Source organism: Mycoplasmopsis gallinacea (assembly GCF_012220205.1).
GTDB classification, from domain to species: Bacteria; Bacillota_I; Bacilli_A; order Mycoplasmatales; family Metamycoplasmataceae; genus Mycoplasmopsis; species Mycoplasmopsis gallinacea_A.
Genome location: NZ_CP047225.1, coordinates 115,344 through 230,686, shown reverse-complemented (window position 1 = coordinate 230,686; position 115,343 = coordinate 115,344). Strand labels below are relative to the sequence as shown.

Genomic DNA, 115,343 nt, shown 5'->3' with positions numbered 1-115,343 from the left:
TGTCAAAGTAGATGATATTTTGAATTTCTACATTTTCATTATTTACTTTTATTCTAAAGAGCAATTTATCTTTTAAAACATAAAAAATAGTAGTATTAGGCATTTCAGCTGACTCTTCACCTTCGATAATTTCGTCTAAAAAGAGGTTTTTAATTTTTGTATCATAAAAAACTTCAAATTTAGGTTTAGCATCAGGATTTAGGAAAAGCTCGGTTTTATATTCTTCAGTTCAAGGTCTAGGGAAGTTAAGAGAGTGCTCAATTTTATCTTTGAATTCTTGTGAGTGAGCTGAATTTTTTAAATCTGAATTATAGTCTTGAAAGTAGTATCAATTATCAAAATGAATGTGAAGTTTATTAAGGTGATTTAACAAAATTAATCAATTTTTGTTATATAAGTTTTTTAAGTTTATTTTAGCTTCCTCTATTTGATCGCTCTCGTTTGAATTTAAAATTATTTGACTATATTGCTGTGATTTTTCTAAAAAGGCAGTTATGTTAGCTTCATTATTTTGTGAATTTATAAAAGCAACTCTATTAACTTGGCTATTTTTAAATTGTTTATTTAAAATTGAATCTAAAACAAATTTAGTCATTTTCTCTTTTTCGCTTTGGTCGTTTTGAAGTACATTTGAAGAACTATCAATTAAATTAGATAGCTCTGTGCTTTTTTGATAATTTGCACAAGAAAATAAACTTAAAGGTGCTAAAAATGAAACTAAAGGTAATAATTTATGAATTTTCATTAATATCCTTTCAAGTAAATTTGTAAATTTGTTTTTGATTAGCGTTTAAATTATTTATAGCAATTTTGCTCATATATGAATAAGCAACTCGATTAAACTGAGTTAATAAATGTTTGTCATTAAATTTTTGCTTTGTATTTTCAGGATCATAGCTTGGGTCATTATAACCCTTTTGATATTCAATTTCATCTATTATTCATTGGTTATATTCAGATCAAATTTGATTTTCAAAAGTGGTTAAGATTTCTTTAGTTTGTTCAATGTTTTGAGCATCAGGAAGATAATATACATCAGGAATTAATAATTTTTCAGTATTATTTCAGTTATAAAATTTAATTGCAAAATTGCTTGAGTAAATTAAGTATATGGCTTGTTTTTGGTCATAAACGTCATATGCGCTTTGCGGAATGTCAACCACTAAATGATCTATGATCTCATTAGATTCAAGATTAAGTGAAAGTGAGGGGAATTTTTCTTGAATATATTCAAAATCATTTTGTTCATTAGAAAAAGCTGAGTAATAACTACCATAGGGGTTAAAAATAAAGGAAGAGTTTTTGATGTTTTTTAAAAATCAAAACCAATTTTTATCTAAGTTATTAACAAGTATTTTTCTGGATGCATCCACTAAGGAAGCAAAACCACCGGCTTTCTCATTAGAAATAGATCTAAAAGGTTCAAACCATAATAAAGCATATTTTAATTCATCAAATTTAGAGTTATTAATATTATTTTGATTATTTAAGAAGGTAGAAATTTCTTTTTCATTATTAGAGAAAAATTTGTTTAATAAAAAATTAATTGATTTGTTATTTTGGAATGTATCCACTTTTTTAAGAGTTATTGATTTTTTAGTATTTGTTACATTTTTTTGGCAAGAAAAAGCAAGAAAAGCAGGTAAAACGATTGAAGTACCAAGACTATTTAGCAATCACTTTTTCATAAAATATATCCTCGAGCGATTTTTCTTTTATACCTGAATATAAGATCTTTCCAGAATCAATTAATGTTAGTGAATCTGCAAATTTATCAATCTCGCTTAATACGTGTGAGCTAATAAAAATAGTTTTACCCTCTTTTTTAAGCTCTAAAAGTGTGCTAAATAATTCGTATCTAGCTAATGGGTCTAAATTAGCAGCAGGTTCGTCTAAAATAATAATTTTAGGATCGTGTAAGAGCGCTTGAATCAATAAAACCTTTTTCTTTTGTCCAGATGAAAAGTTTATTGGTTTTTCATTTTTTAAATCTGCAATCTTAAATTTTTCAAGAAAACCAATAATTTTTTCTTTTGCTTTTTGATTTGAAACTCCTGAAAGAGAAGCTAAATATAACAAGTATTTTTCGGTAGTGAGTTCTGGGGGGAAAATAGCATTTTCAGGCACATATCCAAGAAAATCTTTGCTTTGAGGTTCTTTAGAAGAAATTCCATTAATAAGAATTTCTCCTTCATAATTCAGGTATGAACCAATGATTGACTTAATTGTTGTAGTTTTTCCTGCCCCATTTTGCCCAATAAAAGCGTGAAAATCACCTTCTTTTACACTAAATGAAATATCACTTACACCGCGTGAAGAACCTTTATAAATCTTTGATAAATTTTTAATTTCCAAAATGTTATTCATTATTTATAGTCCTTTCTTGTGTAAATGTAAGTGTTAGTGATTGTTAAAATAAGGGCAAGCGTAATTCATAAAAGTACATAAAGGTTTTTATTTACAACTTTAGTATCTCTTTGGATTGAATAAACTTCTTGAACTTTTTGAAATAAGAAATTGTTACTTGGTTGTAAGTTATATCTGATAACAACTTTTTGATCTTGAACTTTTTGAATTTTCTCATATGATGCATATCCACCTATTTGATAGTTAAATTCACCAATTTGAATTTTGAAAATTGATGGTTCATAAGCATCTCTTATTCTTTCATTTTTAAGTGTTGCTCTTAGCAATTTAGAATCATTATTAGAAAAATATAAGTAGTATAAAAATGCACTTGCAAGATAAACTTTCTTTTCAGTTAAACTACTAATTTTTCTTTCTTTTAAAGCAAATGGATCAAAGATAGCAATCTCTTTATTTTCGTATAAATTTAAAAGTGAGTTTTCATTATTTATGTAGTTTTGAATATTTGTAATAAATTTAGATTTGATTTGAAGTTCATCAGTTATTGAATTAGTTTCCTTAACTGTTTTTTCAATTAATTTTGTTGCTTCAGAAACAAAAACTGCATCATTTAGAATTTCCTTCATAAATGTTCATTTTAAGGAACCAACTAAATCATTTGGTGAAGCATAAACAAATTCATCTTCTGGGAAAGAAATGTCAAAATTATCAGCATTTTCTCTAGCGAAAATGATATCTGTATTTACTAAATTCTCAATTTGACTCTCATTTTTTAACATTCCTGGCACAATATAACTTTGCTCTTTTGCACCTTTTAATACTGCAAGTGTTTCTAATTTAATAATTTCAGGTTTTTTATTTAATTTATAAGAATAGATATTACTTTCTAAATTTGAGTAATTAATGTACTGATCTAAATTTGATTCTTTAAGCGTATTTAATGAACCAAAAACATCTTTATTTTCAGTATTTAAAATATCTACTAGTTGATAAGGAAGTGATAATCAAGAGAATATTTGTCATTCTTTAGCTGAGTTTTTAGATAAAGCAACGCTTTTTTCAATATAACTTTTTTGCTTATTGCTAAATCCAATATTTTGATAACCGTTCGGAACTATAAAGAAAGCATCTTTTCCATTTTTTAAATAAAATTTCTCAGTATCACTTTCATTACCTGATTTGTGATATTGGTATTTTGAATTGAGATAATAAGCAATATTGTTGTTGCTTGGTGTTGAATTAGATGAAATAAAGCTACCTGATAAGGTTAGTGGGGCAATGATAGCCAATGGTGCTGTCATTGCAATTTTTGAATTAAATTTAAAAGCAATCAAGGAAGTGATTAGTCCAAAAATTGCAAATGAAAAGAAAGAGATTAAAAATGATAAAAATAAATAAGTTATATCAAAAGCACTTTTATTCAAGCTAGCTAAAAAGATAGCAGAACAAACAAAAATTAAAAGTGATCAAAGTAAATTAAATAAGTAAAAAGCAATTAATTTACCTAAAAAAATCGACTTTCTCGAGATTGGTTTTGATAAAGTGATTAAATCAATCCCCTCGTTTTCAAGGTCTTTATAAATATTTAGTGCTTTTAAAGAACCAAAAAGCACTGTAAAAATCAACATTAAAAACCCATAAAAATATTTTGAAATTAAATAATAATTTTGCTGAAGGTTCAAGGAAGCAATTGTTATTGACGACACAATCGCAAGCGCTAAAAAAATAATAGGCAAAATTATAGTAGTCTTTTTCTTCAAAATTATTTGTGATAGGAATTTTATATATTGAAAAAGTTTAAAACTCATAGTTTCCTTTCTATATTACTATTTAGTAATATGATTATTATATAACAATAATATTAAGTTATCAATAAAAGAATATAAAAAATACAAATCAAGAGTTATAAACTTTTTACTCTGTATTTGTGTTTAATTATTAAGTTATTATTTAGTTAAGGATAAAGATTTTTTATATAAAAATAAATTAAAAACTAATGGTATTAAAGGTGGTAAAAAAATAATAGATTCATAAAATATAATATCTCATGTCCCTGGAGATATAGCATTATTTGTTACTAAAGAACCAATAATGAACAAAAGCAAAAAACTTAAGAATATAAAACTTCATACAAAAATCATAATTAAATTCGTTTTTCTTAGCAGTTTAAAATTAGCAATATTTTCATCTTTTACTTTTAACAAGAAGATACCGAACGTGAAAAGATATAATAATTTAGTTTTTCAAGAATTAAAAGAGTTTATTAGCGGTATTTTAGAAATAATCATTGTTAAAACAACGAAAACATATAAACAAATTTCAATTTCGATAAAAAATCAGAATCACCCACTATAATAACTATCATATACTATCATTCAATCAAAGAGACGGATTGATAGACCATATGTTAATAAAAGAAAAATTATTGACTGTAAAGCACAAGAATGGATAATTAATCTTTTATTAGTATTTTGACTTAAATTCATCATAAGAAATTACCTGATTTTCGAAACTAAAAGTTCCCCTTTTTATATTCTAAGTTAGATTGAGAACTTATATTAAAACTATTTAAAGCAAGTAATGAAGTTGCAAATGCGCCTAAAATAAGTGATTTAAATCCAAGTTTATGTTTCATATCCCCCCCTTAAATGGTAATTTTATTACCCATAATAATTATATAATTTTGTGTATTTGTTTTACCAGATACAAAAATAATGTGCATTTTTTGGGTCTAAAATAATATTTTTTTCACAAGCACTTTTTAAATTAAAAAACCTTCCAGCGGAAGGTTTTTTATGTAAAGATTAATCATTTTTATTAAAAAAGTTTTGTTTTATTACTCCGAAAATTCTTTTTTAAAAGTGCTTTTGATTAATTGTAATGATAATTCTTTAGTAGAATTTAAAATTAAATCTGCATCTGCAAATAATTTTTCGTTTTCAGTGGTAATTGCAACAGCTAAAATGTTTGCTTTTTTAATACCTTCAATACCAACAGAAGCATCTTCAAATCCGATACATTCATTCGTTTTTAAATTCAACCCATTAGCTGCAGCAATAAAAATATCAGGTGCTGGCTTCCCGTTTTTTATAGTTGCAGGATTAACTATGAAATCAAAATAATTAACAATCCCTAATTTCTCCAAAATTAAAGGTGCATTATAACTGCTTGAAGCAATTGCTAACTTAATTTTTTCTTTTTTGGCTTCTGTTAAAAACTCTTTAATACCTGGGAGAATTGAGTTTTCATTTACTTCAGTTGATAAAAGAGATAAATAATAATCATTTTTTAAATCACAAATTTTTTGTTTTTGCTCATAGTTAAAATCATTTTCTTTGTTTTTATATTTTAAAATAGCTTCCAGAGTATCAAGTCTAGGTAAACCTCTAAATTGTTCGTTTTCACTTTCTGTATATTCAATTCCATTATCTTTTAAGATTTTTTGTCAAGCTTGAAAATGTAAAATAGCAGTATCGGTAATAACACCATCTAAATCAAAAATAAATCCTTTAATCACGATTAACTCCGAATTTCTTTGTTGTATTTGTAATTCTTTCTCTATTGTTATTTATATAAACTTCTACCATTGTTTTAGGTTTAATTGTGTTAATTGTAAAATGATCTTGATAAACATTAATATTTAATCAAACTTTTTTAAATTGAATTTTAAAACTTAAAGATTCATAATTTTTAGGTAATAAAGGATCAATGAATAGTTTTCCATCATGTCAATCAATTCCACCAAAACCAAAAACTATCATTTGTCAAATTGCTGCAAGTGAACCTGCATGAATTCCGGCGTCAGATGAATGCATATTGGTTCCAAGATCAATATTAATTCCGTATTTAAATAATTCGTATGACTTTTGAATCATTTTAAGTCTAGCTGCTTCAATTGCGTATGTTGCGGCGCTAAGTGATGAATCGTGAGTTGTTAATGGCTCATAATAATCAAAATTTGCTTTTCTAATTTCTTTAGAATAAAATTGTGGAAGAAGCATTGTTAAAAGAACGACATCGGCTTGTTTAACAAGTTGTGAACAAAGTCTTTTGTGTCCTTCTTTTGTGCTGAAAAGTTTTTTTCCAGCATCACCAAGCATCTGAAATGGAGAAACATCCACTTTTGGCAATTTTAAAAATTGATCATTTTCTGCAATTACTAAATTTTCATTAGGAGCTTGTTGAACCAATCCTTTAGAAACAGTTTGCATTTTTAAAACATTAATTTTATAAGGGATTTTTGAAATTATTTTTTTTCATAAATTCAAATTATTTTGTTTTAAATCTCTAATATAATGAATAGCTAAATCAATGTTATATTTAGCCATTCTATTTATGTATGCATTATTATCTATATTCCCTTTATACTCATTAGGACCCATTACATCTTTAATTTGATAAGTTCCATCAACTTGTTTTTCGGCTCTATTTGTATAGAATCAAGCGGTATCAATTATCATTTCATAACCCATAGATTCCATAAATTTTAAATCACCAGTTATATTGAAATACTGATCGATAGCATATGCCACATCTGCTGAAACGTGAATTTCTTGTCTTCTAGAAGCAATTGGGACTTGAATTCCTGTTGTTACATCTGCTTGTCCCCAATATGGACATACTTCCCCGTCAGTTGGTCAAGCCATTTCTCAAGGGAATTGTGCTCCTTCAAGATTACTTTCTTCTTTTCTTTCCTTTATCTCTTTTGCTTTTGCACGAGCACCTTTAATCCCTTTATATCTATATGTTAATAAGTTTTTAACAACTTTAGGATTAGTGAAAAGATAGTTAGGATTAATGAAAAATTCAGTATCTCAATATGTATGTCCTTGGTATCCTTCTCCTGAAAGACCTTTTGCACCTACATTTAAATTAGTCGAATGTTTAGGAACAAAAGAATTTAAGTGAAAAATACCAAATTCTAATGCAAGTTGATCATATTTAGCTTCATTATCACCATTGATTTGAACATCAAATTGATTTCAAATTTTATCTTTAGCTGCTAAAATAGATTTGTTTTTTAAATTATCGTATCTTTCATTTAAAAGTTCATTATGCATCAATTCTGCATTTTGGATTACTTTTTCTTTTTTAAGAATAGACTTTTTATCATCCACACTTGTGTGAACAGACATAAGTTTTTCAAGTGTAAATTCATCACCTTCTTTTAATTTTTGCTTGATTTTAAATTTAATCAATCTTCTTTTAATGTCAATTACATAATCATCATTTCCACCTTGAATTTGTGTTCCATTTAAAAACGCTTTTGTTATTAAGTTATGAACTACATATTTTTTGCTAAGAGTGGTTTCTTGATGCATTGTAAGCGATTCAAGAGTAGGACGTTTTTTAATCCCTTCTTTAAAATGTTGGGTTCCTGTGTTTGTAACTTGTCCATTGATTTGTGGCTCGATAGTAAAAGAAACATCTGAAGCAGCCTTTAAAACTTTTACAGTGATTTTTTGTGCATAAACGTTTAAATTATCTTGAGAAACAAATCTTTCAAATTTAAGTAAAAATTTATTCTCTCCTCTAGAAACTTCTACTTCTCTTGATAAAAAGGCGTCTTTAATATGCAATGTTTTTAAATATTTATCATTATTAGAAACTTCAAAAATTTCTCCATTAAAATAAATGTTAGTGCTCATTAAATCTGCTAAATTAGCTAATTCAGGCACTTCATCTGGTGCATCTTTATTAAAAATACCATTAACAAAAAAATCTTCTTTGTTATATGAAGTAATTTCTTCATCAGCACTTCTTATTCCTAAATATCCATTTCCTAAAGCGAAAATACTTTCTGTTTTAGCAACTACATTTTTATCAAATTTAATTTGTGAAACTGTCTTGTTTTCAAGATCGTATTTTAAATATTTCATTAATTTTCCTTTCTAAGCAAAATTGACTCATATGGTCTAAAGACATTTTTGACTTGTTTTTGATCATCGTATGTAGAAATAATTTGCTTGTATTTATTTGGAATTTCATTAGTAATTTCTTTATCAGTCATATTGATTAAAACAATAATTTTTTCTTCGTTTAATTCTCTTTCTAGTTGTATTAAACCGCTTTCAAGAATATTAATTTTTGAATTTCCTTCAACAAGAACATTTTTTAAATCAAATTTTCTAAGTTTTATAATTTCTTTATAAAAACTTAGAATTGATTTATCATCATTTTCTTGACTTGCAACATTAATTGAAGTTCCATTATCATTTGTTTTAATTCAAGTTTGTTTTCCTTTGTTAAAGCCATAATTAACAGAATTATCTCATTGCATGATTGCTCTACCGCTATCTCTAGAGTTTATGTTGCAATATTTAAGTAATTCAGATTCTGAATAAACTTTTTCTTTATCCACAAGGTTAGAAAAAGCATTATAAATATCTACATCTTTAAAATCTTCTCTTTTATTAAAATTGTTATTTAAAAGCCCAATTTCTTCACCGTAATAAACACAAGGTACACCTTTTAGAGCCATTAAAAATAAAGCGTGTGTTTTTGCACTTTCTTTTCAAAAGAAATTTTCGCTTCCTCAACGAGAAATGCTTCTAGAAGTATCATGGTTTGATAAAAAATTAGTAAACATATAAGGTTTTATATTTTCATTTTCTTGAAATGGTTTTTGCATATATACAAAATTTTTATAATCTCAATTAGCATCATAACCATTTCTACCAGTTGTTTTACCTCAACCAATTCATCATCAAGCAAAATTGTAATAATTATCAGCTACTTTATCATCTCCGCTACCATATTTTATAAGTTCACTTGCGCTTATTCCACTAGATTCACCAAAGGTATAAGCATCATCTTTTCCTTTAAAAGCAATTTCATTAAATTTTTTAAGATATTCAACTGCCCCTTTACATCAAGCAAAAGCAGGGTTGTTTTTTGTTTCTTCAAAATTTTTCGAAATATGTTTAATTGCATCTAATCTAAATCCTCTAACCCCTATTTGATATCAAAAATCAATTACAGAAGCCATAGCTTTTAAAGTATCGGGGTGCTCTCAATTTAAATCAACTTGCTCTTTTGCAAATAAGTGAAAATAATATCTATTAACACTTGGTACATATTCTCAAGCACTTCCACCAAAAATGCTCATTGCTTCTTTTTCTTGGTCGCTAAGTTCATCTCTTCAGATAAAGTAATTGTGTTCTTTATTTTCTCTTGATTCACATGCTTTTTTAAATCATTCATGTTCATTTGAAACGTGATTTAAAACAATGTCCATAATGATATCGATATTTCTTTTTTTAGCTTCATCAACTAATTTTTTAAAATCATCTAATGTTCCAAATTGTTTCCAAATTGATTTGTAATCAAGAACATCATAACCAGCGTCAACAAAATTTGTATCATAAACAGGACAAAGTCAAATAGCATCAACTCCCAAGTTTTTAAGATAATCTAATTTCGAAACAATCCCTTGGATATCTCCGTCTCCATCATTGTTTGAATCTTTAAAAGAACGAGGAAAAATTTGATATATGATTTTGTCATTTAACAATTTTAAATTTTTCATATTTACTCCTAAATTAGTTGTTTTTAAATAATATTTTAGAACTATGTGTTTCTAAAATGCCCAAATTGTTTTTTGTGTCTATTTTAGAATTTAATATTAGCTCATAATCATCGTGTTTAAATGCAAAATCATTTTCACCGAAATTATGCATAATTAAATATTTTCCATTAGTTCCATTAGATTTAAATTCATAAATCAAAATCCCTTTTTCAAAATCTGAAATAAGAAATTTAATATTTTGTTTAATATCTAAAATATTTTCTTTATTAAAAAAGTTTGCTTTTTCGATTTTTAAATAATTTAATGTTTTAATAAAACTATTTAAAATTTCTGCAATGTTATATTTTTTATCTATTGTTTTTAATTTATTAACATGATGTCATTTTAGGCAATTTACAAAATCTGTTGTTTTGTAACTATTGGTTGCATAACTATTATCGTCAGGATTATCATCAAGTTCATCTGGATAATTACTTTTATTTGATCTTTCTGCATCCATCCCTGAATTATCGTTTGGTTTAGATTGTAACAATTCAGTCCCTGCTAAATTTAAAACATTTCCTTGAACGGAGTAAGTTAATATTAATGCTTGTAAATATCTATTTACTCTTTCTAAAAAACTTAAATTATTAGAAGAACTATTTATTTTATCTCATAAAGTAGCACCATCATGACAAGCGTTGTAACTAAGCGATACTTTTGGGTAATCAGTAAATAAATCATATGGATCGTTACTAAAAATTGTGTTATCAAATTCATAATTTTTAATTCCACCCACAACTTGTGATACATATGATTTAAACTTATCTAGATCATTTTTAATAACAAGCCCTTTATCATTTGAATGATCGCTTCCTTTGATCGCATTTCTTATAGAATCGTTAAAATATCCAAATTGATATTCATTATCGCTTTTCCCTTTTATTCAAGATGTTTCTGCTGTTAAATCTGTAAAATTTCAAGCCTCTCCATGCAAAATCCCATTATGAGCCTTATAAGAATTTTTTGTAAAAATTTCTTTTGCTTGAATTAAAGTTTTTTTATCTAAAAAGCTAGATAAATCAAATCTAAAACCATCAACTTGGAATTCATTAACTCAATATTCAAGGCAGTCTATAATAAACTTTCTTACTAAAATTCTATTAGACGCAAGTGGTGGTAAATTAACCGGTTTAGTTTCTGCTTCATTTCTATAATAATAATTTGTAATTGGATCTAAATTATTAAAAATTTCGTTAATCATAGTATGGTTAAAAACTACATCTAAAATAACAGCTTTTCCTTGCTCATGAGCTTTTTGAACAAATTCTCTAAATTCTCTAATTCTTGCATATGGATCATTAGGATTTGTAGAATAAACACCATTTATTGAAAAATAATTATGCGGATCATATCCTCAGTTATAATTAGTTGTTCATCCTTTTCCTTGCCCTTTTTCTAGAATTTTCTTATCATTATCATTTACTGTATAGGTTGATTGAATTGGAAGCAATTGAATTACATTAAACTGTAAATCATCTAGATAATTAAAAATATTTGATTTTATTGCACCTTTAAAAGTTCCAATTTCTTTTTCTTCTAATGAATCATTTTTTATATTTGAAGTAAAGTCTCTAATGTGTAATTCATATACAGAAGAACTCGGGTATCCTTTAGGTATAAATTTGTCTGCTTTATAACTTTTTTCTATTAATTCAAAACCACTTTCAGGACTTTTTAAATTTACAAAAACACCTTTACCAACTTTTTCTTCTTTACCATCTCAATTGAATGGAACCATAGATTTTGCATATGGATCTAGTGCTAATTTTTGAATAGAATTACCATTTTTTTCTGAAAAAGTAACTCTAAATTGATATGGATGTCCTTCATATTCATTTGAAATTATTGCTTCAGAAACAAATTCATTGATTTGATTCATATCAATTTCTTTGATAATTTTTTCTGTATCTTTTTTATCATAAATAATGAGTTCAAATGAGTAAGAATGTAAATTTAATGCTCTTACTCTTATGCAATTACTTTCAAAATGTGCACCAAGATTTGTAATATTGTTTATATTTAATTTCATTTTTTCTTCTAATTTTTGGATTTGTTCTTTTTGATTATTCATATTAATTAAATTTTAAAACTATTATTTTTTTATCAGTAAAATAGAGCTATTTTCTTAATATATCAAGATGTAAAAATTAATATAATTACATGAATTTTTACAAAAATATATTAATTTATAATGTATTTTTTGAGCTCTTTTCAAAACGTTTATCCCTAAAAGAAGGGCAAATAAAAATAAGACTTTTAAAAAGTCTTATTTAATTACTTTTTTTAAAGAAAATTCCTGATGATTAAATTTAAAATGATCGGGGTGAATTCAAAATTTTCCAGATAAACTAATTGAGTCATCATCGTATCCGAAAAAATAAACAACAACAATTTTTTTAAACCCAAAATAAGGATCATCTTCATATTTTAAATCATAAATAATATTACTTATTGCATTACGATCAATTAGCAAATCAATTAGCGATTCTTCCACATCAATAACTTCATTTTCTTTTAAATTTTTTGTTGAAATGTAATATTTAGAAACACCAATTAAATTGTCATTTTTAAAATATTCTTTATCAAATTCTCTAAAGTCTTCCACAAAAATAATTCTTTTGTCAAAGATTCATTCAGGAAGTTTTTTCCCTTCAATAATTTCTTTCCCTTTACATTTGTCTGAACCTATCAAATAACTTAGAGGTTTAACTAAATTATGGAAATTTTCAGCAACAAAATATCCTCTTTTGGAAATTGAATAAACAGCTCCCAAGGTTTGTAATTTTGAATATGCAGCAATAACGACACTTCTAGAGCATCCGAAACGATACATGAGTTGATGTTCTGATGGCATTATTTTATTAACAGGAACTTTCCCACTTTGAATTAAATCAATTAAATACCCAGCAACTATATCTGTTTTATTAACTTTTATTTTATTTTCTTCTTTAATCTCACTCATAATTATGTATTATAATAAATTTTATACGTTTTACGAGCTACAAATAATTTTCTAATAATAAATCAAGCCCCATTAAAGCTAAATCATCACCACTATCATCAATAACTAATTTTAAATTATCATATTGTGTTTTTCACACATATTCTTTCAATTTAACAAAAGCTTTTTGAATTATAAAAGGTGCATTTTGAGCAACAGTGCCACCAATTACAATTAAATTTGGATTAATTAACGCACAACTGCAAGCCATTGTTTTTGCTAGTGCTTCGATTGCGTTTTCAACTATTTTTACAGCATAGTTTATACCTAAATGATAATCATCGAGCACTTCTTTTGCTCTTTTTTGTAATCCTTGTGATTTTGCTTGCAGTTCAAAACCTGTACCAGATACATACAATTCAGCAGCATAAGGAGAAAGGTGATAATAATTATCTAACTTATTTCCTGTAGGCATTTTAGCTATTTCTTGAGCTTGAAAATTGAAACCGTTAATTATTTTATCTTCAATAACTAAACCAGCACCAAATCCTGTGCTTATAGTAAAAAATTGAGTGTACCCATTTGCTGCATCGTTGTATTTTTTATGAGCTGCATAAGCCATTGCGTTTGCATCATTTTGAAAAATTATTTTATTAATTTTTGCCCTAGAAAGCAAGTAATTTTTAACATCTAAATTGGTTCAACTTGGTAAATTTGGTGTTTCATAAACAATGCCATCTTTATAATTAGCAGGGCCAGGGATACAAAGTGCTAAATTTTCTATATTATGAAAATTTATTAATTCTATAAGTTTATCTAAAGTTTCTTTGTAATTGTTTTTATTGGTTAAAAATTTTTCTTTAAAGACAATTTTGTTATCTTCAAAAATAGCAAAACGAGTATTTGTTCCACCTATATCAATTGTTGCTTTTTTCATTTTACTTCCTTTTTAATTCAAAAATAGCCATACTATTTTTATTCATTTCAATTCCTCAAGTTCTGTTTATACATTTATAACTGTAAATTAACTTGAAATTATATTTTCTTGAAATTTTTCTAACAATATGATTTTCTGAAAAATCATTTTTATACACAAACATCAAAATTGTATTTTTGTGTTTTCTAATAATAACGCTTGAATAGTCTTCGCAATCTACATATTCTTTTGGATCATCAAGTGTTGTAGAATCGGTAAGTGATAAAAATGGATATTTTATTCTTAATTCATTCAAAAATTTAATTAATTCATAAACGGAATCTTTTTTAGAAATATTTTCCTCAACGTAAGGTAAAGTTAGAGCACTTGTGGCAAGAACTTTCGATTTCAATGAATCTATTTTTGTTTCTTGAATTTGGCAAATTTCATTTTTATTATTTCAAATCATTGGCTCTCTCAATGCTGGATCCCCATATGTTCTTGTTCCAAAATAACCAAGTTCATCTCCGTAATACAAAATAGGTCTTGCTGGCATTGCTAAAAGAACAAAAATTGCTATTTTTAATGCATCAATTTCACTAGCGCTTGGTTTTTTCTTTAATAACTTATTCTCTTTAATTTTTAAAAATTTTTGTCGATAATTATCAAGTCACCTCATAACATCGTGATTTGATAAAAAAGGCATTCAATCGCTACTATTTTGACTATATTTATTAACTAAGTTTAATAAATTTTCATAACTTATTCTTACATCTATTTTTTCTTTTCAATGCATTCCATCATAACTTGTATCAAGTGCTTTTTCATCATTAAATTTTGAATATTCTAATGCTTTTATTCCATCTTCAAGTCATTCACCAAACATAAAAATATTTGGGTTTATTTTTTCACTTTCTTTTCTTAAAAGTGCAAAAATTTTACTTTCATTAAAATTGTTCTTTGTCTCTATCTCACTTGAAAAATACTCAGCATATGCATCATATCTAAAACCATCTACACCAAGTGAAACTCAGAATTTTTGAATTGCAATAAGTTGATCAATAACTTCAGGATTATCTAAATTTAAATCAGGCATACCTGCTCAAAAGCGACCAAGAAATTTTTTGTTGGTTCCAAAAATATTTTGATTTAAATTTGGGTATCTTTTACGATGTGTATTTGTGTCTGTTTTTATATCTTCATCGCAAAAGTCTTCTGTAAAGCGATAAAAATTTTCGTATTTTTTATCTCCTAATAATGCTTTTTGGAATCAAGGATGTTCATATGAAGTGTGATTAAAAACCATATCTAAATAAACTTTGATTCCGTTTTTATGTGCTTCATCTAAAAAGTCTAAGAAAGCATTCATTCCACCTAATTGCTCGGCAACATCACAAAAATCAATAACAGAATAACCGTGATAGCTAGTTGAAGGATGGATCGGACTTAATCAAAGTTGATCCACTTTTAAATTCACAAAATAAGGAATTTTGTTTTTTAAACCAATAAAATCACCAATTCCATCATTGTTTCCGTCTGCAAAATTATAGACTAAAACCTGATAAACAACATTACTACCTATTGTTTTAAAATTATTTTGAACGCTTCTATCTTTAATATCAATATTTTTATAATCTAAATTTCATTTTTTATCAAAATATTTTGGATTATCTCAATTTGCGAAAAAATTTCGCTTTTGTTTTTCAACTATTTTTTTATATTGTCATTCTCATAAAAATTGTTTTACTAAATTAAGAAATTTCATAATTTGAAATTTTATAACTTATAAACAAGTCATAATTAAAATTCTTGATATGATAAATAAAAAATTTTTATATCAAAAATAACAACAAGAAACTTCTTGCTGTTATTCAGATTTTTTTAATTTAAAATTTCATTAATTTGTTCTTTTAATTGCTGAGTTTCTATTTCTTTTTTATTTAATGTTATATCTTTTGTTAAAAATCCATATCTACGTTTTGCCATAATTGAAAATGTAAGGCAACAGAAAGAGAACAACAAAGTAATTCAAGCAAGCATATAACTCATTTTTTGCATAGTTACGGTTATTCTCATTTTATTATTACCTACTACAATTTGTTCTATCCTTGATGTTTCACTTGGTTGAAGAGAAATCAAGAAGAAAGTTAAAATAAAAGTTAATGAAGAAATTAAAATAATATATTTAAATAAATAATCTCCATTGTCTTTATTTTTCAATAAATAAACAATCATTATTGCAGTAATAATAACATTTAAACTAAATAATGTTATAAGTGAAAAATTCAATCCTGAAAAAATTTTAAGAAGTTGAAAACTTCTTGAGTTAGTTTCCTTAAATAAAAGAAACTTTTCTGGATTTGATTCATAAGATTTTTTATCAGCTTCACTAAAAAATGAGCCAGACAAAAAAGTGAATTCTTCATCAACTCTTTGTTTAAATTTTATATATAAAATAGATAATAAGATAAGAGATATTAAAGAAAAAATACTTACTAATAACAACAATATTTTTCTTTTTAAATATGAATTATTTAAAAAGAAATCACGAGTTTTATTTAAATATTTAGTTGACACGATTTTCACTTTCTTTGTCAAAGATATGAATTCTCGAATTTACAAACTCAATATAAACTTCTTGATATAAATTAAAGAAAACATCATTTGGCGCATTAATTATAAATTCAGTATCTGAATCAATAGTTACGGCAATAAGTTGATCTTTACCAATAAGTTCAATATTGTTAATTTTTCCTTTAATACTATTTTCAGAGAAGTGGCTAGAAATTTTAATATCTTCACTTCTAAAACCTATCTCTAATTTTTGATTTTCATTTAATTTATCAGCAACTTCTTTATCAACATTAAAAGCAAATAAATTTTTGTATTTAATAAGACCATCTTGATAAATTGCGTCAAAAGTATTCATTGTTGGAGAACCGATGAATTTTGCAACAAATAGATTAGCAGGTTTGAAATATAAGTCTCTTCCTGTTCCGCTTTGCTGAATTTTTCCATCATTAAACACAACTATTTGATCTCCCATAGTCATAGCTTCAAGTTGATCATGTGTAACGTAAATACTTGTTGTATTAAGCATTCTATGAATATTAACTATTTCTCTACGCATACTTTCACGTAGTTTTGCATCAAGGTTTGAAAGCGGTTCATCCATTAAGAACACAAGAGGTTTACGAGCAATAGCTCTACCAATTGCTACCCTTTGACGTTGTCCACCACTAAGATCTCTGGGTTTACGATAAAGATAATCTTCAATTTTTAAAATTTTAGCAACATCTTTAACTCTTCGATCGATAATATCTTTTCTTTCTTTTGCCATTTTTAATCCAAATGAAATGTTATTATATACATTCATATGTGGATAAAGAGCATAAGATTGGAAAACCATTGCTATATTTCTTTCGCTAGGAGCTAAATTGTTGTATCTTTTGTTGTTAAAAAGAAGATCTCCTTTGGTAATTGAGTTAAGACCTGCAATCATTCTAAGAAGGGTTGTTTTTCCACAACCAGATGGACCTAAAAAGATACAAAATGTACCTGGTTTGATTTCTAAATTAATATTATCAAGTGTGTATTTTTCATTACCTTCATATTTTTTAGAAATATTTACTAAATTAATATGAGCACCATTACTTTCTTTATAAACTTGTCCCACTTCACTAACTAATTTATCTAAATCTATTGTTTCAAAACCACTAGAAATATCAAGGTCTAAATTAGAATCAACATTTTTATTTTCTTTTTTAAATCACATTTTTTATCCTTTCACGGCTCCATCACTAAGACCACCAACAATATATTTTTGAAGATACATAAATAAGCAAAACGCTGGGAGTGAAGCAAGAAGAGAACCTGCTGCATAAGCACCTGCATTAATATGTTTTGGTTCAGCATTAAGAAATGTATCTAAACCAATAGGTAGTGTTTTATCTGAGTTTTCAATAAGAACAAATTTAGGCAAGATAACATCTGTAAACGGTGTTAAAAATGATCAAAGAGCCACCATTATAAGAGCAGGTCTAATAACTGGGAGTAAAATTCTGAAAAATAATCCTCAGTTATTACATCCATCGATTTTTCCTGAATCATCAAGCTCTTTACTTACTGTATCAAGGTAACTTTTAAGCATAAATGTATTAGCTGAAATTGCACCACCAGAGTAAATAATCACTAACATAGAAACAGGAGAGATACCAACTGAATCTCCTAATTTTACAAGCATAAACAAAGTAATTAATGATGAAGTTGCGGGAATCATTTGCAAGAACATAATGATTGTAAGAGAGTGCTTAGAACCAGCAAATTTAAATCTCGAATATGCATAAGCATTAAGCGCAACTACAGATGTAGAAATAAGCATTGTAAGAACCGAGATATACAAAGTATTTCCATATCATCTTAAAAATAAACTACGTTCAGAACTAAAAAGATAACTGAAATTATCAAAACCAAATTTAAAAGGTGTAATTGCAATATACCTTGGATTATTAGTATTGAAGGCAGCAATAACAAGCGAAATAATAGGAAATAAAATAATTAAAGCTCAAAAAATTAAAATTAAATAATTAAAAAACAATCAAATTATTTCCATTGTTGTAGGAGGTTTATAGTCTGATTCATTAAAATTAATTCTTTTAGGTGCTAATTTTCGTTCATTAATTCTAATTTTGTTTGCGTTGCTTTTATAAAAAGAATTTCTAAATAAATTAAACATTAATCCCTCCTTGACATTGATTTAATAAATCCACGAGCAGCAAGAGCAATACTAAATAATGATGCAAGTGTTACAAGTGCAGCTGCAAAAGCTTGGTTTCCATCGAGTTGGATTGCACCAGTTGTGAATTTATATACTCATGAAATAATAATATCAGTAGCACCTTCTTTAAAGAAAGTTGAATTTTCGTAAAGTGGTCCACCACCTGTGAAAAGAGAAATTGTGGTGAAGTTGTTAAATGCACCAACAAATTGACCTATCAACATTGGGGCAATAGAAGCTAAAAGAGATGGAAGAGTTAAATATCAGAATAATTGTCTATTTTTTCCACCATCAACTGAACCTGCTTCATAAATATCTTTAGAAATTGATTGTAAATTACCAGTTACTAACATAAATATTCAAGCATAACCAATTCATGTTTGAACTAAAATAACCAAAATTCTTGCTGTACTGATTTTATTTAGTCAGTCAACTGATTTACTAATTATTCCTAATTTTAGAAGAATTAGGTTAATATAACTTGTATCACCAGCTTGGAAAGAGTTTCTTAAAAATGTAAGAGTAACAAAAGCCGGTATAGCTCATGGTAAAATAAAGATTAATCTAAATATTTTTTTACCTTTGATTCGACTATTATTATTTAAAATAGCGATTATAATTCCTAATCCAATTGGAATAAGAGTTGAAAATACTGTTCAAATTAATGTTCATGTAATTACGTGAGAAATAGATGTAATTAAATCAAGTTTACGATAAGTTCATCAGCTTCCTCATTGTTTAAGCCCAACTCATTCGACAATTTTTGTAGGAGCTTCGTGATTAAATCCGTAATTTGTAAATGAAATAAGAACAGAAGTGATAACTGGAGTTGCGACGATAAAAATCATTAAAATTCACCCAACAAGAGAAATCATTCAAGGGAAACCACTAGTATTTAATCAATATTTAGTATGACTTCATAAACTTGGTCTTGAACCTTGTTGCATATATTTAGCAACTCTATAAGCACCAATTGCACTAACTAGTAAGTAAATAAAACTCATTACAAATAAAATAACTGAAATAACACCACCAAAAAGATAATAACGAGCATCGGCAAAATTATAGTTATTTTTCGTTAAATGGTGCACACTAGCACCAAGGTCGCTAAGACCAGGAATCCCACCCATTTTATCTCAATAAGCACCAAATGTAAATGGAATTATTAGTGAATAAATTAAAGTAGAAGCAATAAGTAAAATAGCACCTTTTAAATATTGCTTAAAGAAGATAATTTCAGGAAGCCCAGGTAAAATAAATCCTAAAATAAAGGCTCAAAATTTAATTGATTTAATACACTCTGTTGGGATAGTTTTTTGAGCTTCATTAATTTTGCTTTCTTTTATTTTTCGATTAACCTTATTTTCAGCAAGTTTTCTTCAGAAACTTGTTTTCAAAATTTCTTTATTTTTAGAAACATTTGATTCAAGTTTTAAAGAATAAAGAGCTTCTTTATATAAAATTTTATACTCTGTTTTTTTGTTTTTAACAGCTTGTTCAGAAATTTCTTTATTTTTCTTTTTAACTATTAATTCTTTTAATTTATTTTTATATTCTTTTTTAAGAATTTGTTTTTTATTTTTATAATTTTCTTTTTCAGTTTCAAATGCATTAGTAATTTTGAGTTTTTCAAGCTCATATATAGCTTCAATTTTTTCATTTAAAAATTTTAATCTAGTTGAATCGCTGTCTATTACATATTCATTTAAAGCCACAGAAACTTCTTTTTTGAATTTTCCTTCATAAGTATATTTAGAAAGTATTGCAGACTGTTTTTCTAGAAATTTAGCTTTAAAAAGATTTTTATATTCTTTTTTAACAGCATATAAGTTGGCTTTGCTGAAATAATATTTATAAGCAATATTAATTAAAATTGAGTCTTCACTTGAAGCGGATTTTAAAACCAAATTAAGATTTTTATTTTCCAAAAATAAAGAAGCATAATTTTTATCTTCGAATTTATTATTTAAAAATTCTGCAAAATTATTTTGTATATGTTCAATTGCCTTAGTACTTATATTTTTTAAATTGTTTTTATAAGCAATTTTAAGATTTTTTACATTAACTTTTCCACTACTTTTAAGTTGTTTTAAGTAAGAAATATTTTTACTTTCAACATTTAAAATTTCTTGTTTATGCTTTTCAATTTTTTCTTTTGCTGCATCTCTATATTCATATACTTTTTTTCTGCTTGAAGTTAATTTTTCATTATAGTCAAATTCAAGCTCTAAAATTTTCTGTTTTGCTGAAAGTTTTATGTTGTACTTTTCGTTTTCGTAAAGTTGTTTTTGTAATTTATAACTTTTTAAATATTTTTCTTTTAAAAGTGATTGATTTTCTAAAAAGGAAGATCTTTTTTGTTCCAATTGTAAATAAATATCTTTGAAAAATTGATCCGGATTATTCAATTTACTTATAAAGTTAACCTCAGCATCGACTAAATATTGTTTGATTTTATCGATTTTGAATTCTCGATCTTCATTTTTTTGAATGTAAATTAAAATAATTGAAAAAATAGCGTATTTTTTAAATAACTCATGTTCATCGAGAGCAGTTTTATTAATTAAGTTTTTTATTTTATCTTTTTTTGTTTCGAGTTCATCAGTTGTTTTAGTAAGCGAATATTCAAAATCTTTAGCATATTTAAGTAACTGATTTTTACTTTTTCTAAGCTTAGATAATTCTTTCTTAAGCATTTTTGTCATACTTTTAGCAAAGTTTAAATTGCTTATTGAGTCTTTTAAAACTTTAATTTTGTTTTGATATGCAATTTTATGACTATTTAATTCACGCTTTAAATTATCGTTAATTTTTGCTTTGGCTCTTAAGAACAAGTCTTTATCAATTTTTCCTAAGTTTGACACTTTTAAAACTTAAAACGACGAATAACCCTACAATATAGAGCTATTCGTCGTTTTTATATCACAATTCCTATATAGTAAATTTTACGTCTTCACATTTACCAATAGTTTCAATTGGTTTAAGTCCAAGAACTTTTAATATAGTTTTGAACTCTTCAGATTCTTCTGATTTAATATAAGTATTTATTTCTGGGATAATTGATAATTTTTGATTTTTAATTGATTCAATTATTTTATTCGTAGGAAGCGGATAACCACAATATTCAAGAACAAATTCTAAATATCTTTGAATCGTGAGTGCAAGGAAGCAAATTAAAAAATGTCCTTTGATTGTCTTTTCAGTTGAAAGATAAATTGGTCTTACTTCAAAGTTTGTTTTCATCACTCTAAAACTTTCTTCTATTTTTCAAAGTTTTGAATATTGTTCAATAATTTCCATTTCATCCATATCTTCATGAGATGTTAAAATTCCATAAAATCCATCTGCGGCTTCATCTTTCAAAATCGCTTGATGATCTAACTCAACTTCGTTAGCTGAAAGTTTTAAATACTTCTTACCACCTCTTTTCATTTCTGATTTTATAGCTGATAAATTGAGTAATTTTTCAGCTTTTTTAATAAGTCTTTCACGATCTTTTTTATCTTTTCTTTGTCTCTTTCCAGAGAAAGTTAAAATCAGTTTATTGTCAATTTCATAAAAGGTATTATTAGATTTAAAAAGCTCTTTGTGATCTTGTTTTTTCACACTGAATTCTTCATACATCATTTTATATGTATCAAGATCATAAATTCCTTCAATTTTATTTTCTTTACCTTTGATTTTGTAAGCCATTATGTAATCGTATCCTGCTTGTTTTATGGCTAATAAGTTACTTTTTGAGTTTAAACCTCTATCTGCAACAATAGTAATTTTATCTATACCTAAGTCTCTTTTTATATTCTCTAAAACAGGTTTTAAAGTCAAGAAATCAGATGTGTTTCCAGGGAATAAATCATAATAAATCGGTATTCCCATATCGTCGATTAAAAGACCTAAAACAACTTGAGTTTGGTTAACTTTATTGTCTTTTGAAAAACCAAATTTTCTAAGTTCATCAGGTATAAAACTTTCAAAATAAACAGTTGTAACGTCATAGAAACAGAATGTTAAATTTCTGTTAATTTTGTCTACAAATTGTTCATTTAAATGTTTTAAAATATCCGCTTTTTTATCCTGTAAAAACTCAAGTGATCTATAAATGTCTTTCAAACTATCATCAAATTTGTATCAATATTTTTTAATTTTTTCAACTGAACTTCTTTTAGAAGATGGTTCTAAAATTCTTGTTAAAATTAGCATTTTTGTAATTGATGCTAGGTCATATTTTGACCTACTATTTTTCTTTTGTAAGTCATTTAAGAAATTTGGTAATTCTAGATAATTTATGATTTCTTCGTAAACTAAATTTCCATATCCTTTAATTTCTGTTCCTTTAAATTTGTCCAATTTTAAAGAATTCATGATTTGTAAAATTTGTTCGTTTCTATCTTTTTGTTTTTGATTTTTCTTTGAACTAACAGATTCTTTTAATTCTTCAATGAAGTTTGGATTATCTTTTGTAAGATCTTCTAATTTACCTAAAAATTTTACTTCTCTAATTTTTGGTTTTTTAGTTTCTTTATCTCAATATGATTCTACGATTCTTACATATTGTGTTTTATTCTTTTTGATGATTTGTACTGATGCCATAATTTGTCCTTTTTACCATATTATACCATATATTTACTATATATGAAATAAAAAAATAAAAAATTTCTTAATATATGTAATATATTAAGAAATTCAAAAAGTCTTAAAAAAGACCAAAGTGTCAAAGTTAGGGCAATTTTATGACTATTTAATTCACGCTTTAAATTATCGTTAATTTTTGCTTTGGCTCTTAAGAACAAGTCTTTATCAATTTTTTCACGATTTTTAACATTATCTATAAGCCTATCAAAAAGATTATTGACTTGATGTTTATATGCTTTGAGAGTTTCTCCATTTTCAGGAACAATCAAATCAAATTCTTCGCCATATCAATTGTATAACTTCAGTTTATCCATTATGTTCCCTTTCCTTTATGTATTTTATATCATTGATAATTATGAATTTTACGATCAACATGTAATTTAAAAGTTAAATAACTTAAAGTAATAATTAATAAAATATTAACAACAGTAATTAATGAACCAACTCAAAGTTCAATAATATGCATTTGAGAAATACCTCTAATAAAAGGCATTGTTGATAAAATAATAAAAATTATTATTCAAGTTATAAAAAAACCATATCCTAATTTTATTTTGTGTCTTGCTAAAATAATATACACAACAAAAAAGATTAGAATAAGTGAGTTTCCTATATATGTAAGCAATTTAATAGTAGCAATTTCGCTTCCTAACTTTGAATAAAATTCTTCTTCTGATAAATCTGTTTCAGAAGGAACGTATTCTGGTTTTTTATAACCAATTGTAAAAGGAATTAAAACCCATATTAAAAGCAATAATACAAATAAAAATATTAAGAATAATAAAGTATAAAACTCTGGTTTTTTTATTTTAGTTTTAAATTTAGGCATTTAAATTAATTAATGACAACATTTGTTGATGAATTAGATTCATTAATTGCATTTGCTGATTGAGAGAATAAATCACTTAATTTTGAAGCAACTGCATCTGTGAATTTATCAATTGAATTAATTTCTTTATCTCCACTAAGTCCTGCAAGTGATTCTAATCATACTTTGTTTCCAAATGTTTGATCGTTTCAGTTTCCTCAAACAACACCATATTGTGGATTTGACCCATCAATACGACCACTTTGAGATTCTAAAATTCCGATACCGTTGTCTTGAAGAGATTTTGTTGATGTAAGAACATTTAAAACAACATTAACTGATAATGATTTATCATATTTAGCGATTTTTTCAATAACTTGTGAAACTTTAATATTTGAAGGTGTTTGATCTTTTTTAAGAGCCATATTATTTTCAATAAGAGATTTTGATCATTGTCTAATTAAAGCAGTATTTACATATGAATTAAAGTATAACTCAGCTGCTCTTTTTACTTTTTCTTCATCTACATTTGAATTAGTTGATGCTTGTTTAGCAAATTCAAGTGCTTTATTTTTAACTTCATCAACTAAATTATTAAGTGTACCATCTGAATTTGCTTGTGCGATTTTGTCATATAAAGCATCTTTTTCATCAGAATTATCACCATTAGCTCCAAAAATTAATTTTTCTACTTTTCTTACGTGAAGTGTCATTGAGTCTTCATTACTATTTTGTACAAGTTCTTGGTGTGATTTCATATATTCTAATTTAACAATTTCTTTACCAAGTTGTCATGTTTGACCATCACCAGTAAGGTTTGCAACGTCACTAAGACCTAAAATAGCAGCTTCTGCATTTCTTAAAGAAACTTGATCTTTAATTTTTTCTGATATTTCATTAACATTATCTTGAGTAATGATTCCTGATGCTGTAATTGTTTCAGTAATTGAAGATGCTTTTTTAAGATTGCTTTCAGCAAGAGGATCGTTGTGATCATTTTCTGTTGATCAATCAGAAAGAGAAATATTTGAATATTCCTGTGCTGTTTTAAGTTCTTTTTCAAAAGCAACTCTATATTCATCGATATTTCTGTATCCAAGTTCTGTCATTAATGATTGTATTTCATTATCTAATTCAGCATTGTCTTGTAAAATAGATTTTTTAAGTTCTCCTTGAATTTTTCTAACAAATGGAACTTTTGAATCTTTTTTGAAGTATTTTTTATACGCATCTACAGTGAAAATAGCTTTAATAAGTTCTTTAAAAGCTTCTCTTCTTTCTTTTGATGCGTTAGCATTTCTAATGTTAATAAGGTATGATCATGAACCTGCTGCTTGTAAATATGAACTTTCTTCAGTTACATTTATAACATTGAAAAATGATTGAGCATTACCACTTTGTTGAGCATTTTGAATATCTCAAGTACCAACAATAGCGTAATTAATTTTGTTATTTTTCATAAGTTCAAATATTTTATTTTGAACTGAACCCATATCATTACTTAATACCGCTTTAAGATCACCTTGAGAAATTCCTTTTTTAGCTCAAACTGATTCAGCAAATTGTGCTTCATTTAATTTGTAAGCAGCCTCTCATAATGGATAATAAATTTTAGATACAATCCCAAGAGCTTCTTTAAAATATTTGTTATATTTATCCGCAGGAATTTGTGCCCCTTCAGCTGTTGATGCTTGAATAAATCCTGATGAAGCTTTAGCAAGCTCATCTGAGTTATAAAGAATTTTTTTCATTAAATCAACTGGAGTATTTGTTGAATCTTCTGTAAGTTCGCTAGCGTATTTTTGTTGAATTTGTTTAAAAGCACCAGCTAAAACACCATTTCCATATCAGAAGTCTTGAATTCTAAAAATAGCTTTTCCTTCTTTTACAAGTTCAGCAAGAGTGTCGGTGTTTTCATTTTTAAGTTCAGCTCTTGTTTCTGATTCTGTTTTATTAGAAGCAAGAACAATTCCTTCTGTATTATGTCTAATAGCATAAAGTTTGGTAATTGGAGTAATTATATTATTAACTTTTTTAATTCCATCAATTTGACCAAATGATCTCATTTGCTCTACTTCTTGAGGAGTTGCTCCAAGTTGTTTAGCAACTTCGGTAAAAAGCTCTGAATCAAATTCTTCTAATGGAACAACAGAACCTTTTTGTACAAGAGTTGTAACTCTATCTTGTGGAGCGTAGAAAATGTCAGAAACAACTTTAGTATCTGTTGCACCAGCAACGTCAAAATCTAAAGCACCAAAAACGTCTTTTTCAATAAATCTGATTTTAAATCCTTTTGCTGCTGATTTAGATTTATCAAAAATAGCTTTAACTTCATTATAAAAATCCTTTTGCACCCCGTCAACCGCAATAACTATTTCTTTATTAGTTTCACTTGCGTTATTCCCGCAAGAAACGACAAAACCAAATAAAGGCATTCCGATTGCTGCTGCGCTTGCTGCAAGTTTCATAAATTTAGTTTTTTTACTCATATTTATATCCCTTCATTACTTTATTACTTTACAATTTAATAAAAAGCAATTTCATTTTTGGAATAAGATACCATTAAGAAAAATAATGCAATAGGAGAAAGTCCTAGTAAAGAAAAAACAACGCCTAAAATTCCGCTTCATTTATAAAATTCAGTTTTGCTTAAAATATAGAAAATATGAATTGAACACAAAATTATAGTTACATATCCAAAAGAAGCTAAGCTTATTAGAATTCTTCATCCATATAAATTAAAATTTTCAGCTAAACTTTTATTTTCAGATGATTTAAAAGCAAAAATTTCTCAAATTACTAAAATTGTAAATATAAGTAAGATGATATTTGCAAAAATCATATATAAATATTCAACTATTTTAGGTAAAGACTTTCTTTCTCTTGGTCTTTTTCCTAATCAAAAGTATCTAAATCGCGTTTTTCAGTTTAGTTTTTCTCTTTTTATCATAATAGTAATGTTTCCATATCTATAATTTTATTCTTTTCTATTAATATTTAGTTATACAAGAATTTTTTCTTATACTTACAGTAATAAAAAGCACTTGTATATACAAGTTTACTTTTCACTTATTTCGAAAATTCCAAAAGCACCTTCTTGTTTTCCTTTTATTAAATTACCCTCTATTTCTATATTTTCGTTTAACAATATTTTTTTAATTTTAAAATTGTCTTTTATTGCAAATTTAAATTGTCTTTTAGGGTTGTAAGCAAATAAAATATAGCTACCGTTTTCATTTTTTCTTAGCGTGATGTTATTTAAGTTATTAACAATATAATTTGCGTTAATTACATCAGCAAAAGGTGCAATATATTTAGTATCCTGTTTTTTAATTGAATCATATTCTTTTCTTATTTTAAGTATTTTAGCTGTGAAATTATAAATTGAATAAGGATTGTTTATTTGTTTTTCAATTGATTCAATCCCTTTTGAGTTACCAACTTTTATAATTGATGAATCTTTTCCACTTCGTCTTTCATAAAAATTAACTTGTTTTTTAGAATCATTTCACGGAAACGCCTCTCTAACATAATTATCACCTTTGCTTTTTGGACCACCAAACATACCTAATTCGTTTCCGTTATAAAGAGTTGGAAGTCCTCCTCTTGATAATAAAGCAATTAATCCATACTTTTGATAATTGATTAAATCTTTTGAAATTTTAGGATTATTTGGATCGATTTTATAATTAATATCATCAGCGCGGTTTAAAATTCATCTATTAACGTCATGGTTATCTAAAAATGGAATTCAGTATCTTGAAGAAACTTTATAATTTTCATCAATATTATTTAAAAAGTTTTTTAAATCAATTTCTTGTGTTGAATTTAATGAAATTGTTCTAGAGTTTTTAAATCTTGCTCCATCTATGACTGTACTTAATGCATCTTTGTTGTTGTATTTAAAATATTTAGATGCTTCTTCCGGCTCTTTTCATCACTCGCCAAATAAAAGCGGTGATGAAAAACCTAAATTATTTTTTAAGTAAATAGGTGTAATTGAATCTCTTATATCAGCAAATAATTTTGCAGTTTTTTGTCCGTTAGGATCAGATGGTTCATTTGGGTTTTCACCATCTCAAATATGATAAAAAGCATCGTATCTAAAGCCATCTACACCTTTTTTAATTCAAAATTGGTGTATATTCATAATTTCTTGATATAAATCAGGATTATCTAAATTTAAATCAGGCATTCCAGCTCAAAATGTTGCAACATATGTTTTATTAGTAGCAGAAATTTTTTTATCTACGTTAAAAAATAAATTTCTAAGTCAAGAATCATCGATTCCATATTTTTTATCATCATTAGCCTGAGTTCCTTTTTCGTAAAAGCGATAATATTTTTCATATTTAGTATCACCTGATAAGGCTTTTTGAAATCAAGGATGTTCATAAGATGTGTGATTGATAACCATGTCCAAAATAACTCTTATACCTTTTTGATGTGCTTTTATTAAGAAATTATCAAAAGCTTCCATTCCACCAAGTTCAGGCGCTACATCACAATAATCAATAACGTCATATCCATGATAAGAACTAGCTGGATGTATTGGTGATAAATAAAGAGTGTCAATTCCTAAATTTACAAAATAATCTAAATTATTCGCCAGTCCTATAAAATCGCCAATTCCATCATTATTACCATCTGCAAAACTATACACTGTTAATTGGTACATAGTATTTGATTTTTCGATTTCATGGTTAAAAGGTGCGATAAAATTAACATTTTCCAAATCTGAAACATAACTTAATTTATTTAAATTGATTTTGGTATTAAATTTATCATCACCTCAAAGTTTTAATTGTTTATTTTCTTGCGGTTTGCAACTTATTACACTAATAAGTGGCATCGATAAAGCAAATGAATTCAAAAATAATTTTATTTTCATATTAATATTATAAATTTTAATGCATTAAAAGAATGTTCATATTTGATACATCAAGGTAACAAAACAAAAAATCTTCTAATTAAACTAGGTAAACTAGGACACGAAATATGGTTGTGTCAATATTTCGTTTCCTAGTTTATATAACCGCGCCTTTTTTTGTGTGTTCGAACCCAGGCGTTGCAATGCAAATTACAATTGAGCACGAATACACCTTGCTTGTAGATGTATTCGTTTTTTATAAAGTTCTAACTTATAAATTCAGGATTTATAATAATTTACATAGTAGGTTGTCAATAAAAGAATATAAAAAACACAAATACAAGAGTTACAAAATTTTTACTCTGTACTTGTGCTTTGTTATTAAGCTATTATTGTGCTAAAGCTAAAGATTTTTTATATAAAAATAAATTGAAAACTAATGGTACTAAAGCAGGTACAATTAAAATAGATTCAAATAATATAACATCTCATAGATTTGGAAATATGTCTTCATTTTTTAATAAACAAACAACAATTAAAAAAATCAAAAAACCTAAGAATACAAAACTTCACACAAAAATCATAATTAAATTTGTTTTTCTTAGCAGTTTAAAATTAGCAATATTTTCATCTTTTACTTTTAATAAGAAGATACCGAATGTAAAAAGATATAATAATTTAATTTTTCAGGAATTAAAAGAATTTATTAGTGGAATTTTAGAAATAATCAATATTAAAACAGTTAAAACATAAAAACAAATTGCAATTTCGATAAAAAACCAGAATCAGCCACCATAATTTTTTGCTTACTATTATTCCGTAAGAAATATAGCTTAAGAGACCTGCTGTTAATAAGAGAAAAATTATTGATTGTAAAGCACAAAAATGAATAATTAATCTTTTATTAGTATTTTGCCTTAAATTCATCATAAGAAATTACCTCGTTTTTGAAACTAAAAGCTTTTCTTGTTTCTTTTTTAAATTGATCTTTCACTTTGAATGAGTATCAATAAGCTGGATTTGCTATTCCCCACACATCAGATTTATTTATAATTCTTTATGAGTTTCTGCCATCGGGTCATCCGTAGTGAATTAAATACTTGCCTGTTTTAGAATTTCAAACATATATTACAACATTATAACCTGCCCATTTTTTTAAATTAACAAAAGAAATCATTACTGGAGCTTTATTTTTAATTAAATACTCTTCAGGTTCAGCATCGAATAAATGAATCATCGAACCTGATCAATCTGAATGCACTTTGCTTGCAAAATTTTTACCATCATTTTTTAAAAATTCTTCCTTATATAATAATTATATTATTTTGTGCATATGTGTCTGAACGGTAAAAAAATAACATACATTTTACAATTAAAAAATAACATTTTTTGTACACAATTACACTTATCTTTCAGTTCACTTCAAAAACAGAATAGTTGAATTCAGTGTTAAATGTTATTGTTATTATTCTATATTTACTACTAAGATAAAAGCATAGATATGAAATTTACTATATAGGAATTACAGTTTAATAAAAGATGAATATAACTATATTTTAGGTCTATTCATATTTATAGTTTTTAAAAGTGTCAAACTAAAAAAGAATTTATGGAGCATCCTTAAGCCAAGTCCTCCAAATTTGCAAAATAAAAAACTCCCAAAGGAAGTTTGTTATACAAATTTGAGAGCTTAGCAGGCATTAAAACATTCCGCCACCTGAACCACCTAAACCACCGAATCCACCAAAATTACCGTTTTTAATGTTTTTAGCCATATCTTGCATTCTCTTTGACATAGCATCAAAATCATTTAATAATTTATTGTATTCTTGAGCGGTTCTTCCGCTTCCTTTTAAGATTCTTTCTTTACGAGAAGCTTGTTTTAATAATTTAGGATTTTGTCTTTCTTTTTTAGTCATTGAAGAAATTAAAATTTGATAAAGAGCAAATTTTTCTTCAGCTTTTTCCATTTGTGATTCAGATATTTTTGAACTAAGATTTCCTGGGAGCATTTTTAAGATCTTAGAAAATTTACCTAAGTTTTTAATTTGAGAAATTTGTTCCATTAAATCATCTAGAGTAAATTCTCCACTGAACATTTTCATCATCATTTTTTCAGCTTTTGAAGCATCAATAACATCTTGAGCTTTTTCGATAAGACTCATAACATCACCCATACCTAAAATTCTATCTGCCATTCTATCTGGGTAGAAAAGATCTAAGTTAGATACTTTTTCTCCGGTTCCGATGAAACGAATTGGCAAGTTTAAAACACTTCTTAAGCTAAATGCAGCTCCACCACGAGCATCAGAATCAAGTTTTGTAATAATTGTCCCTGTTAATTTAAGATTGTCATTAAAAGTTGAAGCGACATTGATGATATCTTGACCTGAAAGAGAGTCGGCAACAAAGAAAATTTCATCTGGATGAGCTACTTTCTTAGCATCTTTTAACTCTTGCATAAGTTTCTCATCAATTGATAAACGCCCTGCAGTATCAATTAAAATCAAGTCATTTCCATTTTCTTTAGCATATTTTAAAGCTTCCTGGATAATTTGATCAACAGGAACGCTAGTTCCTTTTTCAAAATAATCCATTTGGATGCTTTTAGCCAAAGTAACAAGTTGATCAACCGCAGCTGGACGATAAATATCACCAGCTACTAAAAGTGGTTTTTCTACTTGTTTTTTCTTTTTAAGATAGTAAGCTAATTTTGCTACTGTTGTAGTTTTCCCTGATCCTTGAAGCCCACACATCATAATAATGTAAGGTTTTTTGTCAATTTTAATTTCTTTAACTTCTCCACCAAGAATTCTGACAAGTTCTTCATGAAAAATTTTAATCATTTGTTGTGAAGGGTTTAATTTACCAATAATTTCAGTAGAAAGAGCTTTTTCTTTAACGTTAGCAATAAATTCTTTAACAACTTTTAAGTTAACGTCAGCTTCTAAAAGAGCCATTCTTACTTCTCTTGTAATTTCAATTATATCTTCCTCTTTGAGGACGGTTTTTTTAGCCATTTTTGCTAAGGCTTTTTGCATTCTTTTTTCTAAAAAATTAATCATATTTAAAATTATAAATAATAAAAATTAAATAAAGCATATTTTATAAACTAATATTTTGTTATCTTTATTTAAAAAGAATAGCAAAATTTGAAATTTTTAATTCCGAAATTATGTATTTTTAAAATCAACTATACTTTAATGCTATAATTTGAGGTATAAAAAAGTATTACCTCAAATATAAAATTGGAGTTTAAAATGAAGTTTAAAATATTAGATTTATTTGCTGGAGCAGGCGGTTTTTCAACAGGAATCGAAAAGATAAAAAATTTTGAAACTATGGTTGCGGTTGATTTTGATAAAAATGCTTTGGAAACATTTAAACACAATCACCCAAAAGCAAAAACAATACTTGGAGATATTACTGATGAAAAAATAAAAGAAGAAATAATAAACTCTTCAAAACAACACAAAGTAAATATGATCATCGGAGGACCACCTTGTCAAGGATTTAGTCTTAAAGGAAAACAATTAGGACTTGAAGATCCAAGAAATTTTTTGTTTTTGGAATATATTGATTTAGTTGAAAGAATAAAACCAGAAGTATTTGTTATCGAAAATGTAAAAGCATTATTAAGTGCAGCGAATGGTTACTTTATAAATGAAATAGTTTCAAGAATGGAAAAATTAGGTTATATTGTTAATTTTGGTTCTATTAATGCTAAAGATTTTGGCGTCCCACAAAATAGAGAAAGAACAATAATTATAGGTTCATTAAGCAAAAGTATAAATCTTCCAGTAAAAACAGTAGAAAAAATTACAACTGTAAGAGATGCTATTTCTGATTTAGCCTATTTATCATCAGGAGAAGGAGAAAAAGAAACCGAATATTTAAATGAAGGGGAAACACAATATCAATTATTAATGCGTGGTGAAAAACTATACAATCACATAGCAACTAAACATTCAGATTTAGCAATCGAAAAACTTAAAATGATACCACCGGAAGGTGACAAAAGTCATTTACCTACACATTTGCATGGAAAACAAAAATTTAAAACAACTTGATCTAGATTAAAATGAGACACAATAAGTCCAACAATAGATACTAGATTTGATACTCCATCAAACGGAAGAAACTCTCATCCTTTTTTAAATAGAGCGATAACTCCAAGGGAAGCGGCGAGAATTCAATCTTTTCCTGATTCATATTTATTTTTAGGTAACAAAACAAGTATTTGCAAACAAATAGGAAATGCTGTTCCGCCTTTAATGGCTAAAGAAATAGGTGCAACAATTCAAAGAGCATATAAAAATGAAGTTCTTACTAATAAAGATTGAAAAATATATAACGCAGATGCATATACCATAATCAAAGAACTAAAAAATGATGGTTTAAAAGTAGATCACATTATCACTGATCCACCATATAATATTTCAAAGGAAAACAGTTTCCATACTCTTACATCCGGAAAAAGAAAGGGTATTCATTTCGGTGAATGAGATGAAAATTTTGATTTAACAGCTTGAATTAAATCGTACACAGAATTATTGAAACCAAATGGAAGTATAATAATTTTTTGCTCATATTTATATATAAGTTATTTAATAGATGAATTAATAAAAAATAATATTGTTGTTAAAGATGTTTTAGTTTGAAAGAAAACTAATCCAATGCCTAGAAATGTAGATAGAAGATATGTTCAAGATAAAGAATTTGCTATATGGGGAGTGAAAAAAGGAGCCAAATGAATTTTTAACAAACCAAAAGAAACACCATATTTAAGATCAGAATTTATTACAGGTGTAGTTTCTGGGAAAGAAAGAACTTTTCACCCGACACAAAAAAGTCTTACTTTAATGAATGAAATCATTAAAATTCATACAAATGAAGGAGATGTAATTATCGATCCCTTTATGGGTTCAGGAACTACTGGAGTAGCATCTTTGAGATTAAACAGAAGTTTTATTGGTGTTGAAAAAGACCAAAAATATTTTGAACTTGCAAGAGAAAGGATTTTAAATGAACATAATTAAAGTAAGTGAATTTTTAAAATCTAAAAAAATTACACCATTTTTATTTGGTTCATTTTTAAGTAGAACCATTTTTTCTAAAAATAATCAATATATTTTTACAATTTCCACCTTTAAACAATCAAAAAAATCAACATTTACTGATGATGAATTTAAAGAAATTGCAGTAGAATACAGAAATAAACTTAACGATTTATCAGGAGAATATCCTTATTGAACTATTTTAGAAAATTTCAAAAATAATTTTGATAATAGTTTTGTTATAAACAATTCTAATATGTCATCTGTTTTTGTTTTAGAAAATGATTTAAATCTTGATTTAAAAACATTTGAATATGATCTTTTTATCAAATTTATATCAGAAAACAAAATGTATAAAGATGAAGAAATAACAAATGAAAAAAGAGAATTTTTAACTGGGTTTTTCGAACTAAGAGGAAGCGTCGATGAAAAGTTAAACTTTTTAAGCATAGATTATTTTTTTAGTTCAGTAGAAAGTGGACGAAAAATTCAAATCATAATAGACATTTTAAACATACCTCTAAATTTAATTAATTTAAATTTTAGAGAGCTACAAAAACAATATATTAATGGTAAAAAAAGAAATACACAACTAAGAATAAATCTGTTGTGATACAGTTCAATTGTGGGCTTTACAAATCCATACAAAATTAACATTATTGAAAATGTTTTTAATGCAAAATCTATCAAGAAAGATAACTATTCATTTTTTGAATTTTCAAATTTTAAAATTAGCAAAAGTAAAACCATAAATAGATTAAATTCTTATCTTTCTGATATTTACAATAGAGAATTAAACAATAAGGAAATTCAAAACCTTAGAGAAGAATATAAATTTAAAATAGAAAGTGATCTATTAGAAAGCAAAAAAGTAAGAAGTAAATTTATTCGTGACATTGTGTATAAAAATGATGAAAATATATGTGTGGGTTGTGGGGATAAATACAATTTAGAAGATAGAACATTTATGAAAAAAGATGGTTTTCTATATTTAGAAGTTCATCACGGCATTTCATTCAAAAATGGTTATGAATTTGACGTAATCGAAAATTTGATTAAATTATGTCCAATTTGCCATTTGTGTTTAAGTAAAAACAAAGGAAGAGATGAGGATCAAAAAGAAATTATTAAAAAAATGATAGAAAAGAAAGAAAGGTTTTTGAAATTTGCAATAAAAATTTTTAATACAAACGATCAACAGCAACTAATTGAAAAAATACACCAAAAATTGGGATAATTTTCATAAATTTATTAAAGCATATAAATGTGCTTTCAATTTTTTTGCAAAAATAGTTCCAATGATGGTTTGTTTATAAAATATACTTATTCAAATATTCAGCATCCCTTTGTGAAGAGATATTTATTTTAATAATTAATATAAAGATACCATATATCAAATAGTGTATTAAAAAATGAATAGTTATTTTCTATTTTTAAATTTTAAAACTTTCAAACTTGTAATAAAAACCTATTTCATAAAGAAATGGATTATAAAGTTAATAATTATTTATCGTGAATATCTAATAAAGCTCTAGATACATCTTGAAGTGTTTGTCAAGCCACTGGAGTAATTTTACCTTTATCGTTTTTATTGTTAGAATTTTTATCTCCTTTATTTGCTAAAACATCATTAAGAGTATTTAAATTTTTCATTAATGAAACAATATACTTGCTTAATAAATTATTTAAAGCTTTATCCATCGTTTTTTCATCTTGCTCTTTATCTTTGTTTCTTACAATAGGTGCTAGGTCTGAAGAATAAACAGAAACAAGACCTTCTACTTTTACAGGTTCAACATTTCTTTTCGAGAACATCATAACATTTTTATTTTTAAAGTTAGGATTATTATTTTCTTCATCTTTTACATTAAAATATTTATCTTGAAGAATTAAGAAACCTTCATAATGTTTAATAAGTGCTACTCGCTATAACGATCTTTAATTTTATTGAATACAACTTGAATCAATTTATCTCTTACATCTTCTAGTTCAAGATTCATCTCTGCTAATTCATATTCAATTTTCTCAATATTTTTTACTTCATTTTTTGGTCAAAGTCATTATTTTTTAGAAGTATATTGCTTGCGCCTGAAGATGTACCACTAGATTTTTCTTTAGCAACAATAGTTGAATTAGCATCTTTTTGAACAACAAGGCTGTTATTGGTATCTTCAACCCCACTGGGATTTTCTTGGGCAAAACCAAGTCTTAGCCTATTAAAATCTCCTTTTCCTTGGGCTGCAACTGTTTCTTGTGAGTTTTTGACTGTATTAGAAGCGGTGTGAATTTTTTCTTGAGTTAATTTATTGCTTACCCTTACTTTTTCCTAACTTTGACACTTTGGTCTTTTTTAAGACTTTTTGAATTTCTTAATATATTACATATATTAAGAAATTTTTTATTTTTTTATTTCATATATAGTAAATATATGGTATAATATGGTAAAAAGGACAAATTATGGCATCAGTACAAATCATCAAAAAGAATAAAACACAATATGTAAGAATCGTAGAATCATATTGAGATAAAGAAACTAAAAAACCAAAAATTAGAGAAGTAAAATTTTTAGGTAAATTAGAAGATCTTACAAAAGATAATCCAAACTTCATTGAAGAATTAAAAGAATCTGTTAGTTCAAAGAAAAATCAAAAACAAAAAGATAGAAACGAACAAATTTTACAAATCATGAATTCTTTAAAATTGGACAAATTTAAAGGAACAGAAATTAAAGGATATGGAAATTTAGTTTACGAAGAAATCATAAATTATCTAGAATTACCAAATTTCTTAAATGACTTACAAAAGAAAAATAGTAGGTCAAAATATGACCTAGCATCAATTACAAAAATGCTAATTTTAACAAGAATTTTAGAACCATCTTCTAAAAGAAGTTCAGTTGAAAAAATTAAAAAATATTGATACAAATTTGATGATAGTTTGAAAGACATTTATAGATCACTTGAGTTTTTACAGGATAAAAAAGCGGATATTTTAAAACATTTAAATGAACAATTTGTAGACAAAATTAACAGAAATTTAACATTCTGTTTCTATGACGTTACAACTGTTTATTTTGAAAGTTTTATACCTGATGAACTTAGAAAATTTGGTTTTTCAAAAGACAATAAAGTTAACCAAACTCAAGTTGTTTTAGGTCTTTTAATCGACGATATGGGAATACCGATTTATTATGATTTATTCCCTGGAAACACATCTGATTTCTTGACTTTAAAACCTGTTTTAGAGAATATAAAAAGAGACTTAGGTATAGATAAAATTACTATTGTTGCAGATAGAGGTTTAAACTCAAAAAGTAACTTATTAGCCATAAAACAAGCAGGATACGATTACATAATGGCTTACAAAATCAAAGGTAAAGAAAATAAAATTGAAGGAATTTATGATCTTGATACATATAAAATGATGTATGAAGAATTCAGTGTGAAAAAACAAGATCACAAAGAGCTTTTTAAATCTAATAATACCTTTTATGAAATTGACAATAAACTGATTTTAACTTTCTCTGGAAAGAGACAAAGAAAAGATAAAAAAGATCGTGAAAGACTTATTAAAAAAGCTGAAAAATTACTCAATTTATCAGCTATAAAATCAGAAATGAAAAGAGGTGGTAAGAAGTATTTAAAACTTTCAGCTAACGAAGTTGAGTTAGATCATCAAGCGATTTTGAAAGATGAAGCCGCAGATGGATTTTATGGAATTTTAACATCTCATGAAGATATGGATGAAATGGAAATTATTGAACAATATTCAAAACTTTGAAAAATAGAAGAAAGTTTTAGAGTGATGAAAACAAACTTTGAAGTAAGACCAATTTATCTTTCAACTGAAAAGACAATCAAAGGACATTTTTTAATTTGCTTCCTTGCACTCACGATTCAAAGATATTTAGAATTTGTTCTTGAATATTGTGGTTATCCGCTTCCTACGAATAAAATAATTGAATCAATTAAAAATCAAAAATTATCAATTATCCCAGAAATAAATACTTATATTAAATCAGAAGAATCTGAAGAGTTCAAAACTATATTAAAAGTTCTTGGACTTAAACCAATTGAAACTATTGGTAAATGTGAAGACGTAAAATTTACTATATAGGAATTGTGATATAAAAACGACGAATAGCTCTATATTGTAGGGTTATTCGTCGTTTTAAGTTTTAAAAGTGTCAAACTTAGGAGTATATTGCTTGCGCCTGAAGATGTACCACTAGATTTTTCTTTAGCAACAATAGTTGAATTAGCATCTTTTTGAACAACAAGGCTGTTATTGGTATCTTCAACCCCACTGGGATTTTCTTGGGCAAAACCAAGTCTTAGCCTATTAAAATCTCCTTTTCCTTGGGCTGCAACTGTTTCTTGTGAGTTTTTGACTGTATTAGAAGCGGTGTGAATTTTTTCTTGAGTTAATTTATTGCTTACCCTTACTTTTTTATCTTTGACACAGAATTCTCTAAATTTGCTTTCTTTACTATCAAAGAATTCAGTTAAAGGTTCTAAAACAAATTGATGTACTGATTTTTCTACTTCTATAATGAAGTGACCTTTATACACTGTGTATCTTAATCCGAAATAAGCAGCAGCAAGAAGAATGTAACCTCCAATTAAACTTCCACCTAATCAACCAGCAAATATTGCTACATAATTGACTTTTGAAAAGTTTCAATCAGCATTATATGCACCTCATACAATAAAGCCTATAATTGCAACAATAACAACAACAAGAATTGCTATAGCAACAGGTTAAAAACATTTTTAACTAACTTTTTAAAAGCTGTACCTTTTTCGCTTATCTTTTTTCTCATCTTTCTCACCTCTTTATCTTAATTTTTAACTACTCAAGTTATATATAATTTGCACCTTTATATTATCGAATAGTTAAAAATTAACATTTAAAAAGCGAAACAATAGCAAATGAGCTAATTTAAAACTTTTTTATTCAAATATCATATAATCATTATATGAATTTTAGTAAGTTAAAAAATAAAGACTTTTTAATGGGAAGACTTATTCCTTCAATTGTAATGGTAGCAGTTTTTATAGGGTTATTTACCCTCTTAAGAATTTCCTTTTATCACTATGATTTAGTAGGAAATGGATTTTTAGCATTAAGAATTCCTTCAATCATTATTTCATCAATTTTAATTGGATGAATCTTTTTTGAACTCACAAGAGCATATCTTGAAAATCTATATGTGAGCATCATTTTTGCAGTAATTTTACTAGGGCTACTTTTTGTTAGTCCAGATTACACAAACAAACTATGATTTGGAAAGACTAAAGATATTCTTATTGGACTTGAAAAACAGCAAATTACATCTATTTTTACAGAGATTATTAATAAAGACTTTACCATCTTTTTAATTCCTCTTTTAGGCGGATTATCATTTTTTATAATTAGATATGCAATGCTCAGAAGACAAGCAATTTTAGGAAATTTAGTAAATAAATCAATTTCATTTATGCTTTCACTATTTATTTTATTTGCTTTTATTAAGACACTATTTGCTCTTTTAAGCACTAAAACAGGAATGATTTTTATTATTCTTTTTATTCTTATTTCTACATTCTATGACATGGGTGGATTTTTTGGAGGAGTGCTTCTTGGGCACAAATTCTTTGAGAAAAAATTAGCACCTGCAGTTAGCCCTAAAAAAACTTGAGAAGGAGCTATTGTTGGATATGTACTTTCTTTTGTAGGTGCACTTGTCCTTATTTTTGGAACCAAAGAAATTTTCAAAGGGGAAGAAAACCCGTATTCATTATTCTTTACTTCAGGGACTAAATATGTAATTACTTTTAATTCATTTTTAGTGTTTGCACCTTTGATTGCACTTTTTGGTGATTTATATTTCTCAATTGTGAAAAGATGATGTGAAATTAAGGACTTTTCTTCTATATTAAAAGGACATGGAGGAGTGCTTGATCGCTTAGATAGCATAGCTACTGTGTTTTGTTTTTGAAGTTTAATTATGATTTTTGCAACTATTTAGGGGTGGATTTATGTACAAAGCTTTTTATACACATAAAAATTTCTCTAGCTTTGCTCAAGAAATTAGTTTAAATACACTTGAGTCACTTAAAGAAACAAGAATTAAAGATGTTATTTTTTATGAAAAAGATAAAAGAATGGACATCACTTTTACAATCCCGTATTTACCAAAAATCAATGATTTTTCGATTTTATTAGCTAAAATGAGCTACTATGGTGAATCAAGAGGGTTTTTAATAGAGCCTCATTTTGAAATTCTTAATTACTCAATTGAAGAGCCTGAAATTAAGAATTATTTAAAAGAAATCATTCGTGAAACTAACTGCTTTAAAGATTTCACAAAGAGCATTATTAACCTTAATTCTTGAGAATTTAAATCAGGAGCTCAAAAATGAGTAATTAAGCAAAGTTTTATTAATGATCCGCTTCTTCTGCACGATATTGAAGAGTTAATTAAAGACAAAATGTATTTTTATGGAATAAACAAATTCGATTTAGAAATTGTTTATTTTGAAACTCCAGCTAGAGAGCTTGAGCACAAAAATCTTTCGTCATTAATTAAAGAAATGGAGCAAAATAATAAATTTGAAGAAGATTCTTTTGAATCTAAAGTTGCAAGAACCAAAAGATTTTCAAATTACAATGCAAGGCTTAAAAATCAAAACTATATCCCTGTGACAATTAGTGAAATCAATAAACTGGAAGATATTCCTGATAATTATTATGTAAATTTTCAAGGGTTGATTTATAAATATGAGCTCATTGATCGGGGAACCTTTTTTATCTATAAATATAGCGTCACTGATTATAAAGATGCTATTTCTTTAACTTATTTTAGAAATGAACCGCTCAAAGATGATGAAATTTTTAAAGTAGGTCAAAGTGTTGATGTTTATGGAATGCTTGATAATCGGAGCTATGATACAAGCACAAAAAACATTAAAGTTAGTTTCTTAAAACCTTATGATGATATCATTTCAGAAATTAGTGATGATGAAGAAGTAAAAAGAATTGAACTAAATACTAAAAGTAAAATGAATGTTATGGACGGAATTATGGAAGCTAACGAAATTGTTGAGCTTGCTAAAAAATACGGACATAAATCAGTAGCAATTGTGGATTCAAACAGCGTGCAATCTTTCCCTAAATTCTTTGCAAGCGCTAAAAAAGAAGGGATCAAACCTATTTACGGAGTAAGTTTTAGTGTTATTGATGAGAATCATAGAGCGATTTTAAATGAATACCAAAACTCTCTTTTAGAAGCTAACGAATATATTGCTTTCGATATTGAAACCACTAGTCTTTCAGCAACTTTTGGTGAAATTATCGAATTTGGGGGTTCAATTGTAAGAAATGGAATGATAGCTGAAAAATTCCAATTTTTCATTAAAGCAAGCGAAAAACTTTCCGCTTTTACTGTTGGACTTACTAAAATTACTGACCAAATGCTTGAAAAAGAAGGTCTTGAACTTCAAGAAGGTTTACAAAAAATTTATGACATTTTGAATAACCGGATTGCAATTGCTCACAATGCTAAATTCGATATGAACTTCATTTTAGAAAAGTTCAAGCAAAATAACATTCCTTATCCAAATACAGTCTATATTGACTCACTTATGGTAAGTAGGATTTTATTCCAAGAAAAATCAAAACACTCACTTGGTGATTTTTGTTCTAACTTAGGTGTTTTATATGATTCAAACGTAGCTCACCGTGCTGATTATGACGCGGACGTTCTTGCACAAGCATGAATTAAATCTATTAATAAATTCAAAGAAATGGACATTAACGATTTAGATCAGCTTTACAATTACAAATCTAAAGCAGTTTATGAAAAAACAAGACCAGATCAAATTACTGTTCTTGTCAAAAATCAAATTGGACTTAAAAACCTATTCAAATTAGTTACTCTTTCACTGACTCAAAGATATTTCAAAGGTCCTAAAATTTTCTATCAAGATTTAATAGGTGTTGAAGGCATTTTAATTGGTTCAGGAGGGGTTAGAAGTCCATTAATTGATGCAGTTTTATATTCAAGCGAGGATAATGTAGATCTCATTATTAGCAAGTTTGATTATGTGGAAATTCCACATCCAAATAGCTTAGAACACTTAATTACAGATGATGGATTTAGTCGCGAGCAAATTGAAATAAGCCTAAAAAACCTATATAAAAAGGCTAAATCACTTGGAAAAACACCTGTAGCTATTAGCGATGCAAGATATGAAAGAAAAGAACATCGAGAATTCTTTAAACCACTTGTGTATGCTAAAGGAATTGGTAACGTACCTCACTTTTTATTTAACTACCAAAAAGCGGCAGAAGGGACTTTAAAAATCCCACAACTTCATTTTTTAACTACTAAAGAAATGAAGCAAGCTTTTACCTTCTTAGGAAATCTTGATGATATTAACGAAGTAGTTATTGAAAATACACATAAAATTGACCAGATGATTGAAGATAACATTGAAGTTATCAAAAAAGACTTGTACACACCTATTTTCGATAATTCTAAGTCTAAATTACCAGATTTAGTTTACAAAACAGCGCATGAAAAATATGGTGAAAAATTACCTAAAATTGTAGAAGAAAGAATCAAAAAAGAAATTGAACCAATTTTAAAATACGGTTTTGACGTTATTTACTGAATTTCACATATTTTAGTTAAAAAGAGTCTTGATAATGGTTATTTAGTAGGTAGTCGTGGTAGTGTTGGCTCTTCATTAGTAGCTACTTTATCAGGGATTACTGAAGTTAATCCACTTCCGCCGCATTACATTTGCAGCAATTGTAAGAGTTTTGAGCTTGTAGAAAATACAACTGTAACTAGTGGGTTTGACTTAGATGATAAAGATTGTGATAAATGTGGAACCAAAATGGATAAAGATGGTCACACCATTCCATTTGAAACCTTCCTTGGGTTTAATGCAGATAAAGTTCCTGATATCGATTTAAACTTCTCAGGAGAATACCAAGGTGAAATTCACAACGAAATTAAAAGACTTTTTGGTGAATCACACACTTTTAGAGCTGGTACAATTTCGACAATTAAAAACAAGACTGCTTATGGTTATATTAAAAAAGCTGTTGAAGAATATGGATTACCTTATTCTTCAACTTACATTGATTTCCTTTCAACTAAAATTGAAGGGGTTAAAAGAACAACCGGGCAACACCCTGGTGGAATTATCATTATTCCAAAAGAATACGATGTTGAAGATTTCACACCATCAAATTACCCAGCTGATGATATTGCTTTAGATTGAAAAACTACCCACTTTGATTTCCACGCAATTCACGATAATGTCTTAAAATTAGATATTTTAGGTCACTTAGATCCAACTGCAATTAGAATGCTTGAAAGATTAACGGGTATTGATGTTAAAAAAGATATACCGAAAAAAGATCCAAGAGTTATGTCGTTATTTAGCTCTACAAAAGAGCTTGGAATATCTCCAAGTCAAATTGGTGATGAAAAAACTGGTGCACTTGGAATTCCTGAATTTGGTACTAACTTCGTACGGAGAATGCTTAATGAAGCTGCTCCAACTAGCTTTGCTGATTTAATTTCACTTTCAGGGCTTTCACATGGAACTGATGTGTGAACTAACAATGCACAAACCCTTATTAAAGAAAAAAATATGACCATTAAAGATGTTATTTCTTGTCGTGATGATATTATGGTTTATTTAATTAATAAAGGTGTAGATCCACTTTATTCATTTAAAGTAATGGAGCAAGTGCGTAAAGGAAAAGGGGTTTCAAGCGAGCAAGAAGCAGAACTTAAAAAACATGATGTCCCTGATTGATACATTGAAAGTATGAAGAAAATTGCCTATATGTTCCCTAAAGCCCATGCCACTGCATATGTTTTAATGGCTTGAAGAATTGCGTGATTCAAGCTTTATCACCCACTTGCTTACTATGCAACATTTTTAACCACTAGGGTAGAAGAATTTGACGTAACTGTAATGGCAAATGACCCAGGTGCTAAGAAAATTAATGCTAAATTAAAAGAACTTAGCTCTCTTAGTGCTAAGAAAGTTAAAGATGAAGAACTTATTGTCTCACTTGAATGTGCTAGAGAACTTTATGCTAGAGGGTTTACGATTACAAATATTCAATTAACTAAATCACTGGATAAAGAGTGAGTTATTGATTATCAAAACAAAGCGTTAATCCCACCATTTTCAGCAATTAAAGGTTTAGGTGGAGCTATGGCTGAAAAAATTATTATAGCCAGAGAAGAAAAACCATATCGAACTAAAGAAGACTTTGCAAAAAGATCTGGAATTAACTCTACTTTATTTGGAATTGTAAAAGAAATGGGAGTTTTAGACGAGCTAGAAGATACAGATCAAATGACATTGTTTTAGTCATTTCTCTTTAATGCTATTTTTCCTACGCATAAGGAAATAGTTTATTAAGGATGATACTTTTGAAATTAAAATGATGAATAACACTATAATATAGAGCTATTCATCTTTGGGAATTTCTAGAGCACAAAACTTAGTAAAAAATGAGTATCCTTGAATAAAAGGATACTCATTTTTGATTATTTATTTCCTGTCATCCCAAAAGAAACAAGGTTAGCAGTTTCTTTTCCATAGAGAATTTCAACCATTGTAAGGCCTAATTCATTGCTTGCAAAAGCGCATCTAGCTGTAATTAAATTGTTAGCTCTAGAGACCATCTCTTCGCTTCTGAAGCTATTTTGGTAAGTAGCGCTTCAATTGCTAGGGAATGAAGAATAAGGTCATTTTTCAGGAATTAAATTGTTTTCAAGTAAAACATTTGGTGCGTCACAAATTGCAAAAACTAGCTTATTTTGAGCAATGAGTGAGCTAATAATTTTTAGTAAATGTTCATTTTTTCTAAGTGATTGTGCTCCTTTTCCGCCAGGAATAAAGAAAGCATCATATGAATCTAAATCACCAATTTGATTTGAAATGTTTTGGATATAAGAGATATTATATTGTCCATTTGCACTTGACAAATGAGGATGATAATAGGTAATTTCTAAGTTTTCATCTGCTCTTTTTAAATAGCTTAATGGAGTAGTTAATTCAATGTCATTAAATTGGTTTTCGATAAAAACTAAAAGTTTCATTTTATTTTCTTCTTGAAAGAACTTTTCTATAAATTAAATAAATAATAATCGCAAGCGGAAGAAGAACTAATAAGATAAATACAATAATGTAAAGTCTTCTTCAAGCTTTGTTTTCACTTTTTAAATCGTTATTAACTGCATTAACTACATCAATTGATTTATCACCTAAAAAGCTTTGAATTTCTACAATTCTTTTTTTATCATATAACAACGCAAGTACAAATAAAGCAGTAATTGCAGCTGACACAATACCTAAAATAATAAGTAAAGCATTTGTATTTCCAAATCAAATCTCAAAAAGTTTTGGGAAGTTAAGTTCACCTTTAATTGTTAATCAAGAATATTGTGGATCAATTTGTCATACTTGATTTTTTAAAAGAGCAACAATTAAGATGAAAAGACCCATGTATGTAACATAGAAACCATAGAATCATTTAAGTCTTAAACTTTTAAGATTTAATGTTCTATATGCTTCTGCAAATGTTGTTGAAGATGAAGAATCTCCAATGTTGTAACTTTCACGATAATTTCTTTCAATGTTTTTTCAGCTTTTTAATTTAATAATGTTTTTTACAAAGAATCAGAAAGTAAAGAAAGCAAGAGCAGCAAATGCTACATATAACAAGATTCCTGAATTAGGATCTTTTCTAGTGTTAAGAAGGTAATTAAGAAGAATTCCAATTGCAGCACCTAAGAAAAGAATTGCTCAAAAAACAATTGAGTAAATTCTAATTCTTGATTCTTTTTTAATTACTGTAAAAGCAGCAGGAGGAAGTTGACCTTTTGGATCTTTATAAACAGTTGTGTTGGTTTCAGAGTTTTGAGGTTTTTGAGCTTCGGTATCTAATTTGAAGTTAAATTCACTCATAATTTAGCCTTAAAAGTTAAAGTTACTTAATAACTCTGAATTAATTTGATCTTTATATTTGTTAATTTGTTCCTCAATTTGCTCATCTGTAATTTCACTGTTTTTAATTCTGTTATAAACGTTTCTTACTTGTGTTTGTTGAGCAGGTGATAAGAATTCACTTGCTTTTGAAATAATGCTATTTACTTGTTCATTTGAAAGGTTTTGAACTGCATTTTTAAAATCTGTAGTTTCTAATTTAAATGCTTGTTCTTCAACTTGTTCATCAGTTAATTTAGCTAATTCAAGAAGCTGCTCACCAAATACTTTTGCATTTACTTTTTCTTTCAATTCTCCATTTTCGTTAAGAATTGATGCTACTCAATTTGAAATATCATCAACTGCTTTTGTGCTAAATGAAGGAACAACAACTCTAGCTAAATCAAAGTAAACTTTGAATTCTTTTTCTCTATTTTCATTTGTTTTGTTTCTTAAGATTACATGTGCATTAACAGCCATGAACTGTGCCATAACTTCTTTTTGTTTTTCAGGTTCATATGTATCAAAGTCAGGGTATTTAAGTCTAATTGTAGCTTCAGCACCTTTTAATGCTTGCTTGCTATATGTTTTGATTTTTTCTGAGTCAATAAATCTTTTTGAGTTATTCAAAGCAGCTTTTCTAATTAAATCATCGTTAACGATAAATGATAATGAGTTAGCAAGTTCGCTAATTTTGTTTTGCTCTTCTTTGCTTCTTTGATCTTCAGGTTTGTTAAAAATTGCTTTATATTCATCTTTTTTAGCAATAAATTCTGAAATTGGAAGCATTGCAGCAGCTGTAGATCCTGATGCTTTACCTGAGAAGAAAGTTAATAATTTAGGAGTTATATTGTTAAATTTTGATAATGATGATCCAGGTTTTACTGGTGCAAATGATACCCATGCAAGTGATGCAGGAAGTGCCACAACTGGACTAAGAATAAGTGAAATAACTGTTGATCTTACTCTAGCACCTCTGCCTTTCATTCTTCTTGTTGAAGAAGTAACTACGTGGATAATAAGGCACACAAAGAACCCGATTATAGAAATAATAAGTTCTATAACAAGAGCAACAGGCACTATTCCATACGCAATCAGCATCGCCTGCGTATCTTTATCAATTACTAATTGCTGATCCTCTACATATCTTTTAAATACTTCATTTAAAATTCCGGGTGCAAGTTTATAAATAAGAACAGAGACAATTCCAGCAATTACTCAAGCAATAGCTTTAGCAATTACGAATTTTGTTTTTAACCATAAAGAAATAAGTACGGTTAAAATTAAAGTAGCAAAGAACAACACTACTGCAATAGTTATAGCAGTACTTTGTCATTTACTGACAGTTTCAATCATTTGTGAATCTAGCTGCATAACTTTCCTTTCCTAATTTTCCATTAGATTAACTTAATTTTTCTTTTCTTGTGCTTATATCAAGGGTCTTTTTTGTTAATCCGATCAATAAACAATTTACCATCTAAGTGATCTAGTTCATGTTGGAATACAATAGCAAGGTAATCTTGAACATCGTATCTTGATCATTTTTTAGTTGTGTAGCTAAAAGCTTCAACAATAATTCTTTGGCTTCTAGGTACAAGCCCTTCTTGATCTGGTCATTCTTCGCTTACACTTAGACAACCTTCTCCTTCACTAAGAGCAACTAAACGATCACTTTTTGATACAACAATCGGATTAAATAGAACATCTTTAAAGTATTCATTTCCGTTTTCATCTTGAAGATAAATGTAAAATGCTCTTTTTAAAGTTCCATATTGCACAGCAGCAACCCCGACCCCAGGTCTAAATTTAGTATCCTCCTTTTGTGAGTCATCAATGTGATAAATCATCTTTTCAGCAAGCTCAACATCTTCTTCAGAAAGAGGTCATCCTACTGGTAATGATTTCTTTCTTAAAACTGTATCTGGTAGCTCAACCAATCTAATATTAAATTCTTTTTTCATATAATTAATTATATAAAATAATATATATTATGTTAATCACAAAAGCATAAATAGAAAGGCGAAATATGATAATTTTTTACGTAGTTCTAATCAACTTTAGTTTTCTTCTTTTTGGGTATCTAATTGGCTCTGCAAATACATCAGTTATTTTGTCAAAATACTGAAAGAAAAATGATGTTAGAGACCATTTTTCACAAAATGGAGGGGCAACTAATTCACTTAGGGTTTTTGGAAAAAACTTTGCCCTAATCGTGCTTTTAATTGATGTTGTTAAGACCTTTTCATCAGTTTATTTATGCTTTTTAATTTCAGCATTAATTCCTTGAAAAAACACTTACACTTTCCTTCCGCTTCTTGCAGGATTAGGTTGCATTTTAGGTCACGTTTGACCAGTGTTTTTTAAATTCAAAGGAGGTAAGGGAGTAGCTTGCACCATTGGTTTTATTATCGCAATTGATATTTTACTGCTTCCAATTGGAGCGCTTATTTTCTTAGGGATTTACTTCAAAACTAAGTATGTTTCACTTGCAAGTATCATAAGCGGAATTTTTATGATTTTATATGTAGGAGCTTTTGCTTATCTTTTAACCGATTTTGGAACTCAATTTACAAATTGATATTCACCTTGATATAGCTCATTACTTATTTACTTAGTAGTTGCGTTTTTAATTGTGTTTATGCACAGAACCAACATTCAAAGATTAATCAAAGGAAAGGAAAGTAAAACCAGAATCTAATGTTTTATAAAGCAGCAGAAATTCAAGAAAACAAAGATTTAATTTTGTTTTTAACTATTAACCCAGCTTCTATTTACGAAAGTTTTATCAAAGTTTTTAAACAAATTAGTTCAAAAACAAATTTAGAAATTGATAGCCAGCTTCTTGTTTCAAAATTTGAAACTTACAATAATTTTGATTTGGTTCTTAAAGATTTTAGCGTTCCTCTTTTTCAATTTTTAAATGAAAATGGAAAACTAGAAACTGATAATGAAGAGCACAAAGCATCATTTGAAGCAATCAAATTAGAGCTAGCTAAAAATCAAGAAGCAAGCAAAGAAATTATTTATCAAAACGGATGCAAGATTTTTAGTTTTTTAAAACTTGATGGGACAGCTAAAGATATCAAAAGCTTAATTTATGACTTTAATTTAGTGGAAAAATGAAGTTTTTTAGAAAATGTTGATTTTAAACTTGAACCTTTTAATGGATGTGAAATATCTTTATAGTGTATAATTTTAAAATTTATTTGATTGAAATTACAATAAAGGGAATTTATGAAAAAAGAAGATTTACTTATTATTAAAGGGGCAAGAGAAAATAATCTTAAAAATGTATCTTTAACTTTGCCTAAAAACAAGTTAATTGTCTTTACCGGATTAAGTGGAAGTGGTAAAAGCTCCCTAGCTTTTAACACTATTTATGAAGAAGGAAGAAGAAGATATGTTGATTCTCTTTCAAGCTATGCACGTATGTTTTTAGGAGGAACTAAAAAACCTGATGTTGATTCAATTGAAGGGCTTTCACCAGCTATTTCAATTGAGCAAAAAACAGTGCATAATAATCCACGTTCAACAGTTGGTACTGTAACTGAAATTTATGATTATTTACGTTTGCTTTTTGCACGGATTGGAAAAGCTTATTGTCCGAATCACAACATTGAAATTACCTCACAAACTTCAAAAGATATTTTAAATAGCATCTACAAAGCTAAAGAAGGTTCAAAGTTAATTATTTACTCACCAATTGTGGAAGGTGAAAAAGGAACTCACCAAAAACTCTTAGATAAAATCAAAAGTGAAGGTTACTTGAGAGTCAAAATTGATGGCGAAATTATGCTTTTAGATGAACCAATTCGCCTTGAAAAAAATATTAAGCACACAATTGATTTAGTCATTGACCGTGTGGTTTTAAATGAAGAAAATTACAACCGGATTGCTGAAGCTATTGATATTGCTTCTGATAAAGCAAATGGGCTTGTAAAAGTTGAAAATTTAGATGAACAAAAAACTGAAATTTACTCAAAAACTCATGCATGTATCTATAAAGATTTCACAATTCCAAAAATTGAAACTAGACTTTTTAGTTTCAATGCTCCATTTGGAATGTGTGAAAACTGTAAGGGTCTTGGTGTAGAATTTAAAGCCGATTTTGATGCAGTTGTCCAAGATAAATGAAGAACAATTGAACAAGGTGCTATTAAGTATTTTGAAAATACAGTTAATACTCAAAACCTTGAATGACAAGAATTTCAAGCTCTTTTAAATCACTACAATATTTCAATTCATACTCCAATTGATGAAATGAATAAAAATGAGCTTGAAATCATTAAATATGGTTCTAAAGATGATATTGAATACGAAATGACTAGTTCAAGCGGAAACGTTATTCGTCGTTACAAACCAATTGAGGGGATTTTAACCAAAATTGAGCGTATGTATTATGAAACTTCTTCTGAAAGAATTAGGGACTGAATTAAAAAATATATGGGTTCATTCACTTGCCATATTTGCAAGGGTGCAAGGCTTAATCAAAATGCACTTGCAATAAAAATTGATCACAAAAATATTCATGAATTCACTAAATTATCTGTTAATGATCTTCTTATTAATTTCGAAACAATTTTCAATAACTTTAGCGAGCAAGAAAAACAAATTTCATCTTTAATTACTAAAGAATTAACTGATCGGCTAACATTTTTAAAAAATGTAGGTCTTGATTATTTAACTTTAGAAAGAAACGCTGAAACTCTTAGTGGTGGAGAAGCACAAAGAATTAGACTTGCAACTCAAATTGGTTCAAATTTAACTGGTGTTTTATATGTGCTTGACGAACCTTCGATTGGTCTTCATCAAAAAGATAACTTAAAACTAATTCATACCCTTAGAAAAATGGTTGATTTAGGAAATACTTTAATTGTTGTTGAACATGATGAAGATACAATGTATGAAGCTGATTGAATCGTTGATATTGGTCCTAAAGCTGGAGTTGATGGTGGACAAGTAGTTGCTAGCGGAAGCTTAGAAGAAATTGTAAAAAACGAAAACTCAATTACTGGAAAATACTTATCTCATGAATGAACTATCCCAGTTCCACAAACTCGTAGAAGTGGAAATGGTAAAGTAATAACAATTAAAAATGCTAAAGAAAACAACCTTAAAGGAATTGATGCAAAAATCCCGCTTGGTAAATTTGTCGGGGTAACTGGAGTTTCAGGAAGCGGTAAAAGTACCCTTGTAAATGAAATTTTAGTTAAAGGAATTCAACAAATGCTTGGACTTGCTGATGGGCTTAACAGTAAAAGAGCTGCTTTTGATTCAATTCAAGGGCTTGAAGCGATTGATAAGGTCGTGCCAGTAAGCCAATCTCCAATTGGAAGAACTCCAAGAAGTAATCCAGCTACTTATACAGGTGTATTTGATGATATTAGGGATATTTTCTCAGCAGTTGAAGAATCTAGAGTGCGTGGATACACCAAAAGTAGATTTAGCTTTAATGTCCCTGGTGGTAGATGTGAAAAATGTAGCGGTGATGGGTTTATTAAAATTGAAATGCACTTTCTGCCAGATGTTTTTGTAGCTTGTGACCAATGCGATGGAGCAAGATATAACCGTGAAACACTTGAAATTCAGTATCATGGTAAAAATATTTCAGATGTTTTAGAAATGACAGTTGATGAAGCTTTAGAGTTTTTCCAAAACAGAGTAAAAATTATTGAAAAATTACAAATCCTTGCTGATGTAGGGCTTGGATACATTAAATTAGGTCAAATGTCTACAACTCTTAGTGGTGGAGAAGCACAAAGAATTAAGCTTGCTACTTTCTTACAGAAAAAACCTACTGGTAAAACAATTTATGTGCTTGATGAGCCAACCACTGGACTTCATACTCACGATGTTAAGAAACTTTTAAAAATTCTTAACCGGATTGTTGATAATGGAGATACTGTTTTAGTAATTGAGCATAATTTAGATGTGATTAAGTCTTGCGATTATTTAATTGATCTAGGCCCTGATGGTGGTGTTAATGGTGGGTTAATTGTAGCTAGTGGAACACCAGAGCAAGTATCTAATATTGAAGGTAGTTACACAGGTATGTTTCTTAAAAAAATTATGGCTTAAAAAAGTTTATAATTGATAAAAGAAAATATAGAGGTTAGAATGATTAAAACAAAAGTTAATGTAAAAGAAGTTATCAATTTCTTTGAACTCAAATTAGTCAACACTACTAAAGAACTTAATTACAATGACATTTTGGTTCCTACTATTAAACGTGCAGGTCTTGAGCTTGCTGAAAAAATCTCAAATGGTAGAATCAACATGAACGTTATTGTTTGAGGAACTAGTGAAAACTACTGATTTAAAAATTTAGGTAAAACACAAGCTCAAGCTTCAATTCATCACGTACTTCAACACCAACCACCACTTTTACTTTTATCAAAAGGAGTGGATGAAGAGGTGCTTGAATGAATTATTGAAGTAGCTGATATGTATAAAGTACCAGTATCACATATGAATTCGTCAACATCTCAAATTTCAATTGATGTTAGTTTATTTTTAAATAATTTCTTCTCAGAAGAAGCGCAAGTGCATGGTTGCCTTGTTCTTGTTGGTGGGGTTGGAGTTATGATCATTGGTGATAGCGGAGTTGGAAAAAGTGAAGCAGCTCTCGAACTTGTCCAAAAAGGTCATATTTTAATTAGTGATGATTCAGTTATCATTAAAAACGTGGGAAATATGTTCATTGGTAGATCTCCAAAAATCACTCGTAATATGCTTGAAGTTAGAGGGATTGGAATTATTGATGTTAAATATACCTATGGAATTAGATCAGTTGCTTCATCATGTCAAATTAACTTAGTAGTCGAACTTGTTAAAAAAGATCGTCAAAATGATCTAGATCGTCTTGGTATTGAGATTTTAAAATACCCTGTGCTTAATCGTAGTATTAAAAAAATTATGGTTCCAATCAAAGAAGGTGGATCAGTTGCATCATTAATTGAAGCGGCTGTAAGTACCTACTTATCAAGACATGATGGACTTAATGTGCTTGAAGAAATGGAACGTAGAAGAATGGAAGGAGATAATTAATGAACACACAAGCAGTACCTTCGTGAGTGCCAGAAGTTGCTTTTAATGCTGGTCAAGCGAAACCACTTTTTACTATTGGTTCATTCTCATTTCAACTATATTCATTAATGATTATGCTTGGGATTTTATGTTCAATTTTATCGATTGTTTTCTTTTGAAATCGTGAAAAGTATAAAACTGAAATCTTAATGACTTTTATAATCATTACTATCCCTACCTCAATTATTGGTGCTCGTTTAGGGTATGTTGTTGAGGAATTGATTTATAGCGATAATCCTTTTGCTGGCTCAGCTTGATGAAAAATTTGAGAAGGTGGACTTAGTATCCAAGGAGGGGTTTTAGTAGCTGCTTTCTTTGATATTATTTATGCTTATTCTCAAAGAAATGAAATCGATTTTAGAAAAGTTATTTCGTTTATTATCCCAACAATTTTAATTGGACAATTTGTAGGTCGTTGAGGAAACTATGCTAACCATGAAGTATATGGAAAAATTGATTGAAGTGGAAACAGTGTTTTAGTCTTTGGTCAATCATTTGCCTCAAATATGTATATTTCTGATGCATATACAACTTCATTAGGACTAGAAGGAGCTTATAGATATCCTCTTTTCTTATATGAAGGAATTGGAAACTTAGTTGCTTACTTAATAATAGTGTGAGTGTTTAATTTATTTGGAATTTTTAGACCTGGAACTACTTCAGGAATGTACTTTACATGATATGGTCTTTTACGTTTAGCAATGGAACCGCTTCGTCAAGAATCATATTCACTTTATTCAAATGTGGCAATTGGATTTATTATCTTAGGTCTTTTAATTATTGTTTACTTTGAGTTCTTCTCAAGAGTAAATTACATTAAAACTTGAAGAAAATACTACTTCCATTATGAATATCAAAACCCAGCTAAATATGAAAAATGAGTCAATAAAACTCAAATCAGTAATGTATTTAGTTCAGTTTTTGCAAAATTCAAAAGAAATTAACATTTAAATTTGTTAATTTCTTTTTATTAAAATTAAGGAGAATAAAAATGAGTAAATTATATGATATAGCAATAATTGGTGGTGGACCAGCAGGGTTAAATGCTGCTTTATATGCCTCAAGAGCTAATTTAAATGTAGTTTTTATTGAAAAAGGAGCTCCTGGTGGGAAACTTTCTTCAACAAGTAAAGTAGATAACTGAATTGGAACTGAAACAATTGAAGGGTGACAGCTTGCTTTAAACTTTTTTGAACATGCTAAAAAATACGGTGCAAAATATAAATATGGAAATGTAGTAGAACTTAAAAACCTTAGTAAATTCCACAAACAAGTAATTTTACAAAATGGTGAAGTTGTAGAAGCAAAAACAGTGATTATTGCTTCAGGGATGCAAAATAGAGTGCCAAGCTTTATTAAAAACTTTGATAATTACTTATCAAAAGGTGTAAGTTTCTGTGCTATTTGTGATGGACCACTTTTTAGAGATAATCCAACTCTTGTCTTAGGAGGCGGAAATTCAGCGGTTGAAGAATCTATCTACCTTTCTAAAATAGCATCAGAAGTGCATATTGTAACTAAAGATCCTGAATTTACAGCTGAAAAAAGACTTGTAAATGACTTATTAAAATTGCCAAATGTTAAAGTATATTATGATTCAACAGTAAAAGAATTACAAGGTGAAGATCAATTAGAAAAAGCGATTATTGTTGATAAAGATGGTAATGAGCACACTCTTGAAATTGCTTCATTTTTTAGCTACATCGGAATGATCCCTAATGTTGATTTTATTAAAGACCTTGGAATTACAGATGCAAAAGGATTTATAATTACTGATGAAGAGATGCAAACTAAAATAGAAGGTATTTTTGCAGCTGGTGATATTAGAGTCAAAGAAATTCGTCAAATAGTAACAGCCGCAAATGATGGTGCCATTGCAGCAAAGAAAATTTCAGATTTAATCAATTCAATTGATAATTAATATTTATTCAAAACACGACAAATAGGATTTTTTATCTTCATTTGTTGTGTTTTTTCTTATCTTTTTTGCTTTTCTCGTTATAAGGGAATAAAAGTTTCTTAATTTTACCTGCGTTTCCCACTTAAGTGAGTTTTTTTACATTTTCGCAGCAGTACATATTTATCTAATAAATATGTAAAAAACCTAGTAATTTACTAGGTAAAATATGATATAATATGTGCATGCAAGCAAAAACAAAAGAAAAAAGAACATGAATATTGTGTGTTTCTAAACAAAAAGCAGGTACATATATACAGGTCGGGTGCAGAAAAATAAAAGGCACAGGATATGAAACGAGATTTGGGGTTGGATATGAACATGACTTTGAGAAGTATCAAAAAAATTCAATTGAAAAAATCAAAATGCTTGTTAAAGACATACCTTTAACAACTCCCAAAGAAGAAATTATTGAAATTATTAATCAAAAGTTTAAAGAAAACAAAAATGATCTTGTTGAATATAGAAAAAGATTTAAGGGATATGAACTTGTTTCTTCGTTGGTTGATCATTTTGACATTTTTAAAGACTGTCATAAAACAAAATCAGTAAGTTTAAAAGAAGTTGTGATGCAACAAATTTATCAAAGATTAAAAGAGCCATTAAGTATTTTAGGCACTTTCAATAGTCTAAAAAAAGAACAAGAATTTGTTTATTCTAAAAATTCTTTTTACAGATCGTTAGATTACATCGCTGAAAATAGGGGGCAAATTTTACAAAATGTAAATTCAGTTCTTGTAAATGAACACAAAAAAGATGTAGAAATCATATGATATGATTCCACCACTACTTATTTTGAAACTTTTAGTAGAGAAGGGTACAAAAAACCTGGTTATTCAAAGGACGGTAAGTTTAAAGAAGATCAAATTGTTATTGGGCTAGCAACTGATTCAAACGGAATTCCACTACATTACAAAGTCTTTCCTGGAAATACAACAGATGCAAACACATTCATCCCTTTTGTCTTGGAAATTCAAAAAATATATAAGATAAAACAAATTACAATTATCGCTGATAAAGGTATGTCTTTAAACAAAAACATCAGATTTTTAGAGTCCAAAGGTTTAAAATTCATTATTTCTTACCGGATGAAAACAGGAACAAAAGACTTTAAAGAATTTGTTTTAAACCAAGAAGGTTATATTCATTCTAAAACCGGTTTAGTGCATAAATCAGAAGAATTTCTTTCTCAATATAGAAACGGTAGAATCAATGGAAAAATAAGAAAAAGAATCATTACTTTTAGTAAGAAGAGAGCAAGAAAAGATGCAGAAGATAGACAAATTTTAATCAATAACTTCCTCAAGAAAGCTAAAAACGGAAAAGTTTCTTATGAAGATATTGCAGGCGGGAAGAAATATAGATTCTTTAAAGCTGTTGACAAATCTGGTTATTATGAACTTGATAACGAAAAGATTTTGCAAGATGAAAAATTCGATGGATATTATGTTTACGAGACAAATAGACATGATTTAACTCCTGATCAAATTGTAGATTTATATGCAAAACAATGAAAAGTTGAAGAGAATTTTAGAAGCTTAAAGAGTAGATTAGTTCTTAGACCCATGTATTTATCAAGTTGGAAACACATTACTGGTTATATCTGTCTTTGCTTTTTAAGTTTAGTTTTAATGAAATTCTTAGTTTTCAAAATTAATGATTTAATAGGTTTATCTCAAAAAGATAAATTTACAGAACATAGATTAAACAAAATGATTAATGACATTATAGAAGTTGAAGAAAAATTCAACAATAAAACAGTCAAAATTTTCGATATTAAAGATAAAAGTTTGGAAGATAGTTGAAATGACTATCTATTAATTCAAAAAGTTTTAGAAATGATTAAAAAGTAAAAATAAATATCCGCTTCAAACGGATATTTTGCTTTTTATACTAGCAAGTGGGAAACGCAGGAGGGAATAAAAGTTTCTTAATTTTATGTACTTTTTAGAAAATTTCTATCGCTAAAACCAAGCAACCAATTCAACTATATTTTAGACATATTCACGGAATAAAAAAACGGGGAAAAATTCTTATGTTGCATTAATTAAAATTTTTATTAGTTATTCAAAAAAATTGGAGGGAAGTTTATGTTAAAAAAACTATTAAAACTTTCATCAATAGCCATTGTAGCAACACGGGTTTTAGCTGTTGCGTCATGTGTAGAAAAAAATAAAAATGATGAAATAGGTGAAATGAGTGATCAAAAAAATATAAAAATTAGTCATTAAATTATCAATAAATGTAACAAAAGGTCATCGCCCAGCTGCAGAAGAAGAAAAAGAATTTGGTGAATTAATGGACAAATTAAGACAATCTATGGGTTATGAAGAGCTTGAAAAAATTTGCTGTGTTAGCAGTAGAAAAAGCTAAAGTAGAAGTGACAAGATTAGGACTTGCTCCTTTCAAAAAAATTGTATAAAAAATGAATTACATTTCTGTAATTCACATAATACCTACCAGTAGCATTTATTTTTACATCCTTTAATTTGTACTGTAAAATCAAGCATTTATTATTGATTCATTATTAAATGATTAGCAAACATTTAAAGTTATAAGATAAGTTAACATTCCAATAATTGCTCATCTATTTAAGAAAGAAATTAACAAATATAAAAAAGATATTTTAAAACAAGTTTAAATAAAAGGTTAAAAACTTTAATAATAATTACTATTAGTAAGATAATTTGGAAATTTTTCACATTTATTTTTGTGCGTTCATATTAATAATAACAAATTTTTAATTTTTCGTCCATTTTGTGAGATAAAAACTTATAAAAACATCAAAATAAAAATAATATTTGCCAAAGAAATTTAAACATAACCAAAAAAGTTTAAATGATAATAAGATTTTTATATAAATAAAATTTATTATTAGGAGATAAACAATGGCTAAATTCAAAAAAACTTTACTTTTAGGTGGGTTATCATTAGTAAGTATTTTACCAATGGTATCAGTTATTTCATGTAATGACGAAGATGATATAACACAATATATTGCTCAAAAAGATCGAGTAACAAATATTTCAACTTCAGGTGAAAACTTTAGTAGCGCTGATGTAACAGCAGCTATGAAAGACTTAAAACCAGTTTTAATTACAGATGAAGGAAATGTTGATGATAAATCATTTAACCAATCTTCATGAGAAGCACTTTTAACTGTATATGACAAAACAAAAATTCCAGTAAGTTTTGTTAAACCTACAAATTATGCAAATGCATATAATGCTGCACTTCTTTCACACAACAAAATTTGAATTCTTTCAGGATTTAAACACCAAAAGCCAATACAAAAATACATTAAAGAAAATAAAGCTGCTTTACAAAAAGAAGGTGTAAAGATTATCGGTATAGATTTTTCACTTGATCCTTCACAATTGGATGGATTTACTGAATTTTATGGACTTAACTTTAAAATTAAGGAATCAGCTTGAATAGTAGGTTATGCAACAGCTAAATTTTTAGGAGATAAATACCCTACTGATGCAGCAAAAAGACTTGTTACATCATTTGGTGGTGGAGAATTCCCTGGAGTTACTACATTTAATGAAGGGTTCTTGAAAGGTCTTTTATCTTTTGCTAAAGAAAACCAAAACAAAAAAGTAACACATACAGATGAACTTAGTTTAGATTCAGGATTTCTACTTGATGATGCAATGGCAACAGTTGTGACAAAACATATCTCTACAAATGCGGAAGTTATTTTACCTGTCGCAGGACCAGGAACATTTGAAGTTATCAAAAACAACAAAACAATGAGCATCATTGGTGTTGATGTTGATCAAGCTTTATCATCACCGGAAAATGCAGGAAGATTCTTAACTTCTATTACCAAAGGAATAGGACAAGCTGCATATGATGTTATTACAGAAATTATTTTTGGTAACAAAGCAAGAACTCGTTACTTACAAAATAAACAAGCAAATTCAATAATTTCTTTAGAAGAAGGATTTAAAGAAGGGTGAGTAGGATATTCACCATCACACCTTAAAAATGAAGCAGATAGAGAAAAAATGAATGCTGCATTAAGAGAAGCTGATGCTAAATTCAAATCTTTTGACAATGCAAAAGTTGGATACATCAACTCATCAAAAGCTACTGAAGATGGGGAAGATATTGCAAGCCAAGCAGAAAGATTAACAGCTCTTATTAATGCAATTAAAGCTGCATAATAACACATTACATAAATTTAAGAAAAATAGGGTCTCCCTATTTTTCCAATATTAATACATAGAACGGAACTTATATGAATGCTATTGAATTTATAAACATTTCCAAAAGTTTCGGTAATATACATGCGAATAAAAACATTTCTTTTGAAGTAAAAAAAGGTACTATACACGCACTAATTGGTGAAAACGGTGCTGGAAAAAGTACGTTAATGTCTATTTTATTCGGTCTATATGAACCGGATGTTGGAACGATAAAAGTAAATGGTAATCCAGTGTTTATTAAAGATCCTAATGATGCAAATAAACTTAGGATTGGAATGGTGCACCAACACTTTAAACTAGTAGATGTTTATACTAACTTGGAAAACATCATCTTAGGTGAAGAAATTGTTAATAAAAACACAAGAACAATTAATTATGAGCCTAGCATTGTTAAAATTAAAACTATTCAAGAAAAATTTAATTTACACTTTGATTTAAAGGCTCTTAGCGGAAAAGAAAGTGTTTCTGTTCAACAAAAAGTTGAAATTATGAAGATGCTTTACCGTGATTCAGATATCTTAATTTTTGATGAACCTACCGCAGTTTTAACTGAACAAGAAATTGAGGGATTATTAGAAACTTTTAAAATCTTTAAAAACCAAGGAAAAACAATTATTTTCATTTCCCACAAACTTCGTGAAATCGAAAAAGTTGCTGATTATGGGACAGTTATTAGAAAAGGTGAAGTTGTTCAAAATTTCAAAGTTTCTGATGTGACTAAAGAAGATATGGCTAAAATGATGACTGGTGGGGATGTTGAAGTTATTCAAAACGCCTCAAATCAAGAAACCTTTGAAGAAGAAGATGTTGTTTTAGAACTAAAAAATGTTTCTACGGCAGGAGAAAAAAATCTTAATAATTTAAGTTTAAAAGTTCATGCTGGTGAAATTTTAGCTATTGCAGGAATTGAAGGAAATGGTCAAAGAGATTTAGAGTATGTTGTTTCAGGGATGAAAAACCCAACTTCAGGTTCAATTAAAATTAAGCCAACTGAATTTATTAAAGAAAAACATAACTTATTAAAAGAAAATTACAAAAAAAGATCCATTATTCTTTGAATCTTTACGGCTTTAGTTCTTTGTTTAACTATTATCCTAGGTTCTATTGGAGGATATAGCAATTCATTGGAAACTAAATTACTTTTTAAAGAATCACATGTAATTTTCTTAATTTATGCAGGAGTTTTCTTTGTTTTTTCAATTGCTCTAGGTCTTTTTGGATTTAGCTACAATAAAAAATACTTGATGCTGAAAAAAGAACAAGAAAACAACAGCATAGATATTGCAAAATACAACGTCTTAGACATATCAAAATTAGGTCTTTCATTAATCCCTTCTGATAGACATAAACATGGTTTAGCTCTTGATTACAAAATTTATGAAAACACAATTCTCAGAAGATTGTGAGATAAATTTTTTAATTATTTTGGTGTATTAAAAAACAAAGCAATTAAAAAAGAAACTAACAAAATTCTTGAAAACTTTGATGTTAGAGGTGCAAGAGAAGGATATTCTGTTGCTAGATCTCTTTCAGGTGGAAATCAACAAAAATTTATTGTTGGGCGTGAAATGAGCACACCTCACGATCTTATCGTAATTAATCAACCAACACGTGGTTTAGATGTTGGGGCAATTAAAAATATTCACAATAGAATATTGAAAGAAAAAGCTAATAAAAAAGCTATTTTACTTATTTCTTATGAACTTGATGAAGTTCTTGCTTTAGCTGATACTATCGCTGTAATTAATGAAGGTGAAATTATAGCAACAGAAAAAGCTAATAAATTAAGTAGAACACAAATTGGTTTATTTATGTCTCATAAAAATGGGCAACAAGAAGAAATAAAAGATGAACCAAGTGATAATAATATAAACAATAATTTAATAGTTAAGGAACAAGGAGGGGAAGAAAATGAAACAGATTCTTGAACAATTTGAGTCCTTTAGAAGAAAAATGATTTTCCCTGACAAAAAAGAGAATAGAAGAAAAGCTTATTCTGCAATTTGAGCTATTATCTTTGGGTTAATTATTGTTTCAATAATCTTTTATTTAACAAAAATTATTCAAAATCCTTCTGCTGCTTTTAACAAATTAAACCCATTTTGACTTTTTATCCATATTTTAAAAGAACCATTTGACAAATTATTTAGTTATCCCCAAAATAAAGGTATTTTAATGTACTTTATTATCTTTGGGTTTTCAGGATTAGCAGTAAGTTTTGGCTTTAAATGTGGATACTTTAATATTGGTGGACCTGGTCAAATGACACTTCCTGCTGTGGTGATGTTCGCTATTTATTTAAGCATAAATAGAAATGGTGAGCCACTTTCAATGAGTTTTTTACTTAGTATGCTATTTTTATCAATTTTCATTGGTTTTATGACAGCAGCAATTTCAGGAATTCTAAAAGCTTTCTTTAGAGTGCATGAAGTTATCTCAACCATTTTCCTTAACTGAATTATTTCGTTTATTGCTGGTTGAATGATTCTTCATAAAAACAAAGTATTTGGTGAAATTGAAAGCATTGGACCTTCAGGGTTAGTTATTTCAGTAAGTAATGAAATTAGTTTTAATTTTATGATTATTGGAATTGTCGCTTTTATTTTAGTGGCACTATCAATTTTCTTTGTTTATTCAAGAACAACCATTGGATACAAAATCAAACTTGTTGGACTTAATCCTTCAAATGCTCAATATGTAGGAATTAACGAAAAATTAATGTGTGTTTTAGTGCTTGGTATTTCAGGAGCACTTAACGGAATAGCTGGATTTTTCTATTTCTTATTTATTGAAAATGGAATTAGTGACAAAATTGTCAGTCAACCAATTTTAATCGCATTTGACTCAATTGCAATTTCTCTTCTTGCTTTAAATGGGCCTATTGGAGTCATTTTCACTTCATTTTTATACTCATTTATTTACATTGCAAAAGACTTATTAGCACTTGTAGGTGGAATAAGAACTGTTGATAGTGAGTTTTATAAACTTGTACCAAGCCTTATTTTATTCTTAGGTGCAATGTCAGTGATGTTCTTGAAATTTAGACCTATAAAAACATTAATTAAATATTCATACTTGATAACTCGAAAAGAGTTTTGACACAAATTTAAAGAGTTTCATCAAATTATCTGAAAAAACAGAAAAGATAATTGAGGAAAACTTATGACTTTAAAAGCAGAACACCTTAAAATATCGTCTAGCGCAAACAAAATACGCAAAGAATACGATAAGTATGTCGATAAAATGTACCAACAAGCAAAACAAGCAATCACAAATGAAGAAAGATTAGACATTTACAATCAAATGTCAATTGAGAAATTTAATTTCTATGAAAAACTACAACAATTAGGAATTAATAATTATAGGGATGCTAAAAATGTTTATTTAAACAATAAACACGAAGCTAAGAAAATATATAAAGCTTACAAAGAAGAAGCTTACCACTCATTTATTGATTTAATTAATGCTAAATGAACAAAAATGATAGGAGTAAATTAAGATGCCTTGAGGACCTTTAGTTTCTACATTTGTGTTTATTTTCTGCATCCTTATTTTAGGTACGATTTCAGGAATTTTCTCTGAAAGAGTTGGGATTGTCAATATTGCTATTAATGGTTTCATGATTTTTGGTGCCATTATGTATATGATCTTACAATTCTTAGGAACACACGTTTTTGCAGCAACATACGAAAATAAAAAAGTAATTGGACATGCTATTTCGATGTGATGACAAGTATTAATTATTCCGCTTGCAGCGCTATTAACTGGTTTATTTGGATTTTTATTTGGTTATACAACTATTAAATTAAAATCAAACCAAGTTGTTTCAGGATTTGCTATTAATATTTTAGCTATCGGGCTAGCAGCTATTACAATTTACATTTTAAGAAAATACCAAGACGAAGGTCAAGTTGTAAGTAATTCAGGAACTTTAGAATTAGCGCTTGGTCAATATCCAACTATCAAAAGCATTGTTTCATTTAAGCTATTTATTACAATTGCAATTATCATTGCTTCATGATTTGTGCTTAGAAAAACTAGATGAGGTCTAAGATACCGTTCAATTGGTGAAAATCCACAAGCTAGTGATGTAGCTGGAATTAACGTATTTAGAATGAAATGAATTGGATTATTTATCTGTGGTTGCATAGCTGGCGTTGGAGGTTCTATTTTCGCTACTTTACGTTTAAATGAATTCTCAACAACTGCTGATGTGCAAGGGATTGGTTTCCTAGCTTTAGCTATTATGATTACTGGTCAATGAAAAATTAGTATTTCAACTATTATCTCACTTATTTTCGCAGCTCTTTATTCATTCTCATACTTTGGAATTAGTAGTTTTGATTCAATTAAAAAATTTGAAGAATTATTCAGAGCACTTCCATTTGTAGTGACCTTAATTGTTCTTTTTGCAACATCAAAAAAATCAGCGGGTCCAGCTGCAGCTGGTGTTGCATATGACAAATCAAAACGTTAACCTACTTAATACATTTTTAAATCAAAAGCACCTTTCTAATTAAAGATAGGTGCTTTTGATTTAATATTTAATGAATTATGTAGAAACTTGAATATCAAGCCAAGAGGAATTTAACAATTGAGGAAACTAAATTTATAGATGCTTTGAATCTCATAACTATAATGAACAAGTATCAGAAATTACAAATAATTTAGATCCTTCGCACAAAGAGTTGCAGAGTTACACAAAATTTACAGTAATTTTTAAAAGATTGTAACTTGAAAACAAATGAAAAAAATGCCTATAAATAGGCATTGCTCGATTGTAATTTGCATTGCAACGCGAGGGGTCAAAAACACAAGAAAAAAGGCATGGCTAAACGCCGCGCTTTTTTTCTTGTGTTTTTGTTTCTTTTAAATTTATTAAAATTTTTTTGTGGTGTTTTTGCAAAGGATCCACATAAATGAATTATAAAAGAATTTGTTTCAAAAATAGGGCACAACTAGAACTTTTTTTAAAAGATTATTCGATTTCTTTAGAAAAAATTGCAAAAATTCTTGGTTTTTCAAAATCTACAATATGAAGAGAAATAAAAAATAATTCGACCGAAAATGGGTATATAGCTGAAGAAGCTGAAAACAAATCTAAAATAAGAGAAAAATGAAAATATCAATTTAAATTGGAATCTGATTTTTATTATTATAAAGACTTCACAAAAGTATTTTTAGAAAACTTTGACAATACTTATTCAGGGGTAAAAATTACCTGATTCAAAATAAAGAATCATTATGATTTTCCAATACCTACAATAAAAACAATTTACAATTGAATGAATAGTGGTTTATGAGCTTTGACAATAAAAAACAAGCTACGTCCACGTTATAGAAAAGGTGGAAAAAGAATTGGTGACACAATAACAAGACTTGCAGGTAATAGATATGTTATACCAATAACTTTTAGACCTAAAAATGTTAATGATAGATCTGAATTTGGACACTGAGAAGCTGATTTAATTGTTGGTAAAAAAGGAAAAACCACTGCACATTTATTAACCTTTGAAGAAAGACAAACTCGTTATGGATTGATAAGGAAAGTACCTGACAAAAATCCGTGAAATGTGGCAAAAGTGTTGTTTGAATTAATTAAAGAAAAAAGATTAAATGTTAAATCTATAACTATTGATAATGGACTTGAATTTAAGTCGTTTTTCATGATTGGTTATAGGTTGCAAATTAAAATTTATAAAGCTGATTCATATGCTTCTTTCTAAAAAGGATCAATTGAAAACTTTAATGGTTTAATAAGAAGAAAATATCCAAAGAAAACAAATTTTAACAAAATATCCGATGAAGAAATTATGGAAACAGAAAAACAAATAAACAATATGCCAAGAGAAATTCTTGATTATTTTTCAGCTGATGAGTTGTTTTTCGATTTGAATTATTATAAAAAACCTTGAGATTCGAAAATACAAGAAATCCAATTATATGATCGTGCTTTTAGAAAAATAAAGTCCAATACTGAAAGAAACAAATTCTTCAAATGATATAAAAAATAATTCATAAAATTTAAAGAAACACCACAACAAAAACACCATCCCATATGTTGCATTGGGATGGTGTTTTTGTTGCACTGGAGATTACACTCAAGCAAATGCCTATAAATAGGCATTTTTTAGTTTTGAATATCTTTATATGAAATAAATGTTAAAACTAATGGTTTGTTTTCTTTGTTTACAATTTTAAGAGTATGTGAATCATTTCAATTTATATTTGTATCAGTAATTTTGGTTAAAAATAATAGCTCATTAAATAATAATGTGTTGTTTGATTGGTTAGAAGCACTAATATCTCTACCTACTAACTCACCATCAAAATAAACATCAAAAGTAGACATATCTTGACCTTTTTGTCCCATAATTACCATTTCTGGCGAATTAATTGGAATTTCTATATAGTCATTAGCAGTTACAGATTTAGCCACAAAACCATTAATTGGACTTTCTATACCATCTATTTCACTACTTATCATTTCTCAATGTCCATAAAATCTATTATTTTTACTGTTAATTGGAATGATGCTATCAGTATTTAAATTAATTCCAAATTTAATTTCAGCTAAAGTAATTCCATATCTATCTGTATTAAGAGTGTTTCTAGCTTGAATAGTAATTTCTTCTATATCATAAACACGATCAAAGAAAACTCTTTGATAAGAAGAATTGCTTCATCTTGAACTAAAATCATAGTATAAATGTTGTATATGATATTCATCAGAATTTTTTTCTTTAATTGTTACTGTCAATTCATTCGGCACATATCAACGTCAATTGCTTTGTCTTGGATATATATCAATAAAGTTAGCTTTAAAACTTTCACTAGCTTGATATGTCAATCTTACCGGTCTATTTTGAACAGCATTATCATAGAATTTTTCATAATATGTATTAATATCATTATCAAATACTTTATAAGCTTCTGGACCATCTGGCACCATTGTAAAGCTAAATTTCGGTTCCGCCATTCCTAGATTTTTGATATATCTTGAAATTTGAGTTTTGTTTTTACTTTCATTAGTTCTGTATCTACGTTGATATTGATAAGCTGGATTTTCAATTAAATTGCGAAGTTGATCTGCATTTAAATTATCAGTGTTTAAAGTAGGAGTTATAGAATTTGTAACTAAATTAATTTTTTCTGTTCCATTAGCTAATCAGAAATTCATATTACCAGCACCTGCTTTGTTATAAACTGCTAATTTAATTTCGTAAATTTGACCTTTGACAAATTCAAATGACCCTAAATTTTGTTCACTATTAGAAGCTCTCAAACTACTTCCAATTAATTGATTATTAACTCAAACCGCAGATCAATCATCAGCAAGTGCTTTAAATTCAAAAGTTCCTGTTGTAGGAGCAACAAATTTCATTGTTGATTCTAAAAGAGTATTTTGCCTCTTGTTTAAATAATTAAGTTCATCGAAATTAAAATCTTGCACAAATGAAATAATATTATTTTGATCTATTTGAGTGTAAGCAGCATAAAGTTCATCAAAAGAATTTACATTAGAACTTAAACTTGGATATAGTTTCATTACTGGGCGATTAACCACATTTCTAATTTTAATTTTCATTTTGTACATTGGTACATAATTACTTGGTTTATTCTCAAATTCATCTGGAATAATATCTAAATCGAATTCATCAATTTCTGCAAAAGTATCTGCATTAGCACGGTAAGTAACTTTAAATTTATTATTTGAATCTATAGTTAAAGAATTTCCTAATTTAGTTTGAGTTGGCACTTGAATGTTTTTAATTCTAAAATTAGGATTAAATGAAGCAATACCTTTTTCAAAATCAAAAACATAATCTTGGCCAGCTGGGATTTGGAAAGCAGGCATTGTATCAGAAGTATATTCGAAATTACTTGTTTCACTATTATATAAATAGTTTCCAACAGCGTAAATAGATGAAACAAAATCAAAAGCAGGATATTTATTTAATTTGTTTTCTTCTTCTGGAGTCACTGGTATTTCTCGAGAGCTATCGCCATTAATTTCTTTAATTACTGTGAAATTCTTTTGCAATGTTTCACCTGTAGTTACAGATGAAGCATATTGTTTAAGTGCATATAAAGGATTTAATTTAAAGTAATCTGCTAAATAAGTTATAGTAGTGAAAAATTTTTCTGAGTTTTTACTTTTTCCAGAAGCTTTAATTCAGTTTGCAAAATTCATTGGCCCATATTGGTAAACCATATTGGCATATAATGAATATCAATCCTGATTATTGGTTTTTTTAGCATTTAAAATGTATCCATTAGCCAATCTTGATCAGCCTTCATCTAAATCACCTGTAAAATTAGCAAAATTACGTAATCTTGTTCTGTCATTTATAAATGTTAAATCAACTGTTGAAGGAATATTTGTTCATCCATGATTCTTAATATTGAATGGATCTTGATGTTGTTCAAAGTTATGATTAATTTCGTGGTAATTACCTCAATTAGCAAAACCAAAATCTAAACTTTTACCATCATAATAACCTTTAGCTCAACTAATAGCGGCTCAAAGATTATTTGTACCCCCTCAAGCTCCAGCTCCACCTCAAATATCATCGCAATAATTTAAAGCTATTTTAGGATTTCGGTAATCTCCTCAATAATATGACATTTCATAAAAACTATTTCATTTCTTAAAGACTTCTTCTGGGAAAACCATATTATCTAATTGCACCCCAGCTACAGATGTAGGAGTGGTGAAAGGAACTAAAATTGAAGAATAATTAGTTTGGATTGAAGCGACAGGGGCGGTAATTTCACCATTTTTAATTTTTGTAATTTGTGCATTTCATTGTTCTTCAGTGGTTTGATCATAAACATAATGGAATTGTTCTACCGCACCATAAACTTTGAATTTTAAAGAAGCAAAATTTCCGTTATATTTGAAGTTTTGTTTTAATTCAAATGATAAAGAACCACCAAAAGGCGAAGCCACTTTAATTTTTCTAGTTTCTGGATCTATCTCACTAAATTGAAATGTAAAGATACTTTGTACAAAAGGATAACGGTTAGAAATTCTAGCTGTATCGTTAAAACCTCTGTTGTTTCAATAGTTTTGATTTATATGAATTTTAATTGGTAAATCTTTATTTCATGCGTTTTTAAAAATATTATATGTCTCAGCATCAAATTCAATTTCTGCAATTTCACCTGCTGGAATATATAAACCTAAAGCATTACTTCCTGAAAAACTCCCATCAATTTTAAATTCTTTAGTAAGTGATTTGGTTTCATTAGTTACATTCTTTTGATATCATAAAGCCGCTGCTGGGTGTTTTTTCAATTGACCACTTGCGATTTGAGATTTAATTCATTGAGGGTCTGAATATTTAACATCTGTTTCTCCTGGAACTCTTTCAGCAAAAACTAAGTTTGAAATATTAACTCTTTCACCATCCAAATTCATAAATGAATTTTCTTTATTATTATCTTCATAATTATAATCTCAACCTGGATATCTAAAGCCTTGTGAAGAGTAACGATTTAATAATTCTGTTTCATAGAACTGGTTATTTATTTTATTTTCACGTGATTCATAACCTAAAAATTTTTGCTGATAAGTCACAATATCAAAAGCTTCATTTAAATTAGCTGCAAAACCTGGATCTGTGTTTTGGAAATTGTCAGATTCAATTTCTAATTCGTTAGTTTTTCAACTTAAACCTTCATTGTCAAATACAATAGCATAGTATGTACCAGGTCTGTTTGTTTGATATGATGAAGAACCTATTTGATCTAATTTTTTATTAAAATAAAATCACTGAGTTCTAGAAAGATCCAAATTGGTTGTTTTATTTAAAGTTAAAGTTATTGGGTTTCCATTGGTTATGATTACATTATCACGATTTTGCAAAATAACTTCACTAAGTGGATTGACTTTATGAACTATTAAGTTATTAAAAGTTTTAACAAAGGTTTTATTATTGTAAGTTCCTTTAATTGCAACTGAATAAGTTGTATCTGTTTCGATATCACTATATTGAATTTGTAATTGTGGAATTGTAGTATTTTTCAAAAATTCATTATTAGAACTTCAACTATATTGATTAATTACTAAGTTGTTCTGAGAATTATTAAGCCCTTCAATATTGATATTTAAAACACCAGTTGTTGAAGTAAAATATCCATTATTTTCAACTATAACAGATGCATTTTGAAATAATAAATTAGTTTCTTCAGCAGTCAATTCTTTTGATTCTTCTGGTGTAGGATCAGTAGAATTAGGGTTGGTTGGTTCTGTAGGCTCCGCCGGCTCAGTAGGTTGTGTAGGTTCTACTGGATTTGGATTAACAGGATTAGTAGGCTTAGTAGGTTCTACTGGTTCTGTAGGTTCAGCAGGATTAGGATTAGTTGGTTCTGTAGGCTCCTCCGGCTCAGTAGGTTGTGTAGGTTCTACTGGATTTGGATTAACAGGATTAGTAGGCTTAGTAGGTTCTACTGGTTCTGTAGGTTCAGCAGGATTAGGGTTGGTTGGTTCTGTAGGTTCTACTGGATTTGGATTAACAGGCTGAATAAGATTTTTTTTATTTCTCTTCTTCAAAATTAAAGTTGTAGTTACAACGCTTGCAATTGTAATCGGAGTTAAAAGAGCAAGTGCACCTATTAGTACTTTCTTTTTATTTTTTTTCATACACACTCCTTATTTAAAATATTTTTATATTTTAACAAAAACACTCTAAATAAATAATATTTAATATTTATTAAATAGGAAATAGAATGTTAGGTTAAACTGGATACAAAAAATCACGTGTTTAAAATTTGCGTGTGATTTTTCTAATTTATAATATTTCGGTCTTGAAGAATAACCTATGTTTTCGGTAAAATTTGCAACTTATCGATTGTTCTTTAATTTATCAAAAATTAAATTGCTTCTTTTTCTTCAAAAGGAAACTCTTTTAAGTTTACATTCTCATAAAATTCTACATAGTTAAAAAAATTTTCCTTTTAATTTATTGAAGAATTGTTTTTAGAATTTATCGAAACAGTTACCAATAAGATTGACACCGTAAAAAGAAGTTCTAATTTTTTCAAATCTTGTTCATATAACATCTACTTAAATATGTTTATTTTTATTAATTAGTGTCATTATAACAAGGCCGCAAAAATAATAAATTTATTATTCAAAAACATTTATTACTAAGTAATTTTTTAAATAAAAAGCATCCTCAAATTTAGGACGCTAATTAATAATTATTTTAAGCAAAACTTGCTTATATATTGCTTTTATTATTTATTAAGCAATGATTTTTTTGAATACTTATCTTTGAATCATTGAGTTTTTTTCAATCTGTGGATAAGCAATGTTTGGAATAAACTTCAAAGACCAGTGAATGTTCAGTAAACTTGAACCCCAGCTGTAAAGATAACTGTAATTATTGTAAAAACAATCATCATCATTCTTTGAGTTCTTTCTGATTTTTTAAGCGCTTCTCTTTCAGCAATTGAAGCTCTTAATTTCATTTTCTTTCTCACAAGTAATTGAGGAAGCAATTGAGATAATAACTGAATAGCCACAGCTATAATTATTAATAAGATATATTGTCATGCACCTTCAAATACTTTTGTATATGAAGTAGTTGCGAAGTTAATTCCTAATCATCAAGTTGATTTGATTTCAGGAAGTGCTTGAATAACACGTCACATCGCAATGAAAATTGGCATTGTAATAAAGGTTGCGCCAATTACATCTAAAGGATTAATGTTAAATTTCTTGTTTAATTGTTGCAATTCTTGGTTTTTACGCATTTTCATTGCTTTGTTATCTTCAAAACCTTTGTATTTAGCTTCGATAGCGGCTTTTTTAATCTTCATATCTTCTTGGATTGATTGACTAACAGATTGTTTTCATGTAAATCCAATTGTTAATAATCTAGTAACAATAACAACAATAATAATTGTTAAGATAGATCCTCAACCATTAAGATCTGTGATTCCTTGACGCAATGCTTGTGTAAGAACTGCAAGTGGGTAAACAAGTAACCCATAAAATGGTCCATATCCTCAAGCTTCACTTCAAGTGGTGATTGGTTTAGATTCATAATCACCTTTTAAAGCAAGACCAATATCATTGTGTGCATTAATGATGTGTGATTCTTGATCTACGTTAGCTACATATGAATCACCAGATGCTTGAATTCACCCAACAGTAAGAAGCATTTGGTTTAATAAGTTTAAATACTTATCAATGGCTACTTTTTCTTTCACTGATAAAGTAGCTGTATTTTTTGTTGCTTCATCTTCGCCATTAATAGCTGTGTTAAGTTTATTAACTTTTGCATCTAATCATTTAGAAAAGTCAGTTTTATTTCCTTGTGCATCTACAACAAAGTCAAATGATTTTACAAATGCACTGTCTTTACCAAAAGTATAATCATAAAACGCTTGAAGAATATCACGTGCATATTTTTTATTAGCTAATGAAGTTGAAGGAGCTTCTTCTGAATTTAAGTAGTTAGCAATTGTACCCAAAGTAGGTAATTTTGTAACAACATATTCTCCATTTTCATTAGTAATTAAAGCACCTTTGTCATCTTTTTTAAGCTCAAGATTTTCTTGTTTTCCTGAGACAAAGATAAATGTTTTGATTAATGTATCATCATTAATATCATTTACATATGAGTAATTTTTTACTGTTGAGTTAGTAAAAAGGTACTTTCCATTTTTTTCAAAAATAGGTTTGCTATTTTGATTTTCATGGACATTTTTAGCATCAATAATTTGAATTGCTGAGCTATATGAACCATATTCTCCATATGTTCCATTATTTTGAGTTGTTTGCTCTTGAAGCTTAGCTAAAACGTTTTTGTCGTTAACATAAACGTTTTTTTCTTTTTCAATACTTAAAAGATCATATGTGTACTTGATATTTTCAGTTCCCGCTTTGGTTGTTTCGGTTTTAGTAGTATTTTTAAATGTATTAACTTTAGGTGCGATTTCTTTTTTGTTTAAATAAAACTCAAGTCCGTTACCAACATAGTTAGATGATTTGATAACGAATGACTGAACACACCCTGTAAGAGTTATACCGAATAAAAAAACATAAAAAACAATTTTCGTTCATTTTCAAATTTTCTTGAAAAGTTCTGAACGTTGTTTTTTAGGATCTTTATCGTCAGTAAAATAATTAAAATTTTGAGATCTTTGCATGTTTCCTAAACTTCTCAAAGAGTTTGTTAATTTCTTTTTGCTTGGTAGCAAAATCTTCTTCAACAAAATCTTTGCGGGCAATTATTACAAATTCATACTTATAATCATAAATATTTAAATTATGAATAATTGCACGTAATTGTCTTTTGTATAAATTTCGACCTACAGAATTAGCAAACTTTTTAGGAACAGTAATTCCTATTTTAAAGTTATTACTTTCCTTGTAATAAATAATTACAAATCTGTTTAGTAATTGCTTTTTAGAATTAAGAATTTCATTGAATTCTCAATTTTTCTTAAGCCGATAAATTTTTTTCATAAATTAAACTAAAAATTATTTATCTGAAACAGTTAATCTTTTTCTACCTTTAGCTCTTCTGTTAGCTAATACTTTTCTACCATTAGCAGTTTTCATTCTTGCTCTGAAACCGTGTACTTTAGCGTGTTTACGCTTGTTTGGTTGGTAAGTTCTTTTACTCATGTTTCCTCCTTGTTTATATTTATTATATAAGCGTGCTTATATTATACCTTAAAAAGTTATTTCTAAGTATAGTAATTTTACCCCTAAATTATAGACCGATTAAGTTAGAAAATTCATTATTTTGTATCATTTTTTAAATTAAAGAAATTAAAAAAGTTTATAATTTGGAAAACAAGAGAGGTGCAAATGTTAAACTTAAAATACGTTTTAAATAATAAAGATGAAGTGGCTAAAAAACTTGATTCTAGAGGCTTTGATTTAGATGTTTTTGAGCAATATTATGACTTAGCAAGCCGTAGAGGAAAACTTATGTTTGAGTCTCAACAACTTAAGAGCCAACTTTCAACACTTTCAAAAGAATTTGGGAAATTTAGAAATGAACCTGAAAAATTAGCTAGCTTAAAAGAGCAAATTGCAAATATTAAAGAGCAAGAACAATTACTTACAAAACAAGCAGATGACCTTAATAATGAAATTGAAAAATTAGCTTTATCAATTCCTAATTTACCTCTTGATGAAGTTCCTTATGGTGAAGGTGAAGAAGATAATGTTGAAATTTCAAGACACGAAAACCTTGGTAGAGGCCTTGTAACCAATGTTAAACCTCACTATGAAATTGCTCGTGAATTAGACATTATTGACTTTGAAAGAGCAGTTAAATTATCTGGTTCAAGATATGTAATTTACAAAGGGCTTGGAGCAAAACTTACTAGAGCCTTAATTTCATTTATGCTTGATTTACATGTAAGCAAGGGTTATACAGAGTTTACAACCCCAGTTATTGTTAATGAAAACATTTTATATGGAACAGGTCAATTACCTAAATTTGCTGAAGATTTATACAAACTTAACAATTTAAATCAATATTTAATTCCTACAGCTGAAGTTACACTTACAAATTACTATAATGATGAAATTGTCGATCTTTCAACCCCGTTTAGAGCTACAGCATACACAGAATGCTTTAGATCAGAAGCTGGTTCATCAGGGAAAGATACAAAAGGAATCTTAAGACAACACCAATTTAAAAAAGTTGAGCTTGTTAAAGTGACAACTGAAGAAGACGGAATCAAAGAATTTGAAGCTATGCTTAATGATGCTAAAGATGTGCTTGAAAAATTAGAAATTCCTTATCGTTCATTACAACTTTGCACTAAAGATATGGGATTTTCATCAAGAAAAACAATTGATTTGGAACTTTGATTACCTTCTGAAAATAGATTCAGAGAAGTTTCATCAGTATCATATATGGGTGATTTCCAGGCTCGTAGAGCAATGATTAGATACAAAGATAAAGATGGAAAAACTCAATATGCACACACAATGAACGGTTCAGGACTTGCAATTGACCGTGTTGTAGCCGCTCTTTTAGAAATTTATCAAAACGAAGATGGCTCAATTTCAGTGCCAAAAGTTTTAGTTCCATATATGGGGACAGACTTAATTAAATAAAAAACCAATAGTAAACTGAAACACAAAATATGGATACAACCATATTTTGTGGATTGAGTGTAATTTCCAGTGCAACAAAAACACCATCCCAATGCAACATATGGGATGGTGTTTTTGTTGTGGTGTTTCTTTAAATTTTATGAATTATTTTTTATATCATTTGAAGAATTTGTTTCTTTCAGTATTGGACTTTATTTTTCTAAAAGCACGATCATATAATTGGATTTCTTGTATTTTCGAATCTCAAGGTTTTTTATAATAATACAAATCGAAAAACAACTCATCAGCTGAAAAATAATCAAGAATTTCTCTTGGCATATTGTTTATTTGTTTTTCTGTTTCCATAATTTCTTCATCCGATATTTTGATAAAATTCGTTTTCTTCGGATATTTTCTTCTTATTAAACCATTAAAGTTTTCAATTGATCCTTTTTGGAAAGAAGCATATGAATGAGCTTTATAAATTTTAATTTGCAACCTATAACCAATCATGAAAAACGACTTAAATTCCGGTCCGTTATCAATAGCTATAGATTTAACATTTAGTCTTTTTTCTTTAATTAATTCAAACAACACTTTTGCTACATTTCATGGATTTTTATCTGGTACTTTTCTTATCAATCCGTAACGAGTTTGTCTTTCTTCAAAGGTTAGTAAATGTGCAGTAGTTTTTCCTTTTTTACCGACAATTAAATCAGCTTCTCAGTGTCCAAATTCAGATCTATCATTAACATTTTTAGGTCTAAAAGTTATTGGTATAACATATCTATTACCTACAAGTCTTGTTGTTGTGTCACCAGTTCTTTTTCCACCTTTTTTATAACGTGGACGTAGCTTGTTTTTATTGTCAAAGCTCATAACCCACTGTTCATTCAATTGTAAATTGTTTTGATTGTAGGTATTGGAAAATCATAATGATTCTTTATTTTGAATCAGGTAATTTTTACCCCTGAATAAGTATTGTCAAAGTTTTCTAAAAATACTTTTGTGAATTCCTTGTAATAATAAAAATCAGATTCCAATTTAAATTGATATTTTCATTTTTCTCTTATTTTAGATTTGTTTTCAGTTTCTTCAGCTATATACCCATTTTCGGTCGAATTATTTTTTATTTCTCTTCATATTGTAGATTTTGAAAAACCAAGAATTTTTGCAATTTTTTCTAAAGAAATCGAACAATCTTTTAAAAAAGTTCTAGTTGTGCCCTATTTTTAAAACAAATTCTTTTATAATTCATTTATGTGGATCCTTTGCAAAAACACCACAAAAAAATTTTAATAAATTTAAAAGAAACAAAAACACAAGAAAAAAAAGCGTGGCGTGTAGCCATGCCTTTTTTTCTTGTGTTTTTGCCCCCCGCGTTGCAACGCAAATTACAATCAAGCCACAAAATATGGATACAACCATATTTTGTGTTTTTTTGATGTTGTAAAAAATATTTATAGATATAATAAAAGTAGGATATTTTATAGATATCCTAATAAGACATTAAAAAAAATAAGGAGGAATATGATTATCCCAGTTATAAATGAAGGTTTAATTGATTTAAAATCAACACATAAGACTTTTGAAAAAGATTTATCAAAAGAACAAATCAAAGTTGCTTTAGAAGATCTAAAGAAAAATAAGTCTCTTTATATGCGTGATATTAATTATACATTAAAATTAACTAATGAATTAGAAAATAAATTAAATGTTATAGTAGACGAATCAACTCAAATTGATTTATGAGATTTGATAGCTTCTAGTTTTACAAGTAAAAATCCGAAAGAAATTCAGGTAAGCTCATATTTAACCCAAAATGAATGGAATGATTTAAAATCATTTTTTAATGTTTGAGTAAAAAATGTTCATTCATATAGAGAAGCAGTCTCAAATTTCTTGATTGATTTTTCAAATGGTTTAAAATCTGTTTTAGCTGAGATTGCAGAATCGACAGATGTCGTAGGAGATTGAGTAGGCCACACATTTAGTAATGGTGATATAGGTATTAAAGAGGTGGATGTTGCTATAAAAGGAGTTCAAATTGCTGCAGCTATGCCACGTTTAATCTCAGATATAATGCCGGAATTAAAAAAAACAATATCTTCTCTTACATTAACAATTGAAAAATTAAAATATTCAATTGATAAAAAAGAGAATATAAATGATGTTTTCAGATTTGCATTGGAAGGCTACCAAACTTTATATAATTATTCTTGATATAAGACAATATCAGTTTCTTATTGAACTTTAAGGGGAAATTTGTGAAAGTTAAGTGAGAAAGCAAAGGAATTATATTCTAAAGCAGAGCAAAGGAAACAAGAAACAGAATATCAAAGATATTTTAGTTCAGGATATTAATAATGGAACAATTAAAAAAAGAAATATCATTTTTAAAACTTAAATTTTCTACTCTTAATTCCTCAATAAAGTTGATAATTTTAGCACTTATTTGTGTTTTATCACTTAATATATTTTTTTGATTTTTTATATATTCAATAGCAATTGGTAGTTCTGGAAAAGTTTCTAAATCTTTCCAAATATCTGTACTTATAATATCAGGGATTCTTTCTTTGATATTAATCTCATTTATCTTATCTAGAATTTTCTTTATTATTGCAAATGTAAAAAATAAAGAAAATAAAAACATAGATTTTGAGAAAGTAGCTAATTTATATAAAATAGCATTACTTTGAAGTTGAAATATTTATAGATATAAAAAAATAAAAAATATTATATTAAATGCAAAAACAAATTAATATTGCTTTTGAACAAATTTCTTTCATTAAAAAGTTAAAAGTCACTGATCTTGTTGTTCATGGTAGTTTATGTAATTTTTTACTCAATAAGAACAAGATAAATAGAATACCAAAGGATATCGATTTTTTTCCTGATAAAAATTTATCAAATTATGAAAGTATAAATCTTTTAAAAGAAAAAGGAAATTGAATCATTTTTGATGATATTTTTGCAAAAGGTGTTTTAGAAAATAATGAAATTGAAATTTTATTTCCGAAAATTATACCTAAAAAATATATTAAGCAAAAATACGGAATAAAACATGTCAGTTTTAGTTGATATTTATGCTCTAAACTATCTCAATTAATTAAATTTATAAATCAAGAAAAAATAGAATTAGATAAAAAAATAAAGGTTTTAAATGATTTAAGTTTTTTGATTGAAAATAATAAAATTAAAGTTTGTGCTCTTTTAATGAGTAAAAGAATAAACAAAATATTTAAAGAAGTTATTTTGACAAATTCATTTATTTGATATTTTTTCCAAGACTCATACGAAAATCATTTATTTCAAAATCAATTTTTAATCGAAAAAATAACTAACATGATTGAAAAAAACAATAACAAATTGAATATAAAATTAAAAAATATGAAAATTATTTGTAATTTAGTTAAAACAATAATTGCAGATAAGGAATTATTAAATATAAACGAAGCTGTCTTAACAACATTAAAAAACAAAGAAGACATTATAGAAAATTATTATTTTATCGAAAAAGAAATGTTCTTTCAAAATAAATCACTTTTTCTGAATTTTAGTAACAAAAGAAATAAAGACAAATTTGAACATTTCATAAAAATTAATTATGAAAAGAAATGTTTTAAAAATGTTAGCTTTTTGTTGCAAAATTATGAAAACAAAGTGGATATAAGAAAGTGATTAATTTACAAAATTTACTGCAACTTCTTAAAGTTGCAAAAGGAAAAAAATGACTAAAAAAGACGTTTATGAACAAATCAACAAAAAAACTAAATTAATTTGAAACATTTTAATCTCTGTTTTTTTAACAGCTTTATCTTGTTGATTTATCTTTGTGATTACAAAAATAATAACAGATGGTCTTAAAGAAAATGAAACAAAAGAATTTGCTATTTTTGCAGTTTTAATGTTTTTTGTTATTTTACTATGATTATTTTTTGCAATTAAAAATGTTTTAATTTTAATTTTTAAAGGTTTTTATAGAAAAAATAATGAAAGTGAAAGATTAAAAAAACTAGCATCAATAATACTTTTAATGATGTTTCAATTTAATAAAAGAAAATTTATTCTTCAAAATTAATTTAAAGTTATTACCTTTTAGGAATCATCTGCTCGATTGTAAATTAATTGCAATGCGGGCGGTCCAAAAACACTAGAAAAAAGGCGTATCGTGTAGATATGCTTTTTTCTAGTGTTTTTGTTTCCTTGTTTTTACAGTTTCCTATAAGAGAAAATATAAATTAATAGAAAAGTGATTTATCTTAAAACAATATTAGACTAGTGTTTATTTAATTCCTATTTTATTAAAAATTACAAAAATTATATTTTTTAACACAGATAATTTGTAGATAAATAAAAAATAACAAATAAAATTAAAAAAAGAAACAAAACTACCATTCCTTGTTACGTTGAAAATGTAGTTTTTGTCGCGCTTTAGATTACACTGAAGCAAAAAATCAATAGCAAAATCGCTATTGATTTTTTAAATGTGCATATTTAGAAACTTTCTCTTTCTTGATTTTAGGGATATTAAGTATCAAAGTAAATTCGCCCTTAATTTCATTATTAGCAAGAAGTTTTTCCAAAACTTCTTTAGCATTTCCGTAGTATCAAGTTTCATACATTTTAGTAAGTTCTCTTGAGAGACAAATTTGTTCTTTTCCACTAAAAACTTCGTTAATATCTAATAAGGATTGCTCTAGTTTATGGGGAGAAACGTAAAAAATGTATGTTCCAATTTCAAGCTTTGCAAGTTCATTTTTTCTTTGGTTGCTTTTATCTTTTAAAAACCCTAAAAAGGTAAAGGTGCTACTAAAATTAGAACCTACAAAAGCAGTAATAGCAGCATTAACCCCAGGGATGATTTCTATTTCGAAATTATTACTTCTTACTTGCTTGATTGCCTCAAAACCTGGATCCGAAACAACAGGCATCCCAGCATCAGAAACAAGCGCTACATCAATTCCTTGCTCCAGTAACTTGATAATTCCATTGCTTGAACTTCTTTCATTAAAGTTGTTATAAGAAAAAAGTTTTTTATCAGGAAGTTCAAAATGTCTTAGTAATTTAGTGGTAACTCTAGTATCTTCGCAAGCAATGTGCTCGACTTTTTCAAGTGTTTTCAAAGCTCTTAGGGTAATGTCATCAAAATTACCAATTGGGGTACCTACAATATATAATTTAGCCATAACACTCCATTATTTCGATTAAAAAGTTTTCTTTACTAATATTAAAATTTAATTCTTTTCTAGCTTTGGTAAAGAATTTCTCAATTGTTTCAATTATTAAGAAAGGGTTTTTAGTTGAATTGATAAGTTTATTACTTAATTTATTTAGTTTTTCAAAATCACTTTTTCTAGCATTAAAAGGATAAAAATTTCAAGTGCTCTTAATAATGTTTACCATTGTTTTTAAGAGAGATTTATTAAGCTCTCAATTATCTTTAACAAGCTTTTTAGTTAGATAAAGATATAAATATTCCTTATTTTTAGTTGAATTTTGAATTGCAACTAAAAACTCGCTCAAAATACTATCTATTTTATTATTAAAAGAGAAGTTTTGAAGTTTTTCAAAATTATCAAAAGATAAAGAACATAATATTTTATGAATATTATCGTCTAAAAAGTTGATTTGCTCATAAATACTTACTGGATTTTCAGGAATTATTTTAATTACTTGAGCTCTAGAAATTATAGTTGGCAAAACTTTATTGATGTTATTAGTTGTTAAAATAATCACAAGATTATCAGAAGGATCTTCAATATTTTTAAGCATGCTATTAAGCACGCTTAAAGAAGCGTTTTCAATATTTTCAATCAAGATAATTTTTTCTTTTTGATTTCCGCTTTCTCTAAAAGAAGCATTATAGAAAAAATGTTCAACTATTTCTTTTTCAATTTTGTGATTTTTACCGTCGATATAATATAAATTTGGATCCAGATTTTCTGGGTCTAAAGATGTTAATTGGAGCTCAAAAAGTTCATTTAAAAAAAGCAATAGATCATTATGAATTTCTAAACTTGGAGAAGCTTCTAAAATGTATAAATGCGAAAGCATATTATTAGCTTTCGCATTTTTTAAGTCATTAATTACTTTGTGACTTAACATATTTATTACAATATTCCTTAAATTTAGGGTGATTAGTGAGTTTTTCAAAAACTTCTTCGAGAACTTCTTGCATAGTTTTAGAAGCATCAATTAAAATGAAACGCTCTGGATTTTGCTTAATTAATTCCTTATATCCAGCATAAACTTTTTCATGAAAAGCCATTTTTTCATTTTCCATTCGATCTTTGACTAAACGAGTTTCTTCTCTACGTTTATGAGCTTCCTCAGGAGTAAATTCCATAAAGAAAGTAAGATCTGGAATAGCATCTTCAATTACTAAAGTAGTGATTTGTTTAATAAAATCTAAATCTAGTCCCCGTGCATAACCTTGGTATGCATAAAAACTATCGATATAACGATCACAAATTACAAATTTCTTTTCTTTTAAAGAAGGTCACACCACTTTTTCTAAGTGAACTCTTCTACTTGTGGTGTATAAAAGAGCTTCCGCCATATCTGATAAATCAGAAGCTTTATCTAAAATGATTTCCCTGATTCTTTCAGCTTCAGGAACCTTATCCCCGCCAGGTTCCCTTGTTAATACTAAATTTAACTCTGGAAATTTTTTATGCAACTCTTGTGCAAGCTTCCCAATTGTTGTGGTTTTACCAGATCCATCCAGTCCTTCAAAAGTTATAAACATAGGCACCCCTTTCGTTATTTTTGTCTATGTTCAAGTGCAAATTTTAAAGTAAATTCATCCATATAATCTACTGAAGCTCCAATCGGAACTCCAATAGCAAGTTGTGAAACTTTAATATTTAAAGGTTCAAGTTCTTTTTTGATAAGAGCATTGGTAATTTCCCCTTGTAAAGTAGGAGAAATGGCTAAAATTACTTCATCAAAGCTTTGGCAATATGTTTTTAACCTGCTTATAATTTGCATCACTTTTTGAGTATCATTTTCTTCTTTTAATAATTTCTCAAAAACAAAATACTTCCCATTATAAAAACGAGCATTTTCAATTTTTTGAATCACTAATTGACTTTCGACAATCATTAATGTATTTTTTCGGTCTTGATCGTTGCAAATGTAGCACAAATCATCTTCTTTTGCGTTTAAACAAAATTGACAAAAGCTAATTCTTTCCTTAACTTTTTTAAAATAATTAGAAACAGAATTAACATCTTCTTCATTGGAATTTAAAACTCAAAAAACAATTTTTTCAGCTTGTTTCTTGGATATTCCAGGTATTTTTTTGAGCTTTTCAATAAACTCTTCAATTGTTGGTGAATTAAACATTAAAATGGCATTCCGCTAGGCATTTGTGGTGTTAATTCTGCTTGTTCATCTTTGATGTTTTGTAACACTTCATTAAGAACTACATAGAAAACATCTTGTAATGATTCAACATCACCATCTTCTAATAATTCGGGATCAATAGTTACTGATTTGACTTCAAATGCACCACTAACAACAACTTTCACACCGTATTTTTCAGCAGAAAATTCTTTTTCTTCAAAAGCTGCTTGTTTCTCTTCTAATTCTTTTTGCATTTTTTTCATTTGCTTTAACATATTTGGACTAAACATAATAAATTCTCCTATTTATTTTCTAATTTCTAATTTAAAATCAACATCATCTCCAAAAAGATTTTGAACGATTGAATTAGACTTATTTGAGCTGTGTTCTAAAATGTTATCAAAGTTTTTGATATGCTCAACATTTTTTACTTCTAAATCACGATTTTTCTTTCTAAGAGCAATGGCTTCTTTTTTGAGGTTTGTAGAAATTGGATATACATAAAGATTTTTTTGGAAAAAATCTTTGATTGTTTTTTTGAAAAAAGCTTTACCTAAGTTTTCTTTAAAGAATCTTAGAACTTTTTCATCTTGACATTCTAAAACCACAAAATCACTATAACCAGCTGCTACGGTAGTTTTAGCAATATTTTCAATGACTTCTTTTGCTTTTTTATCAGGTAATTGAGAAAGGTAAAAACTAAGCTCATTTTTTGTGTTTTCACAAATTGACTTGTATCTGTTTTCAAATTGAACATAATCAGGTTGAGCTTTTTTAAAAATTGAAAGCTCCATAATTTGTCTAGGTGTGAATAAATCATCTCCACTATTTAAATTTACATCACTTTGCTCTTTAAAAACATTTTGAATTGGTTCGCTATCAATTTTTTCTAAACTTTTATCAATAGCTTTCATGTCGATTTTGATTGTTGATTTAGATTTAGGAAGCTCCGCTGGCTCAATTGTTTGTTTCTTAATATATGTAGGTTCTTGATAATGATAAAAATCATCAACAAACTCAGGTTCTATAACTGGCTTACTTTGTATTTTAGAAGCCTCGATCACAGGTTTTTGATAGATAATAGGTGCTTCACTTTTGACACTTTTATCACTGCGATTCAGCACTTTTAAAAGCCCAAGTTCAATGATTTGAAAAGGATTTTCTGATTTAAATATTTTAGTGAAAATATCATAAAATTGCTCAGAAAGATCAAGCGCAACAGTGATAGAAAATTTAAGGTTTGCAAAATCTTCTTTTGAAAAATGCTCCAAGTATTTTTCATCACCAGTTTTATTAAAAATAATTCATTCTTTAGTGGCATTAATTAAAGAAAAAATAAGTTGTTGTGGATCAATTCCTTCGATATAAAGTTGGTTAAGCTTTTTGATAAGTTCAAATGAATCACCGCTATTTATGATTTGTAAAAGTTCAATGATAGTGCTTGAAGAAATAATTCCAAAGGTTTTTAAAACATCTTTGTAAGTGACTTTTCCATTCCCTAATGCAGCAAGTTGATCAGATACTGAAAGAGCATCTCTCATCCCTCCAGAAGACAGGTTAGCAATTGCATTTAAGGCTTTTTCTTCATACTGGATATTTTCTAATTTAAAGATTTTTTGAAGGTGGCTAACAATATTTTGATTAGTCATTCTTAAGAAATTAAATCTTTGCAATCTTGAAAGAATTGTAAGTGGAATTTTTTGTGGATCAGTTGTAGCGAAAATAAAAATAGCATGCTTTGGAGGTTCTTCTAAAGTTTTTAAAAGTGCATTGAAGGCACTTTTAGAAAGCATATGCACCTCATCGATGATGTAGATTTTATACTTTGAGTTAATTGGGGCTTGCTCGATTTTTTCTTTTAAATCTCTAATTTCATCTACCCCATTATTTGAAGCTGCATCCATCTCGATAATGTCAAAATTATTAGCAAGATTATCCTTACATTCCTTGCATGGATTTAATGAATCATTACGGTGGGCACAATTTAGCACGCTAGCAAAAATTTTAGCTACTGAAGTTTTACCTGTTCCCTTTGGTCCATTAAAAAGATAGGCATGCCCTACTTTGTCATTTTTAATAATGTTTTTAAGCGTTTCCACTATGTGTTCTTGACCAACAACTTCTTCGAAATTTGATGGTCGATATTTCCTATATAAAGCCTTGTAACTCACTATATTTCTCCTATTTTATAAATTATATTGAATTTAAATAAAAGAGCCTGAAAATTATAAAAAATATTGATTTTTGCTTAGTTTTGAGACAAAAACAATTATTTTTTCGATAAAAAAACGCTAAAGGTGCTTAAACCGAATTTGTCTATATTATAGGACAAAATGAATAAAAAAACATAGAGCTTGCGCTCTATGCAATTAATTTTGTATTATTTAACTTCGATGTTGTAGAATGATTTAACACCTTGGAATTCTGATGAGTTTCCAAGTTCTTCTTCGATAGCTAATAAACGGTTGTATTTAGCAATACGGTCTGTACGTGATAATGATCCAGTTTTGATTTGTCCAGCGTTCATAGCAACAGCAATATCAGCGATCGTTGAATCTTCTGTTTCTCCTGAACGGTGTGAAACAACAGCTGTCATGTTTGCTTTTTGAGCCATTTGGATAGCGTCAAATGTTTCTGTTAATGAACCAATTTGGTTAACTTTAATTAAGATTGAGTTCATTGATTTTTCTTCAATAGCACGTTTTAAAATAGCTGTATTTGTAACTGTAAGGTCATCACCAACGATTTGAAGTTGTTTTCCGTATTTTTCTGTGAATTTTTTAAATCCAGCTCAGTCACTTTCAGCAAGACCATCTTCGATAGAAATAATTGGGTATTTAGCAACTAAGTTTCCTAAGTAGTCAATCATTTCATCTGTTGTATATTCTAATTTAACACCTTCTAAGTGTTCAAATCCTGGTTTTTTGCTTTCGATAGCAGCTTTTAATTTACCAAATGTATATACACCATTGTTGTAAAGTTCACTTGAAGCACAGTCCATTGCAATAGCAACAGCTTTTTCTCCTGAACGAGCAGGAACGTATCCGGCTTCTTTAATAGCATCAACTAAGAAATCAAGAGCTTCTTCATGTGATTTGAAGTTAGGAGCAAATCCCCCTTCATCTCCAACTTGAACACCGTGTCCAGCTTTTTTAAGTAATTTAGCTAAGTTGTGGAATACAAAGTTTGCCATTTGTAATGATTCTCTAAGGCTTTTTGCACCAACTGGCATAATCATAAATTCTTGGAAGTCGATTGTGTTTGATGCGTGTTCTCCACCGTTAATAACGTTTAACATAGGAACTGGTAATTGGTGAGCATTGAATCCACCAAGGTATTTGTAAAGTGGCAAATCAAGTTCATTTGCTGCTGCACGAGCAACTGCAAGTGAAACTCCTAAAATTGCGTTAGCACCAAGTTTTGCTTTGTTTTCTGTTCCGTCTAATTTGATCATAGCAAGGTCAATTCCACGTTGATCTGTAACTTCCATCCCTTCAACTACTGGAGCGATGTCTTGGTTAACGTGATCAACAGCTAACATAACACCTTTTCCACCAAATCAGTTTGATTCATATTTTGACCCTTTATCTCTAAGTTCAAGAGCTTCTCTTGTTCCTGTTGAAGCACCTGAAGGAACCATTGCTGATCCGTATCCACCTAATTCTGTGTAAACTTCAACTTGAACTGTTGGGTTACCACGTGAGTCTAAAACTTCACGTGCGTGAATTTTTTTAATTGCTGACATTTTTCTCCTTAAAAATTTAAATAAAAGTAAATTTATATTTGCTAAATTATAACACACCAGCAGCAAATATAATTAACGATTGTTCCCTGGTTTTAAATACACTAGAAACATTTTTATAATAATTTTATATAGGTACGAAAACCCCCTTGAAGAATAGTATGAATCTGCCCCGTTATGGTAGGTAAAAGTTCTTCCGTAGCGCTTATCGCCAAATATTGCGCCGCCTAAATTTCTTAATGAAATATTAGTTAAAATCCAAGAAGAAGTTTTAAGATCGATATCTTTTAAATCTTGGATGAAAAAGTACATTTTTTCATCAACTAATGAGACATTATTTTGCTTGCATCATTCTAAAGCAGAATTTTCTGGAGCAAACTTTTTACGAGTAATTCGAGCTTGCTCATCGTAGTAAAAACTTCTTCTACTTGGAGAATTTACTCCCATTTCAATTAAAAATAATGAACCTTCATATTCAATTAACTCAAGTTCTTCTCCGACTTGAAAAAATGCTTCTAAAGAATCTAGTTTTTCTTTATTTTCTAATATTTCTTTTTGAATTGTTTCTCAAGAAAACCTTAAATTTTCTTGAATTTTGCTTTCATATAGTGATTTTAATAATTTATATGCTCTATTTTCCATATTTAAAATTATATTTGTTTAATTTCTTTTAATATGCTTTTATTTGCTTATAATTCAATTTATGAAATTAACATTATTTTTAAAAGAAAAATACAATTCTTTTACAAAAATGCAAAAAATTGTATTTTTAATTGCGTTAATGACACTTTTTGTCTTAATTGCATCTACTTTAATTAATTGACATATCATTTCTAGCAAAGCAATACAAAAAATAAATCTACTTCAAGCAGATGAAAGAAAATTTTTATTAAATAGTGAATTGCATGGGATCAAAGCACTTGGAATGTTCTGAAGAACAAACCTTACTTTCACTTGATTAAGCAACACATTTTTAGTTATTGCCCTTTTTATTTATGCATTTCACCCTAAAAATTACATCGTTAAACAGGTTTTCTTTTTAGCAATTGTTTACATCACAATTACTTTTGTAGTTTATTGAACTTTAATTTTTGGACCTGATCTTAAAAAATTCACACCTCTATATTTCTTTAATACATTCATAATTCACGCTGTAAACCCTATTTTAGGTTTTGTTGTGTGAATTATGAACAGAAAAGAACTTGAAGTATCTAGAAAAACAATTTACCTTAGTCTTATCACAATGGTTTGTTACTACTTTTTTGCCTTAATAACATTCTTTATGGCATTGCCAATTCATAATGAATTACAAAATGTTCAACTTAAAGAAAATGCTACATTAACAAAAGAATTAGATATGACTATTTATGGATTTTTAAACTTCACACATCCACTTTTCTATAAAGGAACAAATACTTTTGTTATTGTACTTTTAAATATCGTTATCTTTGTATTTGGAAGTGTTTTAACCCCATTAATAGGTCTTTTTTGAACAAAAGTATTTAGAGTCAAAATTAGAAAACGTTAGAAATTCAAGTTAATTTAATTAGTGTTTGTATTAAATATATAAGCAAAAAATCATATTTTTCTACAATAAACAATTTATAAAGGAATGAATATGAAATTTAATAAAAAGAAATTGTTTTTATTTTCGGGTGGATTAGTATCTTTAGTAGTTGCAACTTCTGGACTAGCTTATATACTTGCAAAGTCAAAAGAAGAAAAGAAATTAACTTTTAAAGAATTTTCACCAATACAAAAACTCTATAACCTATCGATGTATCACAATTTGGATTATAAATATGGTCCTTCTACATCAATGGATTGAAGGTTTTTTAATTTTAAACGTGATAACATCATTAACAAAAAAGCTAGCGATATTAAAAACATAGATGATATAGACGATATCATTGAATTTGATTCAAATGATTTGTATCAAAAATACTATGTTTATGGAGTAGAAGCTTTTGACGAAATAGGTCATCTAATCATTTATTTAATTGATAAGAAAGATTGAAATGGTGAAGAAATAACAGATTTTTCTAATATCAAGCTTGAAAATGTACAAATTGAGAATTTTAAAGAAGAAAAAATACCAGATGTTCCTGTGTCTATAAAAACAGAAAAAGAAATTGATAACTCAGTTGGTTTGAAAATTTTAAATTCCAACAATGAAATGATGACAGGGAATGCTAGATTTATAAATTATTTAACACCAGAAAATCAAGGTGAATATCCTACAAAATGATTTTTATTGTCTGCAGGACATTTATTCTTTGAACAAATGGATCAAGAAGAATTTGACTTAACACTTTTCCATACAAATTTAGAAGATAAAACAGTAAAAGCAAAAGTTATTCAAGACGGTAGAGATCAATGAAATTTCAGCGCAGAAGTTTTTAAAAAATTTTTACCTAGAGAATATAGAGATAAAAAGTTGCATACATATTTAGATTATGCAATTATAGAAGTTAATTTTCAAACTGAAGAAGATGCTAAAAAATGAACTTCTATTGACCCAGAAAACGATATTTTTTCTGACTTATATAAAAATAATTTTTATACTTCCTCAGGATATTTCGATCTAGAAAATGGCGAAAATGTCTTTAAATATATCAATACAGAAAATAAGTGGCTTTACCTATTTGATTCTGTTCGTTTTAATCTTAGAATTGACAATTCAACTCATTTTTTCGCTAATGATCAAATTATTAATTCAAATGGAGCTTATTATGTTGATTTATCAACTTCTATAATGCCGTCAGGTACAAAATTTCAAGAAGGATCATCAGGTGTTGTTGAAAAAATAAATTCAATACCAAATATAAAAATTGCTTTTAATGAAAAATCAGGTCTTTGAATGCCGACAAAAATAGTTGAAGAGTTTGACTTTTTTAAAGATGTTTTTTCATCAAAAATAAAGGATAATGCAGGTACTTATTTAATGTCAAACTTTAAATATGACATTTTTAACTATAATGAAAAATTAAATCAATCTAAATCATTTGACAAAACATTTGAAAAACTTTATCCCAATAAAAAATTAGGTTTTAATATGCAAAAGCATTCTTATTAAGGAGATTTCATGAAAAAATTAAGTAAATTTATTTTATCTGGAAGTGTTTTATTATCACCTAACAATGAGTTTAATTTTAGAAACAAAATTAAATTTAAAAAGGCATAAAATGATTAAAAAATATAGAAAATTTTTGAAAAAAGTTGGTTTTATATCCTTTCCAATCATTTCTTTTGTTTCACTAACTAGTTGTTCCATTTCAGATTTAACAGGTTTTGAAATAATAGAAAGACCTGGTTTTAGATTAAAACAAACTAAAAACACCATTTATAGCGTTTCAAGACTTAATAATTTAGAATATAAAAAAATTGATAATTTTAAAAGAAGTTTCGAATTATATGAAAATGTTATAAAAAATAAATATGTAGATCAAATCAAAACTCTTACAAATATAGATTCATTAATATATTTTTATGATAATTCAATATATGATGAATATAAAGTTTATGGGCTTGAAAAATTAGTAGATCAAGGAATTTTAGTAATTTATTTAATTGAATCAAAAAATTGAGACGGACAAGAAATTTCTGATTTTTCTGACAAAAAAATATACACAATATCTATTGGTGGATTTTTAAAAAGAAACGTCTCTTATAAATTGCTTGAATCTGAAAACCATAAAATTGATAATTCGGTAGGAATAAAAATTACTAATAGCGACCAAGAAACCACAATCGGTAATGCTAGATTCATCAATTATTTATCACCAGACAATGAAGGTGAATATCCAAAAAAATGATTTTTATTATCTGCAGGGCATTTATTCTTTGATCAAATGGATCAAGAAGAATTTGGCTTAACACTTTTCCATACAAATTTAGAGGACAAAACAGTAAAAGCAAAAGTGATTCAAGATGGAAGAGATCAGTGAAGCATCAAAATGACACCTTTTGAGTATTTTTTACCTGAAGAATATAAAGATACAGAACTTCATTCTTACCTAGATTATGCAATTATAGAAGTTAATTTTGATACTGAAGAAGAAGCAAGAAAATGAACTTCGACAAGTCAAGAAAATAATATTTTCTCAGAAAGTTATACGAATAATTTTAATCAAAATGCAGGTTATTATGATGTTCAAAATAATCAAAGTGTATTTAAACATATCGAAACTAAAAATAAACAGTTATTACTAGATGCTTTTAAGACTTTGATAATTAACAAAATTTCATTCAATTTCTTCGAAGATAAAAAGTTTTTTGAGTTAAATGGGAAAAAATACATTGATTTATCTTCAATGATCATGCCAACTGGAACTGATTTTGAAAAATCAGCTCAAGGAAGCGTGGAGAAAATTAATTCAGTTCCAAATATTTTTATCGGAACAAGTCAAAATAATGGTCTTTGGTTACCTGCTAAGATGACAAGCGAATTTCAATACTTTGATAAGTATTATTCAAGACAATATCCCAATTCAGGCTCACTTTTAATGTTTAATTATAGATATAACATCTTCTATAACGCAGACAATTTAAACCAAGCTAAGTCTTTCGATAAAACAATAGAAACTCTTTACCCAACTAAAAGATTAGGTTTTGAATTATGTGTTGATCTAAATGAATACACAGGTGGCTCAATTCGAGTAATAGACTTAAATAAACTTATAGAAGCTTATAAAAAAATGAATGAAAAAACAAATTAAGAAAAACAAATAAGTGTGATCAATTGTAAGTTTAATTACAACATGGTGAGTTTAAAAACACAAGAAAAGGAAGTAGCATAAAGCTACCGCCTTTTCTTGTGTTTTTGTTTTTGCTGCACCGGAGATTACATTCGAGCACCTCGATTATAAAGCACAAATTGTTGTTTTATAACTTATAAATTTATAAATAAAATAAAAAATATTAATTTTCATAGTTTTTTTGAAAAAATTAGTTTTTTTCTGATTATAAAAAGTTTTTTCCTAAATATTAAATTATAATGACTATAAAATAAACAATTGATATAGGAGCATTATGAAAAATAAATTAATTCTGATTAGCGAACCAATTTCTAATTTAACAAATTTGGTGTCAGTAGTGTCTAATAACATTAACAATACTGAAATTAGAAAACCAATCACACCAGAAACAAAAGAAAATGAACAAACAAATATTTCTGAATTTTTATTAAGTGAAAATTTGGAGGTTTTTGAAAAAATACAAAAAGACCTTTTAGATGATAAAATTAGTTCTACTAAATTGTCTAAAAATATAAATGACAATGAAATAAAAAAAATAGTAATAAGTTACGCAGAATGGTTATATAAAACAAATAAAATTTCATTCGAAAACTTTAAAAAAATAGAAAATTCTATAAGTGACGAATTATTTTCTAAATTTAGAAAAGAAATTAAAAAATTTTCATTAGAACAAAAAAAAGAATTTCAAAAAAATAAAGAGTTAACAAAACAATTTAAAGAAAATTTAAGAAGAGAATTCACAGATAAAGCAAAAAACTATAAAGTAAACATTATAAGTGATGAAATTAATTCGAAACAAATAGGTATTGAGTTTTTTGAATTACAAGAATTATTAAAACAAACCAAAGAGATCAAACAAAACATATCAGATCAATTAATAGAATTAAATAAGTTATTAAAAAAACTCATGATTGGTTCAATTGTCAATAGTGTTGCAACAATCGTAGTTACAGGTTTGTCAATGTTCTTTCCTTTTTTAGGTATTGTGACAGTAACTACATCTATAATTTCAATCGGTTTATCAATAGCAATATCTAATTTAAAAACCGAAATTAATAAATATACAGAAAAATTAAAAATTTATACAAATCTATTTAAAAATTTAGATAATAAAATACACAGCGATACTCCTGCTCTTGACGCTTGAAATTATATCTGATCCACAGTTTATGGTATAGCCTTTGGAAAGGTCTCTTATCTATATTCTTGAAGTTCAACGCCAAAAGATAAATTTATTTTTACAAAATGATCAGAAATACCCAAATTTGCAAAAGTAAATTTTATATTTGCAGCAGCTGGAGAGAGTGTAAATATAGCTGCTCAAACAATAGATATTATTAAAACAGATGGAATTGTTGATAAATTAAACAATTTTGACAGTGTCCTTGTTGAAAAAATGATAGGGTTAGGAAAAAGGATAGAATCATTAAAAGAATTTGAATGAGTTGTTATTAATGAAAGTGAACAAACAGATTATTATTACAACGGTGGAAAAGGTGGAAAAAACCTTGTTTTCAAGAATCTTCAAACAGGTGATGAAAAAACAATAGATGAAATGTTGGAAGTTCCTGATTGACAATTATATAAATGGCACTTAACAAAAGTGTATAACACTTCATTAAAAGAATGATACATAAGAAAATTACCTAATTCAAAAAAAGAAGATAATTTAGGATAAAAAATGTTCGAGCTTAGTGTTATTCATGTCGTTCTTTATATGTTATTAGTCATTGTTATCTTTGTGTTATTTTTGTATGATAAAATGATACTAAAACTTCCTTATAAAACTTTTTTTGATATTTTTTATAAAAAAATTATTTTATTGGACAAAAGCAATATCTCTATAACTACAAGCGTTTTATTTAAAAAAGGTTGAGAATTATTAAAAAAAGAAATTATTCTTCACAGAAAAGCACTCATTAATATTTTTATATATTTTTTTATAGCATTTTTATGAGGGTTTATCCAAATAATTCTGATGATTTCTGATGTAAATAATCCACTTTTGCCAGGTATAAATAGAAAAGATAGTTCGTTTGAACTAATAATTTCACTTTTTAGTTGCTTTGCATTATTTTGGCTATTATTAATTGCACTTCCTTATGTAGTTTTATATACAAAAACAGCAAAACTAAAAAGAGTAGAAAGCATTTTAAAAAAATGAACTTTTATTAACGATTCTCTATGTTTTGATAAAACATATACCAAAACTAATCAAAAATTACAAGATGGTTTTATAGAAATTAAATGAAGGAGTTATATGTATGGCAGACCATTTAAAAAAATAAGACTAGAAATTAACGATTTTTTTAATGGTTTTGATGGAAATATAAGTGATAACGCATTACTTTCTTATGTTATTTTATGAGGTTGCCACATTAATGTAGATGGTGTTTATTTGAAAAATTATGATGCAATTTATCAAGAATATATAAACACTTTTTATAACGAAATAGAAAATCATTTAAAAGAAAAATAGTTAAAAAACCAATTAGTTTTTACTAATTGGTTTTTGATTTGCAAATTATTATTTTTTGTATTTGATTCCTAGTGCATTAAGCATTGGCATTAAGAAGAAGTTAAATGGTTTATTAAAGTGTGGAAGGAAGTAAACGTCTGTTAAAGCAATTTCAGGAAGTGATAATCCTTTTTGAATTGCAAGTGCAAACATGTAGATAACTTCTGTATGAATTGTTTTACCTCATGAACCAATTTGCACCCCTAAAAGTCTAAATGTGTTTTTGTCGTATGTAATTTTACATGCAACTTTTTCATGATCTCTCATAAATTCTGGTTTATCATTGTCAATTCAGTATTCTGATTCTGCAGCTTCAATTCCAGCTTTAAGAGCAGCTTCTTTTGTAAGTCCAGTTGAAGCATAGTGGCAATCAAAAACATTAATTGCATTTGTTCCAGCAACACCTGGGAATGGCACATTAAGACCGATTAAGTGAAGAGCAGCTACAAGACCACTTTTTACAGCATTTGTTGCTAAAGCTACGTGTGAATAATCATTTGTTACAACATTTTTTAATGCTGCTGAATCACCGATTGCATAGATGTTTTCATCACTAATTGAACGTTGGAACTGATCAACTTTAATTGCGCCATTAGGTAATTTTTCAACACCTTCAAGAGCATCTGTTCTAGGTTTAAATCCGATACATAAAATAACTAAATCAGCTTTGTATTCACCTTTATCTGTAACAACACTTGATACGTGTTCTCCATCTTTAGATTTAAATTCTTGAACTTTTTCACCAAGTTGTAATTTAATACCTTCTTTAGCCATATTTTGTTCCATAACATCAGTAAATTCTGAATCAAAGTAGTTTGGAACAACTCTGTTTTGTAAGTCAATAAGAGTTACATTTTTACCTTTTAAGTGGAAAGCTTCAACAAGCTCAACCCCAATGTATCCAGCTCCTACAACCACAACATCTTTAATTTTCTTATCATTTGCTTTTTCAACAATTTCTTCTGCGTGTTGGAAAAGTTTTGAAAGCATAATGTTTTTGTATTCTTTCCCTTTGATTTGTGGTTCAATTGGTCATGTTCCACCAGCAAAAACTAATTTATCATAATTATCAACAAATTCTTCACCAGTTTCTAAGTTTTTAACAACAACTTCTTTTTTATCTTTGTCAATTTTAATAACTTCATGACTTGTTTTTAATTTAACACCATATTCTTTTACTAAAATTTCTGGAGATGAGTAAAAAAGACCTTCTGAACTTTCAAATTCACCACCAACTCATAATGCAATTCCACATCCTAAGAATGAAGTGTTTGTATTTCTATCATAAGCAACTACTTCTGCATTAGGATTTAATGTTTTAAGTGTTCTTAAAAATGATGTACCTGCATGGTTTGCACCAACAACTAAAATTTTCATATAATTCCTTTCTATCTATTTATTGAAAAATTTTTTTACTCTAATAATTGTATAGTATTTGCTTATTTTTTTCTTAATTGTGGCCACTAATAGGATATTTTTAGTTGAAAATGGAATAATTTCCATAATTTATACCAAAATAATTTCCACAAGCGAAATTGCAAGATAAATAAAGTTTTTAATATAATTATTAAACTTAATGAATTTTTAACAATGAGGAGGTCTATGAAAACAAAAATTGAAGTAGGATATACAAATCAATCGTATAAAGTAGATGATAAAGTCTTTATGCAAGAGAAAAAATACAATGGATTTAACCACAAAATCAATTACGAACTTTTATCCAAATTAGATTTTGTGCCTAAACTTATCGAAAATGATCAAGATATCATCTCTTGAGAATGAATTGATAGTAAGGAAATTATCTTAGATGATAAATTGTTAATTCAAGTTGCTAAAAACCTTAAAACTTTGCATGATTCAAAGCTTGAATTCCCAAAGAATAACTTAGCTGCAAGGGTAAAAAATTATCAAAAAATAATTCGTGAAAAAGGTTTAAAAATTCCAGTGATTGACAAATATTTCAGAAGAATTAATAACATTCTTGCTAAAAGTCTAAAAAATAGACCGCTTCATAATGATCTTTTCCCATTTAACTTTTTAATTGATAAAAACGATAAATTGTATTTTGTTGATTGAGAATATGCAACAATGGGAGATAAGCACTTTGATCTTGCTTACTTTATTTGTTCTGCTCATTTAACTAAAGAGCAAGAAGAAGTCTTTTTAAATGAGTATGATTCTTACTGAGAAGAATACTTAATCCAACAAAAAATTCTTGTGTATTATTTAGTCATTTTATGAGTAAATGCGCAACCAATTAAATATTTTGATGATGCTTTTTACATTGAAAAATTAGAAGAAACTGCTAAAGAATTTGAGTATAAAAAAACAAACAAACTATTTAAGGAATAATTATGATTTTTGATAAATTAACAAATTTAAAAAACTACAAAGGAATGAGTAAAGATTTAGATGCTTCAATTGAGTGATTAATTAAAAATGATTACACACAAATTCCTGAAGGAGTAACTACAATTAATGAAAATGTACTTATCAAAAAAGGTACATTTGACGCTCGTAGATATGCTAATCCAATTTGTGAAATTCACCACAATCATTTTGATATCCACCTTTATGGAGCTCAACCTGAAAAAATTGTATATAACCCACATACACAACTTCAAAATACAACTATTATTTCAGAATACAACAAAGAAAACGATGTTGTGTTCTTTAACGAACCAAATAAAGATGTAGAAATTGAACTTACACCAGGTACATTTGCCTTATTTTTCCCAAATGAAACACATTGTCCAGGGATTAATGACAGTGTAGAAAAAGTAACCAAATACATAGTAAAAATTAAGTCTTAAGGCTTAGTTTTTCTATATTTTTGCCAGAAAGGGACATTATGAGTACAGAAAATAAAAAACTTTTTGAAAAAGAATATTCATTAAAAGAAACAATAAATAAAACTAGAGAATATTACAAAGATATTTATTCAAAAGATGTATCTGATCAAACTCTTTTCTTTTTAATCAATCTTTTCCTTCTTTATATTAAGACAAAAAAAGGTGATATAACTCGCTTTAAAAGCGATTTTGATGTAAAAGATAATGAAATTAATGAGCTGTTAAGTGAAAAAACAGAGCATAAATTCTTTGGTTCTGAATCAACTTATTCAAATGATAATGGACATGAAAAAGGTAAATTAGAGCAAAAAGGCCAAAAAACCAATAAATCTTTATACAAAGACGTGGTTGAAAACATCATAAAAGAAAATTTATCAAAAAATGGGTACATTAAATCACCTTACAAAAAAGAAGAATTAGAACAATATTACGAAAAAGTGGGCTTAAAAGGCATTAAGTGTGATGATTTAAAAAAATGAAAAGAAATCCAAGATAAAAACAAAGAAAATGCAGGCTATGATATTTTGCTTTCTTTAAACGAGTCTTATAAAATTGAACTTAGAGAGGTTATTTTAGAACTCATTACAAAAACAAAAACTGACAAAAGTGAAGAATTTAAAATGTTATTAAATAACATTAAAAAGAGAGAAAATTTAGAAAGTGCCTTAGTATATGTGAAAAATATAGTCGAGGATTCACGTAGAGTGAAAAACTGAGAAGAAAAAATAAAAGAATATTTAGAATCAAAACAATTAAATTCAGATCTAACAATTCATTGTTTAAATAACAACGATCTTTTAGGTGAAGTTTATACAGCTTTAAAATCAGAAAACACTAAAAAGAACAAAGAAATAAAGAAAGTAAGAAAAACCAAAAAATACATTTATATTTGTACTTTAATTTTTGCTTTATTATTTGTTTCTACTAGCATCTTTTTTGATGTGTTCCAAGGTTTAGGGATTTGAAATGAGGAGTTATCAAGAAATGTGTTAATCTATATAGGATTTTCACTTTTAGGTCTATTATCTGTATCTTTTATTGTTCTTGTGGTGTTCATATTGTTAAATAAAAAAGATATTCAATCATACGGAATTGGTGGTGAAATACAATACAAAGACAAATTAAATTTTCATGAAGATGTTATAAAGTCTAAAGAAATAATTGAAGAAATTTTATATGCTATCTCAAAAGAGAAAAATCACCATATTTTAATAACTATTAAAATTATTGATTTTAAAAGGGAAGAATTAAATAAAGAATTTCTGATATCAATGAGAAATTTCACTAGTTCAATTTATGATGCTTTACGTATTTTTAGTAAAGAATTTGATAATAGAAAAGTATATTTTAAATTTATATTTGATATAACTGAAGAAATAAAAATAACAGAAATCACCGATTATTTAAGTAAAATTGGTGACCAAACTAAAATTTTCTCTGAAACCTTTAGTTTTGAAGTGCCAAAGGAAGCAATAAAGAAAATTAAAATAAATAATTTTAGAAACAAAAAATCTAAATAATTGATAAATTTATACTACTAAGTGGGAAACATGCAAAAAAACTTAAAGCTATAAACTTTAAGTTTTTTACGCTATTTTTGCAATTCTAAAAGAATGTCTCTAAGCTCAATTGCTCTTTCATAATCAAGAGCTTTAGCAGCTTCATTCATTTGATCTTTAATTTCTTGGATAAGCATATCTTTTGATTTTTTGTTCATTTTTTGTGAATCTCCAGATTTTTTCTGCTTATCAAGAATTAATTCAACTGCATTCATAATGTCATGACCATGAATTGGCTCTGCAATAGGTTTAATAATGGTTTTAGGCACAATTCCGTGTTTTTTATTGTATGCAATTTGTAATTCACGTTTTTCTTTATTATCATCAATGCAAATTTTCATACTTTTTGAAATACTATCAGCATAAAAAATTGCTTGACCATTTGCGTTTCTAGCTGCACGCCCTGTAATCTGAATTAAACTACGTGCATTACGCATAAAACTTTCTTTATCGGCATCTAGAACAATAACTTTAGATACTTCAGGTAGGTCAATTCCCTCTCTAAGTAAGTTAATTCCAATAACAACTTCATAAATCCCTGATCTAAGCTTTCTTAGAATTTCATTTCTAACAAAAGTGTTATGCTCTGAGTGAATATAAGCAGCTTTAATATCTCTTTCAATTAAGTAAGTAGATAATTCTTCAGCCATTCTTTTGGTAGTTGTTAAAATAATAGTTTTTTCACCTGTTTGCCGCTGAGCAATAATGGTGTCATAAATGTCTTCAATTTGGTTTTTAGTAGGTTTTATAATGATTTCTGGATCAAGTAAACCTGTTGGGCGCACATATAAACGAGTTACAAGTCCATTTGTTTGATCTAGTTCATAATCCCCAGGAGTAGCTGAAATAAAGATTTTTTTGAAGTCAAATTCAGTTTCTCATTCATTAAATTGTAAAGGTCTATTTTCAAGTGCACTAGGTAATCTAAATCCATATTCTACAAGTGATTCTTTACGTGAACGATCACCTTTGTACATTGCGTTTAATTGTGGCACGAACATATGTGATTCATCAATAAACATTAATGAATCTTTAGGGAAATAATCCATAATGGTATAAGGTCTTTCGGCAAAGGTTCTTTGATCAAGGTACATTGAGTAATTTTCAATTCCCTTACACATCCCAAATTCTTTCATATCATCGATATCATTTTTAATTCTTTGATTTAACCGAGTAAGTTCTAAAACCTTACCTTCATTTTTGAATTCTTTAAGTCTGTCTTCAAGCTCTTTTTCAATTTTTGGTATTACAATGTCAAAAATTGAATTATCAGTTGCATAAGCATCCCCGGGTGATAAATTGTAAATATTAACTTTTTTAATAACATTTTTAGTTACTGGATCCACTTCGGCAATTTCGTCAACTTCGTCACCAAAAAAGCTAATCCGAATTGCTTTATCTTCGCTATCTGCAGGTCTAATGATAATATTATCACCTTTAACAGTGAATTCTCCAGGTGCTTGATCCACATCATTTCGATCGTATTTAATTTGAATTAACCTTTTGGTAAAATCTTTCACTGAAATTTTCATACTGGTATAAAATCTAAAGAAACTATCTTTATAAATTTCAGGATTTAAAGCACCATAAATAGCACTAACACTAGCAATTACAATAGTATCTTTTCTTGTTAAAAGTGAGTTAATTGCACTCATTCTTAAAATTTCAATTTGTTCATTAGTTTTTGAATCTTTTTCAATGTAAGTATCGGTTGTAGGCATATAAGCTTCAGGACGATAGTAATCAAAATAACTAATGTAATATTCAACTGCATTTTCAGGAAAAAATGATTTAAGCTCGCTATAAAGCTGGCTAGCTAAGGTTTTGTTATGTGAAAGAATAAGCACAGGCTTATCAAATTCTTTAATAACATTGGCAATTGTAAAAGTTTTACCACTACCAGTAACCCCTAAAAGTACTTGTTGATCAATTCCATCTTTAATGTTTTCAACAATTTCTTTGATAGCTTTTGGTTGATCGCCTTTTGGCTCGTAGTTTGAATGTAATTTATAAATTCCCATAGGTTTAATTATACATTTTTGAATTAAAAATGAGATGTTTTCAATATTTTTAAAGTGAATTTTTAAATGAATTTATAATATTTATATACGTATTTTTAAGGATATTTTATGAGAAAGAAAATTTGAAATTTATCATTAATCCCAACTTCTTTAATATCAACTACTTTTGTAGTAAGTTCTTGTGCTAGCGAAGAACAATTAACAGTCGAGATCCTTGCTAAAAGCTATGCCGATCAAGAATATGAAACTGATAAGCTAACTAGTATTATTAATTCTTGAAATAATATGCTTATTATAGAAAAAGAATCTAATCAAAATTTGGAAAAAATAGCTATTTTACAAAATAATCTTGAAATAAATAACCGAAAAATAATTCAAATGCAAGTTAATCTACAAAATCTAATAAAAGTGTTATATGATGACAAAATAGATCTAAAAGCAAAAAAATCTATTTTTATTGAAAACCAAAATAAGATTGATCAATTAAGTACCGAGTTTCGTAACAAACAAATGGAGCTAAAAGGTTTAAAAACAGGTGTTAAATTAATCAAAAAAGATAGTTTTTTCCGTCCGTTTATCAATGAAATAATTGACTCAGCTTCTAATGAATATCCAAGTGTTTTTATCACAAGACATGCAGCACAGGTTTATCTTTCTAGTATGCTTCTAGCAATTGGGCAGCTTAGTGCAAATAGCGATGCAAATATACCATACAATGATGTTTTATTTTTTATAAATTCAGAGGTTTGAAAAACTTCTGATGCGCTTAGTCGCCCTGGGACTCAAAGATTTGATTTAGAGTATTTAACATCTAAATTTAAGCCTGTTTATGATTTTAAAAAGCATCAGTGAAATATAAATGATGGAAGAATTTTAACAATTGATAACACTAAATATATTAATAACATCGATAACTCTTATGATACATTTTTCAAATCTGTAAATGAGATTGAAACATATCTAAAACCTTACCTTGATGCAGGAATAAACAAATTTGATTTCTATTTACCTGCACTAAGTCTCGTATCGTTAGAAAATGAAAAGTTAAAAAATTGAATTTTTAAACACGCCAATAAAATAGTTCTTTTAAGCGATGGAAATGCTCAACAAGTCTACTTTCTAACCGACTATAAAAAGTGGGTGTTAAAACAAAGTAAATTTTATACCAAGAAAGAGTTAATAACAAAATGAAATCGGTTCCAAAATGACAAAAATCTAAACAAAACACTAATTGATTATCATCATTTCTTGCAATTAGATGAAAAAGTAAAAATATTTAATCTAGAAAGAGGTTATATTGATAAATTTAACAAGGAAATGGATTCTATTAATAAAAGTTGAGCAAAGATCAAAATCGAACAATATCCATTAAACCCATATGAAATTACTAATATGGTTGAATTTGCAAATGGTAATGATTTTGTAAGTGACTTTTTAAAGGTAAATAAAGTGCCAAATGGAACTTTCTTAGATTTTATAATGCAAGGAAGAGAGCATTATGATCCAAATAAAAAGAATTTAATTTTTATGGGGTCTTCACTTTTTAGAAAAGACAAAAATGGTAAGTGAAGAATTGATCAAAACAAACGTACTTATAAAGAAATTCAAGATTATTTTGCTAAAATGAAAAAACTTTATCCACCTTCAAAATATAACTGATTTTTTAAATTACATGCAAGCTACGATAAAAAAATTGCTAAAGAATATATCAGTTTCCTTTTAGGCGAAGATACGGATCAAATCGCTATTATTTTGGACCCAAATGTTGCTTGAGAACTTATGCTTTCAAATGATTTAAATAATATTAAAATTAATCAGTCAATTTTATTTGATCAAAATGGAGATTCAAAAACCACTTTACATGGAATCCAAGCAACCACAACAACAATTCTTACCACAATGAGCTTACTGAATACGAATTTAAATTGAGATAAAGAGAAAATCAAAACTTTTGTAAGTTTTAGAAATTTCCCAATTTCCAACACTTTTAACTTAATTTATAGAGATAAATATTACTCAGATCCACAAGAAGGATATAAAACCAACATTAAAAATATGGAAGATGTTTATCATTACTTTGTAGATATTAATTATTTCCCAAGTAAAGAAGATTGAATAAATATGAACACTTTTCTTGAAGAAAATTAAAATATTTAAAACTACTAATAAGTCTATAAATAAGACCTATTAGTAGTTTTTATTGTAAGTTGAATTGTAACTAGAACTCAAAAAAACAAGAAAAAGGAAGAGTTATATGTATCTTTTTATTATGTTTTTTGTTTCATTGTATTTGAAATTACACTCAAATAAATTACATGCTTTTTGTATGGTGTTTCACAATCAAACTACATCTTTTTAAGTTTAATATAGCTATTTAAAAGAATTGAATTAAGCACCACAAGAGATATAGAACTAAGATAAATTAGATCTATTCAGAAAAATTTGTAATATGAATAATAATAGTAAATTTTGAAAAATTGTGCATATGTTGCAATTAAAACAGCAAATACAACAAATAGAAAGATAAAAATAAAGAAATTATTAATAAGTTGTTTAGAAAATATCTCTTTTTGTTCCTCTTTGGTTTTTAAATTAACAATTAATTGTTTTTTAATTAAAGTTTGAAATCAAAAAGGAAGAATTAAGCTGTATAAAATAGCTAAAAGACTTCTTAATTTATCAGATTTATTTATAAAAAGTAAAATAATAAGCATTATTATCTTTGCTAAAATCAAAGATAATCCTGGTCAAATTATAGAACCAATAAATGGATAATATCCAAACATATCTAAATCAAATTGTAATTGGATATGATGGAGATATAATGTATAAAAAACACCATATGCAATTAAAATTATTCCTAATACGTCAATTATTTGCATGACATTAAAAAAATAAAAGTTTTTTTTATATAAATTAAGATTAAAAATTTTATATAGCTGTTTCATAGTGATATTATAATTCTTTTTTATCTTTTACTATTTTAGAAAATAATATAATTTTACCTATATTAAATAGCAAACGAAATGTCACACCCTTGAGTTTTAAAATTAAAAATCTACATCTTAGATAAAATTTTAATTAATAAAGGAGTGACTATGGGTGTCTTTAAAATAACAACACATAAAAAAACGAGCTATTATGAAGAAAGAAAAGCTCAAATAATAGCAGGTATTATAAGGTTTTGAAACAAAAGAACAAACAAAGAACTTGCTAGGATGTATCACGTCAGTGTCAGAACAATAATTAGATACAAACAAGAAATAAAACCATTTATAGAAAATGGTACTTTTAACGTTGCTCACAAAGGTAGAAAAAATGAAAATGCACTCAAATATAATGATGAAACTATAAATAAAATTATGTGTGATTATTATGATTTTTCTGAAGAATTTTTCCCTAAAAATGCAACTATTAATACCGCTCCTTTTTGACTTTATTATTATGAAAAAGTAAAACAAAATTTTAATATTAGTTATTCACAAGCTTTTAGAAGAGTTAAAAAGCAAGGTTTCATTAACATCCAAATGACAAGAAAAGGTAAAAGAGAATCTAGAAAAATTAGAAGATTGCTTAAACAAGAAATTGGTGAAAAAACTTCACTTTTCACAAGAATTGGTTCTTTAGAAATTGATGAGCGTGAGAAGAAAAGAAAAAGCGTTTATCAAGCTAAAAATATACATTTAAAATTTGGTGAAAATGTTGAATTAGATGCTTGTCAAGAAATATTTTTTGGGGATAAAAAAGTTTTCATTTACCACGCAATTGATTCAGCTACAGGTAAATTACTTGAACTTCAATGTGAAGAGCAAGAAACAAATGTGGGTTACCAAAAGCTAATTGATAAACTCTTTAAAAAATATGGATTTCCTTCAAATATAACAACAGATCGCAGAAGAACTTTTTGAGGTTCAGAAAAAACATACACAATGTTTGAAGAGGCTTTAATCGATAGAGGAATTACTTTATTTGTGTCATCTAATCCTAAAGATAAGCCAAATGTGGAAAGATCTTTTGCTAGTGCTCAAAATTATTACCCTTATTTATTTAAAAATAAAGGTATTGATTCTATTGATGAATTAAATAAAAGAAGCGAAGAAATTATTGACGAATATAACAAACATTTTCAAAAAACAGAAGGTAATAAAGAAACCAAATTTATCAAAAATGATCATAATTCAAACATTTATGATTTTTCTTTAAGAATTAGAAGAAGAGTAAATAATGGGGTTGTTATGTATAAAAATAAAATGCTCGCCCCTTACGACGAACATAATAAAAGATTAATGTTTTTTTCACAAAACGGAAAAGATATTAATTTATGTTTAGATGTAAACCAAAACTTGTATTTCGAAATCAATAATAAGAAATATATTGCAAAAGTTGTTGAAGAATCCGAATTAAATGAAACCGAAATTTATGCTTTAGCTAAAGGGTGAGATATTTCTATCCCACAAGTACATGTGATTGCAAAGGCAATTGTAAATTCTAGAAAATTCACTTTAGCACAGTCACAATTAAGACATTTCCCCAACGAAATTCTTAAAAATGAAAACGCACAAAAGATAATCAAAATACTTGAAAGAAGTGAACAGATTTTGTTAAAACTTTATAACTTACTTGAAAAAGATATAGAGTGAAAAGATAAAGTTGCATTCATTAACAACTAATATCACAAAACATATTTTATAATCAACAATTTCTTTATGAATTTTGAAGTTCTTTTGGTTCTTTTCTTCGAAAGAAAAGAAGGCCCGTGCTGTAGGACAAATATTGAATTTGTAAAACCAAAAACTAACATACAAAATTAATTGATTTTATTAATTCAATACTTAAATTTTATTTCAATAATTAATATCAGAATTGCTTGTGTTGAATTCTTAAGAATTCAATATAATTATATTAAAAGAAACAAACAAGAGTGACAATTCGTTTAATAATTTACATCTTTTACTATTTTAGAAAATAATATAATTTTACCTATGAAAAGAACAACAAAATTAGCTATTTTAACAGCTGCTGCTAGCGCTACTGTAATCACTATTCCTACAACAACCTTAGCTATATTATCTAACAAGAGAAAAATTGAAAAAACATCACCAGTTTTAGAAAAAATTACTTATGATCTAAATAATGAATTAAAATCAAGTTCAAGTATTTTAGAACTTCAAGATAAAGCTGATATAAACTTATATTTTTCTTCTTACGGAATTATGACTTTTTTTAATTTAGTTAGATTAGCAATGCTTTCAAAAAGTGAAGTTCATTTTCTTTATACTTCAAAATTACCTTTTCAAAAACCGTTAAATAAAGAATTTTTTGAAGATTTTCTTAAAAATGTTCGTAAATTACCAACTGATCAAGACCCGTCAAACACTCAAAACTCATATAATAAATCTACTGTTGAAGATTTGGGTTCAATTTCTGATTTAGAAGCTGTTAAATATTTTGAAAAAATAATAGCCGCAAATCCTGATAAAAAAATTAACTTTTTTATGAATTCAGATCACTTTACAAATGCAATAGAATATTCAAATTTAGTGAATAAATATCGCAACGTTGCAATTGTAGGTATTGAAGATTCACTTGCATCAGGACAATGAGTCTCTAAAAAATATGTGCCATTAGTTTATGATCTTTATTTAGATCCCCAAACAGGAGGCCCTTTAGAAGGTGCTCCAAAGTATATTGATAGAATTAGTCAATACTTAATAACTAATTTTTACCCAAATATAGTTAGTTACTTTTCCGAATATGATGCAGTTAAAAGTTTAACAAATAAAAAAATTAGAAATATTAAGTCATTTTTCGAACAAGAAAAAAGCGATACAGGCGAAAATCTTTCCCCAAAAGAAATTAAAGATTTTATTTTTAGTACCAGAGATAGAAACAATAAAAGACTTTTTACACACTGAGGAAAAATTATCGGTCTAGATTGAGAAAAAGAAAGAGATATAGTAAAAGCCGATTATCAGCAAAACCAAAAACCTTCAATAATTGTGATCGGAACAAGTTATGATTCAGATATTGATAGAGTTAAATACATATCTTCTAAATATGCTCAGGATTATAATATTTATTATAAAGGGCACCCTGGACACAATTACAGTGCTTCATATATTAATGAACACCTTGATCCTAAAAATGTAGGAAAAGAAATAAATTTTGTTAATCCTGAAAACGGTAAAAACGATGTTTGGTTAATCAAAGAAGGTCAAATTGTTAGAGCTTTAGAAACTCAAATTGCTTCTGAAGAATTAACAACTGATCACGTTTTAGATGAAAATCCTTTAAGATTCGAAAAATGAGTGTTATTAACATTTAGGACTAGTGCAATTAGCGGCATCGATAACGGTTTTAATTCTCCTGGAGATGTTCTTGAAATTTTTCTTGAAAATCAATCTGCTCCAATAAGCATTGGAACAAATCTTTACGAAGAATATATCAAAAAGTTAATTACAGATTATATTGCAACTAAATCTCTTTTAATTACAATTAAAGAGCAATCAGTAAATAAATCAAGAAGCAAACTTGAAATTTCTGATTTTGAAGTTCGTAAAATAAGCGACGTGGAAAAAGAACGTTTTTTCTTTGATGATATTCAAATTAATAAAATTGTCATTTCTGAACTAAATGAGAATGGCAATGCATGAAAAGTTGTTTTTGAATTACAAGCTCGTTCAAGAGTCAAAGAGCCTGACAAAATTTACACCTTCAATAAGCAAATTGAGTTGCCTTTAAATTAAAAACCCTGAATTTTAAACAATGATATGAAATATGGACATAACCATATTTCGTTTTTTGTATATTTAGAACAATTTACTCAACTATCAGTTGCATTGAGGTTACAAAGAAACAAGAAAAGCCTTGACACAAGGCACGCTTTTTCTTGTGTCTTTATTTTTTGTGATAAAGATTGCACTCCAGTCAACTAATAAGTCTATAAATAAGGCGCATTAGTTTTTTGAATCTTAGAAAGCTTTTGCTACAAAGGAAAAAGCAAGCAAGAAAAAACGCTTGCATTAGCAAGCGAATTTGATTATTTTTTACCTAAATTTTTGTCCAATCTACTTAAAAGTTCATCTAAGCTATTTTCGCGATCAAAAAGCTCTTTTTCTAAAATTGAATATGATCGTTTTTCTTCTTTGATGTTTTGAACAACCTTGGTTTTTTGACTTGGATCAAAATTAAGTTTAGCATTTTTATTGAATTTAACCATAATTAGGTTATCAATGTGAGCTTTGATGTGTCCGTCTTGTTTTTGATAAATGTTATCTAAATTATCTAAATAACTTTTTTGTTCATCATCTTTAGCTAAAATATCTAAAACATCATTATAAAGAGTTAAATCTCAAAGAAGTGATTTTTCATTGATCTTAAAGTCTTTAAAAATTTGTTTTCCCTTAATGTTTTTAGGGATATATGGAATTTTAGTGAGTGGAATTGATTTAAAGATTCTATCACTATTTAACATTGCAAGGCTTTGATCTGGGTTTAAAGTTTCGAAGTTAGCAACTTGATCATTTAATGAAAGATATAAACCTTTATTTCCTTTAGCTTTAGGACTATATTGTGCAATGTCATTTTCTGAATAACGAGTTACATACCCATTATTAGTAATAATTACAATATCTTTGGTATTATTGCTAATTGTTGCATTAACAAGTTTATCATTATCAGCAAGTGGCATAGCTGTGTATTTTTTGTTAATTCTAGAAACTTCAAATTCTTTTAAAGCAACTTTTTTGAACATTCCTTTTTGGCTTCCAAGCACCACAAAAAGATTTTTATCTCATGAATCTACTTCATAGAGAGCAACAATTTCTTCATCTGGACGCAGATTAACAAATTCAGATAAATGAACCCCTAAATCTTTTCATTTTGATTCGCTAATTTTAAAAATTGGAACAATTGCGTAATTTCCAAGGTTGGTGAAAATTAATAAATTATTTAATGTATTAAAAGTGTTGTATCTAATAAGATAATCTTCTTCTTTAAGAGCATAAGTTTGGATTGTATTAGATTCGGCAACTTTTTGTGAAATTCTCTTTAAGTAGCCAAAACGAGAAATTCCAATTTGCACCTGTTCTTCTTTAACTAAGTCAGTTTGTTCATAGCTAAAGTCAAATTCATCTTCTTCAATAACTGTTTTTCTATCAGTTGCAAATTGATCCTTAATTTCTTTTAGCTGAGCAATGATGAATTTGTTAAATTCTTTTTCATTGTCTAAAAGAAGCTCGATTCTAGAAATAGTACTTAAAAGTTCTTCTCTTTCATTTAAATAAGCTTGCTTATCTGTTTTGCTAAGACGGTAAAGTCTTAATTCAGCAATAGCTGTGGCTTGGTTTTTAGTGAAGGCAAAGTTTTGAATAAGAGCTTCAATAACACCAGCTTTTGAACCTTCAGCATTTCTAATTACTTCAATAACCTCGTCAGTGATTTCGCTAACTTTAATGAACCCATCCACAATTTCTAAACGAAGTTTATTTTTCTCTAAATCATAAATTAAAGTTTTAGTTTTAATTTCTTTTACATGAACTAAATATGAGTCTAATAGCCCTAAAATTCCATAGTTTTTAGGTGAATTTTGATCAATAACAACATTGTTATATGAATAAGTAACTTGGAGCTGAGTTTTTTGCATCAAGTAGCTTAAAATACTTTGCTCATTAGCATCTTTTGAAAGAGTAATTAAAATGTTAATTCCATTACGGTCAGATTGATCCTTAATTTCTTCAATTCCATCAATATCTTTTTTGTTAATTAACATATCAATTTCATAAACTAATTTAGATTTAATTACACCAAAAGGAATTTCAGTAACTTCGATGTATTTGTTATTTTTATCTTCAAAAATTCTATATTTAGCAAATAAACGAATTTTTTCTTTTTCGTTTCTTCCTTTATCAAAGGCTTCAACGATTCCTTTAATACCTTTTATAACACCACCAGTTGGAAAATCAGGACCTTTAACAATTGAAAGAATTTGTTCTAAATTAGATTTAGGATTTTTGATTCTAAAAATACTTGCATCAATAATTTCAGCTAGGTTATGTGGCGGCATTTCAGTAGCCATTCCAATAGCAATCCCTTTAGTTCCATTAATTAAAATGTTAGGAAAAATCGAAGGTAAAACAGTCGGTTCAATTTCAGAATCGTCAAAGTTAGGAGCAAAAGTTACTGTGTTTTTCTTAATATCATTAAGAATGTACTTTGTAATTTTTGACATTCTAACTTCGGTATAACGCATAGCAGCTGCAGGATCATCATCAATTGATCCGATGTTTCCATGCATATCTAAAAGTGGCACATTACTTTTTCATCATTGAGCCATATTAACCATAGCTTCATAAACTGATAAATCACCATGTGGGTGATATTTACCAATAACATCACCAACTACACGAGCTGACTTTTTGTATGGTTTATCAAAATCTAAACCAAGTCCAAACATTGAGTATAAAATTCTTCTTTGAACTGGTTTAAGACCATCTCTAACATCTGGAAGCGCTCTTTGTTGAATAACGTATTTAGAATATTTTCCGAAACGATCAGACATTATTTTTTCAAGTGATTCATTAATAATTTTTTCAATAACTTTGTTTTTATTCATAAAATAACCCCATATTTTTACATTTTAAATTTTACCAAGATATAAAAAATACTCCTAAAATATCCTGAGTTCCCGGTATTGCTAGAATTTGTATTATAGTTTTTTAAAAATAATCATATAAAATTTAATTAATTTAGTATCTTAAATAAGGAGTAAAAATGGCTAAAAATAAAAAAATATGAATTTCTTTAGGGGCAATTACTGCTATTGCGGGAATCAGTACAATCGCAACTTTAACCTATTTACTTACTAATAATAAAAATAAAATTGATAATACAAAACAAGATGAAAACTTGGTCAAAGCAAATCAATTTATTGAAAAAATTAAGACTAAATCAACAGCAAATAAAGATTTAAGCGATAGCCGCATTAAAGCTTTAAATCTAAGTTTTTTAAATTGATTAAATAATGAAAAAAAGATTTTAGATAATACTAAAAATATTAGTGATCTAGATTTAAAAGAATTAATTACTAAAATTGAAACCCATTTTTCAACTTATCAAAAGCAATATAATTCATTAGTGAATTTAAAGGAAAAAATTTTAGCAGTAACTGATTTAGTCAACCAATATTCAATTCCTGAAGAAATTGAAGATAAAGATTTAATTGTTGTAAATTCTTTAGCCGATTTAAATAATGCTAATGAAGAAGCTAAAGAAAAATATAATTCACAAAATTTATCAGAGCTTGAAGAAGTATTAGTAAATTTAGATCATGTTTATCAAGAAAAATTAAAAGAATTAAATAATAATAAACAAAGAATTCAAGCTGAGAAAACCAATTTAAATCAAATCATTGCTGAAGTTCAACAAATAATCGATTCAAATCCAGATACTACAAACAATAGAGAAGCTAATGAAAAATTAACTAAACTGAAAGAAATTTTATCTGTTGCACAAAACAATTATGCTAATAATTATGTAAGCTTAAGCACTTTAGAATCAACTAAAAACAATTTAAATACAGCAAAAGCTGAATTTGAAACATTAATACAAAATAATAATTAGTTGTAAAAACAAATATACCTATAAACGAGGTGTATTTGTTTTTTGTAATCTCAATATTTGAAAAAAGTGGAATATATTTTTTATTTTAATTTACATTAAATTTGATAGATAACCAATAGTTAAATTTTTAAGTGTGTCATTTTCTAGTTTTTATTGATTTTATTAATAAGAAGGCAAATATTTATTTAAAATAAATATATATGAGATTGAAAAATAAAAAAATATTAACTAGTTTATTAGTTAGTCCAAGTTTATTAATACCTTTTAGCGCCATAAGTGCAACCACATTAGTTGGTTCTAATGCACCAAAATTAGAACTTTTTAAAACTCAAAGTGCAGAAGAAATTGCAAAAATGGAATTTTTTGATGCAAGAAAATACAATTTAATTACTAGTGTTAAAAATCAAGGTCGTGAAGGTCTTTGTTGAGCGTATACAATTGCTTCAATTTTAGAAACTAATATGTTAAAAAATAATATAGGTAATTACACTAAAAATTCTTTAGATATTGATGAACATGCAATTGATTACATAAGTAATAGTTGAAATCACAATGCAGATAAGTTAAATTTAAATCCCGATGCTCAAGAATGAAAAGGAATTTTAGGCGAAGGAAATTATTTATCTCACGCATTTAATGGTTTAATGAGAAATACATCCCTAATTGCTCAAACTAATCAAACTGAGTTTCCTAATTTTGATAATCCTACAATTGCTAAAATTAAAAAGGCTGTAAAAGTTAATCATACTGTTGATGATATTAAATTAGCGATTGCCAAATATGGTTCTGTGGGAGTTGCTTATTCTTTTAACGAAATGAATTTCGGTCCTAAAACCATTTGATACAACGAACCAAATTCAATTATTGTCACTAAATCACCTGAAGAAAGAAGCATCAAAAATCATGCTTCAGTTATTGTAGGTTGAGATGATGATTATTATGAATCTAATTTTGGACCTGAAAAACCGAAACAAAGAGGTGGTTTTATTATTAAAAATAGTTGAGGAACTAAAATGCATGCTCAAGGCTACTTTATGCTTTCATACGATTCATTAGATTTAATTCATGAAGTAATGGCAGTTGAAGTAGAAAATAATAATACATATCAAAATACTTACTATTATGATACAAAAAATTCATTTTCTTTATTTGCAACTATTGATACTAATGAAAGAACAATGGCAAATATTTTTCCGGTTAAAAAAGCAAATGACGAAATTGTAGAAAAATTAAAGTCAATTAATTTTGCACTCAGAGGCTCAAACATTACTGCTCAAATCAAAATTTATGTTAAAAATTCTTCAATGTCTAATCCTGAAGATGGTGAATTAAAATTAACTCAAGAAGCGCAAATTCCAAATTCTGGTGATAAAGGATTTTATACAATTGATTTAAATGAAGAAATTATTTTAAACAAAGGGCAATATTTTTCAATCATAGTCGATGTCACTAATAAAGGTGAACAAAACGTTGATTTGATGGCAAGTGATGAAGCTAGAGAAATTTTGAGTTTTTATAAACATAATAATCAATGAGTAAATAGTAAAAAAAGTTTTGTTGTATTTGGAATTAAAGCTCACACTCTTGAAATGCCAATTAATGAATTAAATAAAGGCTCAGCAGTTGATGAAGAAAATAAAGAATTAGAAGAAAGTTCTGAAACTAATATGAATAATAATCCTAGTGAATCAGATGCAGAAAATGATCCACCTAGAAGTGATGACAGTCAAAGTGAATCAGAAAGCTCTGAAGGTGAGTTAGAAACAGATACAGTAACTAATATTGAAGAGCCATCAGATAGTGAGGTTTCAAGAGAAGAAGAAAAAAGTTCTCCAAAAACTAATGAATCTGAGACAGATTCAAGTTCAGAAGAAAATAATCCGATTTCAAAAGAATCTGATGCATCTAATGTTGGGGACAATAGTTCGTCAATAGCTGAAGATACTACTAAAAATAAATATATTATTGATGAAAATTCATCAGAACATGAAACTAATTCAAGCTCTGAAACAGTAATAGATTGAGCATCTCAAGATAATAACAAACCTACAACAGAAGATTCCGCAAGTGAAAATAAAGATGCTGCAAATGAAAATCCAACACGCGATCAAAGTAATTCAAACCCTGAAACCGAAGAGGATCAAATTAATGATTCTTCAACATATGAATCACAACCAAATAATCCAGTCGAAACAGGAGAGCAAGCTAATTCAAACCCAAATACTAATGAAAGTTCAACTATAGAAAAGAACGATTCTAATAATGAAAAAGAATTAAAAGATGTTTCAATAGAATCTGAAAATTCTAAAATCGATAAAATACATGTTATTTTATGAAGTATTTTAGGTGTTTCAACTGGAATTATAACTTTTGGTATAGCAACTTTCTTTATTGTTAAATTAATGAAAAAAAGAGTTAAAAAATAATTTTAACTCTTTTTTTGCTTTTAGAAGTTTAAAAGGTTTATTGGCAATTAGACTGATGTATTGCTCGAATGTAAGTTTCATTGCAACGCGTGTGAGTTCAAAAACACAAGAAAAAGGCATGTAGCCATGCCTTTTTCTTGTGTTTTTGTTTCCTTGGTTTTTGTGGTTTTTTATAAAGAAAAAAATAATTAATGAAAAAAGCAATTTATTTCAAAAACAACGGTAAAGCAGTGTTTATTTAAGAGATATTGCGTTTTTATTAAAAATTATAAAAATTAAAGATTTTTCAAAAGTCAGAAAGCGAAAAAGAACAAATAAAAGAGAAAAAAGCAATAAAAACACCATTCCCTATTGTGTTATGAACAGTATTTTTGTTGCGCCGGAGATTACACTCAAGCCTGAAAAAAATACATTTTTTTCAGTTTTTTTGTATTACATAGATTGATAAATCTAACCTGTTAAAATAAAAATAATATAATTATAATATATAGTAAAAATTATTTTTTTAAAAAACTAAAAGATTGGTTTGCAGAAAATTAGAATTGGAGTGAATACTAATGAAATATTTAAATATATTTTTAAAATATCTTATTTCTTTTTTTGGAGCTTTTACTTTTTTAAGTAATGCATGACTTAGTTTTGAACTAACACAAGGATTAAACTATTACACTATTTATATACTGATAACATTGTTATTAATTCAAATAGTTAATTGATTTATTCCATTAAAATTAGAAAACAAATATAAAACCTATAAATTAAAAAACATTTCTCAAATAATAAATTCATCGTTTTTTATTTTATTTTTGATTTTAATTTGTTTTGTTGCTTATTTTTGCAGAACTATGGTAAATACAACTAATTATAAAATTTATGTTTTGGATGTAGAGAACCCAATGACTTACGAAGAGTATTTTGATTTACATTTTTATAGAGATTTTAAGTATTTTGTTTTTTATTTACCAATATATGTGTTTTTATATTTAATAAATGATTTCTCTTATTATTTTTTAATTGAAAACATTAAAAAGAAATTGAACAAATATAATTGTTTAAAATATCCTAATGAAATTAAGCACAATAAATAAATTAATAAACAAATTAAAAAATATTGATAATTATGCCATACAAGGAAGTTTTAGTTTATTTTTACAAAATGCAATAAATAGAATTCCTAAAGATCTAGATATATTAATAATTAAAAATAATGAATTAAATTTAAATTCTGTAGAAAATCTTTGAAAAAATTAATAAAACATTTTAATTATAAAATAATAAAAGACTATGATAATTTTAAACAAATTGAAATATTTTTTATAAAAATTGAAAAAGTGACGCATAAGTTAAGTGGCAAAAAATAACAATGCTTTTTTAATGTTTAAATTATAAAAAAATTAGTGCAAAAAATGAAGAAATAGTGATAAAAGCAAAACCAAAAGCGCAAGCCCTTGTGGCTTGTTTTCTTATAAATTTTGAAGTTCTTTTGCTTAAGATATATGAAAAATTATGCTCCAAACAGTGCCAAATTTGAACACTCAGTATATAAAAAATACTCCTAAAATATGTTTTACCATTTTTAAGAGTATTTGTTTTACTAAGCATTTACCAATTGTTTAACACTATCAATTTTAGCCTTAAGATTTTCTACTTCATTTTTTAAAACATTAATGTAGTTATTTTTAATATTATTTTGGTTATATTCAGCTTTAAATTGTTTTAAAGCATTTACAAAAGCATTAATTTCATTTGTTAAATCAACATTTTGCTCTGCGGCTAACTGAGTAAGTTTTACTTTAATGCTTTCATCACTATTTTCTTGATCTATATTGGTTTCGCTAAATTGTTTTAATAAATTATTTACTAAATTCATTAAGTTTGCTAATGCATGAGAGTGTCCGTGGCCATTTCCTCCATCATCATGAACATGATCGTGATTATGGTCGTGATTATTTTCATTATGTTCATGAGTTTCTTCGCTTGCGTTGTTAAATTTTTGATTATCAAAGAATTTGTTATTTAATTCTTTTTCAATTTGTTCTAAAACGGCAGTTAAATAAACTTCTGAAGATTGATTTTCAATTTGACTTTTGCTATCAAGTGTGTCTTCTAAATATTTTTTTAACTTGTTAAGATTTTGATATTTATTTTCTAGATCTTCATAAAAAACAGAGTCAAAATCTTCAATTAAGTAAAATATGTCATCATATAAACGTAAATGTTGATAAAAATGTTCAATTTTTGCTTTTAAAAGTTCTTTACCTTGCTCTGGATTTTGTGGATTTAATTTGTTAATTATTTTTAGTAAAGTAGCTCTTACTGAATTTTGGCTACTTCAAATTAATTTTTTATATTTTTTGTAAGAAGCAAAGCGACCATCTGCTTGATTTTTATCTAAATTAACATTCAAGAAATTTGCATATGATTCAAAAGTTTCTTTGACTTTGTTGACCAAATTTCTTTTAGTTTCCGGAAGTGAGCTAAGTTTTGAATAATTTGAAATCTTGATATCGTGTTTGTCTACGTATGTGAAAGGTTGATCATTTACTGGCTTATTTGTATCATTACACGAAATAACACTACCAATACTAGCAAATGAAGTTAAGACACCTAAACTAAAAATTATTTTTTTCATAATTCCCCTTGTTATCTTTTTATATTACCATACAGTAATATAATATCACAATTTGTGATAAAACAAGAAATTATAATATAATAAATGTGTGAATTTAGAAACACTATACGAAGAGAAAAAATCTAAGTTTTATGGCTATATTTTCAAAATAAAAGATAAAACAGAAATTGCTCAAATCATTGAAAAGGTTAGAAAAAAGCACAAGAAAGCTCGGCATGTTTGTAGTGCTTATTTGCTTAATTTAGAAGGTGGATTTCAAGCTGGTTATGATGATGATGGTGAGCCCAAAGGAACTGCAGGAAAAGCAATTTATGATCTTTTCCAATTCAAAAACATTTCTAATGTTTTAGTAATTGTGGTTCGGTATTTTGGTGGAATAAAACTTGGAGCTGGTGGACTTGTTAGAGCATATCGTAAAAGTGCTGGACAAATAATTGATTTATTTTTACAATCAGAAAAGGAATAATATATGTTAAAAATTAAAAAGGAATTTCACAAAGAAAATATCAAAATGCTTTTAGCTTTTGAAGGTGAAAATTTACCTGAGTTTGTAGGTAAAAAACATGGAAAAATCACAATTGATTTTGCTA

General features: G+C 27.4%; 87 protein-coding genes and 2 pseudogenes (2 of these 89 cut by a window edge). 40 read left to right on the top strand and 49 right to left on the bottom strand.

The window, feature by feature from the left end; genetic code table 4:
- From GOQ20_RS00910 to GOQ20_RS00810, 22 genes are all read right to left on the bottom strand, one after another.
- On the bottom strand, window positions 1-745 hold the 5' portion of the coding sequence (locus GOQ20_RS00910; protein ID WP_167845044.1) for an aromatic motif membrane protein. It extends 173 nt beyond the left edge of the window; the window shows 745 of its 918 coding nt (coding positions 1-745); its start codon is at window positions 743-745; its stop codon lies beyond the left edge, outside the window.
- Complete coding sequence (locus GOQ20_RS00905; protein WP_167845043.1) at window positions 732-1,688, bottom strand: aromatic motif membrane protein; 957 nt, start codon at window positions 1,686-1,688, stop codon at window positions 732-734. The genes GOQ20_RS00910 and GOQ20_RS00905 overlap by 14 nt, the downstream gene beginning before the upstream one ends.
- Window positions 1,666-2,367, bottom strand: a complete 702-nt coding sequence (locus GOQ20_RS00900) for an ABC transporter ATP-binding protein (protein ID WP_167845042.1) — start codon at window positions 2,365-2,367, stop codon at window positions 1,666-1,668. Before GOQ20_RS00900 ends, GOQ20_RS00905 begins: the two co-directional genes overlap by 23 nt.
- Window positions 2,367-3,995 carry an ABC transporter permease gene (locus tag GOQ20_RS00895; RefSeq protein ID WP_167845041.1) on the bottom strand — a complete coding sequence of 543 codons (1,629 nt, stop codon included), beginning with the start codon at window positions 3,993-3,995 and terminating at the stop codon, window positions 2,367-2,369. Before GOQ20_RS00895 ends, GOQ20_RS00900 begins: the two co-directional genes overlap by 1 nt.
- 884 nt (window positions 3,996-4,879) lie before the next feature.
- Window positions 4,880-5,002, bottom strand: coding sequence for a hypothetical protein (locus GOQ20_RS04730; RefSeq protein ID WP_268896787.1), 123 nt, complete (start codon window positions 5,000-5,002; stop codon window positions 4,880-4,882).
- Between the two features lie 201 nt (window positions 5,003-5,203).
- The gene (gene pgmB / locus GOQ20_RS00890; RefSeq protein WP_167845040.1) at window positions 5,204-5,884 is read right to left on the bottom strand and encodes a beta-phosphoglucomutase; all 681 of its coding nucleotides are present in this window, start codon (window positions 5,882-5,884) and stop codon (window positions 5,204-5,206) included.
- Window positions 5,877-8,246, bottom strand: a complete 2,370-nt coding sequence (locus tag GOQ20_RS00885; RefSeq protein ID WP_167845039.1) for a glycoside hydrolase family 65 protein — start codon at window positions 8,244-8,246, stop codon at window positions 5,877-5,879. Before GOQ20_RS00885 ends, pgmB begins: the two co-directional genes overlap by 8 nt.
- Window positions 8,246-9,895, bottom strand: coding sequence for an alpha-amylase family glycosyl hydrolase (locus GOQ20_RS00880; RefSeq protein ID WP_167845038.1), 1,650 nt, complete (start codon window positions 9,893-9,895; stop codon window positions 8,246-8,248). Before GOQ20_RS00880 ends, GOQ20_RS00885 begins: the two co-directional genes overlap by 1 nt.
- Window positions 9,896-9,908: 13 nt before the next feature.
- Window positions 9,909-12,008 (bottom strand): alpha-amylase family glycosyl hydrolase, encoded by a 2,100-nt coding sequence (locus GOQ20_RS00875; protein WP_167845037.1) that lies wholly within the window; start codon window positions 12,006-12,008, stop codon window positions 9,909-9,911.
- A gap of 195 nt (window positions 12,009-12,203) precedes the next feature.
- Window positions 12,204-12,899, bottom strand: a complete 696-nt coding sequence (locus GOQ20_RS00870; RefSeq protein WP_167845036.1) for a winged helix-turn-helix domain-containing protein — start codon at window positions 12,897-12,899, stop codon at window positions 12,204-12,206.
- A 37-nt stretch (window positions 12,900-12,936) separates the two neighbouring features.
- Window positions 12,937-13,815 (bottom strand): ROK family protein, encoded by an 879-nt coding sequence (locus tag GOQ20_RS00865; RefSeq protein ID WP_167845035.1) that lies wholly within the window; start codon window positions 13,813-13,815, stop codon window positions 12,937-12,939.
- A gap of 1 nt (window position 13,816) precedes the next feature.
- On the bottom strand, window positions 13,817-15,559 hold the full coding sequence (locus GOQ20_RS00860) for an alpha-amylase family glycosyl hydrolase (protein ID WP_167845034.1): 1,743 nt from the start codon (window positions 15,557-15,559) through the stop codon (window positions 13,817-13,819).
- A gap of 116 nt (window positions 15,560-15,675) precedes the next feature.
- Entirely contained in the window at window positions 15,676-16,380 is a 705-nt protein-coding gene (locus GOQ20_RS00855) for a hypothetical protein (RefSeq protein ID WP_167845033.1), read from the bottom strand.
- Entirely contained in the window at window positions 16,361-17,569 is a 1,209-nt protein-coding gene (locus tag GOQ20_RS00850) for an ABC transporter ATP-binding protein (protein ID WP_167845032.1), read from the bottom strand. The genes GOQ20_RS00855 and GOQ20_RS00850 overlap by 20 nt, the downstream gene beginning before the upstream one ends.
- Before the next feature lie 3 nt (window positions 17,570-17,572).
- Window positions 17,573-18,529: a sugar ABC transporter permease gene (locus GOQ20_RS00845; protein ID WP_167845031.1), complete on the bottom strand. Its 957-nt coding sequence runs from the start codon at window positions 18,527-18,529 to the stop codon at window positions 17,573-17,575.
- Entirely contained in the window at window positions 18,529-21,435 is a 2,907-nt protein-coding gene (locus GOQ20_RS00840; RefSeq protein ID WP_167845030.1) for an ABC transporter permease subunit, read from the bottom strand. Before GOQ20_RS00840 ends, GOQ20_RS00845 begins: the two co-directional genes overlap by 1 nt.
- Before the next feature lie 67 nt (window positions 21,436-21,502).
- Window positions 21,503-23,161: an IS1634 family transposase gene (locus tag GOQ20_RS00835; protein ID WP_167845019.1), complete on the bottom strand. Its 1,659-nt coding sequence runs from the start codon at window positions 23,159-23,161 to the stop codon at window positions 21,503-21,505.
- A gap of 20 nt (window positions 23,162-23,181) precedes the next feature.
- The gene (locus GOQ20_RS00830; RefSeq protein WP_167845029.1) at window positions 23,182-23,517 is read right to left on the bottom strand and encodes a hypothetical protein; all 336 of its coding nucleotides are present in this window, start codon (window positions 23,515-23,517) and stop codon (window positions 23,182-23,184) included.
- Window positions 23,517-24,032, bottom strand: coding sequence for a hypothetical protein (locus GOQ20_RS00825; RefSeq protein WP_167845028.1), 516 nt, complete (start codon window positions 24,030-24,032; stop codon window positions 23,517-23,519). Before GOQ20_RS00825 ends, GOQ20_RS00830 begins: the two co-directional genes overlap by 1 nt.
- Window positions 24,033-24,037: 5 nt before the next feature.
- The gene (locus GOQ20_RS00820) at window positions 24,038-26,500 is read right to left on the bottom strand and encodes a hypothetical protein (protein ID WP_167845027.1); all 2,463 of its coding nucleotides are present in this window, start codon (window positions 26,498-26,500) and stop codon (window positions 24,038-24,040) included.
- A gap of 35 nt (window positions 26,501-26,535) precedes the next feature.
- Window positions 26,536-26,961: a hypothetical protein gene (locus tag GOQ20_RS00815; protein WP_167845026.1), complete on the bottom strand. Its 426-nt coding sequence runs from the start codon at window positions 26,959-26,961 to the stop codon at window positions 26,536-26,538.
- A 108-nt stretch (window positions 26,962-27,069) separates the two neighbouring features.
- Window positions 27,070-28,902: an alpha-amylase family glycosyl hydrolase gene (locus GOQ20_RS00810; RefSeq protein WP_233091227.1), complete on the bottom strand. Its 1,833-nt coding sequence runs from the start codon at window positions 28,900-28,902 to the stop codon at window positions 27,070-27,072.
- Between the two features lie 354 nt (window positions 28,903-29,256).
- Here GOQ20_RS00810 and GOQ20_RS00805 point away from each other — a divergent pair, with 354 nt between their 5' ends.
- Complete coding sequence (locus GOQ20_RS00805) at window positions 29,257-29,634, top strand: hypothetical protein (RefSeq protein WP_167845025.1); 378 nt, start codon at window positions 29,257-29,259, stop codon at window positions 29,632-29,634.
- 151 nt (window positions 29,635-29,785) lie between these two features.
- Here GOQ20_RS00805 and GOQ20_RS04725 read toward each other — a convergent pair whose 3' ends face one another.
- From GOQ20_RS04725 to ffh, 3 genes are all read right to left on the bottom strand, one after another.
- A complete protein-coding gene (locus GOQ20_RS04725) occupies window positions 29,786-29,917 on the bottom strand; it encodes a hypothetical protein (RefSeq protein ID WP_268896785.1) in 132 nt (43 codons plus the stop codon).
- A gap of 21 nt (window positions 29,918-29,938) precedes the next feature.
- On the bottom strand, window positions 29,939-30,118 hold the full coding sequence (locus GOQ20_RS00800) for a hypothetical protein (protein ID WP_167845024.1): 180 nt from the start codon (window positions 30,116-30,118) through the stop codon (window positions 29,939-29,941).
- Between the two features lie 463 nt (window positions 30,119-30,581).
- Window positions 30,582-31,946, bottom strand: a complete 1,365-nt coding sequence (gene ffh / locus GOQ20_RS00795; RefSeq protein WP_167845023.1) for a signal recognition particle protein — start codon at window positions 31,944-31,946, stop codon at window positions 30,582-30,584.
- A gap of 195 nt (window positions 31,947-32,141) precedes the next feature.
- Here ffh and dcm point away from each other — a divergent pair, with 195 nt between their 5' ends.
- On the top strand, window positions 32,142-33,920 hold the full coding sequence (gene dcm, locus GOQ20_RS00790; protein WP_167845022.1) for a DNA (cytosine-5-)-methyltransferase: 1,779 nt from the start codon (window positions 32,142-32,144) through the stop codon (window positions 33,918-33,920).
- Complete coding sequence (locus GOQ20_RS00785; RefSeq protein ID WP_167845021.1) at window positions 33,907-35,175, top strand: HNH endonuclease; 1,269 nt, start codon at window positions 33,907-33,909, stop codon at window positions 35,173-35,175. The genes dcm and GOQ20_RS00785 overlap by 14 nt, the downstream gene beginning before the upstream one ends.
- Before the next feature lie 266 nt (window positions 35,176-35,441).
- Here the strand turns inward: GOQ20_RS00785 and GOQ20_RS00780 are convergent, their stop codons facing one another.
- Window positions 35,442-35,753, bottom strand: a complete 312-nt coding sequence (locus GOQ20_RS00780) for a hypothetical protein (RefSeq protein ID WP_167845020.1) — start codon at window positions 35,751-35,753, stop codon at window positions 35,442-35,444.
- 642 nt (window positions 35,754-36,395) lie between these two features.
- Between GOQ20_RS00780 and GOQ20_RS00775 the strand changes: the two genes are divergently transcribed.
- On the top strand, window positions 36,396-38,054 hold the full coding sequence (locus GOQ20_RS00775) for an IS1634 family transposase (RefSeq protein ID WP_167845019.1): 1,659 nt from the start codon (window positions 36,396-36,398) through the stop codon (window positions 38,052-38,054).
- A gap of 29 nt (window positions 38,055-38,083) precedes the next feature.
- On the opposite strand, the gene GOQ20_RS00770 is transcribed toward GOQ20_RS00775, so the two are convergent.
- A complete protein-coding gene (locus tag GOQ20_RS00770) occupies window positions 38,084-38,509 on the bottom strand; it encodes a hypothetical protein (protein ID WP_167845018.1) in 426 nt (141 codons plus the stop codon).
- A gap of 407 nt (window positions 38,510-38,916) precedes the next feature.
- Between GOQ20_RS00770 and GOQ20_RS00765 the strand changes: the two genes are divergently transcribed.
- Together GOQ20_RS00765 and GOQ20_RS00760 are read left to right on the top strand one after the other, a co-directional pair.
- Complete coding sequence (locus tag GOQ20_RS00765) at window positions 38,917-39,948, top strand: phosphatidate cytidylyltransferase (protein WP_167845588.1); 1,032 nt, start codon at window positions 38,917-38,919, stop codon at window positions 39,946-39,948.
- 10 nt (window positions 39,949-39,958) lie between these two features.
- The gene (locus GOQ20_RS00760) at window positions 39,959-44,323 is read left to right on the top strand and encodes a PolC-type DNA polymerase III (protein WP_167845017.1); all 4,365 of its coding nucleotides are present in this window, start codon (window positions 39,959-39,961) and stop codon (window positions 44,321-44,323) included.
- A 179-nt stretch (window positions 44,324-44,502) separates the two neighbouring features.
- On the opposite strand, the gene GOQ20_RS00755 is transcribed toward GOQ20_RS00760, so the two are convergent.
- Genes GOQ20_RS00755 through def form a run of 4 tightly spaced genes read right to left on the bottom strand, consistent with a single transcriptional unit; the run spans window position 44,503 to window position 47,904 of the window.
- Window positions 44,503-45,057 carry a DJ-1/PfpI family protein gene (locus GOQ20_RS00755; RefSeq protein ID WP_167845016.1) on the bottom strand — a complete coding sequence of 185 codons (555 nt, stop codon included), beginning with the start codon at window positions 45,055-45,057 and terminating at the stop codon, window positions 44,503-44,505.
- A gap of 1 nt (window position 45,058) precedes the next feature.
- Window positions 45,059-45,925 carry an MSC_0882 family membrane protein gene (locus GOQ20_RS00750; RefSeq protein WP_167845015.1) on the bottom strand — a complete coding sequence of 289 codons (867 nt, stop codon included), beginning with the start codon at window positions 45,923-45,925 and terminating at the stop codon, window positions 45,059-45,061.
- Window positions 45,926-45,934: 9 nt separating this feature from the next.
- Entirely contained in the window at window positions 45,935-47,317 is a 1,383-nt protein-coding gene (locus GOQ20_RS00745) for a hypothetical protein (protein WP_167845014.1), read from the bottom strand.
- A 23-nt stretch (window positions 47,318-47,340) separates the two neighbouring features.
- Complete coding sequence (def, locus tag GOQ20_RS00740; RefSeq protein ID WP_167845013.1) at window positions 47,341-47,904, bottom strand: peptide deformylase; 564 nt, start codon at window positions 47,902-47,904, stop codon at window positions 47,341-47,343.
- A gap of 65 nt (window positions 47,905-47,969) precedes the next feature.
- Between def and plsY the strand changes: the two genes are divergently transcribed.
- The 13 genes and pseudogenes from plsY (at window position 47,970) to GOQ20_RS00675 (ending at window position 65,214) form a co-directional block, all read left to right on the top strand.
- Window positions 47,970-48,641 carry a glycerol-3-phosphate 1-O-acyltransferase PlsY gene (gene plsY, locus GOQ20_RS00735; protein WP_167845012.1) on the top strand — a complete coding sequence of 224 codons (672 nt, stop codon included), beginning with the start codon at window positions 47,970-47,972 and terminating at the stop codon, window positions 48,639-48,641.
- Window positions 48,641-49,129 carry a hypothetical protein gene (locus GOQ20_RS00730; RefSeq protein WP_167845011.1) on the top strand — a complete coding sequence of 163 codons (489 nt, stop codon included), beginning with the start codon at window positions 48,641-48,643 and terminating at the stop codon, window positions 49,127-49,129. Before plsY ends, GOQ20_RS00730 begins: the two co-directional genes overlap by 1 nt.
- Window positions 49,130-49,177: 48 nt before the next feature.
- On the top strand, window positions 49,178-52,021 hold the full coding sequence (gene uvrA / locus GOQ20_RS00725; RefSeq protein ID WP_167845010.1) for an excinuclease ABC subunit UvrA: 2,844 nt from the start codon (window positions 49,178-49,180) through the stop codon (window positions 52,019-52,021).
- A 39-nt stretch (window positions 52,022-52,060) separates the two neighbouring features.
- Complete coding sequence (gene hprK / locus GOQ20_RS00720; RefSeq protein ID WP_167845009.1) at window positions 52,061-52,990, top strand: HPr(Ser) kinase/phosphatase; 930 nt, start codon at window positions 52,061-52,063, stop codon at window positions 52,988-52,990.
- Window positions 52,990-53,973 (top strand): prolipoprotein diacylglyceryl transferase, encoded by a 984-nt coding sequence (gene lgt / locus GOQ20_RS00715; protein ID WP_167845008.1) that lies wholly within the window; start codon window positions 52,990-52,992, stop codon window positions 53,971-53,973. The genes hprK and lgt overlap by 1 nt, the downstream gene beginning before the upstream one ends.
- Window positions 53,974-54,014: 41 nt before the next feature.
- Window positions 54,015-54,950: an NAD(P)/FAD-dependent oxidoreductase gene (locus GOQ20_RS00710; protein WP_167845587.1), complete on the top strand. Its 936-nt coding sequence runs from the start codon at window positions 54,015-54,017 to the stop codon at window positions 54,948-54,950.
- Window positions 54,951-55,165: 215 nt separating this feature from the next.
- Window positions 55,166-56,839 (top strand): IS1634 family transposase, encoded by a 1,674-nt coding sequence (locus GOQ20_RS00705; RefSeq protein WP_443093812.1) that lies wholly within the window; start codon window positions 55,166-55,168, stop codon window positions 56,837-56,839.
- A 237-nt stretch (window positions 56,840-57,076) separates the two neighbouring features.
- The gene (locus GOQ20_RS00700) at window positions 57,077-57,217 is read left to right on the top strand and encodes a hypothetical protein (RefSeq protein WP_167845007.1); all 141 of its coding nucleotides are present in this window, start codon (window positions 57,077-57,079) and stop codon (window positions 57,215-57,217) included.
- Between the two features lie 657 nt (window positions 57,218-57,874).
- A complete protein-coding gene (locus GOQ20_RS00695) occupies window positions 57,875-59,158 on the top strand; it encodes a BMP family ABC transporter substrate-binding protein (protein ID WP_167845006.1) in 1,284 nt (427 codons plus the stop codon).
- A gap of 74 nt (window positions 59,159-59,232) precedes the next feature.
- Entirely contained in the window at window positions 59,233-61,146 is a 1,914-nt protein-coding gene (locus GOQ20_RS00690; RefSeq protein WP_167845005.1) for an ABC transporter ATP-binding protein, read from the top strand.
- Window positions 61,112-62,698 (top strand): ABC transporter permease, encoded by a 1,587-nt coding sequence (locus tag GOQ20_RS00685; protein ID WP_167845004.1) that lies wholly within the window; start codon window positions 61,112-61,114, stop codon window positions 62,696-62,698. The genes GOQ20_RS00690 and GOQ20_RS00685 overlap by 35 nt, the downstream gene beginning before the upstream one ends.
- Window position 62,699: 1 nt before the next feature.
- Window positions 62,700-63,677 carry an ABC transporter permease gene (locus GOQ20_RS00680; protein WP_167845003.1) on the top strand — a complete coding sequence of 326 codons (978 nt, stop codon included), beginning with the start codon at window positions 62,700-62,702 and terminating at the stop codon, window positions 63,675-63,677.
- A gap of 442 nt (window positions 63,678-64,119) precedes the next feature.
- A pseudogene (locus GOQ20_RS00675) lies at window positions 64,120-65,214 on the top strand (IS30 family transposase).
- A gap of 116 nt (window positions 65,215-65,330) precedes the next feature.
- Here GOQ20_RS00675 and GOQ20_RS04585 read toward each other — a convergent pair.
- From GOQ20_RS04585 to rpmH, 4 genes are all read right to left on the bottom strand, one after another.
- A complete protein-coding gene (locus tag GOQ20_RS04585; RefSeq protein WP_187468893.1) occupies window positions 65,331-69,848 on the bottom strand; it encodes a M60 family metallopeptidase in 4,518 nt (1,505 codons plus the stop codon).
- Between the two features lie 596 nt (window positions 69,849-70,444).
- Window positions 70,445-72,364, bottom strand: a complete 1,920-nt coding sequence (yidC, locus tag GOQ20_RS00665) for a membrane protein insertase YidC (RefSeq protein WP_167845002.1) — start codon at window positions 72,362-72,364, stop codon at window positions 70,445-70,447.
- Entirely contained in the window at window positions 72,342-72,683 is a 342-nt protein-coding gene (gene rnpA / locus GOQ20_RS00660; protein WP_167845001.1) for a ribonuclease P protein component, read from the bottom strand. The genes yidC and rnpA overlap by 23 nt, the downstream gene beginning before the upstream one ends.
- A 15-nt stretch (window positions 72,684-72,698) precedes the next feature.
- Entirely contained in the window at window positions 72,699-72,845 is a 147-nt protein-coding gene (gene rpmH / locus GOQ20_RS00655) for a 50S ribosomal protein L34 (RefSeq protein ID WP_027333701.1), read from the bottom strand.
- A gap of 186 nt (window positions 72,846-73,031) precedes the next feature.
- Between rpmH and serS the strand changes: the two genes are divergently transcribed.
- Entirely contained in the window at window positions 73,032-74,297 is a 1,266-nt protein-coding gene (gene serS / locus GOQ20_RS00650; protein WP_167845000.1) for a serine--tRNA ligase, read from the top strand.
- Between the two features lie 144 nt (window positions 74,298-74,441).
- Here serS and GOQ20_RS00645 read toward each other — a convergent pair.
- Window positions 74,442-75,534 (bottom strand): annotated as a pseudogene (locus tag GOQ20_RS00645) (IS30 family transposase).
- A gap of 272 nt (window positions 75,535-75,806) precedes the next feature.
- On the opposite strand from GOQ20_RS00645, the gene GOQ20_RS00640 reads away from it, so the two are divergent.
- Genes GOQ20_RS00640 through GOQ20_RS00625 form a run of 4 tightly spaced genes read left to right on the top strand, consistent with a single transcriptional unit; the run spans window position 75,807 to window position 78,357 of the window.
- Window positions 75,807-76,640 carry a hypothetical protein gene (locus GOQ20_RS00640; RefSeq protein WP_167844999.1) on the top strand — a complete coding sequence of 278 codons (834 nt, stop codon included), beginning with the start codon at window positions 75,807-75,809 and terminating at the stop codon, window positions 76,638-76,640.
- A 2-nt stretch (window positions 76,641-76,642) separates the two neighbouring features.
- A complete protein-coding gene (locus tag GOQ20_RS00635) occupies window positions 76,643-77,038 on the top strand; it encodes a hypothetical protein (RefSeq protein WP_167844998.1) in 396 nt (131 codons plus the stop codon).
- Window positions 77,022-78,014 carry an MAG4530 family protein gene (locus tag GOQ20_RS00630; protein ID WP_167844997.1) on the top strand — a complete coding sequence of 331 codons (993 nt, stop codon included), beginning with the start codon at window positions 77,022-77,024 and terminating at the stop codon, window positions 78,012-78,014. The genes GOQ20_RS00635 and GOQ20_RS00630 overlap by 17 nt, the downstream gene beginning before the upstream one ends.
- Window positions 78,007-78,357 carry a hypothetical protein gene (locus GOQ20_RS00625; protein WP_167844996.1) on the top strand — a complete coding sequence of 117 codons (351 nt, stop codon included), beginning with the start codon at window positions 78,007-78,009 and terminating at the stop codon, window positions 78,355-78,357. The genes GOQ20_RS00630 and GOQ20_RS00625 overlap by 8 nt, the downstream gene beginning before the upstream one ends.
- A 391-nt stretch (window positions 78,358-78,748) precedes the next feature.
- Here the strand turns inward: GOQ20_RS00625 and rsmI are convergent, their stop codons facing one another.
- From rsmI to GOQ20_RS00585, 8 genes are all read right to left on the bottom strand, one after another.
- Complete coding sequence (rsmI, locus tag GOQ20_RS00620; RefSeq protein ID WP_167844995.1) at window positions 78,749-79,465, bottom strand: 16S rRNA (cytidine(1402)-2'-O)-methyltransferase; 717 nt, start codon at window positions 79,463-79,465, stop codon at window positions 78,749-78,751.
- Window positions 79,458-80,384: an AAA family ATPase gene (locus GOQ20_RS00615; protein WP_167844994.1), complete on the bottom strand. Its 927-nt coding sequence runs from the start codon at window positions 80,382-80,384 to the stop codon at window positions 79,458-79,460. The genes rsmI and GOQ20_RS00615 overlap by 8 nt, the downstream gene beginning before the upstream one ends.
- Window positions 80,362-81,027 carry a dTMP kinase gene (tmk, locus tag GOQ20_RS00610; RefSeq protein WP_167844993.1) on the bottom strand — a complete coding sequence of 222 codons (666 nt, stop codon included), beginning with the start codon at window positions 81,025-81,027 and terminating at the stop codon, window positions 80,362-80,364. The genes GOQ20_RS00615 and tmk overlap by 23 nt, the downstream gene beginning before the upstream one ends.
- A 14-nt stretch (window positions 81,028-81,041) precedes the next feature.
- Window positions 81,042-81,626, bottom strand: coding sequence for a toprim domain-containing protein (locus tag GOQ20_RS00605; RefSeq protein WP_167844992.1), 585 nt, complete (start codon window positions 81,624-81,626; stop codon window positions 81,042-81,044).
- Entirely contained in the window at window positions 81,626-81,916 is a 291-nt protein-coding gene (locus GOQ20_RS00600; RefSeq protein WP_129620264.1) for a YbaB/EbfC family nucleoid-associated protein, read from the bottom strand. The genes GOQ20_RS00605 and GOQ20_RS00600 overlap by 1 nt, the downstream gene beginning before the upstream one ends.
- A gap of 15 nt (window positions 81,917-81,931) precedes the next feature.
- Window positions 81,932-83,797 (bottom strand): DNA polymerase III subunit gamma/tau, encoded by a 1,866-nt coding sequence (gene dnaX / locus GOQ20_RS00595; protein WP_167844991.1) that lies wholly within the window; start codon window positions 83,795-83,797, stop codon window positions 81,932-81,934.
- A gap of 209 nt (window positions 83,798-84,006) precedes the next feature.
- Window positions 84,007-85,371, bottom strand: coding sequence for a phosphopyruvate hydratase (eno, locus tag GOQ20_RS00590; protein WP_167844990.1), 1,365 nt, complete (start codon window positions 85,369-85,371; stop codon window positions 84,007-84,009).
- Window positions 85,372-85,443: 72 nt separating this feature from the next.
- Complete coding sequence (locus GOQ20_RS00585) at window positions 85,444-86,010, bottom strand: DUF4256 domain-containing protein (protein WP_167844989.1); 567 nt, start codon at window positions 86,008-86,010, stop codon at window positions 85,444-85,446.
- 61 nt (window positions 86,011-86,071) lie between these two features.
- Between GOQ20_RS00585 and GOQ20_RS00580 the strand changes: the two genes are divergently transcribed.
- The 5 genes from GOQ20_RS00580 (at window position 86,072) to GOQ20_RS00560 (ending at window position 92,604) form a co-directional block, all read left to right on the top strand.
- On the top strand, window positions 86,072-86,896 hold the full coding sequence (locus GOQ20_RS00580) for an MAGa3780 family membrane protein (protein ID WP_167844988.1): 825 nt from the start codon (window positions 86,072-86,074) through the stop codon (window positions 86,894-86,896).
- 90 nt (window positions 86,897-86,986) lie between these two features.
- A complete protein-coding gene (locus GOQ20_RS00575) occupies window positions 86,987-88,444 on the top strand; it encodes a hypothetical protein (RefSeq protein ID WP_167844987.1) in 1,458 nt (485 codons plus the stop codon).
- Between the two features lie 109 nt (window positions 88,445-88,553).
- Window positions 88,554-90,086: a hypothetical protein gene (locus tag GOQ20_RS00570; RefSeq protein WP_167844986.1), complete on the top strand. Its 1,533-nt coding sequence runs from the start codon at window positions 88,554-88,556 to the stop codon at window positions 90,084-90,086.
- 313 nt (window positions 90,087-90,399) lie between these two features.
- Window positions 90,400-91,803, top strand: a complete 1,404-nt coding sequence (locus tag GOQ20_RS00565; protein WP_167844985.1) for a hypothetical protein — start codon at window positions 90,400-90,402, stop codon at window positions 91,801-91,803.
- Between the two features lie 300 nt (window positions 91,804-92,103).
- The gene (locus GOQ20_RS00560; RefSeq protein WP_167844984.1) at window positions 92,104-92,604 is read left to right on the top strand and encodes a hypothetical protein; all 501 of its coding nucleotides are present in this window, start codon (window positions 92,104-92,106) and stop codon (window positions 92,602-92,604) included.
- Window positions 92,605-92,652: 48 nt separating this feature from the next.
- On the opposite strand, the gene GOQ20_RS00555 is transcribed toward GOQ20_RS00560, so the two are convergent.
- Entirely contained in the window at window positions 92,653-94,020 is a 1,368-nt protein-coding gene (locus GOQ20_RS00555; protein ID WP_167844983.1) for an FAD-dependent oxidoreductase, read from the bottom strand.
- Between the two features lie 225 nt (window positions 94,021-94,245).
- On the opposite strand from GOQ20_RS00555, the gene GOQ20_RS00550 reads away from it, so the two are divergent.
- The 3 genes from GOQ20_RS00550 to GOQ20_RS00540 are packed head-to-tail and all read left to right on the top strand — an operon-like array spanning window position 94,246 to window position 97,015.
- Window positions 94,246-94,995, top strand: coding sequence for a phosphotransferase (locus tag GOQ20_RS00550; RefSeq protein ID WP_167844982.1), 750 nt, complete (start codon window positions 94,246-94,248; stop codon window positions 94,993-94,995).
- 2 nt (window positions 94,996-94,997) lie between these two features.
- On the top strand, window positions 94,998-95,456 hold the full coding sequence (locus GOQ20_RS00545; RefSeq protein WP_167844981.1) for a YhcH/YjgK/YiaL family protein: 459 nt from the start codon (window positions 94,998-95,000) through the stop codon (window positions 95,454-95,456).
- Window positions 95,457-95,494: 38 nt separating this feature from the next.
- Window positions 95,495-97,015, top strand: coding sequence for a hypothetical protein (locus tag GOQ20_RS00540; RefSeq protein ID WP_167844980.1), 1,521 nt, complete (start codon window positions 95,495-95,497; stop codon window positions 97,013-97,015).
- Window positions 97,016-97,086: 71 nt separating this feature from the next.
- On the opposite strand, the gene uvrB is transcribed toward GOQ20_RS00540, so the two are convergent.
- Window positions 97,087-99,075 carry an excinuclease ABC subunit UvrB gene (uvrB, locus tag GOQ20_RS00535; RefSeq protein WP_167844979.1) on the bottom strand — a complete coding sequence of 663 codons (1,989 nt, stop codon included), beginning with the start codon at window positions 99,073-99,075 and terminating at the stop codon, window positions 97,087-97,089.
- A gap of 108 nt (window positions 99,076-99,183) precedes the next feature.
- Here uvrB and GOQ20_RS00530 point away from each other — a divergent pair, with 108 nt between their 5' ends.
- Window positions 99,184-101,223, top strand: a complete 2,040-nt coding sequence (locus GOQ20_RS00530) for a hypothetical protein (RefSeq protein ID WP_167844978.1) — start codon at window positions 99,184-99,186, stop codon at window positions 101,221-101,223.
- 197 nt (window positions 101,224-101,420) lie between these two features.
- Here the strand turns inward: GOQ20_RS00530 and GOQ20_RS00525 are convergent, their stop codons facing one another.
- Window positions 101,421-101,957 carry a hypothetical protein gene (locus GOQ20_RS00525; protein WP_167844977.1) on the bottom strand — a complete coding sequence of 179 codons (537 nt, stop codon included), beginning with the start codon at window positions 101,955-101,957 and terminating at the stop codon, window positions 101,421-101,423.
- A 144-nt stretch (window positions 101,958-102,101) separates the two neighbouring features.
- On the opposite strand from GOQ20_RS00525, the gene GOQ20_RS00520 reads away from it, so the two are divergent.
- Window positions 102,102-103,745 (top strand): hypothetical protein, encoded by a 1,644-nt coding sequence (locus tag GOQ20_RS00520; RefSeq protein ID WP_167844923.1) that lies wholly within the window; start codon window positions 102,102-102,104, stop codon window positions 103,743-103,745.
- 312 nt (window positions 103,746-104,057) lie between these two features.
- On the top strand, window positions 104,058-105,821 hold the full coding sequence (locus GOQ20_RS00515; protein WP_167844976.1) for a hypothetical protein: 1,764 nt from the start codon (window positions 104,058-104,060) through the stop codon (window positions 105,819-105,821).
- 293 nt (window positions 105,822-106,114) lie between these two features.
- Here GOQ20_RS00515 and GOQ20_RS00510 read toward each other — a convergent pair whose 3' ends face one another.
- Entirely contained in the window at window positions 106,115-108,688 is a 2,574-nt protein-coding gene (locus tag GOQ20_RS00510) for a DNA topoisomerase IV subunit A (RefSeq protein WP_167844975.1), read from the bottom strand.
- A gap of 158 nt (window positions 108,689-108,846) precedes the next feature.
- On the opposite strand from GOQ20_RS00510, the gene GOQ20_RS00505 reads away from it, so the two are divergent.
- The 3 genes from GOQ20_RS00505 to GOQ20_RS00495 all read left to right on the top strand — a co-directional run bounded on the left by GOQ20_RS00505 (window position 108,847) and on the right by GOQ20_RS00495 (window position 113,209).
- Window positions 108,847-109,695: a hypothetical protein gene (locus tag GOQ20_RS00505; protein WP_167844974.1), complete on the top strand. Its 849-nt coding sequence runs from the start codon at window positions 108,847-108,849 to the stop codon at window positions 109,693-109,695.
- A 200-nt stretch (window positions 109,696-109,895) separates the two neighbouring features.
- The gene (locus GOQ20_RS04620; RefSeq protein WP_233091225.1) at window positions 109,896-112,121 is read left to right on the top strand and encodes a C1 family peptidase; all 2,226 of its coding nucleotides are present in this window, start codon (window positions 109,896-109,898) and stop codon (window positions 112,119-112,121) included.
- 557 nt (window positions 112,122-112,678) lie between these two features.
- Window positions 112,679-113,209, top strand: a complete 531-nt coding sequence (locus tag GOQ20_RS00495) for a hypothetical protein (RefSeq protein WP_167844973.1) — start codon at window positions 112,679-112,681, stop codon at window positions 113,207-113,209.
- Window positions 113,210-113,715: 506 nt separating this feature from the next.
- On the opposite strand, the gene GOQ20_RS00490 is transcribed toward GOQ20_RS00495, so the two are convergent.
- Window positions 113,716-114,753 carry a hypothetical protein gene (locus GOQ20_RS00490; protein ID WP_167844972.1) on the bottom strand — a complete coding sequence of 346 codons (1,038 nt, stop codon included), beginning with the start codon at window positions 114,751-114,753 and terminating at the stop codon, window positions 113,716-113,718.
- 88 nt (window positions 114,754-114,841) lie between these two features.
- On the opposite strand from GOQ20_RS00490, the gene GOQ20_RS00485 reads away from it, so the two are divergent.
- Together GOQ20_RS00485 and GOQ20_RS00480 are read left to right on the top strand one after the other, a co-directional pair.
- A complete protein-coding gene (locus GOQ20_RS00485; RefSeq protein WP_167844971.1) occupies window positions 114,842-115,219 on the top strand; it encodes an IMPACT family protein in 378 nt (125 codons plus the stop codon).
- A gap of 3 nt (window positions 115,220-115,222) precedes the next feature.
- A protein-coding gene (locus GOQ20_RS00480) for a M17 family metallopeptidase (protein ID WP_167844970.1) crosses the window boundary here: on the top strand, window positions 115,223-115,343 show its start. 1,256 nt of this gene lie beyond the right edge of the window; only the first 121 of its 1,377 coding nucleotides appear in the window; it begins with the start codon at window positions 115,223-115,225; the stop codon falls past the right edge of the window.